The following is a 113,619-nucleotide window of genomic DNA, read 5'->3' as shown; positions in this document are numbered from 1 at the left end:
CAGCGAAACCCCGATGCAGGAGGTGAACACCACCAGCAGCATGGTCAGCAGCACGCCCATGACGTGTGCGACCTGGATGAACAGTGAAATCTCAATCCAGGCCAGAACAAAAAAGACTAATAACGGTATCCAGCGCACCGTACTCTCCTGTAAGTAGAGGCTGAACGGCAGCGTGCCGGTCAGCAGAAAGCGTTCATCCTGAGGAGGATAAGAAAAGAGATGGGCACCCGTGCCGCCCTTTTCAACCGATCCTGTCAAATTTATCCTGCGGGGTTAATTTTGTAACCAACTTCACATATCGTTAACCCGGCAGCAGCATTAGCGATCTGCATGCGTGCTTTTCCCGGGCATCAGAATATGATCGCACACGCCTCTATGAAGACGGATAATATGTCGGCACGGGCACACCACGACAAAATAAACACATCCTTTGTGATGGTTAGCGGCAACAACAAGAAGGTTATCATGGCGAACAACATTCGTATCGAAGAAGACCTGTTAGGTATGCGCGAAGTTCCGGCGGATGCCTATTATGGCGTTCATACTCTGCGTGCGATTGAAAATTTTTATATCAGCAACAGCAAAATCAGTGACATACCTGAATTTGTCCGCGGTATGGTGATGGTAAAAAAAGCAGCAGCGATGGCTAACAAAGAGCTGCAGACTATCCCGCGTAACATTGCCGATACCATCATTCAGGCCTGCGACGAAGTGCTGAACAAGGGCCGCTGTATGGATCAGTTCCCCGTGGATGTCTATCAGGGCGGCGCCGGGACCTCGGTCAACATGAACACCAATGAGGTGCTGGCAAACATCGGTCTTGAGCTGATGGGCCACCAGAAAGGGGAATACCAGTATCTCAACCCCAACGACCATGTAAACAAGTGCCAGTCCACCAACGACGCCTACCCGACCGGTTTCCGTATCGCGGTTTACAGTTCGCTGCTGAAACTGCTTGATGGCATCAGCCAGTTGTCTGAAGGCTTCCAGCGCAAAGCCGATGAATTCCAGACCATCCTGAAAATGGGCCGAACCCAGTTGCAGGATGCGGTGCCGATGACCCTGGGGCAGGAGTTTCACGCCTTCAGCGTACTGCTGAACGAAGAGACCAAAAGCATTCTGCGTACCGCCGAACTGCTGCTGGAAGTCAACCTTGGCGCGACCGCCATCGGTACCCGTCTTAACACGCCGGATGGCTATCAGCATCTGGCCGTGCAGCGTCTGGCGGAAGTCAGCAACCTGCCGGTCATTCCGGCGGAAGATCTGATTGAAGCGACCTCCGACTGCGGCGCCTATGTGATGGTTCACTCTTCGCTGAAACGCCTGGCGGTGAAGCTCTCTAAAATCTGTAACGACCTGCGCCTGCTCTCCTCGGGTCCGCGCGCCGGCCTGAATGAAATCAACCTGCCTGAGCTGCAGGCGGGCTCCTCCATCATGCCGGCCAAAGTGAACCCGGTGGTACCGGAAGTGGTTAACCAGGTCTGCTTCAAGGTGATTGGCAACGACACCACCGTGACCATGGCTTCTGAAGCGGGTCAGCTGCAGCTTAACGTCATGGAGCCGGTGATTGGCCAGGCGCTGTTTGAGTCGATCAGCATCCTGACCAACGCCTGCTACAACCTGCTGGAGAAGTGCGTCAACGGCATCACCGCCAACCGCGCGGTGTGCGAGGCCTACGTCTTCAACTCAATTGGCATCGTGACCTACCTCAACCCCTACATCGGCCACCACAACGGCGACATCGTCGGCAAAATCTGTGCCGAAACCGGGAAAAGTGTGCGTGAGGTGGTGCTGGAGCGCGGCCTGCTGACGGAGAGTGAGCTGGACGATATCTTCTCGGTGCAGAACCTGATGTATCCGGTTTATAAAGCAAAACGCTACACCGATGAAAACGAGCAGTAGGGTTTAACCCACGCGGGTTAACCAAAGGCACACCGCGATCAACATGGTGTGCCTTTTTTTTTGGTACACAGCATTCCCGGAGTTCACCGGTTAACTTTGCAGGAGTGATTCATGTTTGTGGTTGAGCTGCTTGTCGTCCTGATGGCGATCTGGCTGGGCGCACGTCTTGGCGGCATTGGTATCGGATTCGCCGGCGGGATGGGGGTACTGATCCTGACGCTGGGCTTTGGCATGGCACCCGGCGCTATCCCGTTCGACGTGATAGAGATCATCATGGCGGTGATTGCCGCCATCGCGGCGATGCAGGTGGCGGGCGGCATGGACTATCTGGTGAGCCTGGCGGAACGCCTGCTGCGCCGACATCCGCGCCACGTCACGCTGCTGGCCCCGCTGGTAACCTACCTGATGACGCTGCTGGCAGGCACCGGCCACACCGCTTTCTCGACGCTGCCGGTGATCGCGGAAGTGGCCAAAGAGCAGGGCGTGCGCCCTTCCCGTCCGCTGTCGATTGCGGTGGTGGCGTCGCAGATCGCGATTACCGCCTCTCCCATCTCCGCCGCCGTGGTCTTTTTTGCCACGCTGCTGGAACCGCGCGGCGTCAGCTACATCACGCTGCTGGCGATTGCGATCCCCGCCACGATGGTGGGCCTCTTCCTGGCCGCGCTGGTCACTAACTTCCTCGGCAAAGAGCTTAAAGATGATGAGGTTTATCAGGCGCGTCTCGCCAAAGAGGAAGTTACCCTGCGGGGTGCCAGCGTCTACCAGCCGAAGCCGGGGGCGAAACGCTCGGTGCTGCTGTTTCTGACGGGTATTATTGCCGTGGTGCTCTATGCCACCGCCACCAGCGCCAGCGTCGGGCTGATCGCCGATCCGCCGCTGCCACGTAACGAAGCGATTGTGGTGTTTATGCTGACCATCGCGACGCTGATTAGCCTGACCTGCAAACTCGACACCAGCGAAATCCTCAGCGCCAGCACCTTTAAGTCCGGCATGAGTGCCTGTATCTGTGTGATGGGTGTCGCCTGGCTGGGCGACACCTTTGTCAAAGCGCATCTGGCAGAGATTCAGACGCTGGCGGGCGACACGCTGAAAACCTATCCGTGGATGCTGGCGCTGGTGCTCTTCTTTGCCTCCATGCTGCTCTACTCACAGGCGGCGACCACCAAGGCACTGATGCCGGCCGCCCTGCTGCTGGGCGTCACCCCGCTCACCGCGATTGCTTCCTTTGCGGCGGTATCGGCACTGTTTGTGCTGCCCACTTACCCCACACTGCTGGCCGCCGTTGAGATGGACGATACCGGCTCCACCCGGATTGGTAAGTTTGTGTTCAACCACGCCTTTATCATTCCCGGCGTTATCGCTATCGCGCTGTCGGTGCTTTCCGGCTTCATCTTTGGCGGACTGCTCTTGTAGCGGTGCCATCGTGTTATGAAGGGAGCGTGCTATCATCGGCGCTCTTTTCATCACACAGGAGTCACAGGATGAATGCCGTCGTTATCCTCTGTACTGCCCCCGATCAGGCCACGGCGCAACAGCTTGCGACCCTGGCGCTGGAAGCCAGGCTGGCGGCCTGCGTTACCCTGCTGCCCGGCGCGACCTCCTGCTATCTCTGGCGGGGCCGGATTGAGCAGAGCAGTGAAGTGCAGATGCTGCTGAAGTGCGACAGCGATCATCAGCAGGCGCTGTGCGATCTGCTCAAAGCCGCGCACCCTTACGACGTGCCCGAACTGCTGGCACTGCCGGTTCAACATGGAGACAGTGAATACTTGTCATGGCTGCACGCATCTCTCGCTTAATAACGCTTCTGCTGGCGCTGTTTATCTGTCTGCAGGCGCACGCTTCCCTCTTTTCCAGTCCGGCGACCGGCCGCTTTGTTCCCGTCGACCAGGCCTTTACGTTTGATTTCGACCAGCAGGGCGCGCAACTCAACCTGCACTGGAAAGTGAAGTCAGGCTATTACCTCTATCGCCAGCAGATTCACATCACACCACAGAATGCGATCCTCGCGCCGCTGACGCTGCCTGCCGGCGAGCCGCATGAAGATGAATTTTTCGGCAAGAGTGAGATCTATCCGCAGGATCTGACGCTGCCGGTAACGCTGCAACAGGCAGGCCCGGGTGCTACGCTCAGCGTGACTTATCAGGGCTGTGCGGCTGCCGGCTTCTGCTACCCGCCGGAGACGCGATCCGTGCCGCTGAATGCGGTAGCCGCAGACAGCCCGCCAGCGTCCGCCAGCCCTAAGGCTGAGGTTCAGCCCGCCTCCGCCAGCCCGCTGCCCTTTTCGCCACTATGGGCGTTGCTGATCGGCATCGGCGTCGCCTTTACGCCCTGCGTGCTGCCGATGTACCCGCTGATCGCCGGCATTATCCTGGGCGGCCAGCGCCATTATTCGCTGGGACGCCTGTTTGCCCTGGCGATGGTCTACGTGCAGGGGATGGCGCTGACCTACACGCTGCTGGGCGTGGTGGTCGCCGCAGCCGGTCTGCGTTTCCAGGCCGCCCTGCAGCATCCCTGGGTGCTCATCACGCTCTCGCTGCTGTTTATCGTGCTGGCTCTCTCCATGTTTGGCCTGTTTACCCTGCAACTGCCCGCCAGCCTGCAAACCCGCCTGACCCTGTGGAGCAATCGCCAGCGGGGCGGATCGCTGCCCGGCGTCTTTCTGATGGGAGCGCTGGCGGGATTGATCTGCTCGCCCTGCACTACGGCTCCGCTCAGCGCCATTCTGCTCTACATCGCGCAGAGCGGAAATCTGTGGGCCGGTGCCGGCACGCTGTGGCTCTATGCTGTCGGGATGGGATTACCGCTGATCGCCGTGACCCTGTTTGGTAACCGCCTGCTGCCGAAGAGCGGCCCGTGGATGCAGACCGTCAAGGAGGGCTTCGGGTTTGTCATCCTGGCGCTGCCGGTGTTCCTGCTGGAGCGCATCGTGGGCGAGGCCTGGGGATGGCGGCTCTGGAGTCTGCTTGGCGTGGCGTTCTTTGGCTGGGCGTTCAGCCTCAGCCTGCGCGCCAGCAGCGGAAAGTGGCGCGTCGTGCAGATTGTCATGCTGGCCGCTGCGCTGATCAGTGCGCGACCCTTGCAGGACTGGGCCTTTGGCGATTCGGCCACGCAGCAGGCGGTAACCCCTCTGCCGTTCCAGACCCTTCAGACGCCGCAGCAGCTCGACAGTGCGCTGCAGCAGGCCCGCGGTCGCATCACGATGGTCGATCTCTATGCTGACTGGTGCGTCGCCTGTAAAGAGTTTGAAAAATATACCTTCAGTGACCGCGCCGTGCGCGATAGCCTGCGTCGGGTGCAGCTAATGCAGGCCAACGTTACCGACAACAACGCCCGCGACAACGCACTGTTACAGCATCTTCAGGTGCTGGGCTTACCCACAATTCTGTTCTTTGATGCGCAGGGCCGCGAAATCCCCGGTTCGCGTATCACCGGGTTTCTGGATGCCGCTGACTTCCGCGCGCATTTGCAGAAACTTACCCCGTAAACAACACTGGAGTCAGGTCATTGCCCGGTAAAACAGCCGGGCCTGCATACCAGAGGAGAGTCACTTGCAGCGTGAACAGATACTCGAGCATGCATTGAATGTGCTTGAACAGAACGGCCTCGCCGCCACCCTCTCATTGGAAAACCTGGCGGGTTCCGGATTACCTTCAGAGCAGCTCCGGCTGTTCTGGCCCGACCGCGACGCCCTGCTCTACGATGCGCTGCGCTATCACGGGCAGCAGATTGAAACCTGGCGTCGCCAGATCCTGCTGGATGCGTCGCTGTCGGCAGATCAGAAGCTGATGGCACGCTATGAAGTCCTGAGTGAACAGGTCAGCAAAGGGCGTTTTCCGGGCTGCCTGTTTATCGCCGCCTGCAGCTTCTACCCGCAGCCCGATCAGCCCATTCACCAGCTGGCCGAGCAGCAGAAACGCGGCTCCTGGCAGTTTACCCATGAGATTCTGGTGGAACAGGGCCTGGATAACCCCAGCATGGTCGCCGACCAGATGGAGCTGATTCTTGAGGGCTGCCTGAGCAAGCTGCTGGTGAAGCGCAACGTGCAGGATGTCGCCACCGCTCAGCGCCTGGCGGAAGATGTTTACAACATCGCGCTGTGCCGCAAAAACGGGGCGCTGGCCTGAGGTTTTACCCCTTTTGACTGAAAAGCAGGCAATCAGTCACGTTTTCCGGGGTTTTTTAGTGAAAGCCGTTGACGGCCTGCGGCCTTTACGGTTTAATGCGCCCCGTTGCCCGAATAGCTCAGTCGGTAGAGCAGGGGATTGAAAATCCCCGTGTCCCTGGTTCGATTCCGGGTTCGGGCACCAAAATTAAAGAACCCAGCCTATGGCTGGGTTTTTGCTTTTCAGAGCGAACCCGTTATCGAACGTTCGATACACGCGCCACATCCTGTGGCACGCCCTTCGGGTCGTGCTGGCGCACGATTCAAAAATGCTCCCGGCATTTTTGTCCGGGTTCGGGCACCATATTTAAAGAACCCGCCTCTGGCGGGTTTTTGCTTTTATGCAGCAGCGCAACGGCACGGCCATTAAGCGGCACGCATCCAGTCGCAGAGATGACCCAGCATCGCCATACAGCGTTCAAGCTGCGCCACCGCGACAAATTCATCCGCTTTATGTCCCTGCGCCATACTGCCCGGCCCGCAAATCAGCGTGGCGATCCCCACCTCATTAAATAACCCCCCTTCCGTGCCAAAGGCCACGGTAGAGAAGGCCTCGCTGCCGCTCCAGTCAGCCAGCCAGCGGGCGAAGTCGCTCTGTGGATCGGTTAACAGACCGGGATAGGCTCCCAGCGGCTCAAAAGCAATATCGCTCTCTGGTGCCTTCTCCCGCATAGCGGGCAGCAGCTGATGACGCGCAAAGGCCGCAATATCCTCCAGCACCGCCCCGGCATCGGCCGTGGGCAGCGTGCGCAACTCAAAATCGAACTGACAATCCTGCGGCACAATATTCAGCGCCGCACCCCCCTGAATCGTGCCGACCTGCAGCGTGCTGAACGGTGGATCGAACCGCGCATCCTGCGTCTGCTGCAGCGCCGTACCGACGCGGGTGATGTGGTTAATCAGCTTTGCCGCCTGCTCAATAGCGTTGACGCCGGAAGGCGCATAAGCGGAGTGGCAGGCGTGGCCTCGCACCTGACAGCGCATCGCCACCTTCCCCTTATGACCATAAACCGGCTGCATATTCGTCGGTTCGCCGATAATGCAGAGCGCCGGTCTCTCCGGCGACGCCCGCAGGTGCGCCACCAGCGAACGCACGCCCAGGCAGCCCACCTCTTCGTCATAGGAAAACGCCAGATGGAGCGGCATACGCAGCGGCTGCGCTAAGAAGCGATCCAGCGACACGAGCACGCAGGCGATAAACCCTTTCATATCGGCGCTGCCGCGGCCATAGCAGCGTCCGTCGCGCTCCGTCAGCGCAAAGGGGGGAACCGTCCAGCGCTGACCCTCGACCGGCACCACGTCGGTGTGACCCGACAGCAGCACGCCGCCGTCGCCCGCCGGTCCCAGTCGTGCATACAGGTTAGCTTTCGTTCCACTCTCGTTATAAAAAAGCTCAGCAGCAATGCCGCGCTGTGCCAGGGCATCACGGATAAAGGCGATCAGCGCCAGGTTCGATTCGCGGCTGGTGGTATCGAAGGCGAGCAGGGCCGAGAGCGTCTCGCGCAGTGCACTATTCATCGCCTGGCACGCCGTAGGCCGGAGCCTCGCGCGGGTCGAGCGCGCGCGTCACGTAGGCCTCCATCTGCGGTTCGTAGGCGAGCCACAGGCGTGACAGCTCGCCGACCGGATCCTCATCGGCCCAGTCCACCCGCAGATCCACCAGTGGCCAGGTGTAGTCATCCACCACCTTCACGGCGGCAGAGTGTACCGGCCCCGCCTCGCCGCCTCGCGCAATCCCCGCCTGCAGCGCGGCGATCAGCCGGCTGGTCAGCTCGCCGGAGGAGGCGTGAAAGGCCGCAATCATCGCGTCGATCACCGCGCCGTCGGCCAGCATATTGCCCGCCGCCACGCAGTTTTCTCCCTGCGCGACCTTCCAGATGCCCAGGGTTTCGCTGCCGCTGAAGTGGGCCACCTCACCGCCGGAATCGATCACCGTGACCTGACGATACTCACTGAAGCGATCCTCCGCCAGGGTCAGCCTCAGCGCCTCCTGCGCTGAGGCACCCGCTTCCAGCTGCGCCAGAATCTGCTGTCCCAGTGCGGGCAGCGTAATATTCTGGCTGGAGACCGCTCCCGTCCCCGCCTGCAGCCAGGGGCAGCGTGCCCCGACCGCAATGCTGGAGGAGCTGATGGCGACGCCCAGCTGCCCGCTCTCTTCGCAGCGCGCACTTATTGAAAGGGTCATTGCGCCTCCTGGCCGTGCCAGTTATCCGGGATCACCGCAATCACGTCGATCTCCATCAGCCACTGCGGCTGCGCCAGCGCCGAAACCACCAGCCCGGTCGAGATCGGGAAAACGCCCTTCAGCCATTTGCCGACTTCCAGATAGACCGGCTCGCGGAAGCGCGGATCGGTGATATAGGTGGTGGTTTTCACAATATGCGACAGGTCGCTGCCCGCCTCTTCCAGCAGCTGCTTCACGTTCTTCATCGCCTGTGCCGCCTGCACGCCAGGCTCCCCCAGCCCGACCAGATTACCGTCGAAGTCGGTGCCGACCTGGCCGCGCACATAAACGGTGTTGCCTGCACGCACGGCCTGACAGAGATCGTTGTCGAGCGCCTGGTTGGGATAGGTCTCTTTGGTGTTGAACATGCGGATACGGGTATGGGTTGGCATCATTGCTCTCCTGCTCGGTTTATAAGGACGACGCGGTCGGGTAGTGCTGGTACTGGCGCTGAATCGCAATCTGGTCAGCGATATATTTTGCGTCGTGCCACACGCCCCAGATAAAGGTAGAGCCGCGGCGGGAGAGCCAGGGCAGGCCGAGAAAGTAGACGCCTGGCTCGGTGGATACGCCACGATGGTGCTGCGGTTTTCCTTTCTCATCGAAAGCGTCGACCGCCAGCCAGCTGTAATCCGCCACATAGCCGGTCGCCCAGATGAGGCTGGTCACGCCCGCGCGGGCAAGGTCGAGTTCGCTGAGCGGATGAGTCACACAGTGGGGATCGGGCATAAAGTGACGCGCCTCCGGCTCTTCCGGCAGATCGAGTCCGTTGCGGGCAATCCAGGCATCCGCCGCATCCAGCAGCGCCAGATAGCTGGCGTCGCCGCGCGCGATGTTCTGCGCAAGGTCGGGCTGAAAGCGCACCGTGTCGCCGTCGAACGCCTGCGTCATGCCCACCAGATTCACCCCCTGGTGCGCCAGGGCGCGGAAATCCACCGTATGGCCGCCGCGCGCCCCGCTTACCGCGATAGTGACGTGCTCTTTGCCCGGCTGGCTGGCCGCCGCATCCCACATGCCCAGTACACCGAGCCACCAGCAGAAGTCGCGCTGACGATAGGCGCGCGGCGGACGATCGTGCGGACCCACGGAGAGATAGACGGTTTTTCCGGCGCGCTGCAGCTCATCGGCGATCTGCACGCCGGAAGAGCCCGCCCCGATGACCAGCACGCCCCCCTCCGGCAGCTGCTGCGGATTGCGATAGTCCGCCGAGTGAAGCTGTGTCAGACGGTCGCTCTCCGGCGCGACTGGCGGAATGACCGGCTTCTGAAAGGGACCGGTGGCCGCGACGATGCGCTGCGCTTCAATGACGCCCTCCGAGGTGCGCACGGTAAAGCCTGCGCGCCCGCTGTTGCGTGCCACGTGCAGCACCTCGACGCCGGTGCGGATCGGCGCGCGAAACTTCTCTGCATAGGCGACGAAGTAGTCCGCCACCTTCTCTTTGGCGACGAAGCTGTCGGGTTCGCATCCCGGAAAGGCCATACCGGGAAAACGGTCATGCCAGGCGGGACCGTTGGCCACCAGCGAATCCCAGCGTCCGCTGCGCCAGGCCTCGGCGATGCGGTTTTTCTCCAGCACCAGATGCGGAACGTCGAGGCGGCTCAGGTGTTCGCTCATGGCGACACCCGCCTGCCCGGCGCCAATCACCAGGGTATCAATTTCTGTTTTCATCTCTGTCATTTCCGCGTCCTTCAACCAGCCGCCGGCTGATATATTCACCATAGGAGAGGTTTCCAAGACTATTTGAGCCGACAGAGCGGGTAAAATATTATAAAGCTAACACCTGCATAGGAATTTATTAGGCTGCGCGCCAGGCGCATTATTAGCGCGCCGCAACCGGAAAAAGTTCGGCGCGACGACAATACTCCATAAATAATTGCGCCGGTCGGGTTGGCTCATTATTTTGCAGGTAAGCCATAATGAGCGTCGAGTCCGCCATCTCATCTTCTATTTCAAGATGAATTAATTGCTGCCCGTCATAGGTCATATCAGAACAGGGACGCGTCACCAGCACGGAAAAACCCAATCCCTGACCCACCATGCAGCGCACCATCTCAATCGACGGCGAGCTGTAGGCGACGTCGGGATGGTAGCCCTTCTCTTTAAAGATGCGGATAAAGTAATTTTTGCTCGGAATTGCATCCAGCAGGATCATCGGCTCGCGACTCAGTTGCTGCAGCGTCACCGTCGCCTGACTCGCCAGCGGATGCGCGGCGGGCAGCAGCGCATAGGGGCGATGCGGCGCGTTCAGCGGCTCTTTTTTGATGGAGTGGTCAAGATCGAGATCGTAGAGAAACGCCAGATCGAAACGGCCGCGATGCAGCCCGTGCATCAGCTCATGCTGCTCGCCGTCATAGAGTTCAATGGTGATATCGGGATAGATTTTTTTAAACCCGGCAATGAGTCTGGGCAGATAGAGCGGCGCGGCCGACTCAAAGCAGCCGACGGCGATGGTGCCGGAAACCAGCTGATGCTCGGCGCGTGAGTTCTGTTCAAACTCATAGGAGAGGCGCAGCAGATCGCGCGCCTTCTCGTAGAAACGGCGACCGCCCGGCGTCAGAGAGACGCCCTGAGCGTGGTGGCGGATAAACAGCTGCTGGTCAAAGGTATCTTCGAGGTTTTTGATGGCAATGGAGATAGAGGGCTGCGCGATATGCAGCTGGCGTGACGCTTCGGCGATGCTCTCGGTTTCGACCACCGTGACGAAGTACTTAAGCTGTTTCAGCGTGAATCGCATCATAAATTATCTCTGTTAGCGCGCTCGGCTGGCGCACTTTCTGGCAGGTTCTCTTCTGCTGCAAGGGTCATGCCACTCCTGCGCCCCGTAAACGGGCAGCGCCCCCGAACGCGACGCGGATTGCTTCATTCGCTTTGTGACTGATATTTCATGGCCGGAAGCGATTTTATTTTGTCACCCATACGTCTTAATTTTTTTATTGCCTCATTTTGGCTCAGGGCTGCTCTTTTTCAGAGCAGGCCGAGGAGACAATTGAATTTCCCGTATGGAAAAGATTCCCTGTTTAAATTAATCAGCGCCATGTATGTTTCGCGCCCTCTTTTTTTACTGGATAGTTTTTTTAAAGTCTGAAGGCAGCAATTTACTAATTGCCTGAAATTAGCCGCAGCCGCCATAGTGTCAATCAATCGACAGCGGCGAATTTTTATTTCTGAAATTCGCGTTATTTAAGCGAGTGACATGCCTCATGACTTTTAACTGGAACTATATGTTCAGCCTGTTCAGCGACGCCGAATTCTGGCTGGCGAGCTGGACCGTCATAAAACTGAGTTTACTCACCTGGGGCATCAGTATCGTCGTGGGATTTGTGCTCGCGCTGGCAAAGCAGTCGAACCGCCTGGTGTTCAGCCTGCCGGCTCGCGGCTATATCTGGCTGTTCCGCAGCCTGCCGCTGCTGGTGCTGCTGATTTTTGTCTACAACCTGCCGCAGGCCGCACCGGGCACCTCCGCCCTGCTCAGCGATCCCTTCTGGGCGGGCCTGATTGCCATGGTGCTCAGCGAAAGTGCCTACATCGCTGAAATTCATCGCGGCGGGCTGCTCTCTATTCCAAAAGGCCAGAGTGAGGCCGCCCGCGCTCTGGGGCTGCGCTTCGCCGGTATCCAGTGGCGCATCATCATTCCGCAGGCGGTGCGCGTCGCCCTGCCCGCGCTGGCAAACGAATATATCGCCATCGTGAAGCTCAGCTCGCTGGTGTCGGTGATCTCCCTGACCGAGATCCTGATGGTCGGCCAGCGCCTCTATTCGCAGAACTTCCTGGTCATGGAAACCATGGCGGCGGTCGCCTGCTACTACGTGCTGATTGTCACGGTGTTCGATTTCCTGCTGAAACAGCTGGAGCGCTATCTCGACGTTACCCAGCGCCGCCCGGCTGGCAAGGTGGATGACGCGCTCTATGCCCTGGCGCAGCGTCGCGCAGCCACCCCGCTCGCCCGTCCGGTGGCGCAGAGCAGCGGCCCGGCGCTGCAGGCATCACGGCTGCATAAAGCCTATAACAACGTTGAGGTGCTGGGGGCGGTCAGCCTGCAAATTCAGCCGGGTGAAGTAGTGTCGGTCATCGGACCCTCCGGCTCCGGCAAAACCACGCTGATCCGCCTGCTGAACGGGCTGGAGCAGATCGATAATGGCGAAATCCGCATTAACGGCCAGCCCTTTATCCATCTCAGCCAGCAGGGCGAGCAGAAGCCGCGCTTCATCGAGCATGCCGAGCACCGCCTCAGCATCGGCATGGTGTTCCAGAGCTTTAACCTGTTCCCGCATCTCAGCGTCCTCGACAACCTGATGCTGGCCCCGCGCTATCACCGGCTGGCCTCGCGCGATGAACTCAAACAGCACGCCTGCGAGCTGCTGCACAAAGTAGGCATGCTGGATCACGCATGGAAATATCCGCACCAGCTCTCCGGCGGCCAGCAGCAGCGCGTGGCTATCGCCCGCGCCCTGATGATGCGCCCGCAGATCATGCTGTTTGATGAGCCGACCTCCGCGCTCGATCCGGAAAAGGTCAATGAGGTGTTGCAGGTGATCGAAACCCTGGCGCACGAAGGCATCACGATGGTGATCGTGACCCACGAGATGAACTTCGCCTTTAAGGTCTCTGACCGCATCGTATTTATGGAAAAAGGGCGTGTGGTCTGTGATGACGCGCCTCAGGCAATGCGCAGCGGAGAGCATCCGCGCGTGGAAGCCTTTCTGAAGGATGTTTCTCTGGCTTAACCCATTTATCCGCACGAGGGGAAAATCATGATCGAGCAGTGGCAGGTAGAGCAGTATCACCAGCAGGGTTTTCTGGTGGTGGAGAATGTCCTCAGCGCCGACGACATCGCCGCGCTGCAGCAGGACTTTGATGGCTGGGTGGAAGAGAGCCGCACTCACCAGGCGGCCTGGGGCGAGACGCTGGATGGCCGCGCGCGTTTCGATCTGGAAGAGGATCACCGCGCCGACCATCCGTCGCTGCGCCGCGTCAGCTCGCCAACGGAGATTTCCGCCGCCTATCGCCACGCCGCGCTTCAGTCGCGTATGGCGCAGATCGCCGGTCAGCTCACCGGCAGTCAGGGCGCGCGCTTTCACCACAGCAAGATCAACTCCAAGCTGCCGCACACCGCGACCAAAGTGGAGTGGCATCAGGATTTTCTCTTTACGCCGCACAGCAACGACGACATCGTCACCGCGCTGCTGATGGTGAGTGAAGTGACGCCGGAAAATGGCCCGCTGAACGTGGTGCCGGGCAGCCACAAAGGCCCGCTCTACTCTCACTGGCAAAACGGCCGTTTCACCGGCGCGGTCGATAAAAGCGTGGTCGGGGCGGCGTGTTCGCAGCCTGCGGCCTGTTTTGGCCCGCCCGGTTCGGTCTGCTTTATGCATACCCGCCTGCTGCACGCCTCCAGCCCGAACGAGACCGAGCTGCCGCGCACGCTGTTTATCGCCGTCTACGCGGCGGAAGATGCGCTGCCCTTTGGCGAAAACCCGCTGCCAAGCCGGGATGCCGGCACCCTGGTCGCAGGCGAAGAGAGCGGCATGGTGCGCAGTACCGTTAATGAGTTCCGTCTGCCGCAGAAACCGAGCGGCGCATCCTTTTTTGTCCAGCAGGCCGGAACCGATCCTGCCCGCGCGTAACCGCCACCACGGAGGCTTTATGAAATCTGTTGCCCTGACTTTTTTAGCCGCCAGCATCGCGCTGGGGTCGTTTAGCGCGTCGGCGTTCCAGCAGCCGGGAAAAATTATCGCCGGCTCTGACATGACCTTCTTCCCTTATGAGTACATTGAGAACAATAAACCGGCGGGCTTCGACATCGAGTTTCTCGACGGGCTGGCAAAAGTGATGGGCCGACAGGCGGTTAACCTCGACACCCGCTTCCCCAACCTGATTACCGGTCTGCAGGGTAACCGTTTCGATATCACCAACTCCTCAATGTATATCACCGCCGAGCGTCTGAAGGTGATCGATATGATCCCCTATCTCAAGAGCGGTGAGGCGATCCTGTCGCTGAAAGGGGCCGCCTACCAGCCGAAAACGCCGGAAGAATTTTGTGGTCACAAAATTGGCTCAATGGGTGCCACCTCCTGGCTGCAGCAGCTGCACAAGCTCTCAGCCGACTACTGCGTAAAAAATGGCAAGCCGCCGATCGCCATCAGCGAATACACCACCGATCCGCAGACCACCCAGGCGATGCTTTCGCATGCGGTTGAAGCGCAGATCACCGATGCCGCCGTCGCACGCGGCGTGGTGCAGAAGCTGGGCAACCGCGTGCAGATCTCGTCGGAAACGCTGATCTACCCGGTGCTTAACGGATTCGGCGTGAAGAAAGGCAATGATGAGGTGAAGCAGGCGCTGATCGACGGGCTGGAGAAGTACAGCAAAACCCCGGAGTACGCCGCTCTGCTGAAGAAATATAACTTTGAGGCACCCAGCGCAGAGGATATTAAAACCCTGATGCCGACGCCGTAATCCCGATGCGGGCGTCAGCGAACCGACGCCTGCCTTCCTTTCTCACCCCCATCAGGAGAGATTTATGGCGCTCTCATTTGAAGAACAGACCCGCATCGATCTTGCTGCGACCTTTCGCATTATTGCGCATCTCGGCATGCACGAGGCGGTCGCAAACCACTTCAGCGCGGCGGTCTCTGCGGATGGCCGGCAGTTTCTGCTTAACCCGAAGTGGAAGCACTTTTCCCGCATCCGCGCCAGCGATCTGCTGCTGCTCAACGCCGATGACCCCGCCTGCGCGCAGCGCGACGACGTGGACGCCACCGCCTGGTCGATTCACGGTCAGATCCATCAGCGGCTGCCGGAGGCGCGCGTGGTGCTGCATCTCCACCCTATTTACACCACCAGCGTCGCCTGCCTGGCTGAGCCGCATATCCCGCCGGTCGACCAGAACACCGCCCGCTACTTTAACCGTGTGGCGATCGACATCCTGTACGGCGGCATGGCGGACACGGCCGAGGAAGGCGCACGGCTGGCGGGTCTGCTGGCGGGCAAGCGCCGTCTGCTGATGGGTAACCACGGCGTGATGGTCACGTCGGCACACATCGGCGAAGCCTTTGACGATATCTGGACGCTGGAGCGCGCCTGTCAGATCCTCGTGACCGCCTGGTCTACCGGCCAGCCGCTGAAGATCCTCAGCGACGCAGTGGCGGAGAAGACGGCGCGTGCCTGGGAAGGGATACCCGACTTTTCACGCCAGCATTTCGAGGAGATGAAAGCGCTGATGGTCGCCGCCGACCCCTCGCTGCTCGACTAGCCTGTCAGCGGCTCACGCGCACGCCACCCAGACCGCGCCCGCCTCTGCCGATTTCACGCACTGCGCGACCCAGCGCACGCCGGTTAACCCGGCATGCACATCGGGATACCAGAAATCCTGCAGGAAAGCGGTGTCGCGGCGATCGGTGGCGTCCATCGCCAGCGCGAAGCGGCGATAGAGATTTGACCAGGCCTCAAACAGCCCCTCCGGATGCCCGCCGCCGATGCGATCCTCTTCCAGCGCGCGCGGGGTGAGATAGCCCATGCCACGCTCCAGAATCCGCACCGGCTCGCCCTGCACTTCATAGCGCAGCTGGTTGGGCTGCTCATCCCACCACTCCAGGCTGGCTTTCGCGCCAACGACGCGAATCTTCTGCCCGTGCATGGAACCGGCATTGACCGCCGAGGCCCAGAGCGTGCCGACCGCGCCGTTGTCATACTCCATCATCACAAAAGCGTTATCCTCCAGCGGCGCGCGCGAGGCAACAAAGCTCTGGCGCGCACAGAGCAGCCGCGTCATCTTCAGCTGCGGCAGCATGGTTTCGGCGATAAACAGCGGATGCGTGGCCAGATCGCCTAATACATAGCTCGGCCCGACAAAACGCGGGTCTACCCGCCAGCGGGTACTTTCACTCTGCAGCTCCACCGCCTCATTATGGAAACCGTGAGCAAACTGCATGTTCACAATGCGAATCTCGCCCAGCGCCCCTGCCGCGATCATCTCTCTGGCCTGATGGATCAGCTGATGTCCGGCGTAGCCGTAGGTGACGCCAACAATCTTCTGCTTCTCCCGGCTGAGCTGCTCCAGCTCATCGGCCTCATCGACCGTAAAACAGAGCGGCTTCTCACACACCACATGCAGTCCGGCATTCAGCGCTGCCCGACAGATGGCAAAGTGGGTGTTGTTTGGCGTGGCGATGGACACCGCTTCAATCCCCTCTTCCCGCGCAGCCTCGCCGGCGAAGAGGCTGGCGTAATCGGGATAGCAGCGATCGGGCGCCACGCCCAGCGCCTGACCAAACTCGCGTCCGCGCCCGGCATCAATATCAAAGGCGCCCGCCAGCAGCGTGAAGTTACCGTCACGCTGCGCCGCCGAACGGTGGATGTAGCCGATCTGGCTGGTGCCGCCGCCGCCGATCATCCCCCAGCGCAGTGAGCGATTAGCCGCTTTTTTTCCGTTAATCATGCTGTTGCCCTCAGAATCCTGTTGATCGGAGATAGTCCAGGCTGGCTTTCACATCGCGCAGGCTGGTGTCGGCATGGCGTGGGTCACGCTCCTGTTCAATGGTGATCCAGCCGCGGTAATGGCGTTCCGTCAGCAGCGCATGCACGGCCGGATAGTCGATTGCGCCCTGGCCCAGCGGGCACATGACGCCCTCCGCGCAGGCGGTGAAGAAGTCGACTCCGCGCGTGATGGCGTCCTGCCAGACCCGCAGATTCACATCTTTAAAATGGAGATAGTCGATGCGCGTCCAGTACTTTTGCAGCGCCGCCACCGGGTCCATCCCGGCGTAACAGAGATGGCCGGTATCCAGGCACAGCCCCGCGACCTGATGCGGAATATCCCTGACCAGCTGCGCCAGCTCGTCGGCGAATTCGATGCAGCCACCCGCGTGCGGATGGATCACCGGCCACACGCCATACTCCCGCCAGGCAATGTCGCTCAGAATGGTGATGTGCTGCATCATGCGCTGCCACGCATCTGCGGAGAGCCGGGGGGCCTTCTCTGACTGACCGGCATATTTCGCCCGTTCCGGATTGCCGAAGTCGATAATCACCAGATAGGGCGCGCTGGCTCCCGGGGTTTTCGCTGCTGTCGGGACACGGGCGAGCGTGCGGCAGAGGTTGTGGGTCAGCGTCACCAGCGTGGGGAAATGGGCCTCACTGACCAGATCGTCAAAGATCGTGCCCGCTACCAGCGAAAGCTGATGCGCATCAAGCTGCCGGGTCAGCTCAGCCGGATCGGTGGGCAGGTAGCCCCACGGCCCCAGTTCGATGGCCGGATAGCCCGCCTGCGCGGCCTCGGTCAGGACTTTCTGCCAGGGTGGCAGCCAGGGATTGGCGGGATCGTCCACGCCCCAGCTACAGGGCGCATTAGCAATGTGAAAGGTCATCGTGTCTGCCTCTGCAGTAAGAACTGCCGGCAGTATCAAACAAACGTTTCATCTCAGACAACGATGAAAGTTTCATTTTTTGATAGATATCGCTTTTAAAAATTGCATTAAATGATAATTTTCTATCATTAAAAAGCTAACACCTTCTTTCTACAGGTTTTCCCGTGTCACGATCTCAAAGGGCACGGTAATCTGCGCAAAGTGATCCCGCGGCTCCATCCGCCCGTTCAGACAGGCCGAGACCACCGCTTCGGCCATCGCCTCAATACGGTGACGCAGCATCAGCGTGATGGTGCCGTCAATCAGCGCCAGCTCGTCGCCAGGCAGCGGGCCGTGGCACACCAGGTCGATCTGCGTGCGTCCGCTCTCCCGCAGCGCCTGCACCACGCCCTCAATGCCACCGCAGGGGGCATAAATCATGACCAGATCATCATGACTCTCCAGCAGCGCCCGGGTGGCCTGGTAGCCCCCCTCTGCCGTCTCGTGTGTTTTCAGCGGCTCCAGCACGCGCTGGCTGATGCCCGACTCCCGCAGGGAGGAGCGAAAACTGATTTCGCTGCTCTCCTGACAGGTAAAGCGATGGTCGCCGATCAGCACGCCGACGCACCCAGGCCGGCGCAGCAGGTGGCGGGCCATCCAGGCGGCAGTGCGCCCCGCCTTCTGGCTGTCGATGCCGATAAAGCCTGCATGTTCACAGGCGGAGAAGTCGGAGAACAGGGCGTAAACCCGCACGCCAAGCCGCGAAACATCCTGAATCGCGTGACGAATCAGCGGATGATCCAGCGCCACCAGCGCGATCACGTCGCAGCACTGCGCCAGCTGCCGCACTGAACGGGCAACCGCCTCCACGTCATGAATATCATGCCAGCAGAAGACCGGTTCACTGCCCGCAGGCTGCTGCTGCTCCGCCTGCTGTTTCAGCGCCTCGCCCAGCTGCTGATAGAGCGAATAGCGCGCGGGCAGCAGTATAAAGCCAAAGCGTAACGCCTGCGCGGCGGGCGACGCGATATGCTGGCTGTGGGCCTGTGTCAGCTGATAGCCCAGCGATCTGGCGGCCGCCATCACCTTCTGCTCTGTGGCGCTGCGCACCGGTGCGCGACGGTTCAGCACCCGATCCACCGTGGCTACCCCCACGCCCGCCGCCTGTGCAACGGCGGTCATCGTCACTTTTGGCATCCTGTTTCTCCCTCTTCACGCTCTGTTGTGGTGACTGACGATAATACTCTATCCCGGCACGCCCTTTTTCTCTCATTTATTTGATAGAAAATCTCACGCAAAGTTGATCGCTTTCGCAAAAATGAAACATCCGTTTCTTTCTGCGTTCTCTTTAAAACAGTCATTTGCTAAAACCGGTGAAAGGCTTGTGCGAAAGCGGCGCGCAGACAGGCGTCCTCTTCACTCAGGAACCGTTCCTTCAACCTTGCCGGAGCAGAGAGATGAAAATCGCTTTTGATGTGGATGTGATTAAAGAGCTGGGCATCACCCGTATGGTTCATCAGGTCGCCGACTGGGGATATCAATATATCGAACAGTCGCCGCATCCGCAGATCAACCCGTTTTATAAACATCCCAAAGCCAGCCGCGAAATCATCACCGAATATAAAAATGCGCTGCGTGCGACCGGCCTGGCGATCTCCTCGTTTATCGTCGTCTATCGCTGGTCCGGCCCGGATGAGCTGCGTCGTCAGGCGGCGGTGAAGAACTGGAAGCGGATGATTGAGATCGCGGTTGAGATGGGAGTACCGGTGATCAATACCGAACTCTCCGGCACGCCAAACGAGCCGGAAATCTGCGAAGAGATGTTCTATCGCTCGATGGAGGAGCTGCTGCCGATCCTCGAACGTGAAGGGATACGCGTCGAAATTCAGGCGCATCCGTGGGATTTCTGCGAAGAGAACAACGAAACCGTGGATATCGTGAAGTCGTTCCGCAGCGATAACGTGAAGTATATCTACAGTGCGCCGCACACCTTCTTCTATGACAAAGGCAAAGGCGATGTGAAACCGATGCTGGAGTACGCCGGAGACGATCTCTCCCATATGCTGATTGCCGACACCATGAACCACACCCGCCACTGCCGCTACATCGTCAATCCGCCAGGCGTCGACGCCACTATTCATCAGCACGTCGGCGTTGGTGAAGGTGAGGTCGATTTCGACACCCTCTTTCAGACCCTGCGCGACACCGGCTTTGCCACACGCCGTTACAAAGTTGGCGGAGAGCCGATCATCGCGGCCTCGCTGTTTGGCTACCCGGAAAAGATGTCAGTTCAGGCCATTGAAACCCGCGAACGGATTGAGCGCGAACTGCTCTGATCCCCGCAGCCATGCAGCCCGGCAGTGATCCTCCGGGGCGATAACCGCCCCGCTTTTCCTTTTTCCACCTTCCCGGCCTCCCTGACATCAACGGGTTGCCGCGCGTCCTCACGCAGCCAGCAGAGTTAAACCGCCTTTTCAGCACCTGCTACACTCCAGACAAACATCACACCACGAGGCGAACGTTTATTATGTCGGAAAATGCATATCAGCCTGCAACAGTCTGGAACTGGGATCCTGAAGCCAAAGGCAACGGCGCGAAAACTAATCGTCCGTTCGCGGGTCCTACCCATGAAAAAGCGCTGCCGGTCGGTAAACACCCTTTACAGCTCTACTCACTCGGCACGCCGAACGGTCAGAAAGTGACAATTCTGCTGGAAGAGCTGCTGGCGCTGAATGTTAACGACGCAGAATATGATGCCTGGCTGATCCGTATTGGCGACGGGGATCAGTTCTCCAGCGGGTTTGTGGACGTGAATCCGAACTCAAAAATCCCGGCGCTGAGCGATCACTCCGTCACCCCGCCGCTGCGGGTGTTCGAGTCGGGCAATATCCTGCTCTATCTGGCGGAAAAGTATGGCTACTTCCTGCCAAAAGATATCGCCGGCCGCACTGAAACCCTGAACTGGCTCTTCTGGCTGCAGGGCTCTGCGCCTTACCTCGGTGGCGGTTTTGGTCATTTCTATCACTATGCGCCGGAAAAAATTGAGTACGCCATCAACCGCTTCACGCTGGAAGCGAAGCGTCAGCTCGACGTGCTGGACCGCCAGCTGGCGGATCATCGCTATCTGGCCGGTGAGGATTACACCATCGCTGACATCGCCACCTGGCCGTGGTACGGCAACATGGTGCTGAATGATCAGTATGGCGCAGCGGACTTCCTGGATGTGCAGTCCTATAAAAATGTGGTGCGCTGGGCGAAAGAGATCGCGCAGCGTCCCGCCGTTATTCGTGGCCGCAAGGTCAATCGTGTCATGGGCGACCCGGCCGATCAGCTGCATGAGCGTCATGATGCCGCTGACTTCGATACCCAGACCCAGGATAAAAAAGCGTAAGGAGCTAACCTGTGAGTGCATACGTCGTATTTATTCGTGATAACACCCTGAACCAGGACGAAATGAACACCTATTCTGAGAAAGCGGGCCAGGCACGCGGCGATCATCCGATCAATCCGCTCGCCTTTTATGGCGCGCTGGAAACGCTGGAAGGTCCGGAAGCGGAAGGCGTGGTGATTCTGGAATTCCCGACCCGCGAAGCGGCGCACGCCTGGTATGACAGCCCGGAATATCAGGCTGCCAAAGCGCACCGTCTGAAAGGGGCGAACTATCGCGTGGTGCTGGTGCAGGGCATCGACAAATAACACGCAGGGCGGCAGCGATGCCGCCTTTTTTACGCCTCCACCTGCTGCAGCGTCTGCTGCAGAAACGCCACGAACGCCGTCACGCGTGCCGGAAGCTGACGCTGCGCCTGCCAGACCGCAAAAATGTCGCCATCGGGTGCCTGCCATTCAGGCAACACCGGCACCAGATCCCCCGCCGCGAGGCTGTGCTGCGCATCCCACCAGGAACGCAGCAGAATGCCATGCCCATCCATCGCCAGCCGCATCGCCACTTCGCCATCGTTGGTCATCAGGCTGCCGCGCACCTTCTGGCTGATGCTCTGCTCACCGCGGGTCAGTCGCCACAGGGTAAAATCGCTGTCGTGCTGACGCAGTAGAATGCAGTTATGTTCCGCCAGCTCGCTGACCGTCGCAGGCAGGCCGTGCCGGGCAGCATAAGCGGGCGAACAGCAGAGAATACGCGGATTGGTTCGCAGCTTACGCGCCACCAGCCGCGAGTCGGGCGGCTCACCGACGCGAATATCGATATCGATGTGCGCATCGAGAAAATTCAGCGGCTGGCTGCTGAGGTGCAGAGACAGCGCAAGCTGCGGATGCAGCGCGGCAAAGGCGGAGACGCACGGCGCAATATGGCGACGGCCAAACCCGAATGAAGCGTTGATATTCAGCGAGCCGCGCAGCTGAGCGGTTTCACCGCTGACCGCCTCTTCCAGCGCCACCAGCTGATCGAGCAGCGGGCGGGCACCAGCCAGATAACGGTGGCCTTCCGGCGTCAGCTCCAGCCGTCGCGTGGTGCGGCGCAGCAGCTGCACGCCCAGACGCTGCTCCAGCTGGCTCAGGCGTTTGCTGACGGCCGCCAGCGACAGGCCCAGCTCACGTGCCGCTGCGGTCAGGCTCTCCAGCCCGGCCAGGCGAACAAAGAAGGCCAGGTCATCGGTGGAGGTGCGGGATTCTCTACTTTTATTCAACACTGGTTTGCGTTTCAGACTCATTATTTCCCCGGAAGCGACAGTTATACTGCGGTCACAATTCGAACATCAACCGGAAAGGTGCCCTGTGACTGAGAAAATCCATCGTATTGCCGTGATCCCCGGCGACGGTATCGGTAAAGAAGTGATGCCGGAAGGCGTCCGCGTGATGAATGCCGCCGCCGAAAAATTTAACATTCCGCTGCGCTGGGAGTGGTTTGATTACGCCAGCGCTGAGTACTGGCAGCAGCACGGCAAAATGCTGCCTGACGACTGGTTCCCGCAGCTGAAAACCTTCGATGCCATCTACTTTGGCGCCGTCGGCTGGCCGGAGGTGGTACCTGACCACGTCTCCCTGTGGGGGTCGCTGTTACAGTTCCGCCGCGAGTTCGACCAGTACGTCAACCTGCGTCCGGTACGCCTGATGCCCGGTGTCAAAGCGCCGCTGGCCAATCGCCAGCCGGGCGATATCGACTTCTATGTGGTGCGCGAAAACACCGAGGGCGAGTACTCCAGCGTGGGGGGCACCATGTTCCCCGGCACCGATCGGGAAGTGGTGATTCAGGAGACGGTGATGACGCGCACCGGCGTCGATCGCATTCTGAAGTTTGCCTATCAGCTGGCGCAGAGCCGGCCGAAGAAACATCTGACCTCGGCCACCAAATCCAACGGCATCGCCATCACCATGCCTTACTGGGACAGCCGCGTCGACGCGATGTCCGGCCAGTTCCCGGAGGTTCGCGTCGATAAGTATCACATCGATATTCTCACCGCCAACTTCGTGCTGCACCCGGACTGGTTCGATGTGGTCGTCGCCAGCAACCTGTTTGGCGATATCCTCTCTGACCTTGGCCCGGCCTGTACCGGCACCATTGGCATTGCCCCCTCCGCCAACATCAACCCGGAGGGTCTCTTTCCCAGCCTGTTTGAGCCGGTTCACGGCTCCGCGCCCGACATCGCCGGTAAAGGCATTGCCAATCCCATCGGCCAGATCTGGTGTGGTGCGATGATGCTGGAGCATCTCGGCTACAAGGCGGCAGGCGAAGCGGTTCTGGACGCCATTGAACGCACGCTGGCGGCGGGTGAGCACCTGACGCGTGACCTCGGTGGCTGCGCCAGTACTGTAGAGCTGGGAGCGGCCATCGCCGCCGCACTGTAAGTGAATCACGCTGCCGCCCGCCCCCGGCGGCAGCCTCACACCACCGCGCCACTTATTCCGGTAGCCGGACGACCATCGCCGGATGCCACCCTGCGGGTAAGGGATCCGGCCGCACGATGTTCAGGTTATGCAGGTGCAGGTTCTCTACGCCGCGCGCAAACAGCCCTGGCAGCCCGCCGGGATAGGGCTCAACCCCAAATGCTTCACCGGATGCCGGGTCAACCCGGTAGGCGTTATCCAGGCCCATGCCGGTCGGGGCGTCCGGGTTGCAGGGCGGCCGTATGTCGTAGTGACCCTGGGGCAATGACGCCACCGCCTGCTGCATCTGAAGCTGGCTGATAACCACATCGCGTATCCAGCCCGGTTCTGCCGCATGCAGGTTAATCGCCCCCTCGGCCACGCCGGTTATGGTACTGAACTGCACCTGCTCCACGACGCCGGGTGTGATGGCGGGATCGCGGCGGCGTACCGAAATATGCAGCGGATCGGCTTTGCCCCAGTGACAGGGAGGCGCGTGGTGACAGGCAAACGTCAGATTGCTGAACAGCAGACGCCGCATGGCGCCGCCGTCGCGCGACAGAATGCCAATCCCCCGGTTCGAATCAAAAATAGTGCAGCCGGTTACCGTGACATCTTCCACATCGTCCCAGGTTTCGGTGCCAATCTTCAGGGCGCAGCTGTAGCTGCGCAGCAGGCAGTTGGCGATCATAATCTGCCGCGCCGGCCGCCGCAGCGCGGCGGGTTTATGGGTGGTTTTGATACAGATGGCATCGTCGGCGGCGCTGAAATAGCTGTTGCTGACAAACACCGCTTCGCAGCTGTCGATATCCAGCGCATCGGTGTTGGGCATCGTCATGGCGTTGTCGATGGTGAGATGATCGATATGCACATGGCGGCAGCTCACCAGATGGACCGTCCACATCGGTGCCTGCACCAGCGTAAAGCCGGTCAGCGTCACCTGCTCACAATCTTCAAACACAATCAGGCGTGGCCGGTCAGCGTGCGGCAGGCGATAGCCCTGTGCATCACGCTCAGCGGCAAACCAGGCGTCACCCTCACCATCAATGCGGCCGGTGCCGCTGAGGGTGATATTGCGCTGGCCCAGCGCGTAGAGCAGCACGTTGTGGGATTTCTCCGCGCAGCTCAGCGCCTGCACCGCCTGATAGTCAGCCAGCTGCTGGCTGGCGATCAGCACCGCACCCGCGTCGAGATGCAGCTCAATGTCTGAGGGCAGATTCAGGCAGCCGCTGCGATAGCGTCCGGCAGGCAGTGTCAGACGGCCGCCGCCCGCCGCCGCAATCTGGTCAAGGGCGCGCTGCAGCACCGCGGTGTCCGGGGTTTCGCCGTCGGCGGCAGGATGAAAATCAGCAAGGGAAAGGTGCATGGTGCGTCTCCCGCAGGTTTGAGGAGGAAAAATTGCAGCATGAAACGGCGCAGCAAACCTTTGTCTGGCCGCCAGTTCGCCGTTTCGTGCGGGCTGTCACAGATTACTTCACGGCCCCTTCCGTCACGCCGCTGATAAATTTGCGCTGGAAAATCAGGAACACCAGGATCAGCGGCATGATCACAATCATCGCCCCCGCCATCAGCACCGGAATGTCGATGGTATTTTTATTCTGGAAAAACATCATGCCAATCGGCAGCGTCCGCAGCTCATCTTTGTTCACCAGAATCAGCGGGATCAGGAACTCATTCCAGGTCCAGATAAACAGCAGCAGCCCCAGCGTGGAGAGGGTTGGCCAGATAGCGGGTACCAGAATGCCCCACAGGATTTTGACCCGCGACGCGCCGTCCATCACCGCTGCCTCCACCAGCTCTTTCGGCACCTGCTGAAAGGCGCTGGCGATCATCAGCGTGGTAAAGGGCAGCGACAGGGCAATCTGCGGCAGGATCAGCGCCAGATAGGTGTTGGTCAGCCCCATCCAGCGCAGCTCGTGATAGAGCGGAATGATAAAGGCCTCACTCGGCAGCACCATCCCCAGCGCCAGCATCGCGGCTATCACCTTTTTGCCGGGGATCTTCAGCCAGGCAAAGCCAAATCCGGCCAGAATGCCCAGCAGCACGCTGAACAGCACCACCGGGATCACCACCAGCACAGAGTTAAGGAAGTAGACGTTGAAGTGTCCCTGCTGCCACGCGGTCAGGTAATTTTTAAAATTCAGCGACGCGGGCAGCGTAAAGACGCCCTGAAACAGCTCCATCTGGGTTTTGAATGAGGTCATCAGCGCCATCAGAAACGGCAGAATCGTCATCAGCGCCACGATCCAGATCAGCGCGCGTGAAATGACCGGCGTGCTTCGCATCAGTAACGCTCCCTTAAGGCCAGATGGATCAGGTAGTTAATCCCCAGAACAATGATCATGCTGAACACCGCCACTGACGAGGCATAGCCAAAGTAGTGCAGATCAAAGCCCTGCTTATACATAAAGATGTTGGTGACCATGGTGGAGGTGCCCGGCCCGCCCTGGGTCATGACATAGACCAGATCGAAGGCTTTGAGGCTGGCGATCACCGTCAGCAGCAGGGCAATCCGCAGCTCGGGTCGCAGACCCGGCAGCGTGATGCGCATAAACTTCTGACGGCGCGACGACCCATCCAGGTCGGCCGCCTCCAGCAGGGAGGGGTCCATACGCTGCAGGCCCGCCATAAACAGCACCAGACAGAAGCCGAAGAAGTACCAGGTGGCGACCAGACCGACCGCGGGCAGCGCCCAGGTAAAATCACCCAGCCACGACAGGGCCAGCTGCGGCAGGCCGACGGCGCGCAGTATCTGATCGATCGGGCCAAACGCCGGGTTATAGAGCCAGCGCCACACGACCCCCAGCACGGCCATCGGCATGATGTAGGGCAGGAAAAAGAGAATGCGCAAGACGCTGCGTTCCTTGTTGTTGCGCGTCTCATAGAGAAAACTGCACAGCAGCAGGCCAACGCCGATAGGCAACAGGGTATAGAACAGCATCAGGATGGCGTTATTGCCCAGCGCAATCCAGAACACCGGATCGCTGAACATCCGCATATAGTTACTGATGCCGCTGAACACCGGCAGTGAGGTGCCGTCCCATTCGGTAAAACTGATGCCCAGCGAGGCCAGCAGCGGAAAGAGCAGAAATACCGCATAGACCAGCACCGCAGGCAGCACATAAAGAAAATTACGCCAGCCGCTTAAATTCAACATAACCCTACTCGTGACTCAGAACAGTGCTCAGGCCCGGCGCTTCGCCGGGCCTCCGGCTTAGTGTTTCAGGGTTTTCAGGTAACGCTGATAGTTGTTATCAAAGTTGACCACCATCTGATCGGCGGTCTGACGGCCCGCCAGCAGCAGCTGGGCATTCTGATTCAGCTCGGCATTCATGGTCGGGGTCGCCCAGTCTACGTAATGACCTAAACCGTCATACTCATTGAGCGTCAGCCAGACCTGATACGCCTCGGCCAGCAGCGGATTGTCTGCTGGCATGGTGGCCGCTTTGTTGGTGCTGGCGGGCAGGAAACCGACCTTCAGCCAGCGGTTCGCCATGGCATCAGAGACCATATAGTTGATGAACTTCGCCGCCCCCTCCTGCTGATCTTTGCCTTTGGCGGTGCTGGTGATGGAGAACGCCAGATCGGTGCCCCCCACCATCAGCGGCTGCTTCACACCTTCACCGGCAGGCATCGCCGCGAAGTGAATATCTTTGTTGTCTTTGAACTGGCCGAGATACCAGGTGCCACTGACCAGAAACGCCGCCTGACCGTTCTGGAACAGGGTGGCGGCATCGTCATGGCCAATGCCCTGGAAGCCGGGGAAGAAGTAGCCTTTATCGGTCCAGCTCTTCATCATGGTGGCGGCGTTGACCAGCTTGCTGTCCCTGAAGGTGCCGCCCACATCGTAAATCAGGTTATCCAGCGTCTTACGGTCACGGCTCTCGATCTGGGCCTGCCACAGGGTGCTGAGCAGCTGCTGGCCCATGTTGCCGTCCAGCAGCCCCAGCATCATCGGCGCGGTGCCCTGCGATTTGAGTTTCGCCATGGCGCTTTCCAGCTCTGCCAGCGTTTTCGGCACCGGAATGCCCGCTTTATCCAGCAGCGCTTTGTTGTAATAGAGCCCGACCATCTCCCCCAGGCTGGCGATGCCGTAGAGTTTGCCGCTGCCAAATTCACCGCTGTCTGACCAGCGGTTACGTTTCAGAATCGAGTCCGGAAAACGGGTCGTCCAGCCATAGCTGGCTGCGTAGCTGTCGAGCGGCAGCAGCAGCTTATCTTTAACCAGCGAGCCCATATCCCCGCCGCCCTGGTTGACCTGCGCAATCTGCGGGCCGTCACCGGCGGTCAGCGCCAGCTTAAGCGGGATGCGGGTATCTTCAAAGGAGTGCACCGAGCGGTTGATAACAATGCCGGGATTCTGCTGAGAGAACTCTTTGATCCCCTCATCCACCGCGGCGGTCTGCTGCGGATAGTTGTAGATATCCCACTCATTAAGGGTCACGGCGGCGTGGGCGGCCTGCGAGACGCTGCCTGCCAGCAGGCCCGCTGCCAGCAGCCGACCCACATTGCGAATTCGGAACGAACGAACGGAGGAAACAGACATTATGCTCACCTTCTTCAGACCAGAATCGGCATCCCTGCATCTCACCGCCTGACATCCTGCAGGCTGAAGCCGCACACAAACGCACTGATTCATACTTACTTTAATAAAAAAATAAAGTCAAACAACCTGCCGCGGGAATTGCAACGCTGTGAGCGCGCGCAAATAAACAGCAACCTGGCGTGAATATCAGCACATCACGCTGGTCTGACGCCTGTTAACCGCGGCGGCAGCGTGCCCCGCGCGCTTTTCACAGCAGGAGATCGCCAGGCTATAATGACAAAATAACACCCTGATAAACCATACGAAAATCCTATCACGCTCACACTTTTCTCTTTTTACCGGCGCTGAATCTGCCGCCAGCCGCCGTCCTGCGGGCGTGCTGGCGATCACAGTTGTGCATCATGACGCCACGAAAGATTGCTTAACCGTCAGCGTTAGTGCGATAAGGGAATTATTCTATCTTGAAAACTAAGTCCACATTCATTAACGTAACTTTATCCTGTGGATCTGTTTACTCCCTGACCGTTTCACTCACTCATGAGAATTCACCATGGCGAATCAAGGTGTCATTCGTCCGGCCACACCGGCGGACTTCCCGGCGCTCTACCGTATCTGCCTGGAAACAGCGGATGCCGGTGGCGATGCCCGCGCGCTCTACTCCGATCCCGACTATCCCGGCCAGCGTTTTGCCGTGCCCTACGCGCGGTTTGCGCCTGACTTCGCCTTTGTGCTGGAGCGTGACGGTGAGGTGCAGGGTTACGTTGTGGCCGTGCCTGACACCCGCGCGTTTGAGGCTCAGCTCGACGCCGAATGGTGGCCGCAGCTGCAGGAGAAATATCGCGACCGCAGCGCCAGCGCCCCGCTCGACAGTAAAGTGCTCGACGCCATCCGTCAGCCCGACCAGGCCGCGGAGACGCTGGTGACCCGCTGGCCCGCGCATCTGCATATCAACCTGCTGCCTGCCGCCCAGAAAGGGGGCTGGGGTCGCCGGATGATTGAGCATGAGCTGGCGGCGCTGCGGGCCGCCGGGGTCAGCGGTGTCCATCTTGGCGTCAGCCTGCAGAACGAGCAGGTGTGCGCCTTCTATACGCGTATGGGGTTCACCCCTATCCTGCGCAGTAATGCCATCTACATGGGCCAGTTACTCTGAGTGAGGTAGCCGATGACCAGCCTGCGCTTGCAGAATGTGAAGAAGTCGTATGAGCACGTCAATGTCATTCATGGCATCGATCTGACGATCAACAGCGGCGAATTTGTGGTGTTTGTCGGCCCTTCCGGCTGCGGCAAATCGACGCTGTTACGGATGATCGCCGGGCTGGAGGAGATCAGCAGCGGTCAGCTGCTGATTGAGGGGCAGGATATGACGCAGCAGCCCGCCACCGAGCGCGGCATCGCGATGGTGTTTCAGTCCTATGCGCTCTACCCCAACATGACGGTGCGCGGCAATCTGGCCTATCCGCTGGAGGTCATGAAAAAGTCTAAAGCGGAGATCAACCAGGCTATTGCGCAGACGGCAGCACGGCTGCACCTGACGGAACTGCTCGACCGCCTGCCGCGTGCGCTTTCTGGTGGACAGCGGCAGCGCGTGGCGATTGGCCGCGCCATCATTCGCCATCCGCGTATTTTCCTGTTCGATGAACCGCTCTCCAACCTGGATGCCGAACTGCGTCTGCAGATGCGGATCGAGATCGCCCGCCTGCACGCTTCACTCGGTAACACCATGATTTATGTCACCCACGATCAGCTGGAGGCGATGACTCTGGCTGACCGCATCGTGGTGCTGCGTCAGGGCCGGATTGAGCAGGTCGGCGCACCGCTGACGCTCTATCACGACCCGGATAATCTGTTTGTCGCCGGGTTTATCGGATCGCCGAAGATGAACTTTCTGCGCGCCGAGATCAGCGCGACGGGCGAAGGTGAAGTGCAGCTGCGGGTGCCGGAGCTGAAGATTGAGGGGCTGGTCATGCCCCTTGCGGCTGCCTGCCGCGAGGGCCAGACCGTCACACTGGGCATCCGTCCCGAGCATTTCCAGCCTGCCGCGCAGACGCCGGACGCCCTGCGTTTTCACGGCGAGCTGGCCTATGGCGAGATGCTGGGTCACACCAACTATCTCTACCTGGATATCGGACGTGAACAGATGCTGGTGGTGGAAGAGCGTGAGGCCACCCCGCGCGATCTCGGTGCGCAGGTGGAACTGGGCATCTCTGCCGCGCACTGCCTGCTGTTTGATGAGCAGGGTCTGCGCCTGCGCTAGGAGAAGCACGGAAACAAAAACGGGCGCTTAGCGCCCGTTTTTATTCGAGTGTTAACTCAGGTGACCGGCTCTTCGTCAGCCTGGGCTGCCAGCAGATCGAGCAAGCGGTTAACGGCAAATCCCGCCGCGCCCAGCGCCCACATCCGGTTCGATTCCGTCAGAAACTGCAGCGGCGTCATCTGTGGCGTCAGTTTCAGCCGGTAGGCCTGAAAACTCTGGGTGATGTGATCGAGCAGAATGCGTGACGCCATGTGCGGCTCCATCGCCAGATAGACCACATCCGGATCGTAGGCCACCGACAGGTTCGCCAGCGAAATGCCCAGTTCACGTCCCGCCTCTTCCAGCGCCGCCAGCACCTCTGGCGTGGGCCGCTGCTCCAGCGCCTGCAGCGTCACGCCCTCCGCATCCTGCTCCGCCACCCGCTGCAGAATGGCGCGCGAGGAGGCGACATCTTCCAGCAGGCGCAGCGAACCGTCGCCCACCAGCCCGTTACCAATCTCGCCCGCCTTGCCGTGACGACCGCGATAGAGCTGACGATTAAGGATGATCCCCGCGCCAATCCCTTTGCCGTAGGTGGCGATCACCGCCGACTGCGCATTGCCGAGCTGACCAAACACCAGCGCGGCCATGGCCATGGCGTTGGCGTCGTTTTCGATAAAGACCGGCAGCGAGAAGCGCTCTTCAAGCAGGCGCGCAATCGGAACGTTATCCCAGCCCAGCACCTTGGAGCGGATGCAATAGCCGTTTTCAGCATCGACCAGCCCCGACAGCGCCAGACCAATGGCCCCCACCCGCTTCTCCTCCACGCCGCGCAGAAATTTCGCCAGCGCATCGCCAAGCTGGCGCGGCGTCAGCGTGCCTTTTGGCATCTGCTGTTCACCCAGCAGATTGCCGCTGAGATCGGTCATGACGATCAGGTTGCGTTCCGCATTGAGCTGAATCCCAATCACGCTGGCGCGGTCGGGGTTGAGCCCCAGCAGGGTTTTTGGCCGTCCCATCGACACGCGACGCAGCCCCAGCTCCTGCACAATCTCCTGCGTCAGCAGGCGGTTGGTTGCCTGTGAGACGGTCGACATGCTCAGTCCGCTGCGAACTTTCAGATCTGACTGGCTGATTGGCGCATTTTCGACAATCAACCGCAGAATGCGCGCGGTTACGTTGGGAGCGGTCATAGATTCCTCGGGTTATCGGGCTGAGGCAGCTCAGCCCGCTTGAGATCGGTAATCGGCAGGCGTCAGCTGCTGCGCCAGGGTCAGCGCCCCGCTCAGGGCATCGCCCTGCGGCACCACCAGCCGGGCCTGAATATCTTCTTCCAGCCAGCGCTGAATCGGTGCGGCCACGCCGCCCATCAGCGCCACCGGCCCGCTGCTCACGGCGATCAGGCGTCGCACCATCAGGCCGATATCGGCGGCGGTCTGTTGCAGCAGCTCCCGAGCGTGGCTGTCACCCGCGTCGGCGGCTGCAAAAATCTGTGGCACCACGCGGGCCCAGTCAGCAGGCACCGCCGTGCGCGTCCAGAGCAGCATGGTTTCCGGGCTGTCGCCGAACTGCGCCATCAGCTGGCGGGTCAGGGAGCCGTGCGGAATGATCGACTCATGCGCCAGCAGTGCCAGACGCAGCGCACGACGGCCCAGCTCCGCCCCCGATCCCTGATCGGAGAGGGCAAAGCCCCAGCCGCCAAGCAGCGTAAAGCGTTCGCCATCCCAGGCGGCGCCCTGACTGCCGGTGCCGATGATAAAGACCGCCCCAGGCTCGCCACCGTGCGCGCCCGCGCAGGCGATCTCCACATCGCTGACCACCTGCAACGCCGCGCAGGCGGGCTGCCAGCTGGCGAGGCGCGCCTGCACTGAGGCAACGTTAGCGCCGGCCAGCCCCGCCACAAGCGCGGTCTGTGCCAGCGCCTCTGCGGTGAGTCCCGCCTGGATAAATACCTGTTCAGTCAGCTGCCCGACACAGGTCAGGGCAGCATCATAATCTGACCAGACATTGGCGGGTCCACCGGTGCTTTCTGCCAGCAGGCGGCCCTGCCGATCGGTTAAGCGCGCGCGACACTGCGTTCCGCCGCCATCGATGCCAAGAAGATAGTGTGGTTGCACGCGCTTCCTTCCCTGATTAAGGGTTATAGCCATAATGAGCGAACGATAGGATAAAAAAACTTAAATCGCAATAACAAATAAATATGGTAAAAACATCATGACTATTTTTCCTTAATTTACATAAATATAACAAAAACCCATCCCGCAAAACGTGCAGCGCGATGTTGACATTACTTTTTCTGCCGTAATAAGTTGGTGGTCAGATTATCAGCAGCCGCGCCCGACCGCTGGCGGGCTTTGCATCATCCGATCTCAGGAGCAGGGGTTTACCATGAAAGTAGGCATTATCGGTCTCGGCTTTCGTCTGTCCCACGTCATGAAAGAGTTCAGCAAGGCTGACGACAGCTTTTCCGTCGTGGGCTATTACGATCCGGCCCCCGCCGGATTGCCGAATCTGCACAGCTTTGGTATTGCGCCCGGCCAGGCTTTTTCGTCTGTGGACGCATTGCTGGCTCACGGCGGAATGGATGTGGTGCTGGTGGGTTCACCCAACTTTCTGCATCTGGAGCATGTGGGTCAGGCGCTGGCGGCAGGCTATACCGTCTTTACCGAAAAGCCGGTGGTAATTAATGAGGAGCAGACCATGGCGATGGCAAAGCTGGTGCGTCAGTATGGCGAGGCGCGCATTCTGGTCGGGCTGGTGCTGCGCTATTCACCGCTTTATCACGATCTGCTGGCTGCGCGCGATGCGGGCCAGCTGGGCGAAATCACCTCGATTGAGGCAACCGAACACATCAAGCCTTATCACGGTGCCTTCTTCCAGCGCGACTGGCGACGGCTGGAGAAGTATGCCGGTCCCTATATTCTGGAGAAGTGCTGCCACGACATCGATCTCTATCAGGGCCTGCTGCAGCGGCGTCCGACTCACGTCGCCAGCTTTGGTGGCCGGAAATCCTTTACCCCGGCTCACGCCCCGCAGGGGGCGATCACCCCTGAGTCGGAGCTCTATCACGTCAAACCCAGCGGCTGGTCCAGCACAGATGCGGTCTTCGACAGCGATGCTGACATTGTCGACTACCAGACCGCGCTGATTGAGTATGAGGGGGGAGCCACCCTCGCCTTCCACGCCAACCTGAACGTGCCGGATGAGTTCCGCCGTTTCTGCGTCATGGGCACTGACGGCATGGCGGAAGGCGACTTTGTGCGTAACTACTTCCGGGTGCACAACGCCCGCAGCGGTGAGAAAGAGGTCGATACCGCCTACAGCGGCAACGCTTATGATGGCCATTACGGCGCGGATGCGCTGATGGCTGAAGAAATCGTCAAACATATTAAACAGGGAACACCGCTGAAAGTCTCAGTGGTGGACGCGCTGGAAGCGGGCCTTACCGCCATCAAAATCGATGAGGCACGCAAAACCCGCAGCGTAGTGGACATGCGTGAAAGCTGGCTGACATTTGACGCCAACCTGGGAAAATCCGGGGCCTGACGGCCCCAGCCTCAGGGGCGGCCTCCCCCGCCGTCCCCGGCTTGTTACTGGCACTCTGACTGGTACTCTGCTGAACTGGCCTTCGGGCCAGTTACTTCTCAGGTGACGGGCATTATTTACCTTCAGGCCTGTCGCCTTATGTCAGCAACAGACGCAAGAAAACGCCTTTAAATGGCCTCTTCCGGTATGAGAATAATCGACAGGGTGTTGCTCACGCAGGCTGCAGAGCAACGATTGAACCCATGTTGACGCGCGGTAGTCGCTGCTGCCTGCTGGTCAGGCGTTTTGCGTGGCCTATTTCCGATCTTCTTTAGATGAAATCATCCAGGCTAACCCGTAAAGAACCAGTCCAGCGAGAAAAACGAGCAAGGGGGCGAGTACGCGCATAATCCCTTCATTCGCAAAGATGGCAATGAACATGCCCGGCACTACGGCGCTGATCACAACCGCCCCTGATAACTCAGAAATGACTTTTCTGATGACTCTAAAGATTCTCGATTGCACTCAGAAATTGCTCCGTTTTCAGAGGGGTTTTATCAAGCGTAAAAAGATTAACTACCCTCAGCAACCGATATGGCGGGCGACTTTGCGGAAGACGCAGGCTCCCTGAAGCCTGCGCGGGATGTGCCTGCAGCGACCTTCCTGAAACGGGAAGCGGCTGCCGGATGTGAAGCGAAGGGAGCATATGTCTGTAGCAAAGCATAGCGGGCCACGGATGGCCCGCGCTGAGCCTGCCAGGGAGGGCGTTTTTGCGTCTTTGCGGAGGACATATGCTCCCTGAAGCCTGCGCTCAATTTATCAGCGATAACCTTCCTGACATCACAAGCGCATACAGCTGCCCTGGGTCAGACCGCATCCCCCTCATTCTCCAGCTTCTGCCGCCGCCGCAGATGCGGAAACAACTTCATCCACAGGGCCACCACCACCAGCGTACCGATCCCGCCAATCGCCGCCGCCGGGGCTGCGCCCATCCATGCTGCCAGCATCCCCGACTCAAACTCACCCAGCTGATTCGACGTATTGATGAAAATGGCGTTCACCGCATTCACCCGCCCGCGCATCGCATCCGGCGTATCCAGCTGCACCAGCGCACCGCGAATCACCATACTGACCATATCGAAACCGCCCAGCGCACACAGCGCGAGCAGCGACAGCCACAGCTGCGTCGAGAGCGCGAACACCAGCGTGGCAACACCAAAGCCCGCCACCGAACCAAACATAATCATCCCGACGTGCTTATCCAGCTTATGCCGGCTCAGCCAGATGCCGACCAGCAGCGCCCCCACAGAGGGCGCGCCCCGCAGCATCCCCAATCCCCACGGCCCGGTATGCAGAATATCTTTGGCAAAAATGGGCAGCAGCGCGGTCGCGCCACCCAGCAGGACGGCAAAGAGATCGAGCGAAATCACGCCCAGCACATCTTTGCGTTCGCGGATAAAGTGAATCCCGGCAAACAGATTCTTCATGTTCATCGGCAGGCGCGGCTGCAACGGGCGCTCATAGCGCAGCAGACTCACCAGCGTCAGCGAAATCAGATAGAACAGCGCAGACACGCCATACACCACATGCGGTCCCGCGACATAAAGCAGCCCGCCCAGCGTCGGTCCGACGATAACCGCCGCCTCGCCGCCCACCGAGTTCATCGCCATCGCCCGCGCCAGAATCGCGGGTGGAACCAGCGACGGCAGCATTGAGGACATCGAAGGCCACTCCAGCGCTTTCGCCACCGCAATCATAAATACCAGACCCCAGAGCGTAACCCGATCGGCGGTAGAAAATAAGGTAAGCACCACTAATGCCAGCAGCGCAGCAAATTCCACCAGCTGACCGAACAGCACGATACGCCGCCGGTCATACTGATCCGCCAGATGCCCTGCAGGCAGCGCCAGCAACACCGACGGCAGAAACTGCATTAAGCCAATCATCCCTAACGCCATCGCGCTGTCGGTCAGCGCATAGATCTGCCAGCTGATTGCCACCGAAAACATCTGAAAACCAAACGATGAACAGGTTCGTGCCAGCCAGAAGGCGACGAATGCCCGATGTCGCCACAGCGGCTCTTCCGCTGCCGATGCCATAAATCCCATGTCTTATCCCAAATTTGATGAGCCGTCCCGCGTCGTTGCGCGGTGTTATTTGTGCGGTCGATGAGGAACGTCAGATAACAGAGCGGATGAAGTATAATCGCGATGGTTTCCCCTCTGCTGCTCCCGGCGATAAATCGCCTTCCTGTCCATGCCGGGCCTGAAAAATCTCTCCTGATTATTACCAGCCTATTGGTCCCGACTATTGAATATATTCCACGTCATCATCAGACGCCAAAGGAATTATTGCTTCTGTGCCGAAGCGTTTATTTACGCTCCGCGACAATAAAAGGATGATTTGGATTAAGCAGATGATCTATATTTATTCACGCGTTTGGAAAATGCGACCGTTTATATGATTGATTATCAATAAATCCTTTTTTATTGCACGCCAAAGAGATAATGAAAAACAGTTTATATAACCCTTATGTTACTGAACCTATCCATCACGTTACGCGTAATGTCACGGGCATTTGCTATAGCGTGCCATATCTTCAGCAAAATCAGGACAGCCGCAATATACTTAATACAAACAACATTATTTCATTACACAATCAAATCGCTACTGAAGCAGCATTAATGATTGTCCCGGTAGAAGACTTTCGGCTGCAGGGAATGATTGCGGTTCCGGATGCTTATTCTCATTTACAGGATGGGCGAATCAGAATTGGTATTAATTATACCAGTTTAGCCGCACACCACGCCTCACTGCTTGAATTAACAGAGAAATTTGATTTCTGGCTTTATGATTTTGCTCCGCCCGGTGCAGACTGGCGACTGCTGGAATCCTTTCCTTTTTCCGGGATTGTTTTAACCGAAGCGTTCTTTAATGACAATTATGAAAAGTTTACCTTTCCTTTTTTCATGGCGACATTCCGTGAGAAAGGGGCCGAGGTGATCGTGCGAAGTCATACGCCGCCTTTAAGCGCTGAACAGTTTGCTGAGATAAATATTAGCGGCTGGCAACAGCAACGCTCGGACGGCGACCTGATTAGCTGCTGAACCACAAATCCTGCCCTCCGGCGTTAAGGGCACACGGCGGTGCGCTTAACGTCCATTAATCCCCCATAAAATGTCGCATTACTTCATTTGTTAAGCGCTTTGAGCTAAAAAAATCAAACCTTGATCTAATTTTGCTATAACATTTAACACAAAGGGAGCGTCTGTCTTAGCGGAAGAGATTCTCAAGAACACCCTTAATCATTTGTACTTGATAACTGGAAACAGCCTATCTGGTTGTTTTCGTATGTTTTATGGCAACAAAACGAGGTCGATATCATGGGGAAAAACTCCTCATCGTTTAGCGTAATTCGTTTCCTGACGATACTGTTCGCAGTACTGACGGGCGCGTTTATGCTGATTGGCGGTGGCTGGTTAGCCGCTATTGGTGGTTCCTGGTATTACGTTTTCGGCGGTGTGGTTATGCTCATCACCGCTTATCTGCTTTCCCGCCGTAAAAGCACCGCGCTGGTTCTCTATGCGCTGCTGCTGATCGGCACCCTGATCTGGGGCGTGTGGGAAGTCGGGACGGACTTCTGGGCGCTGGCGCCACGCACCGATGTGCTGGTGATTTTTGGTGTCTGGCTGATCCTGCCGTTTGTCTATCGCAGCGTTAACGCCGGTAGCAAAGCAGCACTGGGTACCATGGCTGTGGCGCTGATTGCCAGTGCGGCCGTGCTGGCCTACGCGGTATTCAACGATCCGCAGGTCATTAACGGTTCTGTGCCGGAAACCGCTGACAATGCGCAGCAGGCTGCACCGCTGAGCAACATCCCGGATGCTGACTGGCCCGCTTATGCGCGCGATCAGCAGGGAACCCGTTTCTCGCCGCTGAAGCAGATTAACCACGAGAACGTGAAAGAGTTGCAGGTTGCCTGGCAGTTCCAGACCGGCGACATGAAAACCCCTAACGATCCGGGCGAAATCACCGACGAAGTGACCCCGATTAAAATCCGCGACACCCTTTACCTCTGTTCGCCACACCAGATCCTGTTTGCGCTGGATGCGGCTACAGGTAAACAGAAGTGGAAGTTTGATCCGGCCATGAAGGTGAATCCGACCTTCCAGCACGTGACCTGCCGTGGCGTCTCCTACCACGAAGTGCCGGCAGCCGCTGATGCAGTAAACAGCCAGCCTGCGCTCTGCTCACGTCGTATCTATTTACCGGTTAACGATGGTCGTCTGTTTGCACTGGACGCCGAAACCGGCGAACGCTGCCCGACATTTGGCGTTAATGGCGAGCTGGATCTGCAGCACAAGCAGCCTGTCACCACGCCGGGTCAGTATGAGCCGACCTCACCGCCGATCATTACCAACACCACCATCATCATGGCGGGTGCAGTCACCGATAACTACTCAACCCGCGAGCCTTCCGGCGTGATTCGTGGCTTTGATGTGAATACCGGTAAACTGCTGTGGGTATTTGATCCGGGTGCAAAAGATCCGAATGCCATTCCGGCTGATGAACACACCTTTACCCTGAATTCACCGAACTCATGGGCACCGGCGGTTTACGATCCGAAACTGGATACCGTTTATCTGCCAATGGGCGTGAGCACACCGGACATCTGGGGCGGTAACCGCACACCAGAGCAGGAGCGTTACGCGAGCAGCGTGCTGGCGCTGAACGCCACCACCGGTAAGCTGGTCTGGTCTTATCAGACGGTGCATCACGACCTGTGGGATATGGATCTGCCGTCGCAGCCGACCCTGGCTGACATCACCGATAAAGATGGCAATACCGTCCCGGTGATCTACGCGCCGGCTAAAACCGGTAATATCTTCGTCCTGGATCGCCGTACCGGCAAGCCAGTGGTTCCGGCGCCAGAAACGCCAGTGCCACAGGGTGCTGCGAAAGGTGACCACGTTGCCGCTACGCAGCCCTACTCTGAGCTGACCTTCCGTCCGAAACAGAACCTCACGGACAAGGATATGTGGGGCGCGACGATGTTTGACCAGCTGGTGTGCCGCGTTATCTTCAAGCGTCTGCGCTATGAAGGTCCGTTCACGCCGCCATCTGAGCAGGGTACGCTGGTGTTCCCGGGCAACCTGGGTATGTTCGAATGGGGCGGTATCGCGGTCGATCCACATCGTCAGATTGCGATTGCTAACCCGATGGCGCTGCCGTTTGTCTCGAAACTGGTTCCGCGCGGTCCGGGTAACCCGATTGAGCCGCCGAAAGGTGCAGAGGGTGGTTCAGGGACTGAAACCGGTATTCAGCCGCAGTATGGCGTGCCGTTTGGCGTCGAACTGAATCCGTTCCTCTCTCCGTTTGGTCTGCCATGCAAACAGCCAGCCTGGGGTTACATCTCCGCGGTGGATCTGAAGACCAACGACGTCGTGTGGAAACAGCGTATCGGTACCGTTCGTGACAGCTCACCGGTTCCGCTGCCGTTCAAAATGGGTATGCCGATGCTGGGTGGTCCAATCACCACCGCAGGTAAGGTATTCTTCATTGGTGCGACCGCCGATAACTACCTGCGCGCGTTCAGCACCGACACCGGCGAGCTGCTGTGGCAGGCACGTCTGCCAGCAGGCGGCCAGGCGACCCCGATGACCTATGAAGTGAATGGCAAGCAGTACGTTGTCATCGCAGCAGGCGGTCACGGTTCGTTTGGTACCAAGCTGGGCGACTATGTGATTGCCTACGCGCTGCCAGACCAGAAGTAATTCCTGCTTCGGTCAGTAACAAAAGGCGGACTCCGGTCCGCCTTTTTTGATCGCGTTACTTTTTCATTTCGCGCCAGTTGAGCCATGCGCAGAAGAGCATCACCGCGCAGGTCGCCAGAAATACCGGCCGCATCCCGAACGTCCCGCCGACCACTCCACCGAACAGCGGACCGCTGACCTGACCCACATATTGTGCCGAAGTGGAATAACCGAGCATCCGTCCGACCTGTGAGCCCGGTACGTTATGACGGATAATCGCCGTGATGCATGGCATCAGGCCGCCCAGCGCCATCCCCATCAGAAAGCGCAGCAGCACCAGCTGCCAGGCCGCCGTGATAAACGCCTGCGGGATCAGCAGCACGCCGCTCAGCAGTAATCCCCCTGTCAGAACCCGCCAGTGTCCGACGCGATCGGCCAGGCGACCGAGCCGCGGTGCTGCCAGCACCGTGCCCAGCGCGGCGGCGGACATCACGATTCCGGCCATCAGGGTGATCTGATGTTCACCCTGAACAAACTCGCCGACGTAGAGCGTAATAATCGGTTCAATCGACATGCTGGCAAAAATCAGCAACATGCCGGAAAGCCACATCAGCCGCACCAGGCGGTGATTGACCGGCGGCTCTGCCGGCATCGGTGAAGGACGATCGCGGGCGGTGACGCTGGCTCGCGGCTGCTCTCTGAGTAAAAAGGTGGTGGCGAGGAAGGCGAGAAAAATCACCGCGCCGGTCAGCCAGAAGGTGTGCCGGATGCCAATCAGCGGCGGCAGCAGGCCACCCAGCAGCGGCCCGACCACGTTGCCGGCCATAATGCCGGAGGAGAGGACGCCCAGCGCCCAGCCTGTCTGCGCTTTGGGCGTCTGCGCCGCCACCAGAATGGTCGACCCCGACGCGTAGCCACCCAGCAGCCCCGCCAGCAGACGCAGCGCCACCAGCTGCCACGGCGCCGTCGCCATGCCAATCAGCGACATCGCAATCGCCATGCCGAGGCTGGCCCGAATCAGCATCAGCTTGCGACCGTAACGATCAGCCAGCCGGCCCCACAGCGGTGCCGTCAGCGCGGCACTGAAAAAGGTCGCCCCATAGGCCAGGCCGGACCAGCGCGCAATGGCGGCGGGCTGCTCAACGCCAAGCTGCTGAACATAGAGCGGCAGAAAAGGCAGCAGCAGCGTCATCGCCACGATAGTGGTAAAAGATCCGACGACGCAGACCGCTAAATTACGTTTCCAGTGGTGAAACACTGCCGTTTCGGGTGAGTGTTGCATAGCCATATCCCTTGATTGATCAGGGATACAGGCTAACCAGGGCGGCGGGTTAACAACAGTCACGCCGCGATAGTTACTCTGTGGCGATGATTGTTGTCAGCAGGCAACAATCAGCCTGTGCTCAGCGCCGCAACCAGCGCATCGCTCAGCAGCGTGACGGGCGACGCCGTTTCCGGGGTGTCGTGCAGCAGCAGATAGCTTTGCAGACGGTCCATCTGCCACTCCGGCAACAGCTGCTGAATATCACCCCGCCCGACCGCCTCCTGCGCCATGTAGGCGGGCAGATAGGCGATACCGCTGCCGGCCAGGGCCGCATTCAGCAGCGCCATGCTGTTATTGGCGCGAAAGCGACTGCGTACATCCAGCGCCAGCCGCTGCTTATCGCGGCGGAACGGCAGCGCAGCGGTGTGGGCCGGGCCATGAAACAGCAGAAGGTCGTGACGCGGCAGCATCCCGGGGTGAGTGATGGCCGGTCGCTGTGCCAGATAAGCAGGCGCGGCATAGAGCCCCCAGTCGATATCACTCAGCAGCCGGAAGTTGCCCTGACGCGGTGCCCGGGATCGAATCACAATCGCCAGATCATCCTGATCGTCCAGCCGATCCTGGCTGCGATCGGTGAGATCGAGATCAACGTTGATATGCAGATGGCGGCGCAGAAAGCGATTAACGACAGGCACTACGCACTGACAGCCGAACGTGACGGGCGCCTGCAGCCTGACATGACCGGCGGCCTGCTGATGCAGCTGCTGAACGAACGCCTCGGCGCGCTGCGCTTCCGCCAGCATCCGGACACAATAGGGGTAGTACGCCTGCCCCAGCTCGGTCAGCGCCAGCCGCCGGGTGGTGCGCTGCAGCAGCCGGATACCGAGCCTGAGTTCCAGCCGGGCGATCTCCCGGCTGACATGCGATTTGGACCAGCCCAGTGCGCGGGCGGCCTCGCTGAAACTCTGTAACTCCACTACCCGTGCGAATACCAGCATGGCGGTTAAATTCGCGCCATTTTCCATGTTTCCCGACTCCGACAGTAAGGGGATGCAGGCAACAAACTAGCATGTTCAGGCGGGGGGACTGTGGCGAGGAGGCAAAAAAAACAGGGTGATAACAGGCGAAACGAGCGCAAAGCGCGGAGTGACCTTTCCGTCTGCCTGCCGTGACGGAAAGGCCTTGTCAGGCATCAGCTGGCCATCGCCAGCGGGAACAGCAGTCGATCCGGCTCGACGCGACGCTGGCGGCGCAACTGGCCCGGCGTCACCATAAAGTAATTTTTGAAGGTCCGGGTGTAGGCCTGCTGGGTATCAAAGCCGTAGTTCATCGCCACCTGCAGAATCGCTTCGTTGCTGCTCAGCAGCGTGAGCGCCGACTCCGTCAGGCGACGCTGACGGATATATTCTGCCAGGGAAAAGCCGGTGTGCTGGCGAAACAGGCGTTGCAGATGCCAGCGCGAATAGCCTGAGCGGCGCGCCACCTCATCCAGATGCAGATCGTGTCCTAAGTTGTTCTCTATCCAGTCCAGCAGACTCCGAATAAACTCGCGCTGATTCATGGTTCCTCCTGTTCAAGCTGATGTGCAGTGGAACCACTCTACCCGCTAAAATTTATCCCTTAATTAGCAGAAAATTAGCGCAGAATTAGCAAGGGTTGAAACGGAGGTGAGAGGGTGCGGCCAGCGGGGGCTTTGAGAAAAAATCTGTCGTGAGATTACTGTTAGAAAAGAGAGGCATTTAAAACTCATTTAGTCAGCAGCTTTTATTACATTCCTGTTTTATTAATTTTTTATATCAAAACAGGAGCCGAAGCCCCTGCACATCTAATCTCTACACTTAAGTTTTTTTACAGCTGCCAGATGCACTGAAAAACCTTGAGCACAAAAAAATAGTCAGTTTAACAAACGTAGTCAGTGTAGCGATTGTAACGACCATTTTTGATGCATTTTCTGGCATAGCATACCAGCCTTCATACGAAACGCCTGCGCCACTCAAAAACATTGCGCCCACTAATATGCTAACCAATATAGATAGATAGCGTACTATTTTTTGCATAAAACCCTCAGCCATCATTTATCATGAAGACTAATTTCACCAGGTGCATTGACCACCAATACTGTTACCAGCATTGTAGTTTCCAGAATTATTAAAACACGAACCAATACCACCACCAATCGCACTTGCCACAGCTGAGCCCGGACCACCTACTGAACCACTAATCATCCCACCGAGGATGCCATTGAGACAGCCCACCATTTCAGGATGTGCAGCCACAACCTGAATTACGCCATTACTTGGACCAAACAGATTACCGGATTGACTGGACTTATTACCATGCTGACTGGCATAAGCTGATGCCCCAGCATAGGCAGGGTCGTATGCACCGCTTGCACCAGTAACCAAAAGCAAATGACTATTTTCTAAGATCTTCATTTAACAAACTCCTTCTGTTTTTTATTAATGGCAAACCCTGTTGCCAGAAATTTATATCAATTAAATATTCCATGTGCAAAGAGTTATTACCCTTATTAAAATTTATAAAATAAATTTCCTTATCAAAGAGATGGGTGAAAAAAGATGTCATTTCTTGTTATTTCTCCCCAGATCATCCTGATAAAATATTAACATTTATCTTTTTATGTGACATAAGGCACAATTAATTTTCAGAGTTAATTTCTATTGCATAATTTTAACATCTATCTACTCAGAAATAACCTTACTAACATAGAGCCCGTATCTGATAAAAATCATTTCTATCCTAAATTAGTCATACAACAGTTAAATAGCATTATTCACGTCTGAAAAGGGTAGTATTGACCTAATGATAAAAGCGTCAAAATTTTCGTCCTCAGGCCAGTGGTTTTACTCTCGTTTACTATGAAAAATGCGGATAGAGTTCTGATGAAGCACTGCAGATGCAGCCAGCGCGGCGAAAGCGGGAAGTGTGAAGGCGGATAATTCTGGCCTAACAATTGATGAGTAAACTCTCTCCCATCTTTGCAGAGGAGATCAGCCATGCGCGTGTTACTGGTTGAAGATGATGAAATGATCGGCGCAAACCTGCAGCAGGCACTGGAGGGCGCGGGCTGGTCGGTGGACTGGGTGCGCGATGGCGTCTTTGCCCACAATGCCTGGAGCGAAGGCGGCTACAGCTGCGTGCTGCTCGATCTCGGCTTACCCCGCGATGACGGGTTACAGGTGCTGCGCCGGGCGCGCGGGCGCGGCGACTCCACGCCCGTGCTGATTCTGACTGCCCGCGACACGGTGGCGCAGCGCATTCAGGGGCTCGACAGCGGCGCTGACGACTACCTGCTTAAACCGTTCGACCTCCAGGAAGTGATGGCCCGGATGCGCGCCATTACCCGACGCCGCCACGGCGCGGCAGATTCGGTGCTGGGCAGCGGGGATGTTCAGCTGGATATGATGACCCGCGAAGTGCTCTATAAGGGGCAGCGCGAGCAGCTGACCGCGCGCGAGTATGCCCTGCTCTACGCCCTGCTGGAGCGGCCCGGTGCCATTCTGTCGCGCGAGCAGCTGGAAAACCGCATCTATGGCTGGGGCGATGAAGTCAGCAGCAATGCGGTGGATGTCCTGATTCACGGCATGCGCCGCAAGCTGGATAACGATGTGATCCGCAACGTGCGTGGCCTGGGCTGGCGGGTTCCGGCCATATGAAACCTTTCACCTTTATGCGCTCGCTGCGTAATAAACTGCTCTCTACGCTGCTGATTATTCATCTGCTGATGATTGGCGGTGTCACCTGGTATTTCTTCAGCTGCTACGGCGATATGGTCGGCACCATGAAGGACGATCAGCTGGCAAAAATCGCGGACGCCTGGTCCACCAATAAGCAGATGCCCGCCCTGATGCCGATGCTGATTGCGCCGGATAAAGCGAAAAGCGCGTTTGTGGTTCAGCTGTGGGACGATCGCGGACAGCTGCGTGCCAGCTCCTGGCCGGAGCTGGCGGCCCCGTTACAGAACCAGCGGGGTTACCGCGACGTGCATGTCGGCCAGTGCCGCGACTGTGAATGGCGGATCTACACCCGGCCCGGTTTGCCCGGCAGCGCGATCAAAACCATTCAGGTCATGCACAACCTCAGCTACATGAAGTCCACGATGGTCAAGCGGGCGCTGGCGGCGATTATCCCGATGATCCTGATGATGCCGCTGTCGCTGCTGGTGATCTGGCTGGTGGTACGCAAGATCACCCGCGATCTGCAGGTGGCTTCGCGTCAGATCGCGGCGCAGGAGACCCATCATCCGCACAACGTCTCACCGGAGGGGCTGCCGGATGAGATCCTGCCGCTGGTGGCTGCCTATAATTCGTTGCTGAGTAAACTGCGCGAGGCCTGGTCCTCTCAGCGTCAGTTCCTGGAGGACGCCGCCCATGAACTGCGCACCCCGGTAACGGCGGTGACCTTACAGCTGGAGAATCTGCGCCAGCATATCCAGCCGGGCGAAGCGAGCCGGCAGTTCAGCCAGCTGGAAGCGGGCGTCACGCGCACCCGTCATCTGGTCACACAGCTACTCAATGTGTCGCGCCAGGATGACCAGAGTGTGGTCGCCAGCGTCGAGCATATTGACCTGGAAGATCTGCTCAAGGAGAGCATTGAGCAGCTGATGGTGGTGGCAGACAAGCGCGGCATCGATATCGGCTTTAACGGCTCTGCCCAGTATCGTCTGCAGGCCAGTCGTTCTGAGCTGCGCAGCCTGTTTGACAACCTGATTGGTAACGCCATGTTGCACACGCCGGAAGGGAGTCTGGTCGATGTGCTGCTGCATCGGGTCGCGGGCAAAACGGTGGTCGATATTGTCGATAACGGGCCAGGCATGCCGGAATCCTTTATCGAGCGCGCATTTGATCGTTTTACCCGCTCGCCTGACGTGAAAGCCCAGGGCAGCGGGCTGGGATTATCCATCGTGCGTAACGTCGCTCAGAAACATCAGATTCACGTCGCCCTTTCCAACTGTCTGACCCCACAGGGTGCGATCTGTGGTTTACAGGTTCGCGTCACTTTTCCCTGATCCCGCCTTTTTGATCACGAACCAGACAACGTAAACGGTTGCCTGGTTCCGTTCGATCATGGTCTTAATTGTGAAGTGCATCACATTTTAGCTGAATTGTAATGCAACACTTTTTGACAAACGTGAGCAAAATCTATTTTCTATCGATCTGTTACAGGCACGCTACGCGGGCTGAACAACCGGCTGTTTTTTGCTGACATCCTCATTCCCTCCAGGGACCGATTTCTCTCTGACTGCGTCTGCTGTGCGGCGGTCAAAAGCATGTGGCTGATGATAATGAAATATAAAACGTTGATAGCAGGTGCCGTGCTGGCATGTTCACTGAGTGGTGCTGCGCAGGCCGCAGAAAGCGATCCGCAGTATCTCTCTGACTGGTGGCATCAGAGCGTTAACGTGGTAGGCAGCTACCACACCCGTTTCGGACCGCAGTTCAATAACGACGTCTATCTGGAATATGAAGCGTTTGCGAAAAAAGAGTGGTTCGACTTTTACGGCTATCTCGACGTACCTAATTTCTTCGGCGTCGGCAACAGCAACGCCAACGGCGTATTCGACCACGGTTCCCCGATGTTCATGGAAATTGAGCCGCGCTTCTCGATCGACAAGCTGACCGGCACCAGCCTGGCATTTGGTCCGTTCAAAGAGTGGTATTTTGCTAACAACTACATCTACGATATGGGCCGCAACAGCGATAACCGCCAGAACACCTGGTATATGGGTCTCGGCACCGATATCGATACGCACAGCGATGTCGGCCTGTCGCTGAACGTCTATGCCAAATATCAGTGGGAAAACTACGGTGCGGCGAACGAGAACAGCTGGGATGGCTATCGCTTCAAGGTGAAATACTTCGTCCCGATCACGACGCTGTGGGGCGGTAATCTGGGCTATGTCGGCTTCACTAACTTCGACTGGGGTTCCGATCTGCGCGATAAAGGCGGCGCATCACGCACCAGCAACTCCATCGCCTCCAGCCACATTCTGTCACTGGGCTACGATCACTGGCACATCTCTGCGGTGGCGCGTTACTTCCACAACGGCGGCCAGTGGGCAGATGGTCAGGAGCTGAACTTCGGCAACGGTCCGTTTGAAGTCAAATCGACCGGCTGGGGTTACTACCTGGTGGCGGGTTACAACTTCTGATGTAAAGCGGCGGCGCTTTATCGCGTCGCCGCCTTGTGTTTCTGCTGGTATGGCGTCGCATCCTGTGACGTCCGTCAGCCGCTTAATCCTGCGACTTCTCCACATTGATGCGCCACGGAATGTTGAACTTATCGATAAACATGGCGAAGCCGTTCGACCAGAAAGTCTCCTGCCACTCCGTTGTCACCTTGCCGCCTGCCGACAGTTTTTCAAACCACGCTTTACCCTCTTCGACATCGGTGGTGGAAAGGCTGACCGCATAACCGGCATGTTCCGACGCCGGTGGCTGATCGGTGTTACCGTCGCTGAGCATCAGCTCGCCGTCGCCAATACGCAGTTGCGCATGCATGATCTTCTCGGGTGGCTGCGGCGCTGCGGACTGATCGCCAACCTGCTCTCCCTGATCCGGCATATCGCCAAACTTCATTTTCGCGAGCAACTCGCCCCCGGTCGCCTGCAGGTAAAAGTCGATAGCCTCTTCACAACGGCCATAGAGAAACAGATAAGGACTGACTTGCATCTTCACCTCTATATTGTCGGTTGGATTTTTACAGTACCTTAAGAGTGTAGACGATCGACTTTACTCGCTGATTTTACTGGCAATAACGGCGAAACAGCTGCGCCATATAGCTGCTCATGGGCGTCAGCGCGGTCTCCTTACGCTGAATCAGATAAAAAATCGCTTTCGGCAGGGGTTCGTCAAGCGTCAGCGCCACCAGCGACCGTCCCAGAACCGGATCGTCAATCACATCGGCTGACAGAATGCTGATGAAATCGCTTTGCGCCACCAGGCTGGTACAGGCCATAAAGGTTTCACAGGTCACCACGATTTTGGGTGCCATGCCGCGCTCGCCAAAGAGGTCGTGCAACAGGCGGTAATAGCTGCCTTTCGGCGTCGGCATGGTCCAGTCCGCCTGCTGCAACGCCGCCAGTGAACGGGCTTTTTCCAGCGGATGGCCTTTGCGAACCACCACCTTATATTCCCGCTCCATCACCCGCTCATACATCAGCTCCTGATCGAGATGACTCTGGTCATAAGTATTGATGGTGAAATCGAGCGTTCCCTGACGCAGCTCATGCACCATCGACACCAGCTGGCCTTCGACGATGCGCACCTTGACCAGCGGATATTCCCGATGAAACTGGTTGATCACCTGCGGCATAACGGTACGCGCCACGCTGCTGCCGATGCCGATATTCACCTGCCCCCCGCCCCGCCCCAGCCGCTGCTGGATATCCTCTTCGGCGACCCGCAGCTCCGCCAGCACCAGGCTGGCATGACGGAAAAAGTTATCACCGATATCCGTTAACACCACGCCCTGCTGGCGGCGGATAAACAGCTTTGCCCCCAGCTCACGCTCCAGTTCCTGAATCGCTTTGGTCAGCGCCGGTTGCGACAGCCCCGAAACACGGCTTGCCGCACGGATACTGCCCTGCCGCGCCACGTCAACAAACGCACGCAGTTGATGAAGCTTGAGATTAGCGGACATAACTTTTGTGATAACCGGTGTTTATCAGTCACAAGATATTCGCATCTTATGCCCGGCAATTCCATTGTGTAGATTCGAAGCAGTGCATAAAAAACCAACAACGAGGACAGAGCCGATGAAAACCCTTTCCGACCACGTCAGTGCAAGGCTGCCGCAGCTTCAGCAGTGGCGTCGTGACTTCCATCACTACGCCGAATCGGGCTGGCTGGAGTTTCGCACCGCCACGCTGGTCGCTGAAGAGCTGCATCAGCTCGGTTATCAGCTAAAGCTGGGGCGTGAGGTGATCGACGCAGAGGCGCGGATGGGCCTGCCCGACGCCGCCGTGCTGAAACAGCAGGAGGCGCGGGCGTTACAACAGGGCGCGCTGCCGCAGTGGATCAGCCACTTTTCCGGCGGATTCTGCGGCATCGTGGCGACGCTGGAAACCGGCCGTCCCGGCCCGGTGATGGGCTTCCGCGTGGACATGGACGCACTGGATCTCAATGAGAGCCAGGCCAGCGATCATCTGCCGCATCGGGAAGGGTTCGCCTCCTGCAATGCGGGCATGATGCACGCCTGCGGTCATGATGGCCATACCACCATCGGGCTGGGGCTTGCCTCAGTGCTGATGGCGATGAAAGAGCGGCTCAGCGGCACCATCAAACTGATTTTTCAGCCTGCTGAAGAGGGTGTACGCGGCGCGAAAGCGATGGTAGCGGCGGGCGTGGTCGATGATGTGGATCGCTTCACGGCGATTCACATTGGCACCGGCGTGCCGGCGGGCGAAGTGGTGTGCGGCAGCGACAGCTTTCTCGCCACCACCAAGCTGGATGTTCACTTCACCGGCGTCGGTGCCCATGCGGGTGGCCGCCCGGAAGAGGGACGCAATGCCCTGCTGGCGGCGGCTCAGGCGACGCTGGCCCTGCATGGCCTGGCCCAGCACAGCGGCGGCGTGGCGCGGGTGAATGTCGGCGTGCTGCAGGCCGGAACCGGCCGCAACGTGGTCGCCGATTGCGCCCTGCTGAAGGTCGAAACCCGCGGCATCACCAATCAGGTTAACGACGATATTTATCAGCAGGCGCTGCGGGTAATTGCCGGTGCGGCGGCGATGTATGGTGTTGAGCAGCAGGTGACGCTGATGGGTGCGGCGCGCAGCTGCACCCCGACGCAGCCGTGGGTCGACTTCATCCACCAGCAGGCAGACGCGCTCGGTATATTTGATTCCGTGGTCGATCGCAAAGCGCAGGCGGCAGGATCAGAAGATGCGACCTATATGATGGAGCGGGTCAGGCAGCGTGGCGGCCAGGCCTCATACGTCATTTTCGGCTGTGACCTGGCGGCGGGCCACCATAATGCCCGATTCGACTTTGATGAGCAGGTCATGCCGGACGCCATCACGCTGCTGGCGACGCTGGCGCTCAATCAGGCGCAGTATGGTGAAACACGATGATGGAAGCCTTTATTGCCGACTATATCGACCGCCATCAGCACCGTTTCAGCACGCTCAGCGACGCCATCTGGGATACGCCGGAAACCCGCTTTGCCGAAACCCGCTCCTCGGCCCTGCTGGCCGACGCGCTGGCCGAAACCGGGTTCATCGTGGAGCGCGGCGTGGGCGGCATTGACACCGCCTTTATCGCCAGCGCCGGCAGCGGCAAACCGGTGATCGCCATCCTCGGGGAGTTTGATGCGCTGGCCGGTCTCAGCCAGCAGGCCGGATGCGCCCGGCCAGAACCGCTGGAGGTGAACGGCAACGGACACGGCTGCGGCCACAACCTGCTCGGCACCGCCGGCGTGGCGGCGGCCTGTGCGGTTAAAGCCTGGATGGAGCAGCATCACGCTGGCGGAACCGTGCGTTTTTATGGCTGCCCTGGCGAAGAAGGGGGATCGGGTAAGACCTTTATGGTGCGTGAGGGCCTGTTTGACGATGTGGATGCCGCCGTGACCTGGCATCCGGAAGGTTTCAGCGGCATGTTCAATTTGCGCACGCTCGCCAATATTCAGGCCGCGTTCAGCTTCAAAGGGATCGCGGCTCATGCCGCTAACTCTCCCCATCTGGGCCGCAGCGCACTGGATGCCGTCACGCTGATGAATACCGGGGCCAACTTTCTGCGCGAGCACATCGAACAGGAGGCACGTCTGCACTACGCCATCACCAACAGCGGCGGCGTCTCGCCAAATGTGGTGCAGGCCGATGCGGAGGTGCTCTACCTGATCCGCGCGCCGGCGTTGCCACAGGCGCAGGCGATCTATCAGCGGGTAATCAATATTGCCCGGGGTGCCGCCCTGATGACGGACACGACCCTGACCGTGCGTTTTGACAAAGCCTGCTCTGACTATGTGCCTAATCGCGCGCTGGAAGCGGTCATGGAGCGCTATTTGCATCACTTTGGTTTGCCCGACTACAGCGACGAAGAGCGCGCGTTCGCGGCTGAACTGCGTGCCACTCTGACCGATGACGATCTGCGTAATGCCCGCCTGAACGCCGCCCGTATCGGTGGCGAAACCGGTCACGCCTGGGCTGAGCAGCTGGGTGAGAGGCTGTTTATGGATCAGGTCGCGCCCTATGCCGTCACCCGCGACCTGCTCTATGGCTCCACCGATGTCGGCGATGTCAGCTGGGTCACGCCGACGGCACAGTGTTTTGCGCCCTGCTTTACCTTCGGCACGCCGCTGCACACCTGGCAACTGGTGGCGCAGGGCCGCACCACGATCGCGCATAAGGGCATGTTGCTTGCGGGCAAAGTGATGGCGGCGACGGTGACCACGCTGCTGCAGGATGAGCAGGCGCTGGCGGAGTGCCAGGCCGAATTTCAGAAGGCTCGCGCCGGGCAGCCCTATCACTGCCCGATCCCTGCGGGGATCACACCCACAAAACTGGCCGGATGAGCCAGCGGCCGCGTCGCTGACGCGGACCAGAATAAAAATAGTGCAAACACTTCCCTGATTCTGCGGGGCCGGAACTGAACTCACCGCCTGTCGCCTGTCGCGACCGGCGTCAGCCCGCGCCGCCATCGATAAGGGGGTCACAAGACGACAAGAAGAGAACCCATACCATGGAAGCAACCTCCGAGAACCGTAGTCCTGGCCGGCTCTTCAGCTGGATCGAACGCGCAGGCAATAAAGTGCCTAACCCGTTTTTACTGTTTGTCTATCTGATTGTGGTGCTGATGGTCGCAACCGCCATTATCAGTGCGCTGGATCTGGCGGTGAAGAACCCCGGTAATGGCGAAATCGTCCGGGTCAACAACCTGCTGAGCGTCGCGGGTCTGCAGTGGATCCTGCCCAACATCATCAAAAACTTCAGCAGCTTTACCCCGCTGGGGTCGATTCTGGCGCTGGTCATTGGTGCCGGGCTGGCGGAAAAGGTCGGCCTGCTGCAGTCGCTGATGGTTAAGATGGCGTCACGCGTCAGCCGCCGTTACGCCAGCTACATGGTGCTGTTTATCGCCTTTTTCAGCCATATCTCCTCGGACGCGGCGCTGGTGGTGATGCCGCCGCTGGGTGCGCTGATCTTTCTGGCGGTGGGCCGTCATCCGGTCGCGGGCCTGCTGGCCGCCATCGCCGGTGTCGCCTCGGGTTTTACCGCTAACCTGCTGATCGTCACCACCGATGTACTGCTTTCAGGTATCAGCACCGAAGCCGCTAAAGCGGTCAGCGATACGGTGCATGTCAGCGTCATCGATAACTGGTTCTTTATGGCCACCTCGGTGATTGTGCTGACGATTGTGGGTGCGTTACTGACCGACAAATTTGTTGAGCCGCGCCTGCCGCAGTGGCAGGGCAACGGCGAAAAGCTGGCGGGGCTGACGCCGCTGGAGAACCGCGGCCTGCGTGCCGCCGGGATCGCCGCGCTGCTGTTTATCGCCGTGATGGCGCTGCTGGTTGTGCCGGAACATGCGCCGCTGCGCAATCCCGCCAGCGGTGCCATTATCCCCTCGCCTTTTATTCAGGGTATTGTGCCGATCATCATTCTGTTCTTCTTTGTGGTGGCGATTGCCTACGGTGTCGCCACCCGGCAGATCCGTCGTCCGGATGATATCCCGCAGCTGCTGGTCGATCCGATGAAAGGCATGGCGGGTTTTATCGTGATGGTCTTTCCGCTGTCGCAGTTCGTGGCGTTCTTTAACTGGAGCAACATGGGCAAATTCATGGCGATAGGACTGACCGACGTGCTGGAGAGCGCAGGCGTCAGCGGCGCGCCCGCATTTCTCGGCCTGATGTTTCTGTCGGCGTTTCTCTGCATGTTTATCGCCAGCGGCTCAGCCATCTGGTCGATTCTGGCGCCGGTGTTCGTGCCGATGTTTATGCTACTCGGCTTCCATCCCGCCTTTGCCCAGATGATTTTCCGCATCGCTGACTCGGCGGTGCTGCCGCTGGCACCGATGTCGCCCTTTCTGCCGCTGTTCCTCGCCTTTTTGCAGCGATACCAGAAGGATGCACAGCTCGGCACCTACTATGTGCTGATCTTCCCCTATCCGCTGGTGTTCTTTATCAGCTGGATCGCCCTGCTGGTCGCCTGGTACTGGCTGGGGCTGCCGATTGGGCCTGGCGTCTGGCCGCAACTGCCTTAAGGCGATGTGCCACGGATGGCAAAACCTGCAACGTATGTTGCTAAATCGTCAGCAACGCCCCTCTCGGCAACGGCAGATGAATTGATTATTCTGCTATTTCTTCGCCTGCTAACGGTTGACGTTCTGAATAACCGCCTGCGGGTGTTTCCCACACTGCCTGAGGTTGACGCTGATATGACCACTCACTCCACCCGCATGCCGCCGATGCACGCGTCATCGGCGGCCCGCAACAGCGTAGCCGGGCGCATTGATGCGCTGCCCGCGTCCGCTGGCTTATGGCGCTTTATCACCCTGCTGGCGCTGGGCGGCTTTTTTGAACTTTATGACCTGTTTGAAACCGGCTATATCAGCACCGGCCTGCTGGCGGCAGGCGTCTTTCACACCGGTGAGGCGGGCGTGCTCGGCTTCTCCGATCAGGCTGCGTTTGCGTCAGCCACCTTTCTCGGCCTCTTTTTCGGTGCCAGCCTGCTGGCCCCCTACGCTGACCGATTTGGCCGCCGCCTGACCTTTATGTGTGCGCTGCTCTGGTATGGGCTCTTTTCCCTGCTGATGGCCTTTCAGCAGAGCGCGGAGATGATCATTCTGTTCCGCTTTCTGGTGGGAATCGGGCTGGGCGTCGAGCTGGTGACCATTGATACCTATCTGTCGGAATGGGTGCCGAGCCACCTGCGCAGCCGCGCCTTTGCTTATGCCTTTTTCGTGCAGTTTTTATCGGTGCCTGCCGTCGCGCTGATGTCGTGGTGGCTGGTGCCGCAGACCGTGTTCGGTCTGGAAGGCTGGCGCTGGGTCGTGATCGCAGGCGCACTCTGTTCACTGGTGATCTGGCTGGTGCGCAGAAATCTGCCGGAATCGGCACGCTGGCTGGCGCAGCAGGGGCGCTATCAGGCGGCGCATGAGGTGTTATCGGCGATGGAGCAGCGCTGCGGCATTCCGGCCGGGCCTGCTATCCTGCCCGATGACGCGGCTGCACAGCTGCCCAAACGCGGGCGCTTTCGTGAAATCTGGGCTCCCGCTTATCGCCAGCGCACCCTGATGCTGGTGGTGATGAACTTTTTCCAGGCGATCGGCTTTTTTGGCTTTGGTAACTGGCTGCCTGCGCTGCTGTCAGGCCGCGGTGCCACGGTGACACACAGTCTGCTCTATGCCTTCTTTATCACGCTGGCCTATCCGCTGGGATCGCTGATCTGCAGCCGCTATGCCGACAAGCTGGAGAATAAGTGGCAGATTGTACTGTCATCGCTGATGACGGTGGTATTCGGCACGCTGTTCGCCTTTCAGACGCAGCCGGTGCTGCTGATCCTCTGCGGCTTCCTGATTACCTGGTCCAACGCCTGGCTGACTTTCAGCTTCCACGCCTATCAGACCGAGATTTTCCCGACCCACATCCGGGCGCGGGCAGTCGGCTTCTGCTACTCCTTCAGCCGCCTCTCTACGGTATTCAGCAGTATTTTAATCGGGGTGATCCTGCAATACGCCGGCACGCCGGGCGTGATTACGTTCATCGTGCTGAGCATGCTGATGGTGATGCTGTCGGTAGGGATTTACGGGCCGAAAACCCGCGGGATCGATCTGGAGAATATTTAAAAGAAAAGGCCGTCATCCTGATGATGACGGCCTTTTTACGGGTTATTTGCCTTCCAGCACCCGGATGTCTGCACTGCCCAGACGATCCTTCTCATCTTTACGCAGCGACGCGACCTGTTTCGCGGTCACCGGCTCTGACGCCTTATTGCCCCAGCTGTTACGCACGAAGTTCACCACATCGGCAACCTGCTGGTCGTTCAGCCGCCAGCCAAATGCCGGCATGGTAATGGTCGATGGCGCACCGTTCACACCAGGCAGTTGCCCGCCCACCAGCACGATGTGAATCAGCGAGGTCGGATCGTCCGCCAGTACCACCGGGTTGCCGCGCAGCGCCGGATAAAAACGCTTATAGCCGCTGCCATCGGTTTTATGGCATGCCGCACAGCTGTCGACATAGGCCGCCGCGCCGGTCTGGCTGTCATCGCCGCGCCAGAGCGCTTTGGCGGTGGCATCATCCACGCTGAAGGCCGCCTGATGCGGGTCTTTCGCGCCCAGTGACTTCAGATAGCGCGCAATCGCGGTGATATCGGCTTCGCTCAGGTGCTGCAGGCTGTGTTCCACCACATCGGTCATCCCACCAAACGCGGCAGTCTGATCGTTACGGCCATAACGCAGGAACTGACGCAGGTCATCTTCGCTCCAGCGCCCCAGCCCATCGCGGTTATCGCCACGCAGGTTGCTGGCCGTCCAGCCGTCAATCGGCGCGCTGCTGCCCGCCAGATAGTCGTTGCCTTCGGCGTTGGTCAGCACCTTCTCCTGCATGGTGAAACTGCGCGGCGTGTGACAGGCACCGCAGTGGCCCAGCCCCTCAACCAGATAGCGACCGCGCGCCAGCACCGGATCTTCCTGAGCGGCAGGCTGGAACGCTTTCACATCGGGCGCAAAAATTCCGCGCCAGATCGCCAGCGGCCAGCGCATCGACAGCGGCCACGGAATGTCGCTGTCGCGATTTGGCTGCTTCACCGCCGTCACGCCATGCATGAAATAGGCGTAAAGCGCCTTCATATCCTCATCGCTGACGACCGCGTAAGAGGGATAAGGCATGGCGGGATAGAGGGTATCGCCATTTTTCGCCACACCATGACGCACCGCTTTCTGGAAGTCGTCGTAGCTGTACTCACCAATACCGGTCGTGCGATCGGGAGTGATGTTGGTGGAGTAGATGGTGCCAATCGGGGTGGCCATCGGCAGACCACCGGCAAAGGTCGCGCCGCCTTTGCTGGTGTGACAGGCCACACAGTCACCGGCGCGCGCCAGATACTCTCCCCGCTTAACCAGATTGTCCTGGCTCTCATCCGCCAGCGCGGCAAAGGTCAGGGTGCCCAGAATCAGGGCCAGAATGCCATTTTTCATCGCCATGTTCCTTATGCCTGCACCAGTGGACCGGGGTTCTTCAGGTAGTTTTCGCGAATCGCTTTAGCTGACCAGTAGGTCAGCGCCGCCACCATGCCGGTCGGGTTATAGCCCAGTCCCTGCGGGAAGGCAGAGGCACCTGGTACAAACACATTCGGCACGTCCCAGCTTTGCAGATAGCGGTTAACCGCACTGGTTTTCGGATCGTCGCCCATGATCGCACCGCCACTGATGTGGGTGGTCTGATAAACCCTGGAGTCAAAATGGGTGCCCGGCTTTTTCGCGCCGCCCAGAATCATCTTCGGATTCATCGCCTCCGCGATATTGCGCATTTTTCCGACCATAAACTGCGCCATTTTGATGTCGTTCTCCTGCCAGTCAAAGGTCATGCGCAGCAGTGGCTGCCCATAAACATCTTTGTAGTTGGGATCGAGATCGAGATAGTTAGCGCGGTAGGACTGATGCGCGCCGTGCGCATCCATCGACAGGTGATGGGTGTAAGTATCCGCCACCGCCGCTTTCCATTTACTGCCCCAGTCTGGCGTACCGGCAGGCACTGGCATGCCGGAGATCGGCTTGGTTCCCGCCTGGTTGACCCAGAATGGCGATCCGCCCACAAAGCCCAGCGGTCCGTGGTCGAAGTTATCGGCGTTGAAATCATCAACCGCAACGCCCGCGCCACCTGCGCCGATAAACGGGTTAGTGGTGGTGTTTTTATCAAACAGCGCCTTCAGGGTAGAGAGGTTCTGATAGGCGAAGTTACGGCCGACGGTGCCTTCGTTGGTAATCGGGTTGTAAGGCTTGCCGATGCCTGACAGCAGCATCAGATGCACATTGTGGAACTGGAAGGCGGAGAGGATCACCAGGTCAGCGGGCTGCACCTGTTCGCGCCCCTGCCCGTCCACATAGGTCACGCCGGTTGCGCGCGTTTTGTCATCGCTGAGATTGACCCGCAGGACATACGAGTTGTTACGCAGTTCAAACTTTGGCTCCTGGCGCAGTGCTGGCAGGATGTTCACGTTAGGTGACGCTTTGGAATACATGTAGCAGGCGTAGCCGCTGCAGTATCCGCAGAAGTTACACGGCCCCATCTGCGCGCCATAGGTGTTGGTATAGGGCCCGGAGGTGTTGGCGGAAGGCAGATCGTAAGGATGATAGCCGACCGACTCCGCCGCCTGCGCAAACAGCTGCGCCGAGTAGGTACGCTTCTGTGCGGGCAGCGGGAAGTTATCTGAACGATCGGGCGCAAACGGGTTACCGCCTTTATCTTTGCCGACCACCTTGCCCTTGATACTCCAGGCGCTGCCTGAGGTGCCAAAGACTTTTTCCGCCTTGTCGAAGAACGGCTCCAGCTCATCGTAGCTGACGCCAAAATCCTGAATCGTCATGCCTTCCGGGATGAAATTCTTGCCGTAACGCTCTTCATAATGGCTGCGCATCCGCAGTTCAATCGGATCCACGCGGAAGTGGACGCCTGACCAGTGCAGGCCCGCGCCGCCGGTGCCGGTGCCGGGCAGGAATGCCGCCAGCTGACGATAAGGCACCGCCGTCTGCGAAGCATCATGACGGATGGTCACGGTGCTTTTAGAGAGATCCTGGAACAGCTTTTTGCGGATGTTATAGGTCAGCTCATCAATGGACTGCGGATAAGAGCCGTCCGGATAGGTGTCGCGATGCGGCCCACGCTCCAGCGCCAGCACATTCAGGCCCGCTTCGGTCAGCTCTTTCGCCATGATGGCACCGGCCCAGCCGAAGCCAACAATCACCGCATCCACTTTTTTCATTTCGTTTGCCATGCTTAACTTCTCTCCCCGCGAATCGATACTGACGGGAACGGATAACGTTCACCGCGCTCTACCCAGTCCATAAAGTCGGCGCGTGCGCCAGGGAAGTTGATCAGCTTCCAGCCGACCATTCCCTGATTTCCGCCGTGGACAGGATCGCTGAAGAAGCCTTCGCGTGTGTTCTGCAGCAGAAAGGCAAAGAAGGTTTTAGCGGGCAACTGGCTGAATTCGGCGCTGCCACTCTCCATCGCCTGCAATAGCGCATCCTGCTGCTCCGCGCTGAGCTGAGCGAACACCTTACCGTGCTGCTGTTTGCTGTAGTGGTCGGCATCGGCCAGACCGAGACGGTAGATCTGCTGCGGCACCAGCGGCAGCTGATAGCCCAGCTCTTTCGGCAGATCGGGATTAAACGGCCCCTGCATATACCAGTTCGATCCGGTGGCATAGGGTGTATTCATCTGGCGGTCAATGAACTCCGGCACGCCCGCTTCCACTGCGCCAGGCCCGCGTTCATCGCTGGGGATCAGGCGCGCCACGGCGGCGGTGATAAAGGCATACTCTTCGGCGGTAAACCAGGAGGGCTGATAATCACGCGCCTTCTGCGGTGCAGCCGGCGTTTCCGCCGCCTGTGCGGTCAGCGGCAGGGAGAGAGCACCCATCGCTGTGGACCCTACCGCCATTGCAGGCGCCAGGGTGATTGTCTTCAGCAAAAAATCCCTGCGTGAATGACCCTTTTTTTGTTCTGACATGACATTGCCTCATTCCCGCGCTGGATGGCGGTATGAAAAAAATAGGTGGTTGCGTTGTAGTGGTTTTTATCAGCAGATACCGGCCCTGATGCCGGTTTGTTACCGGTAACAAGCCGCCATATTGTAACACTGCTATTCACAAAGATTTAGTTCCGCGAAACAAAACCGCACAATTTCATTAACATTCATCCCTGCCCTGTCATGAGCAGAAACAACAGACTACAGACAGCAAGCAACCAAAACGTTATAAAAGACCATACACAACAGCGGAGTGCCTATGTTTAAGTCTTTTTTTCCGCGGCCAGCGCTGTTTTTCAGCTCAGCGGCCGTCTGGAGTTTAGTCGCTATTTTTGCCTGGTTTGGTTTTGCTGAGCAGTTGCCCGGCATGTGGCCCATGTTCGAAACCGCTATCAAAGCGCCCCTGCCGACGACCGCAGCGCGTTTTATCGCGGCGAGTCAGATCTGGTTCTATCTCTATTACTGGATAATGGTCGCCATTTTTGCCGTGGCGTGGCGGGTGATCGACTCTCATCCGTGGCAACGCTGGTCAGTCTGGGGATCGGCACTGATCATCTTTGTCACCTGGTTTGGTGTCCAGGTCGGGGTCGCCATCAACGCCTGGTATGGCCCGTTTTACGATCTGATCCAGAAAGCGCTGACAAAAGCGGGATCGGTGCAGATTGCTGAGTTTTACCACCAGGTTGTGGCTTTTCTCGGCATCGCATTAATCGCGGTGGTGATTGGCGTACTCAATTCGTTCTTTATCAGCCACTGGGTTTTCCGCTGGCGTACCGCCATGAATAACTATTACATGCACAACTGGCAGCGGCTGCGCCATGTTGAAGGTGCCGCACAGCGTGTTCAGGAAGACACCATGCGCTTTGCGACCACGCTGGAAAACTGGGGCGTCAGTTTTATTCAGGCGATCATGACGCTGGTGGCATTTTTGCCGGTACTGGTGGCGCTCTCCCATCACGTTAAAGATATTCCGTTCCTCGGTAATATCCCTTACGCGCTGGTGATTGCCGCGGTGCTCTGGTCGGTGTTTGGTACAGGTTTACTGGCGCTGGTCGGGATTAAACTGCCTGGGCTGGAGTTCCGCAACCAGCGGGTCGAAGCCGCCTACCGTAAAGAGCTGGTCTACGGCGAAGACAATGCCGATCGCGCCGGGCCCCAGACGGTGCAGGAGCTGTTCAGTCGGGTGCGGGTTAACTACTTCCGTCTCTACTTTCACTATCTCTACTTCAACATCACCCGCATTCTCTATCTGCAGGTCGATAACGTGTTTGGTCTGTTCCTGCTGTTTCCCTCGATTGTGGCGGGCACCATCACGCTGGGCTTACTCAACCAGATCACCAACGTGTTTGATCAGGTGCGCGGCTCGTTCCAGTATCTGATCGCCTCCTGGTCGACGCTGATTGAACTGATGTCCATCTACAAACGTCTGCGCAGCTTCGAGCAGATTCTGGATGATGTGCCGCACGACGAGATGATGCGCGAAGCGTCAGAGGATGTGTAGCGCACAGGCGCTTTATTGAGGCGAAAAAGCCACCCGTGAGGGTGGCTTTTCCAGTGACACAGCGCGGCGGTAAAACTGTTTACCTCCCCCGCGCAGAGCGCGTTCCTTACAGAGTAATGCGCATCACGCTATCAGGATTCGCTGGCGGCGCCTTGCGCGAGCCTGGCTGCTTCACGCTGACATAAAGCACGTTGCCATCCGCTGAGAGCGCCAGACTGTTCGGCAGGGCCGGCGTTTTTACAGTACGTTTAACCTGATAGGTGCGGGCGTCGATGATGCTGACCTCGCCCGCTTTGCGATGGGTGACATAGAGCTCATCGCGATCCGGATTGAACAGCACCGCCAGCGATTCCGGAACGGCAATCCGCTGTATGACCTGCTGACTACGCAGATCAACCACCAGCACCTGAGCCTGCTTTGAATCACTCAGGAAGGCACGCTGACCGCGCGTATCCAGTGCAATGTTCAGGAAGAAGTGCGCTTTATCGCCATCAATCTTCTGTTTTTTCTCAACGGCATTGGTGCGGGCGTTAATGGTCACCAGCTCGCCATCCGCATTGGTGACGTACACCTTCTGCGCGGCTGAATCCACTGCCAGGCCTGTGCCCATTTTGCCGGTGTTCGGGATCGTGCTGATCAGTTTCAGCGAACTGCCATCCACGACCCAGACCACGCTCTGCGGCCCCAGCCCGGTGATATAGACGCGGTTAGTTTTTACATCCACGGCCACCTGACGCGGCTGCAACGGACGCACGGTTTCGCTGCGCTTGCGGCCATCCAGCACGCGCGTGTTGAGGACGTTGCCACTGCTGGCATCAATCGCGGTCACTGAACCGTCAAGCGTATTTCCGATATAGAGCACGTTCGTTTGCGGGTTGAGCGCCGCGCCAAACGATTTCAGCGGCGTGGCGATCGACTTCTGCACCGCCAGCGTCGCGGGATCGAGACGAAACACGGTGCCGCCCTCGCCGCTGCTGTTTTGTGCTGTCGCCACGAACAGCGCCTTCTCCTTCGGGCTGACGGCCAGTTCATAGACCCCTTTGCCCACCGCCTGATTCAGATCTTCTGCCTGCACGGCCAGCCATCCTGACGCAGAAAACAGGGCCGTAGCCAGTAACAGCGGACGCAGCGTCCGGCGCGTATTGGTATTCGCTTTCATAACTTCTCCAGAGTGAATTCACCGCAGACGCAGTGAAATGAAAGCCCGACATTGCAACCAGAAACAGCTGACCAGCAGCCAGAGACAATCTTGTTTTTGAGAATAATAATTATTTCGGAAGGAAAGGGACAGGATTATTCGCGCAGAAACGCCGCCAGGACGCCCGGAGGCGTCCTGTCAGCATGGGAGGGCAGAGAGATTATTTCAGCAGTTCAGCGGTCATGTGCACGCCGTTGTTGGTGTAAGCTTCAGTGATTTTATATGAAGCACCAGCTTCCTGAGCCTGCGCAGCAATTTTCGCTTCAGCACCGTCCAGTGTAGAGTCGATGGCGGTCACAGATTGCGCGAAGCTGGCGAATGGCAGAACAGAAAGCGCGATAACAGCTGCAAAAGTTTTGATAGATTTCATGGTCAATTCCTCGGTTGATTTTTATCAGGTAAGGCGTGCTGCCTTGTTGATAGAAATAATAGTCCGGAAGTTGATCAGGGAAAAGCAGAGGGTTTTGCTTATCTCTTTCAGAAAAACTGAACATAAAAAGCACGCATCGTGCAGTTATCGCTCAAAAGGTTAATCACCCACCCATAAAAGTAAAGGCAGCATAATCCGCTGCCTGCAAAAGATTAACCGTGGTGCCGGACCCGGCTGAAGATGGTCAGTGCAGCCAGCAGCATCAGTACCCCGCTGGCAACAAATACGCCGCCAGCGCCGCGCAGATCGAACATCCAACCGCCCGCCGCCGCGCCGACAGTTATCGCCAGCTGAATCGTGGCGACCAGCAGACCACCGCCCGATTCTGCATCATCCGGCACCGCGCGCGAAATCCAGGTTGACCAGCCGGTTGGCATCGAACCAAACGCCATGCCCCAGATCGCCACGCCCGCTCCCACTATCCAGCTGACCCCGCCAAAAGTCACCAGCAGCAGCGCGGTCAGGCTCATCAGCAGCGCCATCCCGCTCAGCGTCAGCGACACGCTGCGGGTCACCAGAAAACCGGCCAGCGAGGTGCCAAAGAAGTTCGCCACACCAAAGGCCAGCAGCGCCAGCGACAGCTGATTAAGGTTGAACTGCGCCACACCTTCCAGGAAAGGGCGCAGATAGGTAAAGAAGGCGAAGTGGCCGGTGAACATCATGATCACGGCCAGCATGCCCCAGCGCATCACGCCGATCCGCAGCAGGGTCAGTACGCCGCCGCTGCGGGCTTTGTTCTCTGCCGGCATGGCGGGCAGGGTAAAGAACTGCCACAGCAGCGCCACCGCGCCCAGCCCGGCGGTCAGCATAAAGATGTTGCGCCAGCCCACCAGGCCACCGAGGTAGCTGCCAAGCGGCGTGGCGATAATCGTCGCCAGCGAGATCCCGCTGAAGACGATGGAGAGCGCCCGCGGCACCTGATCGACGGGAACCAGACGCATGGTGATGGCGGTTGAGAGCGTCCAGAAGCCACCTATCGCCATCCCCAGCAACACGCGCGCCAGCAATATCACCGTCAGATCGCCGGCAAACGCCACCATCAGCGCCGAGGCGATCAGCAGCAGTGAGAACACCAGCATCACGATGCGGCGGTCGATACGCCGCGTGACGCTGCCGGTCACCAGGCTGGTAAACAGCGCCACCAGGGCGGTAATGGTGACGGTCTGTCCCGCCTGCCCTTCTGAAACGCCGAGGCTGTGCGCCATGGGCGTCAGCAGACTCACGGGTAAAAATTCGGCGGTAATCAGGCTGAACACCCCAAACGCCATAGCAAAAACTGCGCCCCACGCGGGGTGGGTCGGCGAGGAAACCTCATCAGCCACTTCGGTTGTCAGACTCATGCTGCTTCTCCGGAAGATAAAAAAGTGTGAGAGAGCATAGAGGGAGGCGTCAGGACGATCTATGATGCTTACACCTTCATTTTTGATAATTCGTCTGGAATCGCATGAGCCACTATGGAGACCTGACCAGCGAGCTGTTGATGGGGATGCGCCTTTATGGCGTCAACTATCAGCGTATCGCCGTAAGCGCACCGTTCGGGCTGCGCTTCGATCACGCACCGGGCCGGGCGCAGTTTCACTTTGTCGGCCGCGGCTCACTGCTGGTGCGCAGCGCCTCCGGTGAGGTGTTTCCGCTTCACAGCGGCGATGCGCTGCTGGTGCCGCACGGTAAACCGCACAGCCTGATCTCCGGCGAGGAGGTGGCGTGTCTGTGTGTGAAAAATATGACGAGCAAGCCGATCTGCGACAGCGTCTGCGCCATCGCCGCTCCGGAGGATGCCGGTGAGGATGAGCACAGCGTGCTGCTGTTCAGCGCCTGTATGGCATTTGAACTGGGCGGCATGCAGCCGCTGATCAATACCATGCCGGATGTGATGCTGGTGAGTACCCTGCTGTCGCAGTATCCGGAGATTCAGCCGATCCTGGCGGCGATGGAACGGGAGTCGCGCACCCGGCAGGCGGGATTTGCCGGTATTCTGTCGCGTCTGGCCGATGTGGTTGCCGCGCTGATTGTGCGCGGCTGGGTGGAGAACGGCTGCGGCCAGCAGAGCGGGCTGGTGCAGGCGATGCGCGATCCGCGGCTGAGTCAGGCGATTGCCGCCATGCATCGGGAGCCGGGCGAAAACTGGACGGTCGCGCGGCTGGCCAGCGTGGCGGGCTGTTCGCGTTCGGTGTTTGCCGGCCGTTTTCTCAACGCCACCGGCATGACGCCGTTACGTTATCTGACCGAACTGCGGATGCGGCTGGCGGTGCAGCGGATTGTGAACAATGGCGAAGCGGTGGAAGCCGTGGCTTACCATCTCGGCTACGGCTCGATTGCAGCGTTCAGCCGCGCCTTTAAACGCATCGTCGGTCAGTCGCCAGGCGCGCTGCGGGCCGGACGCGAAGGCACGCAGGCGCAGGTGCTGACCGCCTCATCTGCCGCTTAGCGGAATACGCTGATCGCCTCCACCAGACGGTTTGCCTGATGGGTCATGCGGCCCGACGCCTCGGCGCTTTCCGATACGCGCGCGGCGTTCTGATGGGTAATGTCATCAAGATCTTCCACCGCTGAACTCACCTCACTGAGTGCGGTGGCCTGCTCGGCGGTGGCGGCACTGATCTGGGCAATCAGTGCCGTGACATTCTGCACCTGCGACACGATATCCTGCATGGTCCGGCCTGCCGCGCTGGCGTGTTCATTGCCCGATTTGACCCGGCCAACGCTGGTTTCGACCAGCATTTTTATCTCACTGGCCGCTTTGGCGCTGCGCTGCGCCAGACTGCGCACCTCGCCCGCTACCACCGCAAAGCCTTTACCCTGTTCACCGGCCCGTGCCGCTTCCACGGCCGCGTTCAGCGCCAGGATGTTGGTCTGGAAGGCAATACCGTCGATCACGCTGGTAATATTGGCGATTCGCTTCGAGCTGTCGGCGATTTCACCCATCATCTCCATCATCTCGCTCATCACCTCACCGCCTTTGCTCGCCGCACTGCTGGTGTCGGCAGAGAGGGTATTCACCTCATGCGCGGTTTCCGTATTGCTCTTCACCGTCGCGGTCATTTCGTTCATGGTGGCCGCCGTCTGCTGCACGTTGGCGGCCGCCTGCTCGGTGCGACGACTCAGTTCGTTATTGCTGCGGGCGATAGCGTCGCTGGCGCTTAAGACGTTGATCGCCTGGCCGCTGACATCATCCACCAGCCAGCGGAACATCAGGCCGAGCTGACCGATGGCACGCAGCGTTACGCCCACCTCATCCACGCGATCCATCTGCTCAACCTGATGGCTGGCTCCGGTCGCCACGCGCAGGGCCTGCTGACACATCCGCTCGATCGGGCGGGAGATCTGCTGCTCCAGCCAGAGGCTGCTGAGTGTCAGCAGAGCGGCCATACCGGCAGCAAAACCGGCCAGGGCCGCCGGTGTCATACCCAGCGCCCAGGTACCCGCCACCGACAGAGGCAGCAGCGCCAGCAGGGTGCTGCGGATCCGCCAGCGCAGGGGCAGCGTCTGCAGCAATGAGGCGGGACGGCCCCAGCCGCTGCGCACCAGCAGGCCTTTGTGAAAACGTCGCCCTCTGGCGCGGCCTTCACGAAAATCCTGATAGAGCGCTTCGCTCTGACGCACCTCTTCCGGGGTGGGTTTAGTGCGCACTGACATATAACCCTGCACTTTGCCGTCGCGCACCACCGGAATGGCATTGGCCCGCACCCAGTAGTGATCGCCATTTTTGCGTCGGTTCTTGACCAGCGCGGTCCAGGGCTCGCCCTGCTTCAGCGTCGCCCACATATCAGCAAAGGCTTCCGGCGGCATGTCGGGATGGCGCACCATATTGTGTGGCTGGCCGTTGATCTCGTCGGCGGTGAATCCGCTCGCTTCGATGAAGGCGTCGTTGGCGTAGGTGATGTGGCTGTTGAGATCGGTGGTGGACATCAGTGTCGCATGATCGTCGAACAGATATTCACGCTGAGAGACAGGCTGGTTGTTACGCATCAAAAATCCTTGAAGACCCGACCTTCTGCCCGTGACAGCATAACTGTCAGCGGGAAAACGGCAGGCTGAGAGATAACGATTACCTTTTTTTATGTTTTCGGCATGCTTCTGTACTCTCTTTAACGATTCCATTAAATTTCTGCCGCGAAAAAAGCCACTTTGCAGCGGCTTTCACATTTTTGGGCGATTATTCATCCGTTAGCCGGATTTCAGAATTCCGGCAGTCCGTCAGCTGAGGTCAACATTTCGGGTGCCGAACCACCAGGTCAGCAGAAACCCGCCGGTCCAGGCGACCATCAATCCGGCCAGATAGACCGCCATCCCGGCGAAGATCCCCTGTCCGGACGTCATCAGCGGCAGCGTGACCAGACCGGAAGGTCCGAATACCGTATTCATCCCCACCGGTAATCCCAGCCACGCCACCAGTCCGATAAAGAAACCGCCCAGCGCTCCGCCCCCACAGGCGGTGATGAAGGGCTTAAGGCGCGGCAGGGTGACGCCGTAGATCAGAGGTTCACCGACACCCAGCAGGCCCGGCACAATGGCACCTTTGATCTGCGCCCGCAGCAGCGCCCCTTTTTCCGCTTTGCACCACAGCGCCAGTGCTGCACCGACCTGCCCGGCCCCCGCCATTGCCAGAATGGGAAACAGGGAGTTAAAGCCCTGGCTTTCCATCAGCGCAAAGTAGACCGGAATAAAGCCCTGATGGATGCCGAACATCACCGCAATCAGGAACAGCCCGGCCAGCAGAGCACAGCCAAAGGGATTATTGTTGAGATGGATGAACAGCCAGGACATCCCTCTGAACAGTTCACCGCCCAGCGGCATGATGAGCAGATAGGTGATGGCGCCAGTGATCACCAGCGTGAACAGCGAAGTGAGGATCATATCGAGGTTATCGGGAATGATGCGGCGCAGCTGTATCTCAATCCATGCCCCGATAATCGTCGCCATCAGCACCCCGATAATGTTGCCGCGCGGATCGATGCTGAGGCCAAAGAAGCTCTCCATGCCGCTGTAGTAACCCGTGGTGGCAGTGGGCACATAGCCAAGCACAAACAGCGAAGCGATGATGGCACCGTTGACGCCGCTGCCGCCAAAGGCTTTCTGCGCGTTGTAGCCAATCAGGATGCTGAGAAAGGTGAACAGCCCTTTGCCGAACACTTTCATGTACGCCACGGTGTGCAGCAGCCAGGGCGCATGGTCGCCGGGCGCATTAAGGTGGAGGCTTTGCTCAATCAGCGTGGCGAAGCCGAGCAGCAGGCCCGCGCCGATAAAGCCCGGAATCAGCGGGGTAAAAATGGTGGCAAAACGCGACAGAAACTGGTGAACGCCGTGGGTCTGTTTCGCCCTGAGCTGCTGCTTCTGCTCCGCCGCCCGCTGCGCCAGATCCGCCGTCTGCTGGCGGGGAGGTGGCGAGATATCCTCCTGTGACAGCAGGCGCTGCATCCCTTCCGCGGCGGTCTGCGCTTTCCCCGGACCGAGGACAATCTGAAGCTGCGCCTCGCTGTCGATGACGCCCAGCACGCCCGGCAGGCTTTTCAGGCATGCCAGATCGGCCTGCCCGGCCTGATTGAGCGTCAGCCGCAGCCGCGTCATGCAGTGGCCGCAGGCTGCGATATTGTGCGCCCCGCCGACCGCCTGCAGGATATCGCGCAGCAGTGCTACGGTGATGCTGGCCATCAGCGTGCTCCCGCTGCCTGCAGAGCCTGGCGGATAAAGCCCTGATGCTGGCTGAGCAGCGCTTTTGCCCCATCGGCGTCCAGTCCGGCCAGCACCATCAGGATGGCCGTTTTGCAGTGTCCGCCGCAGGCGGTGAGCGCGGCGCGGGCCGTGGCGTCATCACAATCCGTGGCCTGCATGACGATGTTGACCTGGCGCTGCACCAGCTTCTGATTCGTGGCTTCCACATCCACCATGAGATTGCCGTAGACCTTTCCGCTGCGGATCATCGCGCCGGTGGTAAGCATGTTGAGCACCAGTTTCTGCGCCGTGCCCGCTTTCATGCGGGAAGAGCCGGTGACAATCTCCGGGCCGACCACCGGGGTGAGCGCAATCGCGGCAACCTGTGCCATGGCGCTGTCCGGATTACAGGTGAGCGCCACGGTGGTCGCGCCAAGTTCGTTCGCGTAAGCCAGCGCACCCAGCACGTAGGGTGTGCGACCGCTGGCGGCGATACCGACCAGGATATCGTGGCGGCTGAAGCGGATATCTTTCAGATCCTGCGCGCCCTGCTCCCGGTTATCTTCGGCGTTTTCAACCGCCTGCAGGATGGCGGTATGGCCACCGGCGATCAGGCCGATAACCTGTTCGCGGGGGGTGCCAAAGGTGGGCGGGCATTCGCTGGCGTCCAGAATACCGAGCCGTCCGGAGGTGCCTGCGCCGCAGTAGATCAGTCGTCCACCGGCCCGGAAGGCGGCGCAGATGGCGTCAACGGCGGCAGCGATCTGCGGCAGGATAGCCTCAACCGCCAGCGCGACCTTTTTATCTTCATCATTAATGACGCGCAGCATCGCTTCGGTGGAGAGTTCGTCAATGTTCTGGCTGGCCGGGTTGCGGCCTTCGGTAATCATCTGGCTGAGGTCGAGTTTCATGGCGGGCTCCGCAAAAGGAATAAATTATTCAAATTGGAAAACATTATAAAGAATGATTAATTCGCTGGGGGAGATCTTTTTTCACTGGATGTGAGTGGCGTCGTTGTCAAACCGGAGCCGGTCAGAAAAGGTTCACCTGATCGTAAAGACGCATTCGTCATCCATGACGCTCGGCCCACGCCGTCCCTGGCGTGGGACGCTTTACTCGTCAGGTGAACATTTTCTTCCCTCAGACTGTTTTACTGCTGTTTGAAAAGAAGTTTTAGCCGGACATCTGCCCTATCGACCCGGTATGAACTAAGCCACACAAAAAAAAGGCTCAACTTTCGTTGAGCCCTTTCTGCGTGAACGAGAACGATCAGCCTGCGGTCTGCGTCCGCAGCTGCAGCTCGTACGCCTTCGCCTGTTCTGCATCGAACTGATTTTCCCAGCGGGAAATCACCAGCACCGCCAGCGCGTTACCGACCACGTTCAGTGCGGTACGCGCCATGTCCATGATGCGGTCAACACCAGCGATAAACGCCAGGCCTTCCAGCGGAATGCCGACGCTGCCCAGGGTGGCCAGCAGCACCACGAACGACACGCCCGGCACGCCGGCGATCCCTTTCGAGGTCACCATCAGCGTCAGCACCAGCACAATCTCGTCGGTCAGTGACAGGTCAATGCCATAGAGCTGCGCGATAAAGATTGCCGCAATGCTCTGATAGAGCGTTGAACCATCGAGATTAAATGAGTAGCCGGTCGGCACCACAAAGCTGGTGATCGCTTTCGGCGCGCCGTAGGCTTCCATCTTCTCCATGATGCGTGGCAGCACGGTTTCCGAACTGGAGGTGGAGTAAGAGAGGATCAGCTCATCTTTCAGGATACGCATCAGGGTGGTGATCCGCAGCTTGCAGAGACGCGCCACGCCGCCCAGTACCACGAAGGCGAAGAAGAGAATCGCCACGTAAACCAGCAGTACCAGCTTGGCCAGCGGCCAGAGCGAGGCAAAGCCGAAGTTGGCAATCGTCACCGCAATCAGCGCAAACACCCCTACCGGCGCATAGCGCATGATCATGTTCGTGACTTTAAACATCGTTTCAGAGATGCCACGGAACAGGTTCACCAGCGGATCACGCTGTTCTGACGGCAGAGACGAGAGGCCTAAGCCAAACAGCACCGAGAAAAAGATAATCGGCAGCATGTCGCCCTTCACCATTGAGGCGAAGATGTTCTGCGGGATCAGCGACAGAATGGTGGCAACCAGGCTGTGCGGACCGCCCTGCACCTCTGCCGTTGTCGCTTCATATTTAGAGATGTCCACCGTTGCCAGCGTTGACATATCGATGCCGGTGCCGGGTTGAAATACGTTGGCCAGCGTAATACCGACCACAATGGCAAGGGTGGTGATCACTTCAAAGTAGAGAATCGTTTTGACGCCGATGCGTCCCAGCTTCTTTGCATCACCGACGCCGGCAATGCCGACCACCAGGGATGAAATCACAATCGGTACCACAATCATCTTGATGAGATGAATGAAGATATCGCCTGCCGGACTGAGAATGTTGGTGACTAACCATTCACGATTGTCTGGCTGATTATGCAACACAGCGCCCACAATGATACCAAGCACAAGGGCTGTCAGAATCTGCCAGGCCAGGCTGATTTTAAAACCTTTCATAACGTGTCATTTCCTCAGTCAAAACCCGTTTTTTCTCTGCTGCGAAGGTGCAGAAGACGATACACACAGGGAGTGAGCAAAAAGCCCGGTAAATTAGAGGGTGTCTTGAAACAGCGCCTCGTATGAAAATCTGACGATTCCCATACCCATTTTCAGACGCGGTCTGAGTTGATACCTGCAGAACAGGGGCGAGATAAGTACCATTTTCACTGTGGTAAATGCAACCCCTGGCGGATCCGATTAAAAGTTCACCACCTGAGTAGCATAAAGTGCTGCTGACGCTGAAAAACCCTAACCTGCTGTTATGAAAAGTATTACTTCGATGAATTTACGCATAGCTATGCAGGAGCGGTTAAAAAGGCTCCCGGCGCGTTTGCTTGCTTTTTATTCAGGGTGAGTGTCAAAAGGTCATGCCTGTCGCCCTTATCCCCGTCGGCTTATCCAGCAGAAATATCGGGATAGCCTCCCGCTCAGGCGGCGAAGAAATATCCCGTGATCTGTGGCGCAAAAAAGAAACAAAGGCTCAGGGCAGGCTTCAATTAACTATTGATTGACATATCATTAACATCTTCAAGGAGATCCGCCATGAGCCAAAACCACAAACATCCTGTTCCAGAGAACATTGCAGCGAATGCCCTGATCACAGCAGAACAGTATCAGGCGATGTATCAGCACTCTGTCGACGACCCGGACAGTTTCTGGGGCGAACAGGGCAAAATCCTTGACTGGATTAAGCCCTACAGCACCGTGAAAAACTGCTCGTTTGCACCGGGTAACATCAGCATTCGCTGGTACGAAGATGGCACGCTGAACCTGGCGGCAAACTGCCTTGACCGTCATCTCGCCACGCGCGGCGACCACCCGGCCATTATCTGGGAAGGCGACGACGCCAGCGAGAGTAAAACCCTGACCTTCCGCCAGCTGCATGCAGAAGTCTGTCGCTTCGCCAACGTGCTGGAGCTGCTGGAGGTGAAAAAAGGCGATGTGGTGGCGATCTATATGCCGATGGTGCCGGAAGCGGCTGTGGCGATGCTGGCCTGTGCGCGTATCGGGGCCGTTCACTCGGTGATCTTTGGCGGCTTCTCACCGGAGGCGGTGGCGGGCCGTATCGTCGACTCCAGTGCCTCGCTGGTGATCACCGCGGATGAAGGGATCCGTGCCGGCCGCAGCATCCCGCTGAAAAAAAATGTCGATGACGCATTAAAAAATCCTGCCGTCACCAGCGTGAAGAACGTGGTGGTCTTCCGGCGCACCGGTAAAGAGGTGGGCTGGGTGGAAGGCCGCGATCGGTGGTGGCATGACCTGATGCAGAACGCCAGCACCAACCACTCCCCAGCCGAAGTGGGTGCAGAAGATCCGCTGTTTATCCTCTATACCTCCGGCTCCACCGGCAAACCCAAAGGGGTACTGCACACCACGGGCGGCTATCTGGTCTATGCGGCGACCACCTTTAAGTTTGTCTTTGATTACCATCAGGATGATATCTACTGGTGCACCGCCGATGTCGGCTGGGTCACCGGTCACAGCTATCTGGTCTATGGCCCGCTGGCCTGTGGCGCAACCACGCTGATGTTTGAAGGGGTGCCGAACTGGCCCACACCGAGCCGCATGGCGGAAGTGGTCGATAAACATAAAGTGACCCTGCTCTACACCGCGCCCACGGCTATCCGTGCACTGATGGCGGAAGGCGATAAGGCGATAGCGAACACTGACCGCAGCACGCTGCGCATCATGGGTTCGGTCGGCGAGCCGATCAACCCGGAAGCCTGGGAGTGGTACTATCAGAAAATCGGCAACAGCCGCTGCCCGATTGTGGACACCTGGTGGCAGACCGAAACCGGCGGCTTCATGATCACCCCGCTGCCGGGTGCAACCGAGCTGAAAGCCGGTTCCGCCACCCGGCCTTTCTTCGGGGTGCAGCCCGCACTGGTAGACAACGAAGGTCAGCCTCAGGAAGGTGCCTGTGAAGGCAACCTGGTGATCACGGAATCCTGGCCCGGACAGGCGCGAACGCTCTTTGGCGATCATGACCGTTTCGAGCAGACCTATTTCTCCACCTTTAAAAATGCCTACTTTAGTGGTGACGGGGCCCGTCGCGATGAGGATGGCTACTACTGGATCACCGGCCGCGTTGATGACGTACTCAATGTCTCCGGTCACCGGCTCGGCACCGCCGAAATTGAGTCCGCGCTGGTGTCGCACCCGAAAATTGCCGAAGCCGCGGTGGTGGGCATTCCGCACAGCATCAAAGGCCAGGCGATTTATGCCTATATCACGCTGAATCACGGCGAGGAGCCGTCACCGGAGCTTTACACCGAAGTCCGCCAGTGGGTACGCAAAGAGATCGGCCCGATAGCCACGCCGGATGTGCTGCACTGGACGGACTCTCTGCCGAAAACCCGCTCCGGCAAAATCATGCGCCGTATTCTGCGCAAAATTGCCACCGGCGACACCAGCAATCTGGGTGACACCTCCACGCTCGCCGATCCTGGCGTCGTAGAAAAACTGCTTGAGGAGAAACAGTCCATCAACATGCCTTAAGCGCACGCTGTCCGGCGGGAAGATCGCTTCCCGCCACCCCCGCCCCACGCAGTCTGTTTCGGTAGTCACAAATATTATAACCAGCTGAATCCGCGTCCTGACGCGAGGTTCTCCCCTGCAAGACCTCTGGAGAAAATGTGATGAATGACGCCCTTTCGAGTCAGGATGCAATCAATCAACAGATTGAACGTAATCCCCGTTTTCATGAGCTAGTCCGTAAACGCCAGGCGTTCGCGACGCTGCTGTCGCTGATTATGCTGGTGCTCTATGTCGGTTTTATTCTGCTGATTGCGTTCGCGCCCGGCTGGCTCGGTACGCCGCTGCACGCCGGGACCAACGTGACCCGCGGTATCCCGATTGGTGTCGGACTGATTGTGGTCTCCTTTCTGCTGACCGGCGTCTATGTCTGGCGCGCCAACGGGGAGTTTGACCGTTTAACCAAAGCAATCCTCAGCGAGGTGAAATCATGACCCGACTCACCTTATGGCTGCTGGCCCTGATGCTGCCCTTCTCCGCGCTGGCCGCCGATGCGATAACCGGTGCCGTGCAGCGTCAGGCAACCAACTATCAGGCGATCATCATGTTTATGATTTTCGTCGGGGCCACGCTGGGGATTACTTACTGGGCCTCCAGACGAACCCGTTCACGCAATGACTACTACACCGCGGGCGGCAATATCACCGGCTTCCAGAATGGTCTGGCGATGGCGGGAGACTTTATGTCCGCGGCGTCGTTCCTTGGGATATCGGCGCTGGTTTACACCTCCGGTTATGACGGGCTGATCTACTCGCTCGGCTTCCTGGTCGGCTGGCCGATGATTCTGTTTTTAATCGCCGAACGGCTGCGCAACCTGGGTCGCTATACCTTTGCGGATGTCGCCTCCTATCGTCTTAAGCAGATGCCGATCCGCATCCTCTCCGCCTGCGGTTCGCTGGTGGTGGTGGCGCTCTACCTGATTGCACAGATGGTGGGGGCCGGGAAGCTGATCCAGCTGCTGTTTGGTCTTAACTACCATGTGGCGGTGATTCTGGTCGGCATTCTGATGGTGATGTATGTGCTGTTTGGCGGCATGCTCGCCACCACCTGGGTGCAGATCATCAAAGCGGTGCTGCTGCTGTTTGGCGCGACCTTTATGGCGGTAATGGTCATGAAGGCGACCGGTTTCAGCTTTAATACGCTCTTCACCGAAGCGATGGCGGTCCATCCTAAGGGCGCCGCGATTATGCAGCCTGGCGGACTGGTCAAAGATCCCATTTCGGCGCTGTCACTGGGCTTAGGGCTGATGTTTGGTACGGCTGGCCTGCCACACATTCTGATGCGCTTCTTCACCGTGGCCGATGCCAAAGAGGCGCGGAAAAGCGTCTTCTGGGCCACCGGCTTCATGGGTTACTTCTACTTCCTGACCTTCATTATCGGCTTTGGGGCCATTCTGCTGGTCGGCGCGAATCCGGCGTTTAAAGATGCGGCGGGTGCGCTGATAGGCGGTAATAACATGGCGGCGGTGCACCTGGCGAATGCGGTGGGCGGCAGCACCTTCCTCGGCTTTATCTCTGCGGTCGCTTTTGCCACGATTCTGGCGGTGGTGGCGGGCTTAACCCTGGCAGGCGCGTCGGCGGTGTCGCACGATCTCTATGCCAGCGTTTACCGTAAAGGTCAGGCCAGCGAAAAGGATGAACTGCGGGTCTCTAAAATCACCGTGCTGGCGCTGGGCGTGGTGGCGATTGCGCTGGGAATTCTGTTTGAGAAGCAGAACATCGCCTTTATGGTCGGGCTGGCCTTCTCCATTGCAGCCAGCTGTAATTTCCCGATCATCCTGCTGTCGATGTACTGGTCAAAACTCACCACGCGCGGCGCAATGGTGGGCGGCTGGCTCGGTCTGCTGACCGCGGTGATCCTGATGATCCTCGGCCCGACGGTGTGGGTGCAGGTGCTGGGCAACGCCACACCGATCTTCCCGTATGAGTATCCGGCGCTGTTCTCGATGATCGTGGCCTTTGTGGGCATCTGGCTCTTCTCGATTACCGACCATTCGCCGCAGGGTGCAGAAGAGCGTTCGCGCTTCCGGGCGCAGTTCATTCGCTCGCAGACCGGCACCGGTATTGAACAGGGTAAAGCGCACTGATCGTCCTCTGAAACGGGCAGAAACAGACCATAAAAAAAGGGCGGCTCAATCAGCCGCCCTTTTCTTTCATGTCGCGTATCAGAAACGCAGTGAAGCGCCGACATAAGGACCATCGACCAGCACGTTATCTTTGCGTCCATCTTTGTTGTTCAGCTCGATGTACTGATAACCCACGCGCAGGTTAAGCAGTGAGACCGGCGTGAAGCTCAGGCCGCCCGCCGCTTCCTGGTAGCTGTCCAGCTGATCGGTGAAAGACTCCGGCGCATAGTAATATTCGCCATACAGGCCCCACATGCTGTTCAGGCTGTAGTGTGCGGCACCACCCAGCGCCACCGCAAATCCATCTTTTCCATCTTCAGGATGGGTGAAGATCGCTTTTGCGGTCGGCGCCAGACGCAGCGGCCCGAAATCGACGTTGTAACCCAGACCGGCACCGTAGGTGCTGCCGTCATGGTCGCTACGCAGCCAGTTACCCTTCAGAAACAGCCCCGGCGTGGTGGTGCCCAGACCCAGATTCAGGTTGGTGTTGTGTTCACTGACATCAACACTGCCTTCGATTGCCTGAGCGGCACCGCTCAGTAAAACCAGCCCGAGGGCGCTCCCGGTAACAAGTTGCTTAAACATGATTCCACTCCATGAAAGGACAATTAATTCGGCCGCAAGGTTAACAGCCTGAAAAACGGAGACAACATTATCCGGAAAACTTTACGTAAAAATACGTGTCGCGGTCAGGAGAGTCGCCTGCGCAGAGCAGTGTAGACTATATCGTCCACATCAGGTGTCCAATCAGCGGAGCCAGAACCACGGTCACCACGCCAGAAAGCATCATCACCAGGCTGGCGACAACGCCCTCCTGCTGCCCAAGCTGATAAGCACGTGCCGTTCCGGCGCCGTGCGATGCTGCGCCCAGTCCCGCGCCTTTCGCTACGCCCTGCTTAATGGCAATGCGCAGAAACAGGACGTCACCCACCGCCATGCCAAACACGCCGGTGATCACCACAAACAGCGCCACCAGATCGGGCTGTCCGCCAATCGGCCCCGCGGCGGCCAGCGCAAAGGGGGTGGTGATGGAGCGAACGGCAAGGCTGCGCTGAATCGACTCCGGTAACGTCAGCAACCGCGCCAGCCAGACGGAACTGCAGACGGCCACCAGCGTGGCGGTCACGACGCCCGCGCTCAGCGACAGCCAGTGACGCTTAATAATCGCCACGTTCTCATACACCGGCACGGCGAAGGCCAGCGTGGCGGGCCCCAGCAGCCACAGCAGCCAGTGGTTTTCAGCGATGTAATCCTGCCAGCTGATGTGCGTCAGCAGCAGCAGCGCCACCAGCACCAGCGGCGTCATGACCAGTGGCATCAGCAGCAGCGTCCGCCAGCGCCGGTAGAGCCGTTTATTCAGCGCATAGACCAGCAGGGTCACCGCCACACAGAGCAGGCTGAGCAGAATATCACGCATGGGGGCCCTGCTTACGCGCGGCGCGGGCGACTTCATACTGATAAAGCCGATCCACGACCCAGGCGGTAGAAGCCAGCACCAGCAGGGTACTGACGCCGATCACCACGCAGATGCGCCAGCCGTCGACCCGCAGCAGATCGCCATAGTTGACCACCGCAACCACGGCCGGAATGAAGAACAGCAGCATCTCGGCCAGCAGCCAGCGTGACCCCGCTTTCACCCAGTTGAGCGGCACGACGCGCGTCACGATCAATGCCAGCAGCAGCAGCATGCCGACGATGTTGGCAGGCAACGGCAGATGCAGCCACGTCACCAGCCGGTCGCAGGCGATAAACAGACCGATATAGAACCCCAGCTGCAGCGGCAGACTCAGCCATTGCGCTGCGCGGTGACTGCGTGGTGTGAGTGCTAACGCCATACCCTTCTCTCCCGATTAAATTCACCGCACCAGTATAAATCGGCGACAGAAGGTGAAAAAAATGAATTAAAATTATCGTAATCATGCCTGAAAGGAATAGTTATGGATGTCCGCGCCCTGCGTTACTTTACTGAAGTGGTTCGTCAGCAGAGCTTTACCCGAGCGGCACAGAAGCTGTTTGTGACGCAGCCGACCATCAGCAAAATGCTGCGCCAGCTGGAGGAGGAGCTCGGCTGTACGCTGCTACTGCGTGATGGCCGTCGCCTGCATCTTACCGACAGCGGACAGGCGGTCTATCAGCGCGGGCTGGCGATCCTGCAGGAGTTTCATCAGCTGGAAGCGGAGATCGGTGACATCAACGAGCTGAAAACCGGTGAGCTGCGGCTCGGCATTCCACCGATGGTCGGGATGCAGATAGCCGGATCGATCTCCGCGTTTCGCCGCCGTTATCCGGGTGTGGCGCTGAAAATTTCGGAGTTTGGCGGGCTGACCGTCCAGCAGGCGGTACTGGCGGGCACTCTGGACATCGCCCTGACCGCCCTGCCGGTTGACGCCGGGCTGCCGCTGAACACCCTGCCCCTGATGCACCATCCGCTCTGCGTGCTGCTGCCCCGGCATCCGGCGTGGCTTGGCCGCCAGCAGATTGGACTGGCTGAACTGGCGCAGCATCCGCTGCTGATTTTCAACGAGGAGTTTTCGCTGAACCGTCAGCTGATGCAGGCATTTCAGCGGCTCAGTCTGACGCCGACCATAGCGGTGCGCAGCGGCCAGTGGGACTTTCTGGCGGCGATGGTGCAGGCGGAAATGGGGCTGGCGATTCTGCCGGAGCCGATCTGTCAGCGGCTGGATAAGCACTCTTTATTGTGGCTGCCGCTGGAGTCGGAGCTGAAATGGAGTCTGGGTCTGATCTGGCGGGAAGGCAGTTATCTGTCGCGCAGTGCGCAGGCGTGGATAGCGTGCTGTCGCGAGCACTGGCCGGATCAGCCGCCGCGTCTGTCGGTGTAGCAGGCGGGCGCGCCGCGTTATCGCAGACGCGCCCGTTACGGATTACTCCTCTTTTTCGATCAGCAGCGCTTCCAGCAGGTCCAGGTCGTGCAGTAATTTCTGCATCGTCTCATTGGAGATCTGCTGAGTGGCGCGCAGATGATAGACCTCGGCGCGTTCGGCGCGCAGCCCGGTCAGGCGGAAGCGACGCTCCAGGTTTTCAGCGAACAGCGCATGTTCGAGGTCGTTCTTCCCTTCGGCGCGACGACGTAAGTTGCCGATCACCCGCAGGCTCACCTCTTTCAGCAGCTCCGGATCGATATTCTCTTCCGACTCCTTCTCCAGCCGCTCTTCCATTTTGTGCAGGCTCTCAATCGCGGCTCCGGCCATGACGGCACGGGCGTTCTGCAGTTCGCGGCGATGCGCACCCTTGTCGATGGTATCGATGCCGCGCAGCAGAATCGGCAGGATCACTACGCCCACCAGCAGCGAGAACAGAATCACCCCGGTCGCAATAAACACCAGCTCATAGCGCGCCGGGAAGGGTTCGCCATTGCTCAGGAACAGGGGAATAGAGAGCACACCCGCCAGGGTAATCGCACCGCGGACACCGGCAAAAGAGGCGATCAGCAGTTCGCGCAGCGAATAGTTGGAGAACTCCAGCGGCTTCTTCTTCAGCAGGCGTTTGCTGAAGCGCTGCATAATCCACAGCCAGCCGAAACGCACCAGCATCAGCGCCAGATAGACCAGCGCGATATCAGCGAACAGCATCCAGAGTTCGACGTTAGGATCGACCTGCGCCTGGTCAACCGAGGTCTGCAGAATGTCCGGTAACTGCAGGCCAAGCATCAGGAAGACCATGCCGTTAAAGACAAACTCCAGCATCTGCCAGACGCTGTTAGCGCGCAGACGCATCGCCAGCGGAGCCTGACGAATAATGCCGGAGCGGGTGATGGTCATACCGGCCGCCACGGCGGCCAGGATGCCTGACACACCCAGATGTTCGGCAATCAGGTAAGAGGCGAACGGCAGCAGCAGCAGCAGAACGGTCTGGGTCGCCGGGTCGTCACCGCTCCAGCGGCTGAGCAGGCGCAGCGATTTCCCGTAGAGCCAGCAGACCGCTACACCCGCCACCAGACCACCGACGGCGACTTTCAGGAATTCGATGCTCGCGCCGCCCCAGGTAAAGACCATGGTGCCCATGGCGACAGCCACGGCAAACTTCAGCGACACCAGGCCCGACGCGTCGTTCATTAGTGCTTCACCCTGCACGATCGACATAATCTTTTTAGGGATGCGGCCTTCGCCGACGATGCCGGAGAGCGCCACGGCGTCGGTGGGCGACAGCACCGCCGCCAGTGCAAAAGCGGGGATCAGCGGAATACCTGGCACCATCCAGTAGATGAGATAGCCGATACCAATTACGGTAATCAGCACCAGCGCCAGCGCTAAGCCGATAATTTCACGACCGTGATGCAGGAACTCACTGATCGGCGTCTTCCAGCCATCCGCGAACAGCAGCGGCGGGATGAACAGCACCAGAAACAGTTCCGGGTCAAAGTCGACATGCAGACCAAACGTCGGCCAGGCCAGCAGCGCACCTGCGGCGATCTGGACAAGGGGTAACGGGATCTGAAAAGGGAGAATGCGGGCCGCGACGCCGGAGAGCGACACGACCAGCGTCATGATGAGAATAGTAAAAAAGATTTCCATGCTTTCCTTAGGCGTCGTTTCTTTCAGTCATTGGTTAAGCGATAAAGTGTAAAACAAACGGCGATGAAGGGTGTCAGCTACGCGTGCGACGAGGAGGAAAAAAGTGAAAAATTCCGGACGCGTTGTTACACGTCCGGTTCAGCAGTCAGATCGCCCAGCCTCCGGCATAAAACGCCACCAGCGCAACGGCAATCACGACGGTGCCGACGTTGAGCCTGCGCCACTCGCCCGCGAAGAGACGGCCCACTACCAGGCTGGCAAACCCAATCATGATGCCGGTCACGATGTTGCAGGTGAGCACGATGATCACCGCCGTTAACAGACCCGACATCGCATCGACAAAATCAGCGAAGTCGATTTTTGCCACGTTGCTCAGCATCAGCAGACCCACATACATCAGGGCAGGTGCCGTGGCGTATGCCGGTACCAGGTAAGCCAGCGGCGACATAAACAGAATGGCCAGGAACAGCAGGCCGACCACAATGGCGGTCAGACCCGTTTTACCGCCCGCCGCCGTTCCCGCCGCCGACTCGATATAGACTGCCGCCGGCGACGCGCCGACCAGACCGGCGAACAGGCTGCTGACAGAGTCCGAGGTCAGGGCACGGCCGCCATTGATGATCTGCCCCTGCTTATCCAGCAGATTGGCTTGCCCGGCCACGGCGCGAATGGTGCCGGTGGCATCAAAGACCGCCGTCATGACCAGTGCCAGCACGCTCGGCAGCACCACCGGCTGCAGGGCACCCATGATATCGAGGCTGAACAGCAGCGACTGTCCCTGCGCATCACGCAGGTCAGGCAGCGCAAACAGCCCGTGATACGTCACCGCCGGGTCAAAGATCAGGCCCAGCAGTGAAATAGCGATAATCGTCAGCAGGATGCCGCCCGGCACCCGGCGCTTCTCCAGCCCGATAATCGCCGCCAGACCCAGCAGCGTCATCATCACCGGAAAGGTGGTGAAGTGGCCCAGGGCGACCGGCAGGCCGGGAGCCGGATTTTTAACGACCAGGCCCACGCCATCCGCCGCAATCAGCAGCAGAAACAGACCAATTCCGACGCCAGTGCCATGCGCCACCCCCATCGGCAGATTGCGCAGGATCCACGCACGGATACCGGTGACGGAGATCAGCGTAAAGAGCAGGCCCATCAGGAACACCGCGCCCAGCGCGACCGGCACGCTGATGTGCTGACCCAGCACCAGGCTGAATGCGGTAAAGGCAGTTAACGAGATCGCGCAGCCAATCGCCATCGGCAGGTTGGCCCATAAGCCCATCAGGATAGAACCAAAGCTGGCGACCAGACAGGTGGCGACAAAGACGGCCGTCGGGGAGAAACCGGCTTTGCCCAGCATCCCCGGCACGACGATTACGGAGTAAACCATCGCCAGAAAGGTGGTGAGTCCGGCCAGAATTTCCTGACGCACGCTGCTGCCTCGCGCCGAGATCGAGAACCAGGCGTCCAGTTTTCCACTGGCCGGGCGTGATTCAGTTGACATAATTGAGCCTCAAAAATTTTTGTTGTGTGGATCGCTCTGCGGCCATCGCTGTCCCTGGAATAAGCGGGTAGACGGTAACCCTGACCGGGCGGACCCGGCAGGCAAACGTTTACCTTGCCGCAGAGTGTGGGTCGCTAAAGGCGGCCGGATAAAAAGGCAGGCGATTATCCGGCGTTTGGCGGCACAGTTTCAACTGTCAGAGGGAGATTGTTCAGCATAAAGATCCGCGGTTCGGGGCGGAAAAGCGTGCAGCCGGGGCCAGTGCAACGCGCTGACGCATTGAAGTTAAAGCGGTTTCTGACGGACGGGGCACCGGCATAGCCGTGAAGAGACACGGCTCGCCGGGCGAAAAAGAGGATCAGCCTGGCAGCGAAAGCTCGCCGCCCTGAGCGATCGCGCGCTGCCAGGCGGCGCGCTGCTGTACGGTCTCTAACCATTTCCGGGTGGCGGGCATCTGATCCAGCCCGGCGCGCTGCGCCAGTGCCAGCAGCGGAAAGCTCATCTGGACATCGGCTATGGAGAAGCGCTCACCGGCAAACCAGGGGTTAGCTGCCAGATGCTGTTCAATCATCTTCATGTGCGGCTTTAGCTGTTTATCCAGATACGCCTTCTGCACCCCTTTTCCGAATGCCGCCCCGACCGGACGCAGCAGCCACGGCACCGGGGCTTTGCCCATCTGCCCGAAGATCAGCTTCATCACCAGCAGCGGCATCAGCGATCCCTCGGCGTAGTGCAGCCAGTAGCGGCACTGCAGACGTGACGACTCATCACTGATTTTCAGCCGGAAGGTGTGATCGTAGTTCTCTTCCAGGTATTCCAGGATGGCTCCCGACTCGGCCACAACCCGGTTGCCGTCGGTAATCACCGGCGATTTCCCCAGCGGATGCACCTTTTTCAGCGCCTCCGGGGCCAGCATCGTCGGTTCGCGTTGATAGCGTTTAATCTGGTACGGCACTTCCAGCTCTTCCAGCAGCCACAATACGCGTTGCGAGCGCGATTGCTCAAGATGGTGAACGGTGATCATCATGATTCCCTGTGTTTTGACCTCTCCTCAGTATAGACGTCACTCCACATCCGGATGTTTATCATCCTGTTCCGGGTCCAGCAGCACCGCACCCGACCCCTGCTCGCCCAGCCGGTCGCCGGGATTACGCAGCGGGCAGTCGCGCATCGACAGGCAGCCGCAGCCGATACATCCATCCAGATCGTTGCGCAGGCGGGTCAGGGTTTCGATGCGCTTATCCAGCTCTTCGCGCCAGTGCCGGGTCAGCGCATCCCATTCCGGTGTCGACATCCGTTTGTCAGCCGGGATGTGATCGAGACTGTCGCTGACCGTCGCCAGCGGAATACCGATGCGCTGAGCAATCTTGATAATCGCCACGCGTCGCAGCACGTCACGACTGTATCGCCGCTGATTGCCGCTGTTACGCGTACTGAAAATCAGCCCTTTGCTTTCATAAAAGTGCAGTGCCGACACCGCCACACCACTACGGCGCGCCACCTCACCCGGTGTTAACACCGGTTTTGGATAGTTGCGTTCTTTTTTCATCAGGCCCTTTACCTCAAGTTAACTTGAGGAATTATACTCCTTCTCTATCAAAACGACGAAACTCCCTATATCACTTATTAAGCACCAGAAGGATGAGGCCATGATGCAAGAAGAGATCATTCATTCCCTGACGCACTGGATTGACCAGAACCTCGACAAGTGTCTGTCGATCGATGAAGTTGCCGCTAAATCGGGTTATTCAAAATGGCACCTGCAGCGTATGTTCCGTACCGTGACGAAACAGACGCTGGGTGGCTATATTCGTGAGCGTCGCCTGACACTGGCAGCAGAAGCGCTGTCGCAGACACAGCGCCCGGTTTTTGATATCGCAATGCAATATGGCTACGACTCGCAGCAGACCTTCTCCCGCGTGTTTCGCCGTCAGTTTTCGCAGACGCCAACTGCCTACCGGCATACCATGCGACGTCAGGCGATTCAGCGCCCTCGCCTGCTGAGCTTTGGCTGCAACGACGGCATTGGCAGCTATACCCAGCGCACCACCGGTGAGTGCTGTCCGGTTCGCTGACCGGCAGATGCGCCTGCAACAGGCGCATCTGACTGAATTTCCCGCATTTCCTTCCCTGCCGTTCATTTTTCCCCCGATCCAGCTGCCATACCAGAGTCAAATTTTGTTCAAAATTTAAAATCGGGTGATATAATGTGACCCAAGTCACACTTTGAACCTGGTTTGACGGCGAAAAAGCCCCTCCTGACACGCTTTTCTGCCGCCGGTGATGTCCGCGAATTGTCAGGAATCCTTACTGATATTGAGGTCCACCGATGGCCACGTTAACCGCCAGTTTTCTCGTTATGCGCTGGGAGTTGCTGAGCGCAGTTCTGATGTTTTTTGCCAGTACCCTGAAAACCCGACTGCGTCAGGATAGCCGTCATGTGATGGCATTTATGTGTGGCGGGATTGGTTTAGGTGTGACCTGCTGGTTTGTGACGGGGCTGATGGGCATTACCCTGAGCATGGAAAACGTGCATAACTTCCTGGAAATCTCAAAGCATGCGTTTATTGATGTGATGAGCCAGGCACCTGCTGACTGGCCGATGCCCTGATCGATCGCGATAATCCCCAATCGACAGGCATAAAAAACCCCGCTGCGCGGGGTTTTTTATATTGCTGTGTGTTTAAATTTTCTTCAACATGGCAGGGATGTTCACATCCTGCACTGTAACGCCCGGGCTCTGCGTTCCGCGGCGGTCCTGAATCCACATATCTCCCATCATCTGATTTAAACCGCGATCCAGTCCGGTGACCAGTCCTGCACCCGGGGTGAAGGTCAGTTCGCCAAAGTAGATCCGCTCGTCATGGATATACCAGTCCACGCGCACATAATCGAAATCACTGGCCAGCTTCTTGCTCAGTTCGAGCGCATGTTCCAGTGACGGCATGATCGGTGAGACATCCAGCCCGGTGTCACGAATCTTGTGATACGCCTCCTGGAGGTTGTTCACGTAGAAATTCATCGACAGCAGCGGCTGGCAGCGGTTGTAGATCACCTGCAGCACATATTCAAACCGGCCATCACGCTTGTTGAACATATGGAACTTGTAATCGATCGGCGCGCTTTTGCCATCACCAATGTACTTCTCCACCAGAATACGTGGCTTGATGTAGCGATAGTGAATCTCACGCGCTTCGTTGGCGAAGTCGGTCTTCAGCCAGCGATAGCAGTCATGAATGATCTGCTGCTTGCGCAGGGCATCCGGCTCTTCCAGCAGAATCTCTACCATGTTGGAGGCGTGGTTCGGTTTGATCACCGTCCCCTTCCAGCAGGGTAAGCTGTTCAGCGTGGTCGGGTCAGTGGTTTCGTGTACCAGCGGGATCAGGTACTCATCACCGATTTTCTCAGCAATGAATTCGCGCACCGAGTACTTATCTGACAGGCGACCGTAGTTCTGGTAATCGCCGAAGATAAACTTACGGTACAGCACCTTCTCGTTGAACACTTTTGGCTGACGCAGATTGGGCAGTTTTCTGAACTTGTGGAAGTAGTAGATGCGATCCTGATAAGCCCAGGGCATCTTCTTAATAAAATACTGCACACTTCTTCTGAGTTCTTCTTTCAACTTGAGCATATCTGACCTCATTTGTAGGTTTTGTAGTTGAGTGAGGAAACCTGAATCTTTTGAATGACGCCGTTTTTAAAGAAGTAATTCATTACGGTCAGGGACAAAAGTTCTGAAAGGAAAACGCTCCACGCGGCCCCCATGATGCCGTGACCCTGGATCAACCACCAGGAGAGCGGCAAACTGATGACCATCAGACAGACGATTTTCCTCAGCAGGTAATTGAATCCTCCCTCTTTAACCATGTAGCGATAGGCTACGGTCCCCATTGCCGAAAAGCTGGTGGCTATCGACAGCAACGTAATGAGACTTCCTGACTGTGTGTATTCCGGCCCGTACAACGCGATGATGATCCGCTCGCCGAAGAGCGAGATGATCAGCAGCATCAGCAGTGAAACCGCCATAACATAACCATTGAGCCGGGCGGCAAGCTTAATGGCGACCTCGCCGCGCTCCCTGAAAATTTCAGTGAAGCAGGAGGTGATGAGCGCCACCGGGATAAAAATCCAGGAGGCGGAAATGGTATTCGCCGCCGCAAACAGGCCGAGGTCGCGCGCCGGCGCGGTGCCTGCCAGAAACATCTGCGCCGCTTTCACCTGCACAGAGATGAAGATGCTGGAGATGGCCAGTGGTAGACCGGCATACATCAGATAACGCACATAGGTGGTACGCTTTTCGCGCGGCGGCATCTGGTCCTGATGATCCTGATAGAAGTTGTGACGCTTAATCAGGTAAGGCACCAGGGTCACCGACACAATGGAGAGCGTCAGCCAGAGCGGATTGAGGCGCAGCCAGGCGATGGTAAAGCTGATGCCGAAACTCAGCAGCATGCCTGTCGCATTGGCAACGGTATTCAGGCGCGAGGCCAGCCGCGCATTGTTGTAGACGCTGAACGTGTCCTGGGTGACAAAAACGGACGCCACAAATGAGGCCAGTGCAAATGCCAGAAAATTTTCCTGCATGTTGTACCAGACCCAGATTAAGACTGGCACCGAAGTGACCAGTAACAACACCATCCGCAGCGTCCGGGCGATGCTCATCAGACGCAGGCCTTTTGAGGCATTTTTGCTGACACGCTTAAACAGAATGGTTTCGGTGCCAAAGATGGCAACGGTTTGCACCATTGCAAATAGTGAGGTTGAAAACGCCATCTGGCCAAACACCGTTGGGCCAAAGGATTTTGCCACGTAAGACGTCACAAAAATGACGCCAAATACGGAGATGATCTTTTCAGACATCATCCAGGCGGCATTAGACATTACGCTCAATTTCATCGACTCTTCCTTAGTATTACTCAACTACAACCGCTTCGGTACAACATCCCTGTAACGAATTAATAAGCGCGCAGTAGGCCTGGCGAAAATGTAAGACTTCAGACTAAGCTGGTCCGAAAATTGAGAAGTTGATCATAATCCGGAGAGTGAATTCAGGATAATTCTTATTATATCTGGCGCGAATCACTTCAAATGGAAACGATTTCAGGCTGAAAATAACCCAACCTTAAACGGCCACAACCCCCCTATTATTCGGGTCGGTCAGGCTAAATATCCGGTTTACGTTTAATTTTTCCGTATTCGGGATGCGATGAATTTATAACAAAAATCCGCCTCCAGGAAGGCGCGGCCTGCGGATAAGAATAAAATAAGATTTATCCCATGATGATATTTATTCTAAATATCTTAATTTAGGCTTCGCTATTCCATTGGCGCACTTTAATACTGCATTAATAGAATCTTACAGTGCCAGAAATTATTAAAGTCATTCTCATCCATTAATCGATAAGAAAGGTAAGAGCATTTATGAGAAAGTCACGATACAGCGAAGATCAAATCACAAATGCCATTAAAGCTTCTGAATCGGGCGTGAAAGTCAGAGAGATTTGTGAAGAGTTAGGCATCTCTGAAGCCACGTTCTACAGCTGGAAGAAGAAGTTTTCTGGGTTGTCTTCGGAAGAAGGCAGAAAAATCAAGGAGCTGGAAGAAAAACTGCAGAATGCGACGCGTGAGCTGCAGACCCTCAACTCGGATAAAGAGATGCTGCAGAGCGTGCTTAAGCACTTCTTTACCACGAATGAAAAGCGTCAGGCTGTAGACTTTCTGCAGACCACGTTTGACATCGGCACCCGCCGCAGCTGCCGCCTGCTGGATATCAGCCGCAGCGTTTACCATTATCCGTCAGGCACGGAGAACCGATAACCCCCATGCTACCGCGCTTACCAGACTTAACGCTGAGATTTGTTCTTACCAGAAGAGATGAAGATCATTTAACAGGACAATTGCGGCACCCCTTTCCGCTCCATTTATAACTAATGAATGGCTTCACGGCTAAGCTTCTTTTTTTGCGGTAAAATTGATTCACAACAGCAAAAGTCTCGCATTCTACGCCGATTCTTCCCCTCCCAATCTCGTTTTAGCGGGATTGGGCCTCCTCTTTTTTTGTTAAGTGCTGCTAAACCCCACTACCAAAGCGTCTGGATAACATTAAGACGCTTTAAACTTAGAACGAAAAATAATCACACTTCTTTTAAGTTAATCCTGGCCCTAACCCAAACTTTTTGCGGTTACGCTTTAATTCCTTTGCGTGCCTTTTCCGCAATAGTTTCTCCAGGATTAATCCGGCATAAATAGTTTATTGCTCCTTATCACTAACGTTATGTGGCTATCTTTTCACTCTCTTCATTGCGCATCATTGATGCCACAGATTAATCTTTAATTAAAAACGCAGCGGCGGAATTTTCTTACTCATTGAATGTGGAATGAAGTTAATAGTGGTTTTTAGCGGGCATAACTCAGGGTCACAATCCAATAAAATGCGGCAGAGAAAAGCGTAACGTCCATAATGCTGCGCTTTTTTTCCTGATTTATGGGCGCTATCTGTGCAGGAAATTGCATCCCGGCGGTAAACGATCCGCCTTCAGCGGGTGAAAAGTGCCGTTTTTTTGCTGACCGGGGGTGGATGGCAGGGGTTAACCCGACGAGATTTTCCCCCTTCGCATCGCATGAAATCGATTTCGCGGCAAAAATCTGTCGGACAGAGTGCAAATCGGGATAGGGTTTTGTCTTAAAAAGCCGGGCAAAGCGGGCTTCGCACGGCCAGTTTATTCCAGAGATCGGTGTGGGTTATCCGCTGAGGGCAACCACCCGCGGCTGTGGTTTGATACGCATTGCCCACAGCACGCCAGCCATCAGACAGGCAATGCCGATAACGGTGAGCAGAGGTGGCCAGCGTTGATGCCAGAGAAAAGTCCATAACAGACCGAACAGGATCTCAAAAACAATCAGCGGCCCCATCAGTACCGTGGGCAGACGCTGGCTGGCGGCGTTCCAGCACAGGCTGCCGAGCCAGGAGCAGAGCAGGCCAATCGCCAGCATCAGAGAGATAAACACTGACGGATGTGGCCCGAACGGCAGCGGGAAGTCAGGCTGTTGCCAGGCGATCTGAACGCTGACCAGCGCATACAGGGTCAGCGCCATCGGCAGCGTCACCAGCCCCTGCGCCGTCGCCCAGGTCGAGGGTCGCAGTGCGGGATGAGTGCGCAGCCAGCGGGCATTGCGCAGCGGATACCAGGTCCAGCAGACCACCGCCAGCAGTGCCAGCACGATGCCGGTCAGGTAACGACTAAGATCCAGCGTTGCGCCCTGGCTCCGCAACTCCGCCGCATTGACGCAGAGCAACCCGGCCGCCATCATCACCAGCGCCGGAAAGAGCCGCCGCCAGGGCAGACGTCCTTCAAGATGGCCGTAACAGAGATTGGCGGTAACGGCGATCACCACCGGCAGTGTGCCGATAATCATGGTGGAGACCGGCGCGCCGGTGCGCTGAATAGCATTGGCCAGAAACGCATAATAGAAGAGGTTACCCACCAGCGAGAGTTTCACTGCCTCGCGCCAGTCGGCCCGCCCCAGCTGGCGCAGTCGGCGGCGATCGTGCCAGGCCAGCGGCAGCGCAATCAGCCCGAACGCCACATAACGTCCCGCCGACTGCAGTGCACCAGGGTAGTCAGGCACCAGCAGCGGCCCGACAAAGATCAGCCCCCACATCAGCCCCGCGGTAACGGCAAACATAACACCAGCAAACATGACTTTTTCCCGTATAGCTTTTTTTCACAGTGTGGCGGGAGTGAAGGAGGAAGGCTTGTAGCAGATTGCGGTTGTGTCAGGGCTGGCGCACCTGTTTCTGATAGCGGCCAGGCGTAATGCCATAGCGGTTAGCAAAGGCGCGGGTCAGATGAGCCTGATCGGTTAACCCGACGGCCGCTGCGACACTGGCAGCGGCTTCGCCCTGTGCCAGTCGCTGTTTGGCATCATAGAGGCGGAAAGCCATCAGCATCTGATGCGGCGTGACGTGATAGTGCTGGCGGAAAGCGCGTAAGAAGTGCCACGGCGACAGCGAGGCCAGCGCCGCCAGCTCCTCCAGCCGCACCGGTTCCGCCAGATTTGCCCGCAGAAAATCACGCACCTGATCAAAGCGATGCCCTCCCTCGGGCCTGCCCGGTGACGACATCCGCGCCAGCGGGCGAATCTGCAACAGCAGTTCGGAAAGCAGACTCTGGCGCGCCAGTCCGGACTCCGCCTGCCAGAGTGCGGCCAGCGTGCGGGAGAGCGGCTGCGCGATGCGCGGATCGGTCAGCAGCGCCTCGTTAAACCACCAGCCGCGATCGCCGGTCAGTTCATCCATCAGCTGCGGCTGAATGTAGATCATCTGATAGCGCCAGCCCTCGTCACAGGCTGACTCACCGGTATGCAGCTCATCCGGATTCATGGTCACCAGCGAGTTCACCGGCGCGGTATATTCGGTGCCGCGATAGCGAAAACGCTGCGCACCCGCCTCAATCGTGCCAATGCCAAAGGCTTCATGGGTATGGGGTTCAAAAGCGTAGCGGGAGATGTGAGCCTGATAGAGTTCCACACCGGGCAACGCGGCCGGTTGCTGAAACTGTGCGCGGTCTTTTTCACAGGGAAAAACAGCCGGAACACCTTCCACTTCTCTCTCCTTATTTATCCGATGTCGGATTAGCATGCCTGCGACCGGGGGGAAAATGCAAAAGATTGCTATCCGCCGCGCCGCAGGTAACACTGTTTTTTTCTCATTCTGAGGGAGTCAGCATGGCACAGCGAGTCGTCATCGTCATTGATATGCAGAACGGCGTGTTCAGCACACCACGTTTCGATAAAGCAGGCCGGGTTGACCGGATCAACCGGCTGACCGATCGCGCCGATATCATCCTCTTTATTCAGCATCGTGAAGGCACGATGTGCGAGGGCGACCCCAGCTTTGATCTGCTGCCGGAACTGGTTCAGCCTGCGGGCGCGCATTACGTGACGAAAACGGCCTGCGACAGCTTCTGGCAGACAGAGCTGGCCGCGCTGTTAAAGCGTCTGGAGGTGGAGGCGTTTGTGGTGTGCGGCTGTGCGACCGACTACTGTCTGGATACCACAATTAAAGCAGGGGCCAGTGCGGGCTATGCGATTACCGTGGCGGCGGATGCGCACACCACCGCCGATCGCCGCTGGGTCGGGGCCGAAGCGCTGATTAATCAGCACAACGAGGTGTGGGCCTCGCTGCTGATCCCTGGCAACGTGCCGCGCGTGCTGAGCACGGATGCCGTGCTGGCGGAATGGTCATAGCCCCGGCCGGCCGGGGCCGCGCATAAAAAAAGCCCGCATAGCGGGCTTTTTAAACGCGTCAGGCCAGATGAATCAGAACGGAATATCGTCGTCAAAATCCATTGGCGGTTCGTTGTTGTTGCTGGTAGGCGCACTCTGCGGCTGCTGCGGACGGGACTGCGCGCCGCCGCTGAACTGATTGTTGTTGCCCTGCGGCTGCTGCGGCTGGCCCCAGCCATTGTTGTTGCCACCACCCTGCGCGCCTGCAGCGGCATTACCGCCCTGCTGACGGCCGCCCAGCATCTGCATGGTGCCGCCGACGTTAACCACGACTTCGGTGGTGTAACGTTCCTGGCCACCCTGATCCTGCCATTTACGGGTGCGCAGCTGACCTTCGATGTAAACCTGAGAGCCTTTGCGCAGATATTCACCCGCGACTTCAGCCAGTTTTCCAAAAAGCACCACACGGTGCCACTCGGTGATCTCTTTGTTTTCACCGGTCTGCTTATCACGCCAGCTCTCCGACGTAGCCAGCGTAATGTTGGCAACAGCGCCACCATTTGGCATATAACGTACTTCCGGATCCTGACCCAGATTCCCGACAAGAATCACTTTGTTAACGCCACGACTGGCCATGTTGCTGTCTCCCGATGAGTTAATGCATTCAGTCTAATCCATCAATTCTAACACGTCCTGCTCACTGTTTCCCACTTTCGAGCCGCGTTCCGGTTTTAATCCTTCGCACGTCCGGACCACAGAGTACTGGATATTTATTCAGTCTATTTTTTGTGCCATAATGACACGTTTATTCTGGCCGTGTCGGCAAGGCGCGGTGAGTGCTGCTAATCCGGGAAAGGTGAATGGATAAGATCGAAGTTCGTGGTGCCCGCACCCATAATTTGAAAAACATTAACCTGACCATCCCACGCGACAAACTCATTGTGGTGACCGGCCTGTCAGGCTCCGGTAAATCCTCACTGGCGTTTGATACGCTGTATGCGGAAGGTCAGCGCCGCTATGTGGAGTCGCTCTCTGCGTATGCGCGCCAGTTTCTTTCGTTAATGGAGAAGCCGGACGTCGATCATATCGAAGGTCTGTCGCCCGCCATCTCTATTGAACAGAAATCCACCTCGCATAACCCGCGCTCGACGGTGGGAACCATCACCGAGATCCACGACTACCTGCGTCTGCTGTTTGCCCGCGTGGGCGAACCGCGCTGCCCGGACCACAACGTACCGCTGGCGGCGCAGACCGTGAGCCAGATGGTCGATCAGGTTCTGGCTCAGCCGGAAGGCCGCCGTCTGATGCTGCTGGCACCGGTGGTGAAAGACCGCAAGGGTGAGCACACCAAAACGCTGGAAAATCTGGCGACGCAGGGCTACATCCGCGCGCGTATCGACGGCGAAGTGTGCGACCTGTCAGATCCGCCGAAACTGGAGCTGCAGAAGAAACACACCATCGAAGTGGTGATTGACCGCTTTAAAGTGCGTGACGATCTGGCGACGCGCCTGGCCGAGTCCTTTGAGACAACCCTGGAGCTCTCAGGCGGCACGGCGATCGTGGCGGACATGGATGACAGCGAGGCCGAAGAGCTGCTCTTCTCCGCGAACTTCGCCTGCCCGATTTGTGGTTACAGCATGAGTGAGCTGGAGCCGCGCCTGTTCTCCTTTAACAACCCGGCAGGCGCCTGTCCGACCTGCGATGGCCTGGGCGTACAGCAATATTTCGATCCGGATCGCGTGGTGCAGAACCCTGAGCTCTCTCTGGCCGGTGGCGCAATCCGTGGTTGGGACCGCCGCAACTTTTACTATTTCCAGATGCTGCGTTCGCTGGCGGACCACCTCAGTTTTGATATTGAAGCGCCGTTCGGCAGCCTGCCCGACAACGTGCAGAAAGTGATCCTGTACGGCTCTGGCAAAGAGAGCATCGAATTTAAGTACATCAACGACCGTGGCGACACCTCGGTTCGCCGTCATCCGTTTGAAGGCGTGCTCAATAACATGGAGCGCCGCTACAAAGAGACCGAATCCTCAGCGGTGCGCGAAGAGCTGGCGAAGTTCATCAGCAACCGCGCCTGTGCGAGCTGTGAAGGCACCCGTCTGCGTCGCGAAGCGCGCCATGTCTTTGTCGAAGATACGACGCTGCCGACCATCTCTGAGATGAGCATCGGTCACGCGATGTCCTTCTTTGAAAATCTGAAGCTAAGCGGCCAGCGTGCGCAGATCGCCGAAAAGGTGCTGAAAGAGATTAGCGATCGCCTGAGCTTCCTGGTGAACGTCGGCCTGAACTACCTGTCGATGTCACGTTCCGCTGAAACCCTTTCCGGTGGTGAGGCGCAGCGTATCCGTCTGGCGAGCCAGATCGGTGCCGGTCTGGTGGGCGTCATGTATGTGCTGGACGAGCCGTCAATCGGCCTGCATCAGCGCGATAACGAGCGTCTGCTCGGCACCCTGATCCACCTGCGCGATCTCGGTAACACCGTGATTGTGGTTGAGCACGATGAAGATGCGATTCGTGCCGCCGACCACGTGATCGACATTGGTCCGGGTGCAGGCGTGCATGGCGGCCAGGTGGTAGCAGAAGGCACCGTGGATGAGATCATGGCGCAGGAAGCGTCCCTGACTGGCCAGTTCCTGAGCGGCAAGCGTGAAATCGCCGTGCCGGAGGCGCGGGTGAAGGGCGATCCGTCGAAGGTGCTGAAGATTACCGGCGCGCGCGGCAATAACCTCAAGGATGTCACGCTGACGCTGCCGGTGGGTCTGTTCACCTGCATTACCGGTGTCTCCGGCTCCGGTAAGTCGACCCTGATTAACGATACGCTGTTCCCGATTGCGCAGCGGGCGCTGAACGGTGCCACCATCGCAGAGCCAGCCCCTTACCGCGACGTGGCGGGACTGGAGCACTTCGACAAAGTCATCGACATTGACCAGAGTCCGATTGGCCGCACGCCGCGCTCCAACCCGGCGACCTACACCGGCATCTTCACCCCGGTGCGTGAACTCTTTGCTGGCGTGCCGGAAGCGCGGTCACGCGGTTACACGCCGGGTCGTTTCAGCTTTAACGTGCGCGGCGGACGCTGTGAAGCCTGTCAGGGCGATGGCGTGCTGAAAGTCGAAATGCACTTCCTGCCGGACATCTATGTGCCGTGCGATCAGTGCAAAGGCAAACGCTATAACCGTGAAACGCTGGAAGTGAAGTACAAAGGCAAGAGCATTCACGAAGTGCTGGAGATGACCATCGAAGAGGCGCGTGAGTTCTTTGATGCGGTTCCGGCGCTGGCGCGTAAGTTGCAGACGCTGATGGATGTGGGTCTCTCCTACATTCGTCTCGGCCAGTCCGCCACCACCCTCTCCGGTGGTGAAGCTCAGCGCGTGAAGCTGGCGCGTGAACTGTCGAAGCGTGGCACCGGTCAGACGCTCTACATTCTTGATGAGCCGACCACCGGCCTGCACTTTGCCGATATTCAGCAGCTGCTGGAAGTCCTGCATCAGCTGCGCGACCAGGGCAACACCATCGTGGTGATTGAGCACAACCTCGACGTGGTGAAAACCGCTGACTGGATTGTCGACCTTGGCCCGGAAGGCGGCAGCGGCGGCGGCGAAATCCTGATTGCCGGCACGCCGGAGACCGTAGCGGAGTGTGAGAAATCGCATACCGCGCGCTTCCTGAAGCCCCTGTTACAGAAGTAATGATGCCAGGCCCGCCCCGTGCGGGCCTGCTTATTTCTGCTGCCGGTTCAGCCAGAAAAATGCAGAATCAGGCAAGATTCAGACATGTATAGGCATATACGCCTTTCCCCACGCTGACTATCCTTAAGCGGTTCCTCTTTGGCACGCCCCTGGCGTCGCCCTGTTTTTTGCAGCACCACTGCGCTGCTGCACTTCATCAGAAAACACTCACGACACATCGAAACTGGAGACACCATGAATATTACGCATGCGTATGCTGCTCAGGATGCAAAATCCAAACTGGCACCGTTCGATTATAAGCCGCGTGAGCTGCGCGCCCATGACGTTCAGCTTGAGGTGCTGTTCTGTGGCGTCTGCCACTCAGACCTGCATCAGGCCCGCAATGAGTGGAAAAACACGATTTTCCCTGTGGTTCCGGGGCATGAAATTGTGGGTCGCGTCACCGCGGTGGGCCCACAGACCCAGAAATATAAAGTCGGCGATCTGGTTGGCGTAGGCTGCATGGTGGATTCGTGCCGCAGCTGCCCGAGCTGTCAGCAGGGGCTGGAGCAATATTGTGAAAACGGTTTTGTCGGCACCTACAACGGTGAAGACCGCGAGACCGGTGCGATCACCTACGGCGGCTACTCAACGGCGATGGTTGTGGATGAGAGCTTTGTGCTGCGCATTCCGGAAAACCTGGATCTGGCGGGCGTCGCGCCGCTGCTGTGTGCCGGTATCACGACCTACTCGCCGCTGCGCCACTGGAATGTCGGCCCCGGCAAAAAAGTCGGTATCGTAGGCCTGGGTGGCCTGGGGCACATGGGCGTAAAAATTGCTCACGCAATGGGGGCGCATGTGGTGCTGTTCACCACCTCGCCGTCCAAAATCGAGGATGGCAAACGCCTGGGCGCCGATGAGGTGGTGATCTCCAAAGATCCAGAGCAGATGGCGCAGCACGCCAACAGCTTCGACTTTATCCTGAACACCGTTGCCGCTCAGCACGACCTTAACCCCTTCATCACCCTGCTGAAGCTGGATGGCAATATGACGCTGGTCGGCGCACCTGAGCACGATCACCCGGCTCCGCAGGTGTTTAACCTGATCTTCAAACGTCGCAGCATCGCCGGTTCACTGATTGGCGGTATCGCTGAAACGCAGGAGATGCTCGATTTCTGTGGCGAGCACGGCATCACCTCGGACATCGAACTGATCGCGATGGATCAGATCAACGAAGCCTATGAGCGCATGCTGAAAAGCGATGTGAAATATCGCTTTGTTATCGACATCAACACCCTGCGCGAGCAGTCGGCTGCCTGATCGGGTCGCCTGCACCCTCCTGCTCAGGCAGGGGGGTGTTAAAGCGCGGCCTGGCGCGCGGCGTCAACCTGCTGGAAGGAGGCATCGACCAGATAGTAGATCTGCGAATCCTTCAGCGACCCATCCAGGAACAGCGTGCTCCAGTGTGATTTATTCAGATGCTCGCTTGGAATGATGTCGCTATGCTCTTCGCGCAGCAGCTCTGCCAGCGCAGGCGTCGATTTCAGCGAAACCGCAGGCCGCCCTTTTACCTCATGTACCATCGCAAACAGCACGCCGTTGCTTTTAATCTGCGTGGCCTTCCAGTCACTGTGGACGCTCTGCTCTGCGCCCGGCTTGCTCATGCAATAGGTCAGTAAGTCTGAGTGATTCATCACGATTCCCCTTGTAAAGTGGCGACAATCCGCCTGGCACCGCCCTCAATGCGATGCTCGCCCAGCCAGATACCCTGCCAGGTCCCCAGAACCAGACGTCCCCGCTGAACCGGCAGCAAGAGCGACACGCCCAGGGTCGAGGATTTAATGTGCGCCGGCATGTCATCACGTCCTTCGTAGTCGTGCTGATAAGGCGCATTCTCCGGCACGTGCCGCAGGAAATGCTGCTCCATATCGCTGCGCACCGTCGGATCGCAATTTTCATTTAAGGTTAATGACGCCGACGTATGCTGCAACAGCAGATGCAGCAGACCGGTTTTGATATCACGCAATCCGGAGAGCGAGTCGGTGATCTCATCGGTGATGAGATGAAAGCCGCGCGGCTTCGCGCTCAGCGTAATAGTCTGTTGATGCCACATAGCTTATTCCTGAAACGGTTGCCCCGTTTAAGTGTGCAGCATGTCGCCGAAAGGTAAACCCTGAGCCATAAAAAAACCGCCAGCGCGAGGCGGGCGGTTTGTTCACAGCAAACGTGCCGTTACATCACCGCAGCAAAGGCTTCCGCCACCTGATGCACATTTTTGCTGTTCAGACCGGCCACACACATGCGGCCACTGCCCACCAGGTAGATGCCGAACTCATTGCGCAGGCGGTCAACCTGCTGCACGCTCAGGCCGGTGTAGCTGAACATGCCGCGCTGCTTCAGCAGGTAGTCAAAATTTTTGCCCGGCAGTGCCGTGCTCAGCACCCCGACCAGTGACTCACGCATCGCGAGAATGCGCAGACGCATCGTCTCCACTTCATCCAGCCAGCTCGCTTTCAGCGCGTCGTCGTTGAGGACGCGGGCCACGACCTGCGCACCGAAATTCGGCGGACTGGAGTAGTTGCGGCGAACGGTCGCTTTCAGCTGGCCCAGCACGCGCGCTGACTCTTCGGCGCTGTCACAGACGACAGAGAGCCCGCCTACGCGCTCGCCATAGAGCGAGAAGATTTTGGAGAAAGAGTTGCTGACCAGTGCCGGCAGGCCGGCTGCCGCGACGGCGCGCAGCGCATAAGCATCCTGCTGCATGCCTTCACCAAAGCCCTGATAGGCGATATCCAGGAAAGGAATCAGCTGCTGTGCTTTCAGCACCTCAATGGTCTCATCCCATTGCGCATTGGTCAGGTCAGCGCCGGTCGGGTTATGGCAGCAGGGATGCAGTAACACGATGCTCTGCGCTGGCAGCGTTTTCAGGGTATGGATAAAGGCATCAAAACGCACTCCGTGAGTTTCGGCGTCATACCAGGGGTAGCTCTTCACCTCAAAACCTGCGCCATTAAAAATCGCGATATGGTTTTCCCAGGTGGGATCGCTGACCCAGACGGCCGACTGCGGGAAGTAACGCTTAAGGAAGTCTGCCCCGACTTTCAGCGCACCCGATCCCCCCAGGGTCTGAATCGAGGCGATACGACCCGCCTGCAGCACCGGATGGTCGGCACCAAACAGCAGCGGCGCGATCGCGTTGCGGTAGCTGTTCAGGCCTTCCATGGGCAGATAGAGCGATGCCTGCTTTGGCTCGGCATTGAGCTGCTCTTCAGCAGCCGCTACGGCCTTCAGCTGCGGGATAATGTTCTGCTCGTCGTAGTAAAGCCCGATGCTCAGGTTAACTTTGTGTTCGCGCGGATCTTGTTTAAAGGCTTCCATCAACGACAGAATCGGATCGCCCGCATAGGCATCAACGTTTTGAAACACGGTGTAGGTCTCCATGATTGGTCCAGAGGTAAAGAGGGCTAAACCCGATAGCGTCCCGGACGGTGGTTCATTGCAATAATCAGATTGAGGATCACGGCTCCTGCAATGGAGGCCAGCAGGATGGGACCACTGACCACAAACAGGGACGCCAGCACGACGCAGGTGTCGACCGCCATCTGCAGCTTACCCGCGCGGATCCCAACGCGATCCTGCAGCCACAGCGCCAGAATATTGATGCCGCCCAGGCTCGCCTTATGACGAAACAACACTATAAACCCGATCCCCATGATGACGTTACCGAACAGTGTCGCATAGAACGGATTGAGATCGGAAAAGTGAACGAACAGCGGGTGCAGCTGCGTAAAAAGCGACACCAGCCCGACGGCACAGAAGGTTTTCAGGGTAAATTCCCAGCCCATGCGTTTTACCGCCAGCCAGTAAAAAGGCAGGTTGATCAGGAAAAATGCGCTGCCAAAGGAGAGCGGAGAGAGGTAGCTCAGCAGAAAGGCGATACCGGCAGTGCCGCCCGTCAGGGCACCCGCCTGTTTCAGCATAATGACGCCGAACGAAACCATCAGGGTGCCCAGCACCATCGCCAGCGCATCTTCAATACGCGAATGCGGGACGCGGGAGGGTTCTGCGATGTTATCCATGGGGGTTGTCTCAGTGCAAATGATGCGGTTGCAATGCAAAAAACGCACCATTGCCGCAGCGTCATTCGGCTGCTGGCCGGAGGCTGGTGATATCCCGTTGATATCTAAGGCGCTTTATAACAGGATTTCGTGCATACCTTCCGGTTAAAACCGTCACTCCATGCGCAAAATCCCGTTACGATGCGTATTCTTTGCGTTTATGGTCGCCAGTCTGCACCAAAAACGCACAACACGCACCTTTTTAGCGCGTTTTGTTCGCAGGCAGCATCATCAGGCCATTCTCTTTCATGCGCCCCAGTACCACGGAGGTTTTGACGTGGGACACGCTCTGATGGCCCGCCACTAACTGGCTGATAAGCGCACTGAGGGAGTTAAGATCGGCCACCGCCACTTTAAGCAGATAGTCAGCATCACCGGTGGTTTTGTAGGCGTCGACAATCGCCTCTTCCTGCTCCACCATGCGGTGAAAGCTCTCCACATATTCGGTGGTGTGGTTGATTAAGCGTACCTCTATCAGCCCCACCATCCCCAGCCCGATGGCATCGGGCGAGAGCCGGGCGTGATAGCCCAGAATCAGATTGGCCTGTTCCAGATTGATGCGGCGGCGGGAACATTGCGAGGCGGAGAGGCCAACCAGGTCGCTGAGTTCCTGGTTAGTAAGACGGCCGTTAGCTTGTAATAAAGTCAGGATTTTCAGGTCGTAATCGTCTACGTGAGTCATTCCGTTTCCACAGCGTGAGAGGCGTCGCTTTGTTACAGATAACTCGATAACCGGAGAGGTTGTCCAACACTATTTTCTGATGATGGGAGCTGTCATGCACAGATCGTGCATGACAGCACAAAGCGCAGATTATTCGTCGTCGTATTGCGGGCCGGCGTAGTTGTCGAAGCGTGACCACTGACCGTTGAACGTCAGCCGCACCGTACCGATTGGACCGTTACGCTGTTTACCCAGGATGATCTCGGCGATCCCTTTGAGATCGCTGTTCTCGTGATAGACCTCGTCACGATAGATGAACATGATCAAATCCGCATCCTGCTCGATCGATCCCGATTCACGCAGATCCGAGTTAACCGGACGCTTATCGGCACGCTGCTCCAGTGAGCGGTTAAGCTGCGACAGCGCAACCACCGGCACATTAAGCTCTTTGGCCAGCGCCTTGAGCGAGCGGGAGATCTCCGCAATCTCCAGCGTTCGGTTGTCCGACAGCGACGGCACGCGCATCAGCTGCAGGTAGTCGATCATGATCAGGCTCAATCCGCCGTTTTCACGGTAGATACGCCGGGCGCGCGAACGCACTTCAGTGGGGGTCAGGCCGGAAGAGTCATCGATGTACATATTCTTCTTCTCCAGCAGGATACCCATGGTGCCGGAGATACGGGCCCAGTCCTCATCATCGAGCTGGCCGGTTCGGATGCGGGTCTGGTCGACGCGGGAAAGCGAGGCCAGCATACGCATCATGATTTGCTCGCTGGGCATCTCCAGACTGAAAATCAGCACTGGCTTATCCTGCAGCATCGCGGCGTTTTCGCACAGGTTCATCGCAAAAGTGGTTTTACCCATCGAAGGACGGGCGGCGACGATGATCAGGTCTGAACCCTGCAGGCCAGCGGTCTTTTTATTCAGATCCTGATAGCCGGTGTCGACGCCGGTGACGCCATCGTGCGGGGTCTGATAGAGCGACTCAATACGGGAGACGGTCGATTCCAGAATCTGCTCGATGTTTTTCGGCCCGGCATCTTTATCTGCGCGCGCTTCGGCAATCTTGAAGACGTTCGATTCCGCAAAGTCGAGCAGCTCTTCGCTGTTCCGCCCCTGCGGATCATAACCGGCATCGGCGATCTCGTTGGCAACGGAGATCATCTCGCGTACGACCGCACGTTCGCGCACGATATCGGCATAGGCGCCGATGTTCGCTGCACTCGGGGTGTTTTTCGCCAGCTCAGCCAGGTAGGCGAACCCCCCCGCCATCTCCAGTTCGCCACGGGTTTCCAGTGACTCGGAGAGCGTAATCAGGTCAATGGGCTTGCTGTTTTCCAGCAACCGCTGCATCTCTGAAAAAATCAGCCGGTGCGAGCGGTTGAAAAAATCATTCGCGACGACACGCTCAGAGACGTTATCCCAGCGCTCGTTATCCAGCATTAACCCACCGAGCACCGACTGCTCCGCTTCCAGCGAATGCGGGGGCATTTTCACGCCAGCCAGCTGGCGATCCTGCGTTTCGTTCGATTTGTTGGTGGGTTTATTTCCTGCCATAGTGAATGCATTACCGATCTTCTGTGGGGACGCGCAAGTATACCTTAGTTGGGGTGCGTGCCTCACCCTCATGATGAAACAATCACAGGAGTCAGAATGGCAAAGCGTATTCAGTTCAGCGCGCACGGCGGACCGGAAGTGTTAACGTGGACGGATTTTGACCCGGCTGACCCGGCTGAACATGAAGTGCAGGTGGAACACCGCGCGATCGGGATTAATTACATCGACACCTATGTGCGCAGCGGCCTCTATCCTGTGGCGGCGTTTCCTTCGGGGCTGGGTACGGAAGCCACAGGCGTGGTGTCGCGGGTGGGCCGCGGCGTCACCCTGTTTAAACCCGGCGATCGCGTGGTCTACTGCCTGGCGTCAATGGGGGCCTACAGCGAAGTCCATAACGTGGCCGAAGATCGCCTGATGCATCTCCCGGAGGCGATCAGCTTTGAACAGGGTGCCGCCAGCTATCTGAAAGGGCTGACCACGCAGTATCTGCTGCGGCAGACCTATAAAATCAGCGCCGGCGAGACCTTCCTGTTTCATGCCGCCGCAGGCGGCGTCGGTTTAATCGCCTGTCAGTGGGCAAAAGCACTGGGCGCACACCTGATTGGCACGGTCGGCTCTGCGGAAAAGGCAACCATCGCCAGAAACGCCGGGGCCTGGGCGACCATCAACTATCGCGAAGAGAATATTGCCGCGCGCGTCAGTGAGCTGACCGACGGGAAAAAAGTGGGTGTGGTGTATGACTCTGTCGGCAAAGATACCTGGGAAGCGTCGCTGGATTCCCTGCGCCGTCACGGGCTGATGGTCAGTTTCGGTAACGCGTCCGGGCCGGTAACCGGCATCGACCTCGGCATTCTGAACAAGAAAGGCTCGCTGTTTGTTACCCGCCCTTCGCTGTTTGGCTACATCACCAACCGCCAGGAGCTGGAAACGGCCAGCGCCGAACTCTTCTCGCTGCTGGCAAGCGGCGCAATCAGGGTGGAGGTACCGGAGCAGCAGAAGTTTGCGCTGAAAGAGGCCAGCAAAGCACATCAGATTCTGGAGAGCCGCGCCACGCAGGGTTCCTGCCTGCTGATCCCCTGACCGGACAAACAAAAAGGGCTTCCCGCAGGAAGCCCTTCTCTTTTTTATTTTTTGTTCGCGCTGGTGTAGGGACAGCGGCGATGAATTCCTGTCGCGTCGATGGCACATCGCGTTGACAAAAGCCATCCTGCCAGAAAACATAAGTAAAAAATATGTTTAATTGCAGATTGCGGCTTTGCAATCTCTGACTCTGTGATCGCTCCCGCAATTATCGCCAGCTTTTCCGGTCTAACCTGTTGATCTTACGTCTTAGCTTACGTCGTGCCCGCGCTTCGCTGTCGCCAAAGAAGGCGCGATGCAGCCAGACCGCGATCACGGCCAGCACCAGCCACGGTAACACTTTGATAACAAGTGCAAACAGCCCGCCGACAAACATCACCAGGGTGGCGACCACCAGTGCTGCCAGCACGCCCAGCAGCGACACGCCGGTCAGCAACAGCATCAGGAAAAACCCCAATACAAATAAAATTTCCACGTCAGGACTCCTTTATCCACTTTCATACCAGGACAGTTACAAAAAGCGTGCCAACAGGTAACCCATTGAATAGTCGTGGTTTACGGGAAGGGAGTGTGAGATAACCTGGTGAAAAAGACCAGATGATGGCGTAAAAAAAACCAGCCCGAAGGCTGGTTTTCTGCGACGTGAGCGGATCAGGCTTCCTGTGGAATCTTATCCGCCACCAGCGCCAGCGCCGCTTCCAGAACGCGGACATCCGCCCCCGGCTTATGCGCATTTTCACTCAGATGGCGTCGCCACTGGCGTGCGCCCGGAATACCCTGGAAGAGTCCCAGCATATGGCGCGTGACGTGGCCCAGATAGGTGCCCTTCGCCAGTTCCGCTTCAATATAGGGATACATGGCGCGTACCACCTCAACCGGGTTAGCCGCCGGATGCTGACGCCCGAACAGCTGCTGGTCGACCTGCGCCAGAATGCCGGGGTTCTGATAGGCTTCACGGCCCATCATCACGCCGTCAAGGTGCTCCAGATGTGCCTGTGCCTCTTCCAGCGTTTTCACGCCGCCATTGAGCGCAATCGTCAGATGCGGGAAATCGCGCTTCAGCTGGTAGACGCGGGGATAATCCAGCGGGGGGATTTCGCGGTTCTCTTTGGGGCTGAGGCCGGAGAGCCAGGCTTTGCGCGCATGGATGATAAATGTCTCGCACTCGCCACGGCCCGCCACCGTGCCGATAAAGTCGGTCAGGAAGGCATAGCTGTCCAGCTCATCAATCCCGATACGGGTTTTCACCGTGACCGGAATCGACACCACGTCGCGCATCGCTTTCACGGCATCTGCGACCAGAGTGGCTTCGGCCATCAGGCAGGCACCGAAACGGCCATTCTGCACCCGATCAGAGGGACAGCCGACGTTCAGGTTGATCTCATCGTAGCCGCGCTGCTCCGCCAGCTTCGCGCACTGTGCCAGCGCCGCCGGATCGCTTCCGCCCAGCTGCAACGCAACCGGGTGTTCAGCGTCACTGTAAGCCAGATAATCCCCTTTGCCATGGATGATCGCGCCGGTCGTCACCATTTCGGTGTAGAGCAGGGTGTCGCCGGTCAGCTGACGATGAAAATAGCGACAGTGCCGATCGGTCCAGTCGAGCATAGGGGCGATGGAGAAGCGTTGCGAAGAAAAAGTAGCCATGTAGCGCAGACAATCCGGTAATTAAGGGTGATGGAATTCTGTGCAAGGATAACACAAGGGCGGGCGATAGTGCATCGCCCGCCCCCGGAGAGCCGGGATAATCCGCTTAGAAGTTAAAGCCCAGCTGCATCATCGCGCCCCAGGTATTGTTAGCACCGACGGAGCCAGCCAGATCCAGATGGACAGCTTTGTTAAACGGCGACAAGCCAAAACCTGCTGTGGCCACATTTTCGTCGTTAGACCGCATATCCGCCCGATAACCCGCGCGCAGCTGCAGCCAGTCAAGTACACGGTACTCCGCACCCACTGCCGCATACTGGCTGTTATCCTGAGTTTTGAAGCGTTTCGTTTCCGTGAGATCCACATCGCCGGTCACGGTAAACGGACCTTTATCCCAGGACAGACCGGTGGTGACCAGCGGGCGAATCTGGTAGGTGTCGCGGAACCCGTTAACCTCCCGGGTCTGCAGATCGCGTGAAACCAGGTTCTGTCCGGTCACACCCAGCGTCCAGTTTTCAGCAAAGGTGGTCGCCAGACCGGCATCAACGTTAAAGCCGGTGTCGGTGCTGCGATACTGACTGTTGTTGATGTCATTTTTGTCGTAGTTATAGATGCTGGCAGTGTAGTTATAGAGCCAGGTTTTCTGCACTTTTGGCGTCACGCCCACCGACACCGGCTGACCGGCGACAGTGAACTCATGCGCCACCGCCACACCATAATCGGTAACCAGCGCCGCTAAGCCGTTCGCACTGGAGCGAAGGTTATTCTGATCGCCCGGAACGGGCAGAATCGTACCGTTAGCAACCCCGCGCAGGTAGTTGATATCACCCTGTACCACGTTAGCCCGGACGTGTGCCGTACCGTAGGCTTTGGCGATAAAGGCGAAAGGCAGCGTTTCATTGGGGATTGTCACGGCGACGGCCGCACCCGCCCTGCCGTCCGCTTTGTTACCGCGCAAATCGCTGAGCTTGTCAGCGACATCGCCGGAGGCAGCACGCAGTTCAGGATAACCACGCAGATAATCGGCAAACGTCAGGTTACCAATCACACCGCGGTAACGATCCACGGTGTCGGTAATATCATCGACTTTATCGATCAGCTTATCTTTGTCCGTTACCTGAATGCCTGCTGAAGGAATAATAATGCTGACATTATCGTCAGATTTAGCACGCGTCATTAATGCCGGGTTCGCCAGCACTGCAGAGCCATAAACAGAAGATGCCACGCCGGTGCCGCCCATGGCGTCATTACGTGCATCATACCAGGTCCCTGCCGCCATGGCGGAAGAAGAAAGGAAAAGCGCGGTCGCTGCAGCGGAACAGATCAGCGCTGAGCGTTGAGCGGATTTTTTCACCATTTGCCTGCCATCACCTGAGAAAGTGTCGTTGATACATTCAACAACTGAATAGTTTGTCAGCCCTATTGTGAACCCTGGCTAACGCGTTATTGCTGTGAATTCAAAGGAAACAGTGTCTTAATTCAAAGGATTGGACGTTTTACGACCAGAATTAGCGTGTAATTATTAAAAACGGACCGGCTAATTTCAAATAATGTCAGACTTTTATTAAGTCTTTCTGAACATTACTTCTTAACTCAGTGAGATGCAAAGCAAAAGGACAAAAAATTCTGCTCCGGTTGATTTACAGGTGGATCGGTTTTTTCGTCAGATTTGAGATAGAGAGGAGCGAAAATTCCACAGGCGCTGTTTTTTCAGGCTAATTGTGCTGTTTTAACAGACAGAAACGCGCTTCAGCACCCCGACAGGTTATGTGATAAAATAACATCACTTATTCAGCGGAGAATTTTCATGACTACCATGACGTCGCAGCAAATTTTGATTCAGGCCGAAAAAATGTGCCTGCAACGTGGTGTGCGTCTGACTTCGCAGCGCGCTGAAGTGTTGCGTCTGATGGCGGAACAGCCGGGCTCAATCAGTGCCTACGACCTGCTGGATCAGCTCCGGATCAGCGAACCTCAGGCCAAACCTCCCACGGTTTATCGTGCGCTCGACTTCCTGCTGGAGCAGGGTTTTGTGCATCGGGTGGAGTCCAACAACAGCTATGTGATGTGTCACCATTTCGAGGCGCCGGCTCATACGTCGGTCATGCTGGTCTGTGACCGCTGCGCCGCCGTCACCGAGAAGCAGGCGCAGGGCGTGGAAAAGATTATCGCCACACTGGCGGGTGAAGCGCAGTTTGCCCTGCGTCACAGCGTGATCGAAGCCCATGGCTTATGCGAAAACTGCGCGGAAGCAGACGCCTGCACGCAGCACGAAAACTGCGGACATGACCATCAGGATGAGGGTAAAAAGCGCGGACGACGGGGATAAGCGGCGGAACAATCACTATCGGACGAAAGACGTTCTGCCTGCTCAGGCCGTAAACCAGCTATGCTGACGCCAGTGCCTGCGCCAGATGAGCCACAGTGAGAGGCCGCGCAGTGCGAGGAAAACCGTTACCGCCAGCCACAAACCGTGATTGCCCAGCACCGGCACGCTCAGCAGCGTCAGAAAATAGCCTGCGGCTGCCACCACCATGCTGTTACGCATCTCACGCCCGCGCGTTGCGCCGATAAACATCCCATCCAGCAGATAACACCAGACGCCGATCAGCGGCATGATCACCTGCCAGACCAGATAGCGGTCGGCCGCCTGCTGTACTGTCTGCAGAGAGGTCAGCAGCATCACGATTTGCGGGCCGGTAAAGGCATAAACCAGCGAGAAGAAGAGCGCCACCGCCGCCGCCTGTCGGCAGGCAGAGTGCCAGACGCGCAGCAGTTTGCTGCCATCTTTTGCGCCATGCGCTTCGCCTGCAAACGCTTCGACGGCATAGGCAAAACCATCGAGCGCGTAGGCGGTAAAGGTAATGAACATCAGTAATACGGCATTCACCGCGACCACCTCCGGCCCCAGCCTGGCGCCCAGCACGGTCAGCGAGGCGAAACAGAGCTGCAGCATAAGAGAGCGCAGCATAATATCCCGGTTGAGGCGCAGCAGCCGGGCGCTGTCACCGCGCCAGCTCTGTTTCAGCAGGCTGAACGGAATGCCGCGCAGCTTCAGAACCCGCCAGACCATCATGCCGCCGACGCCCAGCGTGATATATTCCGCCAGTGCCGTGGCGGTGGCTGCCCCCGCAACGCCCCAGTGCAGCCCCATGACCAGCCAGAGGTCGAGCACGATATTCACCAGGTTCCCCACCACCAGCAGGATCACCGGCGCACGCGCATACTGCACGCCCAGCAGCCAGCCCAGAATCACCAGGTTCGCCAGCGTGGCAGGCGCACTGAGCCAGCGGATCTGAATAAACAGTCCGGCCTGTGCCAGTACCAGAGGATCGCCGCCAACCAGATGGGTGGCCAGCTGAATAATGGGGTAACGCAGCGCGACAAACAGGAGACCCGCCAGCAACGCCATGATCAGCGGCTGGATCAGGGCGCGTGCCAGCGCCGCTTTGTCGCCTGCCCCGAAGGCCTGTGCCGCCAGGCCCGTGGTGCTCATGCGAAGGAAAAGCAGCAGCATAAAGAGGAAGCTGGTGACGGTCGTCCCGACCGCGACCCCGCCAAGATAGACGGGGCTGTCGAGATGACCAATCACTGCCGTATCGACCACGCCCAGCAAGGGAACGGTGATATTTGACAGGATCATGGGCAGCGCGAGCCGCCAGAGATTTTTATCGGTTGCCGTGATAAAGCGCATTCGCCATTCCGTGCTCAGTGTCGCTGCGCAGAGGCGGCAGCGACAAAATCAGGGCAGACAGAATAGCACCAGAAAAGGCGAATGCACGCAGGCGTCAGAATCAGAGCCATTCGCCGTTGCGTACGACACCCACCGCCAGACCTTCCACGGTCAGCGACTGGGCACGCGTATCGACAACAATCGGGTCGAAGTCGCTGTTTTCAGGCAGCAGATGCACGATAGCACCCTGCTTTTTCCAGCGTTTCACCGTCACTTCATCGTCAATGCGGGCCACCACGACCTGGCCATTGCGCACATCCTGCGTTTTATGCACCGCGAGCAGGTCGCCGTCCATAATCCCGATATCTTTCATCGACATTCCGCTGACGCGCAGCAGGAAATCCGCCGAAGGTTTGAACAGGCCCGGATCGACTTTGTAATGCGTCTCGATATGTTCCTGCGCCATGATGGGCTCACCGGCAGCAACCCGGCCAATCAGCGGTATGCCTTCTGAGGCTTCTTCTTCCATTAACAGACGGATGCCGCGCGATGCGCCGGAGACAATCTCAATGACGCCTTTGCGCGCCAGCGCTTTCAGATGCTCTTCTGCCGCGTTTGGCGAACGGAAACCCAGCTGCGCGGCAATCTCGGCACGCGTAGGCGGCATGCCTGTTGAAGTAATATGGTCGCGAATCAGGTCATAGACCTGCTGCTGCCTGCTGGTTAATGCTTTCATCCCGCCCCCTGGTTGTTTATACAGTCGCTGTGAGTATATACAGGTATTGGCGAAATGAAAACCGATTGTCAGGGAAAACGCGGCCTGAGCCGCGTTATGGAAGGTTTATCGCAAATGTGTCCAGAGCAGCGCGATCCAGACAAACAGGGCCAGTAAGATAGCCAGCAGTACCGCTGCCGAACCCATATCTTTTGCCCGGCCCGCGAGCGGATGATGCTCCTGACCGATGCGATCGACCACCGCTTCAATGGCGCTATTGAGGATTTCGACGATGACCACCAGCACCACCGACCCAATCATAAGGATGCGCGAGATCACATCAACGTCCAGCCAGCACGCGATAATGATCGCCGCCAGCGCAGCCAGGGCTTCCTGACGAAACGCCGCTTCATGTTGCCACGCGGCACGCAGCCCCTGCCAGGAGTAACCGGCGGCTTTTACTATTCTGATAAGTCCGGTGGCATTATTTGCCATGTGTGGGAACCCTTTTATCGGATTGACGTCAATGTCTGGGCTGCGTGCATTTGGCACCACCACAGATCTTCGCTGCACTTTCTGGTATGCTTGCGGCGCTTTGCTAACAAGAGGCTTCATGTTGTCTATGTCAGGTTGGCGTAAACTTTATTATAAATTGCTTAATTTACCACTCTCGTTTCTGGTAAAGAGTAAGGCCATTCCGGCCGATCCCGTGTCTGAACATGGTCTGGATCCGACCCGACCTATTATGTATGTTTTGCCTTACGATTCGAAGGCTGACTTACTGACTTTGCGCGCGCAGTGTCTGCGGCATCATCTGCCCGATCCGCTCTCTCCACTGGAGATTGATGGTTCCCTGCTGCCTCGCCACGTCTTTATCCACGATGGCCCGCGCGTCTTCCCCTATTTTGTACCCAGCGTGGAATCGGTGAAAATTTTCCACGATTACCTGGACCTGCATCGCAATAATCCCACGCTGGATATTCAGATGCTGCCCGTCACCGTGATGTTTGGTCGCGCACCGGGACGTGAAGTTCAGGGCGAAGCCACACCACACCTGCGGGTACTGAACGGCGTGCAGAAGTTCTTTGCGGTCATCTGGCATGGGCGCGACAGCTTTGTTCGCTTCTCGCCGACCGTATCGCTGCGGCGTATGGCCACGGAACATGGGACAGATAAGTCGATCGCGCAGAAGCTGGCCCGCGTCGCGCGTATCCATTTTGCCCGTCAGCGGCTGGCTGCGATTGGCCCGCGTTTACCGGCCCGTCAGGATCTGTTTAATCGCCTGCTGCAATCCAAAGCGATTGAAAAAGCCGTAGAAGATGAGGCGCGCAGCAAAAAAATCTCCCATGAGAAAGCGCAGCAGAATGCCGTCGAGATGATGGAAGAGATTGCGGCGAACTTCTCCTATGAAGCAATTCGCGTTACTGACCGGGTGATGGGCTGGCTCTGGAGCCGTCTCTATCAGGGCATCAACGTCAATGGCGGCGAAAAAGTGCGCCAGCTGGCGCAGGATGGTCACGAGATTGTCTATGTGCCCTGCCACCGCAGCCACATGGATTATCTGCTGCTCTCCTACGTGCTCTATCACCAAGGCCTGGTGCCGCCGCACATCGCAGCAGGCATCAACCTCAACTTCTGGCCAGCCGGTCCGATCTTCCGTCGTCTGGGTGCCTTCTTTATCCGTCGCACCTTTAAAGGCAACAAGCTGTACGCCACGGTATTCCGCGAATACCTCGGTGAGCTGTTCACCCGGGGTTACTCGGTTGAGTACTTTGTCGAAGGTGGCCGTTCACGCACGGGCCGTCTGCTGGACCCGAAAACCGGCACGTTAGCCATGACGCTGCAGGCGATGCTGCGCGGCGGCAATCGTCCTATCACGCTGGTGCCGATATACATCGGATATGAGCATGTGATGGAAGTGGGTACTTACGCCAAAGAGCTGCGCGGCGCGGCAAAAGAGAAAGAGGGCTTCATGCAGATGGTGCGTGGCCTGCGTAAGCTGCGCAATCTCGGTCAGGGCTACGTTAACTTTGGCGAACCGCTGCCGCTGGTTAACTATCTCAACAAGCGCGTGCCGGAATGGCGTGACTCGATCGATCCGATTGAGCCACAGCGTCCCGGCTGGCTGACCCCGACCGTGAACGATATTGCGGCTCGCGTGATGGTGCGGATCAATGAAGCCGGCGCGGCTAACGCCATGAACCTCTGTGTTACGGCCCTGCTTGCCTCACGTCAGCGCTCACTTACCCGCGAACAGTTGATTGAACAGCTGGAGTGCTATACCCAGTTGCTGCGCAATGTGCCTTACTCGCCGAATGCGACCCTGCCCGATCTCTCTGCGGAAGCCCTGCTGGATCACGCCCTAGGCATGAACAAGTTTGAGAGTGAAAAGGACAGCATTGGCGACATCATCATTCTGCCGCGTGAGCAGGCGGTGCTGATGACCTATTACCGCAACAACATTCATCACATGCTGGTGATGCCGTCGCTGATTGCCGCCATTGTTCAGCAACACCAGACGCTGAGCGAAGCGGAACTGCTGCGTCAGGTCAGCCTGATCTATCCGATGCTGAAGAGCGAACTCTTCCTGCGCTGGGAGACGGATGAGCTGCCGCAACTGCTGACTGAACTGAGTCAGGAGCTGGCGCGTCAGGGTCTGATTACGCTTGAGGCCGGAGAACTGCGCTTTACCGCGGCGCGCTATCGCACGCTGCAACTGCTGGCCGCCGGTGTGCGTGAAACGCTGCAGCGTTATGCCATTACCTTCTCGATTCTCAGCGCCAAGCCGACGATTAACCGCGGCACGCTGGAGAAAGAGAGCCGGACGCTGGCACAACGTCTCTCCGTGCTGCACGGTATCAACGCTCCGGAGTTCTTCGACAAAGCGGTCTTTACCTCACTGGTACTGACGCTGCGTGATGAAGGCTATATCAGTGACAGCGGAGATGCGGATGTGGCACAGACCCAGGCCACCTGGCACATCCTGGCTGACCTGGTGACCAGCGATGTCCGGATGACCATTGAAACGGCTGTCGCGCACGACTGATACCCGCGTAAAGCAAAAAAGGCGACCTTAGGGTCGCCTTTTTTACAGGTCTGTTCCGATTCGCTGTGAGAGGGTGCCAGCTCAGGGAACACGGTCAGATCGGAAAGACGCAAAAGCCGTCATCCATGACCCGCTCGGCCCGCGCCGTCCTGGCGCGGGACGCTTTCCTCTTCTGACCGTGTTCCCTGCGTGCTGAAATTATTCATTGCTGCCGGATTCACCCGGCATCAGGCTTGGTGACCTCCCGAATCGCCTTACTGCGTCTGAAACTCTCAGTCAGAACAGCTGAGTGAACGGCGGCGTATTCATTAAAATGCCGAGGAACAGCACCATCCCGACATAGTTGTTATTGAGGAAAGCCTGGAAACAGGGCTGACGTTCGCGCCCGGCTATCAGCTTCTGCTGATAAACAAACAGGGCGGCAGCCAGCAGGAGTGTCCAGTAGAAGGCGCTGTTCAGGTGCAGCATCGTCCCCACCCACGCCATCAGCAGCAGGGTCGCCAGTTGCAGCAGACCAATAATCAGCTTGTCGAAGCGACCAAATAAAATGGCGGTCGACTTCACCCCAATCTTCAGGTCATCGTCCCTGTCCACCATCGCATACTGCGTATCGTAAGCAACCGTCCAGCAGATGTTGGCAATGAATACCAGCCAGCAGACCAGAGGTAAGGACTCACTAACTGCACACCAGGCCATAGGGATTGCCCAGCCAAATGCGGCCCCCAGTACGACCTGCGGCAGATGGGTATATCGCTTCATAAAGGGATAGACCCAGGCCAGCGCCAGCCCCACCACGGAAAGCATGATGGTCATCAGGTTCATGGTCAGCACCAGCGCAAAAGCCACCAGCCCCAGAATCACAAACAGCAGCTTCGCTTCTCTGGCACTCACCGCGCCGCTGGCCAGCGGCCGATGTCGGGTGCGCTCAACGTGACCATCCACTTTGCGATCGGCATAGTCATTGATGACACAACCCGCCGCCCGCATCACAAAGACCCCGGCCACAAACACCACCAGCACCGGTAACGGCGGCATCGCCATGTCAGCCAGCCAGAGTGCCCAGAGCGTGGGCCACAGCAGCAGCAGCGTGCCGATCGGTTTATCGATGCGCATCAGGCGGCTGTAGTCCCGCCATTTATTCAAACTTAAGCTCTTTTCCACCACAAAATCCTCAGACCAGATCGCGATAGAGCGGCGATGCCGGTAAAAACAGTTCAGTCAGCAGCAGCGGCTTGCCGGAGAGGCGCAGACGCGACCGCCGCCCCCACAATGCATCAATCTGTCCGGGTTCAATAAAATCGCGGGTCAGCGTCGAAGAGGAGAAAAGATAGCGGCCCAGAGGACGGGTACCCAGCTGCTGCAGCATCGCCTCAGGCCCGTTGAGGGTGCTTTCCGGCACCAGGGTGCGGCCCGCCAGCCAGGGCTGATCGTCGCCGAACAGCAGCACTTCACGCAGCCAGAAGCGTTCATCATCCGGCAACAGGGCGCGTTCCTCGCCCAATTCGCTGGCGTCGATAAAGCCTTCGCGCAATGGCTGAACCGTCACCCGCTGACAATGCTGTTCAAAACGGCGCGTCATTGAATCCTCTTCCATCAGCCAGTCGAGCAACGGCGGCGCAAGGGCTGCCTGCGATGGAGAAAGCCAGTTGAGCGCACCTAATAAGCTGAGCGCGTCTTGAGACATAGCACCACTCCCGGTAATTTTGAGGTCGGTAGTTTAGCGCAGAGACGCGATGCGAACACCTGCCGTCGCACCAGACGGCAGGTGAATTATTCGCGTTTCAGCCGGTTGCTGTTTGCCAGCCACAGCGTAATGACCAGCATCAGTATCGCCGCCGAGTAGCAGAGCGTATCGAAGGGATTTTTGTGATCGACAATAATCAGGCGGATGATCGCCGTAATGCCGATGTAGACAAAATAGCGCAGCGGAAAGTGATAGCCGGACTGAAAGTACTTCACAATCAGGGCAATAAATTCGAAGTAGAGGAAATAGATCACGATTCCCTCAATCAGCAGATAGGAAGAGGCCTGCTCGCCGGTATTAAACAGCACGTTTGCCAGATGGATCGTCTCTTTGCCTAAAAAGACGATCAGGATGATCGCCAGACTCAGCAGGCCCACATTCAGCACCCATTGCAGTGCTGTTGCAAGGTGGCGGGCCAAAGGATTTTTGTCACTCATGTTGCGCCTTAAAATGGAGTTATCAGCGCGCATCATCATGCGCGAGTGTGATGTAAATCACAATAACTCCTCAGGCTTCGACATCCACACAGAGCGCATCATAGCGCCAGTATTCACAGTCGCAGTCGATCACCGCTTTTTGCTGATTGCGGTTGATGCGGGTGATCAGCAGGCCGGGGCTGCCGGTCGCCACATTCAGCGCAGGTGCGGCAACGTCCGGCAGCGGGCCGGGCAGAATGGTAAAGCGCGCGCCACCGTAACGAATACCGTAGCGCTGGTCATAGAGGTCGGTCAGGGAGCGCGTCAGGTCTTCCTCCAGCAGGCCAGGGAAAAAGTGCGGATTCAGGTAGTGTTCCACATAGAGTACCGCGCGCCCATCAATGCGCCGCAGACGGCGGATGCAGTAGACCACCGAGCCGGGGGCCAGACCCAGTGCTGTCGCCACAGCGTCCTGCGCGGCTACCTCGCCAGCCGCAATAACCTCCGTCGTCGCCCGCCGCCCCTGCTCCGTCGCCATCGCATGAAAGTGGCTGTGGTGCAGCGGGTTGTAGACCAGCCGCGGCGGCGCGATAAACCAGCCCCGACGCAGCTCGCGGTAGATCATCCCCTGCGCTTCCAGCTTGCCCAGCGCTTCACGCAGCGTGATCCGCGTGGTGCTGAAAGCCTCGCTTAAGGCGCGTTCCGCCGGCAACCGCCCGCTCTGAAACTCGCCATCCCGGATACGGCTCAGCAGTGCACTGGCGATCGCCTCCGCCGTTTTGAGTGCGATTGACTCCACAACAGTAGCCTCATTCTGGTGCGACTCCGCACTATAACTGTTCAGGTTAACGCGCCTGTGACGGGCGGATGACCCGGGTCTGCTGCCTTTCTTCCCCCGTATCGCGCGGTTCTGTCATAAATCGTTCATATACAGGGGCTACATTGGCTCGATTCTTGCTGGACTAGACCAGTCAGGCCCCTCAACTTACACCCGGAGCAACTGAGATGAAAGCGTTTATCGCCTCTGTAGTAGCCAGTGCTGTAGTGCTCACCCTGCCCGTCGCGCAGGCCGCCGATAACGACCTCGCCGCGCTGGAAAAAGCGGCGCGCAGTGAAGGCCAGGTCAACAGCGTCGGGATGCCGGACAGCTGGGCCAACTGGAAGGAGACCTGGAGCGATCTCAACAGCAAATATGGCCTTAAGCACAGCGACACCGATATGTCATCGGCGCAGGAGCTGGCGAAATTTGATGCGGAGAAAGATAACGCCAGCGCTGACATCGGCGATGTCGGCGCGGCCTTTGGCCCCATCGCCGTGGCGAAAGGGCTGACGCAGCCATATAAACCGACCCACTGGGATCAGATCCCGGCCTGGGCCAAAGATAAAGAGGGTCACTGGGCGCTGGCCTATACCGGCACCATTGCTTTCCTGATCGACAAGCAGCAGGTTAAGGATATCCCCCACAGCTGGGCCGATCTGAAAAAAGGTAAGTATGTGGTTACTATCGGT

Annotated in this window: 102 protein-coding genes and 1 tRNA gene (2 of these 103 cut by a window edge); 42 read left to right on the top strand and 61 right to left on the bottom strand. The window is 58.1% G+C overall.

Translation table 11 applies throughout. The features are described from left to right. Positions 1-138: the 5' portion of an FxsA family protein gene (locus tag AC6I7A_RS01780; protein ID WP_181161912.1), read on the bottom strand. It extends 324 nt beyond the left edge of the window; the window shows 138 of its 462 coding nt (coding positions 1-138); it begins with the start codon at positions 136-138; the stop codon falls past the left edge of the window. 327 nt (positions 139-465) lie between these two features. On the opposite strand from AC6I7A_RS01780, the gene aspA reads away from it, so the two are divergent. The 6 genes from aspA (at position 466) to AC6I7A_RS01750 (ending at position 6,209) form a co-directional block, all read left to right on the top strand. Beyond that, the gene (gene aspA, locus AC6I7A_RS01775) at positions 466-1,902 is read left to right on the top strand and encodes an aspartate ammonia-lyase (RefSeq protein WP_009092504.1); all 1,437 of its coding nucleotides are present in this window, start codon (positions 466-468) and stop codon (positions 1,900-1,902) included. Positions 1,903-2,013: 111 nt separating this feature from the next. Continuing rightward, a complete protein-coding gene (locus tag AC6I7A_RS01770) occupies positions 2,014-3,315 on the top strand; it encodes an anaerobic C4-dicarboxylate transporter (protein WP_058957036.1) in 1,302 nt (433 codons plus the stop codon). 68 nt (positions 3,316-3,383) lie between these two features. After that, on the top strand, positions 3,384-3,698 hold the full coding sequence (cutA, locus tag AC6I7A_RS01765) for a divalent cation tolerance protein CutA (protein WP_058957035.1): 315 nt from the start codon (positions 3,384-3,386) through the stop codon (positions 3,696-3,698). After that, positions 3,674-5,386: a protein-disulfide reductase DsbD gene (locus AC6I7A_RS01760; RefSeq protein WP_058957034.1), complete on the top strand. Its 1,713-nt coding sequence runs from the start codon at positions 3,674-3,676 to the stop codon at positions 5,384-5,386. The genes cutA and AC6I7A_RS01760 overlap by 25 nt, the downstream gene beginning before the upstream one ends. 64 nt (positions 5,387-5,450) lie before the next feature. Further along, positions 5,451-6,026: a division control transcriptional repressor DicD gene (gene dicD, locus AC6I7A_RS01755; RefSeq protein WP_046101062.1), complete on the top strand. Its 576-nt coding sequence runs from the start codon at positions 5,451-5,453 to the stop codon at positions 6,024-6,026. Positions 6,027-6,133: 107 nt separating this feature from the next. Next, a tRNA-Phe gene (locus AC6I7A_RS01750) sits at positions 6,134-6,209 on the top strand. A 221-nt stretch (positions 6,210-6,430) separates the two neighbouring features. Here AC6I7A_RS01750 and argE read toward each other — a convergent pair. The 5 genes from argE to AC6I7A_RS01725 form a co-directional block, all read right to left on the bottom strand. Next, positions 6,431-7,582, bottom strand: a complete 1,152-nt coding sequence (argE, locus tag AC6I7A_RS01745; RefSeq protein ID WP_058957033.1) for an acetylornithine deacetylase — start codon at positions 7,580-7,582, stop codon at positions 6,431-6,433. Beyond that, positions 7,575-8,249 carry a DUF1028 domain-containing protein gene (locus AC6I7A_RS01740; RefSeq protein WP_058957032.1) on the bottom strand — a complete coding sequence of 225 codons (675 nt, stop codon included), beginning with the start codon at positions 8,247-8,249 and terminating at the stop codon, positions 7,575-7,577. Before AC6I7A_RS01740 ends, argE begins: the two co-directional genes overlap by 8 nt. Beyond that, positions 8,246-8,680, bottom strand: a complete 435-nt coding sequence (locus AC6I7A_RS01735) for a RidA family protein (protein ID WP_009092511.1) — start codon at positions 8,678-8,680, stop codon at positions 8,246-8,248. The genes AC6I7A_RS01740 and AC6I7A_RS01735 overlap by 4 nt, the downstream gene beginning before the upstream one ends. A 19-nt stretch (positions 8,681-8,699) precedes the next feature. Next, positions 8,700-9,965, bottom strand: coding sequence for a flavin-containing monooxygenase (locus AC6I7A_RS01730; protein WP_058957031.1), 1,266 nt, complete (start codon positions 9,963-9,965; stop codon positions 8,700-8,702). 142 nt (positions 9,966-10,107) lie between these two features. Continuing rightward, entirely contained in the window at positions 10,108-11,025 is a 918-nt protein-coding gene (locus AC6I7A_RS01725; protein WP_046101059.1) for a LysR substrate-binding domain-containing protein, read from the bottom strand. A gap of 463 nt (positions 11,026-11,488) precedes the next feature. On the opposite strand from AC6I7A_RS01725, the gene AC6I7A_RS01720 reads away from it, so the two are divergent. From AC6I7A_RS01720 to AC6I7A_RS01705, 4 genes are all read left to right on the top strand, one after another. Further along, the gene (locus AC6I7A_RS01720) at positions 11,489-13,012 is read left to right on the top strand and encodes an amino acid ABC transporter permease/ATP-binding protein (protein ID WP_046101058.1); all 1,524 of its coding nucleotides are present in this window, start codon (positions 11,489-11,491) and stop codon (positions 13,010-13,012) included. 27 nt (positions 13,013-13,039) lie between these two features. After that, a complete protein-coding gene (locus tag AC6I7A_RS01715; RefSeq protein WP_046101057.1) occupies positions 13,040-13,912 on the top strand; it encodes a phytanoyl-CoA dioxygenase family protein in 873 nt (290 codons plus the stop codon). Positions 13,913-13,931: 19 nt separating this feature from the next. After that, positions 13,932-14,744, top strand: coding sequence for a transporter substrate-binding domain-containing protein (locus AC6I7A_RS01710; RefSeq protein ID WP_009092518.1), 813 nt, complete (start codon positions 13,932-13,934; stop codon positions 14,742-14,744). 64 nt (positions 14,745-14,808) lie between these two features. Further along, positions 14,809-15,540 (top strand): class II aldolase and adducin N-terminal domain-containing protein, encoded by a 732-nt coding sequence (locus tag AC6I7A_RS01705; RefSeq protein WP_058957030.1) that lies wholly within the window; start codon positions 14,809-14,811, stop codon positions 15,538-15,540. A 12-nt stretch (positions 15,541-15,552) separates the two neighbouring features. On the opposite strand, the gene AC6I7A_RS01700 is transcribed toward AC6I7A_RS01705, so the two are convergent. The 3 genes from AC6I7A_RS01700 to AC6I7A_RS01690 form a co-directional block, all read right to left on the bottom strand. Then, a complete protein-coding gene (locus tag AC6I7A_RS01700; RefSeq protein ID WP_058957029.1) occupies positions 15,553-16,725 on the bottom strand; it encodes a Gfo/Idh/MocA family protein in 1,173 nt (390 codons plus the stop codon). A gap of 10 nt (positions 16,726-16,735) precedes the next feature. Further along, the gene (locus tag AC6I7A_RS01695; protein ID WP_058957028.1) at positions 16,736-17,653 is read right to left on the bottom strand and encodes a TIM barrel protein; all 918 of its coding nucleotides are present in this window, start codon (positions 17,651-17,653) and stop codon (positions 16,736-16,738) included. Between the two features lie 150 nt (positions 17,654-17,803). Then, positions 17,804-18,829 (bottom strand): LacI family DNA-binding transcriptional regulator, encoded by a 1,026-nt coding sequence (locus AC6I7A_RS01690; protein WP_058957027.1) that lies wholly within the window; start codon positions 18,827-18,829, stop codon positions 17,804-17,806. A gap of 260 nt (positions 18,830-19,089) precedes the next feature. On the opposite strand from AC6I7A_RS01690, the gene AC6I7A_RS01685 reads away from it, so the two are divergent. The 3 genes from AC6I7A_RS01685 to AC6I7A_RS01675 all read left to right on the top strand — a co-directional run bounded on the left by AC6I7A_RS01685 (position 19,090) and on the right by AC6I7A_RS01675 (position 21,328). Continuing rightward, a complete protein-coding gene (locus tag AC6I7A_RS01685) occupies positions 19,090-19,968 on the top strand; it encodes a sugar phosphate isomerase/epimerase family protein (RefSeq protein WP_009092524.1) in 879 nt (292 codons plus the stop codon). A gap of 191 nt (positions 19,969-20,159) precedes the next feature. Beyond that, positions 20,160-21,023, top strand: a complete 864-nt coding sequence (gene yghU, locus AC6I7A_RS01680; RefSeq protein ID WP_058957026.1) for a glutathione-dependent disulfide-bond oxidoreductase — start codon at positions 20,160-20,162, stop codon at positions 21,021-21,023. An 11-nt stretch (positions 21,024-21,034) separates the two neighbouring features. After that, positions 21,035-21,328 (top strand): DUF1330 domain-containing protein, encoded by a 294-nt coding sequence (locus AC6I7A_RS01675; RefSeq protein WP_009092527.1) that lies wholly within the window; start codon positions 21,035-21,037, stop codon positions 21,326-21,328. A 29-nt stretch (positions 21,329-21,357) separates the two neighbouring features. Here the strand turns inward: AC6I7A_RS01675 and AC6I7A_RS01670 are convergent, their stop codons facing one another. Continuing rightward, positions 21,358-22,299 carry a LysR family transcriptional regulator gene (locus tag AC6I7A_RS01670; RefSeq protein WP_058957025.1) on the bottom strand — a complete coding sequence of 314 codons (942 nt, stop codon included), beginning with the start codon at positions 22,297-22,299 and terminating at the stop codon, positions 21,358-21,360. A gap of 64 nt (positions 22,300-22,363) precedes the next feature. On the opposite strand from AC6I7A_RS01670, the gene AC6I7A_RS01665 reads away from it, so the two are divergent. Then, the gene (locus AC6I7A_RS01665) at positions 22,364-23,434 is read left to right on the top strand and encodes a tartrate dehydrogenase (RefSeq protein ID WP_058957024.1); all 1,071 of its coding nucleotides are present in this window, start codon (positions 22,364-22,366) and stop codon (positions 23,432-23,434) included. A 52-nt stretch (positions 23,435-23,486) separates the two neighbouring features. Here the strand turns inward: AC6I7A_RS01665 and AC6I7A_RS01660 are convergent, their stop codons facing one another. From AC6I7A_RS01660 to AC6I7A_RS01645, 4 genes are all read right to left on the bottom strand, one after another. Then, positions 23,487-24,818: a glycoside hydrolase family 28 protein gene (locus tag AC6I7A_RS01660; protein ID WP_058957023.1), complete on the bottom strand. Its 1,332-nt coding sequence runs from the start codon at positions 24,816-24,818 to the stop codon at positions 23,487-23,489. 103 nt (positions 24,819-24,921) lie between these two features. Beyond that, positions 24,922-25,737 (bottom strand): carbohydrate ABC transporter permease, encoded by an 816-nt coding sequence (locus AC6I7A_RS01655; RefSeq protein WP_058957022.1) that lies wholly within the window; start codon positions 25,735-25,737, stop codon positions 24,922-24,924. Next, entirely contained in the window at positions 25,737-26,609 is an 873-nt protein-coding gene (locus AC6I7A_RS01650) for a carbohydrate ABC transporter permease (protein WP_009092534.1), read from the bottom strand. Before AC6I7A_RS01650 ends, AC6I7A_RS01655 begins: the two co-directional genes overlap by 1 nt. A gap of 57 nt (positions 26,610-26,666) precedes the next feature. Then, positions 26,667-27,998 carry an ABC transporter substrate-binding protein gene (locus tag AC6I7A_RS01645; protein ID WP_058957021.1) on the bottom strand — a complete coding sequence of 444 codons (1,332 nt, stop codon included), beginning with the start codon at positions 27,996-27,998 and terminating at the stop codon, positions 26,667-26,669. Between the two features lie 550 nt (positions 27,999-28,548). On the opposite strand from AC6I7A_RS01645, the gene AC6I7A_RS01640 reads away from it, so the two are divergent. Further along, positions 28,549-29,148: a GNAT family N-acetyltransferase gene (locus tag AC6I7A_RS01640; RefSeq protein WP_046101048.1), complete on the top strand. Its 600-nt coding sequence runs from the start codon at positions 28,549-28,551 to the stop codon at positions 29,146-29,148. A 12-nt stretch (positions 29,149-29,160) separates the two neighbouring features. Further along, complete coding sequence (locus AC6I7A_RS01635) at positions 29,161-30,252, top strand: ABC transporter ATP-binding protein (protein ID WP_046101047.1); 1,092 nt, start codon at positions 29,161-29,163, stop codon at positions 30,250-30,252. Positions 30,253-30,308: 56 nt separating this feature from the next. Here AC6I7A_RS01635 and AC6I7A_RS01630 read toward each other — a convergent pair whose 3' ends face one another. Next, positions 30,309-31,424, bottom strand: a complete 1,116-nt coding sequence (locus AC6I7A_RS01630; RefSeq protein ID WP_058957020.1) for an ROK family transcriptional regulator — start codon at positions 31,422-31,424, stop codon at positions 30,309-30,311. Positions 31,425-31,454: 30 nt separating this feature from the next. Then, a complete protein-coding gene (locus tag AC6I7A_RS01625) occupies positions 31,455-32,348 on the bottom strand; it encodes a glucosamine kinase nucleotide-binding domain-containing protein (RefSeq protein WP_058957019.1) in 894 nt (297 codons plus the stop codon). Positions 32,349-32,619: 271 nt separating this feature from the next. Between AC6I7A_RS01625 and AC6I7A_RS01620 the strand changes: the two genes are divergently transcribed. Further along, positions 32,620-33,777, top strand: coding sequence for a Gfo/Idh/MocA family protein (locus AC6I7A_RS01620; protein ID WP_058957018.1), 1,158 nt, complete (start codon positions 32,620-32,622; stop codon positions 33,775-33,777). Positions 33,778-34,622: 845 nt separating this feature from the next. Here AC6I7A_RS01620 and AC6I7A_RS01615 read toward each other — a convergent pair. Next, on the bottom strand, positions 34,623-35,864 hold the full coding sequence (locus AC6I7A_RS01615) for an MFS transporter (protein WP_033736437.1): 1,242 nt from the start codon (positions 35,862-35,864) through the stop codon (positions 34,623-34,625). A gap of 399 nt (positions 35,865-36,263) precedes the next feature. Between AC6I7A_RS01615 and AC6I7A_RS01610 the strand changes: the two genes are divergently transcribed. After that, on the top strand, positions 36,264-36,863 hold the full coding sequence (locus tag AC6I7A_RS01610) for a hypothetical protein (protein ID WP_033736438.1): 600 nt from the start codon (positions 36,264-36,266) through the stop codon (positions 36,861-36,863). Between the two features lie 276 nt (positions 36,864-37,139). Beyond that, entirely contained in the window at positions 37,140-39,530 is a 2,391-nt protein-coding gene (locus tag AC6I7A_RS01605; RefSeq protein ID WP_058957016.1) for a glucose/quinate/shikimate family membrane-bound PQQ-dependent dehydrogenase, read from the top strand. A 55-nt stretch (positions 39,531-39,585) separates the two neighbouring features. Here the strand turns inward: AC6I7A_RS01605 and AC6I7A_RS01600 are convergent, their stop codons facing one another. From AC6I7A_RS01600 to AC6I7A_RS01585, 4 genes are all read right to left on the bottom strand, one after another. Continuing rightward, positions 39,586-40,791 (bottom strand): MFS transporter, encoded by a 1,206-nt coding sequence (locus AC6I7A_RS01600; RefSeq protein ID WP_058957015.1) that lies wholly within the window; start codon positions 40,789-40,791, stop codon positions 39,586-39,588. A 110-nt stretch (positions 40,792-40,901) separates the two neighbouring features. Continuing rightward, entirely contained in the window at positions 40,902-41,798 is an 897-nt protein-coding gene (locus tag AC6I7A_RS01595; RefSeq protein WP_046101042.1) for a LysR family transcriptional regulator, read from the bottom strand. A 167-nt stretch (positions 41,799-41,965) separates the two neighbouring features. After that, positions 41,966-42,334 carry a helix-turn-helix domain-containing protein gene (locus AC6I7A_RS01590; protein ID WP_009092546.1) on the bottom strand — a complete coding sequence of 123 codons (369 nt, stop codon included), beginning with the start codon at positions 42,332-42,334 and terminating at the stop codon, positions 41,966-41,968. Between the two features lie 532 nt (positions 42,335-42,866). Then, a complete protein-coding gene (locus AC6I7A_RS01585; RefSeq protein WP_140922760.1) occupies positions 42,867-43,208 on the bottom strand; it encodes a hypothetical protein in 342 nt (113 codons plus the stop codon). 582 nt (positions 43,209-43,790) lie between these two features. Here AC6I7A_RS01585 and AC6I7A_RS01580 point away from each other — a divergent pair. From AC6I7A_RS01580 to AC6I7A_RS01570, 3 genes are all read left to right on the top strand, one after another. Beyond that, complete coding sequence (locus tag AC6I7A_RS01580) at positions 43,791-44,450, top strand: response regulator (RefSeq protein ID WP_009092548.1); 660 nt, start codon at positions 43,791-43,793, stop codon at positions 44,448-44,450. Further along, positions 44,447-45,802, top strand: a complete 1,356-nt coding sequence (locus AC6I7A_RS01575) for a sensor histidine kinase (protein WP_009092550.1) — start codon at positions 44,447-44,449, stop codon at positions 45,800-45,802. Before AC6I7A_RS01580 ends, AC6I7A_RS01575 begins: the two co-directional genes overlap by 4 nt. A 276-nt stretch (positions 45,803-46,078) precedes the next feature. Then, positions 46,079-46,945 (top strand): nucleoside-specific channel-forming protein Tsx, encoded by an 867-nt coding sequence (locus tag AC6I7A_RS01570; protein ID WP_009092552.1) that lies wholly within the window; start codon positions 46,079-46,081, stop codon positions 46,943-46,945. An 82-nt stretch (positions 46,946-47,027) separates the two neighbouring features. Here the strand turns inward: AC6I7A_RS01570 and yjdN are convergent, their stop codons facing one another. After that, positions 47,028-47,465, bottom strand: a complete 438-nt coding sequence (yjdN, locus tag AC6I7A_RS01565) for a VOC family metalloprotein YjdN (protein WP_009092553.1) — start codon at positions 47,463-47,465, stop codon at positions 47,028-47,030. A 73-nt stretch (positions 47,466-47,538) separates the two neighbouring features. Next, the gene (locus AC6I7A_RS01560) at positions 47,539-48,435 is read right to left on the bottom strand and encodes a LysR family transcriptional regulator (RefSeq protein ID WP_009092555.1); all 897 of its coding nucleotides are present in this window, start codon (positions 48,433-48,435) and stop codon (positions 47,539-47,541) included. A 115-nt stretch (positions 48,436-48,550) separates the two neighbouring features. On the opposite strand from AC6I7A_RS01560, the gene AC6I7A_RS01555 reads away from it, so the two are divergent. The 4 genes from AC6I7A_RS01555 (at position 48,551) to AC6I7A_RS01540 (ending at position 54,572) form a co-directional block, all read left to right on the top strand. Next, positions 48,551-49,864: an amidohydrolase gene (locus AC6I7A_RS01555; RefSeq protein WP_058957014.1), complete on the top strand. Its 1,314-nt coding sequence runs from the start codon at positions 48,551-48,553 to the stop codon at positions 49,862-49,864. Continuing rightward, positions 49,861-51,303, top strand: a complete 1,443-nt coding sequence (locus AC6I7A_RS01550; protein ID WP_058957013.1) for a M20 family metallopeptidase — start codon at positions 49,861-49,863, stop codon at positions 51,301-51,303. Before AC6I7A_RS01555 ends, AC6I7A_RS01550 begins: the two co-directional genes overlap by 4 nt. Before the next feature lie 167 nt (positions 51,304-51,470). Next, a complete protein-coding gene (abgT, locus tag AC6I7A_RS01545) occupies positions 51,471-52,988 on the top strand; it encodes a p-aminobenzoyl-glutamate transporter (protein WP_058957012.1) in 1,518 nt (505 codons plus the stop codon). A 174-nt stretch (positions 52,989-53,162) separates the two neighbouring features. Continuing rightward, positions 53,163-54,572 carry an MFS transporter gene (locus AC6I7A_RS01540; protein WP_058957047.1) on the top strand — a complete coding sequence of 470 codons (1,410 nt, stop codon included), beginning with the start codon at positions 53,163-53,165 and terminating at the stop codon, positions 54,570-54,572. 42 nt (positions 54,573-54,614) lie between these two features. On the opposite strand, the gene AC6I7A_RS01535 is transcribed toward AC6I7A_RS01540, so the two are convergent. Genes AC6I7A_RS01535 through AC6I7A_RS01525 form a run of 3 tightly spaced genes read right to left on the bottom strand, consistent with a single transcriptional unit; the run spans position 54,615 to position 58,458 of the window. Continuing rightward, a complete protein-coding gene (locus AC6I7A_RS01535) occupies positions 54,615-55,925 on the bottom strand; it encodes a c-type cytochrome (RefSeq protein ID WP_058957011.1) in 1,311 nt (436 codons plus the stop codon). 11 nt (positions 55,926-55,936) lie between these two features. Next, entirely contained in the window at positions 55,937-57,721 is a 1,785-nt protein-coding gene (locus tag AC6I7A_RS01530; protein ID WP_009092566.1) for a GMC family oxidoreductase, read from the bottom strand. Positions 57,722-57,723: 2 nt separating this feature from the next. Further along, the gene (locus AC6I7A_RS01525) at positions 57,724-58,458 is read right to left on the bottom strand and encodes a gluconate 2-dehydrogenase subunit 3 family protein (RefSeq protein WP_009092567.1); all 735 of its coding nucleotides are present in this window, start codon (positions 58,456-58,458) and stop codon (positions 57,724-57,726) included. A gap of 277 nt (positions 58,459-58,735) precedes the next feature. Here AC6I7A_RS01525 and sbmA point away from each other — a divergent pair, with 277 nt between their 5' ends. Next, positions 58,736-59,977: a peptide antibiotic transporter SbmA gene (sbmA, locus tag AC6I7A_RS01520; protein WP_009092568.1), complete on the top strand. Its 1,242-nt coding sequence runs from the start codon at positions 58,736-58,738 to the stop codon at positions 59,975-59,977. A gap of 106 nt (positions 59,978-60,083) precedes the next feature. Here sbmA and yncE read toward each other — a convergent pair whose 3' ends face one another. The 3 genes from yncE to AC6I7A_RS01505 all read right to left on the bottom strand — a co-directional run bounded on the left by yncE (position 60,084) and on the right by AC6I7A_RS01505 (position 62,945). Further along, positions 60,084-61,136 (bottom strand): 7-bladed beta-propeller protein YncE, encoded by a 1,053-nt coding sequence (gene yncE / locus AC6I7A_RS01515; protein WP_058957009.1) that lies wholly within the window; start codon positions 61,134-61,136, stop codon positions 60,084-60,086. Between the two features lie 199 nt (positions 61,137-61,335). Then, complete coding sequence (locus AC6I7A_RS01510) at positions 61,336-61,545, bottom strand: YdgH/BhsA/McbA family protein (protein ID WP_009092571.1); 210 nt, start codon at positions 61,543-61,545, stop codon at positions 61,336-61,338. Between the two features lie 212 nt (positions 61,546-61,757). After that, complete coding sequence (locus tag AC6I7A_RS01505) at positions 61,758-62,945, bottom strand: MFS transporter (protein ID WP_058957008.1); 1,188 nt, start codon at positions 62,943-62,945, stop codon at positions 61,758-61,760. 104 nt (positions 62,946-63,049) lie between these two features. Between AC6I7A_RS01505 and AC6I7A_RS01500 the strand changes: the two genes are divergently transcribed. Then, positions 63,050-64,033 (top strand): cupin domain-containing protein, encoded by a 984-nt coding sequence (locus AC6I7A_RS01500; RefSeq protein ID WP_058957007.1) that lies wholly within the window; start codon positions 63,050-63,052, stop codon positions 64,031-64,033. Here the strand turns inward: AC6I7A_RS01500 and AC6I7A_RS01495 are convergent. The 4 genes from AC6I7A_RS01495 to gltP form a co-directional block, all read right to left on the bottom strand. Further along, positions 64,030-65,574, bottom strand: a complete 1,545-nt coding sequence (locus AC6I7A_RS01495) for a methyl-accepting chemotaxis protein (RefSeq protein WP_058957006.1) — start codon at positions 65,572-65,574, stop codon at positions 64,030-64,032. The genes AC6I7A_RS01500 and AC6I7A_RS01495 overlap by 4 nt on opposite strands. Positions 65,575-65,802: 228 nt before the next feature. After that, positions 65,803-67,257, bottom strand: a complete 1,455-nt coding sequence (gene murP, locus AC6I7A_RS01490) for a PTS N-acetylmuramic acid transporter subunit IIBC (RefSeq protein WP_498004265.1) — start codon at positions 67,255-67,257, stop codon at positions 65,803-65,805. Beyond that, positions 67,257-68,168: an N-acetylmuramic acid 6-phosphate etherase gene (murQ, locus tag AC6I7A_RS01485; protein ID WP_058957005.1), complete on the bottom strand. Its 912-nt coding sequence runs from the start codon at positions 68,166-68,168 to the stop codon at positions 67,257-67,259. The genes murP and murQ overlap by 1 nt, the downstream gene beginning before the upstream one ends. A gap of 358 nt (positions 68,169-68,526) precedes the next feature. Then, positions 68,527-69,828 (bottom strand): glutamate/aspartate:proton symporter GltP, encoded by a 1,302-nt coding sequence (gene gltP / locus AC6I7A_RS01480; protein ID WP_009092578.1) that lies wholly within the window; start codon positions 69,826-69,828, stop codon positions 68,527-68,529. A 585-nt stretch (positions 69,829-70,413) separates the two neighbouring features. On the opposite strand from gltP, the gene acs reads away from it, so the two are divergent. From acs to AC6I7A_RS01465, 3 genes are all read left to right on the top strand, one after another. Further along, positions 70,414-72,369 carry an acetate--CoA ligase gene (acs, locus tag AC6I7A_RS01475; protein ID WP_009092579.1) on the top strand — a complete coding sequence of 652 codons (1,956 nt, stop codon included), beginning with the start codon at positions 70,414-70,416 and terminating at the stop codon, positions 72,367-72,369. Positions 72,370-72,509: 140 nt separating this feature from the next. Beyond that, the gene (locus tag AC6I7A_RS01470; RefSeq protein WP_009092580.1) at positions 72,510-72,839 is read left to right on the top strand and encodes a DUF485 domain-containing protein; all 330 of its coding nucleotides are present in this window, start codon (positions 72,510-72,512) and stop codon (positions 72,837-72,839) included. Next, positions 72,836-74,491, top strand: coding sequence for a cation acetate symporter (locus AC6I7A_RS01465; RefSeq protein WP_046101025.1), 1,656 nt, complete (start codon positions 72,836-72,838; stop codon positions 74,489-74,491). Before AC6I7A_RS01470 ends, AC6I7A_RS01465 begins: the two co-directional genes overlap by 4 nt. A 78-nt stretch (positions 74,492-74,569) precedes the next feature. Here AC6I7A_RS01465 and AC6I7A_RS01460 read toward each other — a convergent pair whose 3' ends face one another. From AC6I7A_RS01460 to AC6I7A_RS01450, 3 genes are all read right to left on the bottom strand, one after another. Continuing rightward, positions 74,570-75,115: a YfaZ family outer membrane protein gene (locus tag AC6I7A_RS01460; RefSeq protein WP_009092582.1), complete on the bottom strand. Its 546-nt coding sequence runs from the start codon at positions 75,113-75,115 to the stop codon at positions 74,570-74,572. 136 nt (positions 75,116-75,251) lie between these two features. Further along, the gene (locus tag AC6I7A_RS01455) at positions 75,252-75,947 is read right to left on the bottom strand and encodes an LrgB family protein (protein WP_046101024.1); all 696 of its coding nucleotides are present in this window, start codon (positions 75,945-75,947) and stop codon (positions 75,252-75,254) included. Then, the gene (locus AC6I7A_RS01450) at positions 75,940-76,365 is read right to left on the bottom strand and encodes a CidA/LrgA family protein (protein ID WP_046101023.1); all 426 of its coding nucleotides are present in this window, start codon (positions 76,363-76,365) and stop codon (positions 75,940-75,942) included. The genes AC6I7A_RS01455 and AC6I7A_RS01450 overlap by 8 nt, the downstream gene beginning before the upstream one ends. Before the next feature lie 102 nt (positions 76,366-76,467). Between AC6I7A_RS01450 and AC6I7A_RS01445 the strand changes: the two genes are divergently transcribed. After that, positions 76,468-77,370: a LysR family transcriptional regulator gene (locus AC6I7A_RS01445; RefSeq protein ID WP_009092585.1), complete on the top strand. Its 903-nt coding sequence runs from the start codon at positions 76,468-76,470 to the stop codon at positions 77,368-77,370. A 42-nt stretch (positions 77,371-77,412) separates the two neighbouring features. On the opposite strand, the gene AC6I7A_RS01440 is transcribed toward AC6I7A_RS01445, so the two are convergent. From AC6I7A_RS01440 to soxR, 4 genes are all read right to left on the bottom strand, one after another. Then, positions 77,413-79,062 carry a Na+/H+ antiporter gene (locus tag AC6I7A_RS01440; RefSeq protein WP_058957004.1) on the bottom strand — a complete coding sequence of 550 codons (1,650 nt, stop codon included), beginning with the start codon at positions 79,060-79,062 and terminating at the stop codon, positions 77,413-77,415. A 145-nt stretch (positions 79,063-79,207) separates the two neighbouring features. Beyond that, entirely contained in the window at positions 79,208-80,557 is a 1,350-nt protein-coding gene (locus AC6I7A_RS01435; protein WP_058957003.1) for an NCS2 family permease, read from the bottom strand. Between the two features lie 358 nt (positions 80,558-80,915). Next, the gene (locus AC6I7A_RS01430; protein WP_058957002.1) at positions 80,916-81,581 is read right to left on the bottom strand and encodes a glutathione S-transferase; all 666 of its coding nucleotides are present in this window, start codon (positions 81,579-81,581) and stop codon (positions 80,916-80,918) included. Positions 81,582-81,620: 39 nt separating this feature from the next. After that, positions 81,621-82,106 carry a redox-sensitive transcriptional activator SoxR gene (gene soxR / locus AC6I7A_RS01425; RefSeq protein ID WP_009092590.1) on the bottom strand — a complete coding sequence of 162 codons (486 nt, stop codon included), beginning with the start codon at positions 82,104-82,106 and terminating at the stop codon, positions 81,621-81,623. 100 nt (positions 82,107-82,206) lie between these two features. Between soxR and soxS the strand changes: the two genes are divergently transcribed. Then, the gene (gene soxS, locus AC6I7A_RS01420; protein WP_058957001.1) at positions 82,207-82,632 is read left to right on the top strand and encodes a superoxide response transcriptional regulator SoxS; all 426 of its coding nucleotides are present in this window, start codon (positions 82,207-82,209) and stop codon (positions 82,630-82,632) included. Positions 82,633-82,886: 254 nt separating this feature from the next. After that, on the top strand, positions 82,887-83,168 hold the full coding sequence (locus tag AC6I7A_RS01415) for a YjcB family protein (protein ID WP_009092592.1): 282 nt from the start codon (positions 82,887-82,889) through the stop codon (positions 83,166-83,168). Positions 83,169-83,240: 72 nt separating this feature from the next. On the opposite strand, the gene AC6I7A_RS01410 is transcribed toward AC6I7A_RS01415, so the two are convergent. After that, positions 83,241-84,191, bottom strand: coding sequence for an ATP-grasp fold amidoligase family protein (locus AC6I7A_RS01410; RefSeq protein ID WP_033736441.1), 951 nt, complete (start codon positions 84,189-84,191; stop codon positions 83,241-83,243). A gap of 8 nt (positions 84,192-84,199) precedes the next feature. Continuing rightward, complete coding sequence (locus tag AC6I7A_RS01405) at positions 84,200-85,456, bottom strand: oligosaccharide flippase family protein (protein ID WP_033736443.1); 1,257 nt, start codon at positions 85,454-85,456, stop codon at positions 84,200-84,202. Between the two features lie 525 nt (positions 85,457-85,981). On the opposite strand from AC6I7A_RS01405, the gene AC6I7A_RS01400 reads away from it, so the two are divergent. Next, positions 85,982-86,377 (top strand): transposase, encoded by a 396-nt coding sequence (locus tag AC6I7A_RS01400; RefSeq protein WP_009092595.1) that lies wholly within the window; start codon positions 85,982-85,984, stop codon positions 86,375-86,377. Between the two features lie 924 nt (positions 86,378-87,301). On the opposite strand, the gene AC6I7A_RS01395 is transcribed toward AC6I7A_RS01400, so the two are convergent. Together AC6I7A_RS01395 and AC6I7A_RS01390 are read right to left on the bottom strand one after the other, a co-directional pair. After that, a complete protein-coding gene (locus tag AC6I7A_RS01395) occupies positions 87,302-88,261 on the bottom strand; it encodes a DMT family transporter (RefSeq protein ID WP_058957000.1) in 960 nt (319 codons plus the stop codon). A 76-nt stretch (positions 88,262-88,337) separates the two neighbouring features. Next, positions 88,338-89,165: an AraC family transcriptional regulator gene (locus AC6I7A_RS01390; protein WP_009092597.1), complete on the bottom strand. Its 828-nt coding sequence runs from the start codon at positions 89,163-89,165 to the stop codon at positions 88,338-88,340. A gap of 122 nt (positions 89,166-89,287) precedes the next feature. Between AC6I7A_RS01390 and AC6I7A_RS01385 the strand changes: the two genes are divergently transcribed. Further along, on the top strand, positions 89,288-89,809 hold the full coding sequence (locus AC6I7A_RS01385) for an isochorismatase family protein (RefSeq protein ID WP_058956999.1): 522 nt from the start codon (positions 89,288-89,290) through the stop codon (positions 89,807-89,809). A 72-nt stretch (positions 89,810-89,881) separates the two neighbouring features. On the opposite strand, the gene ssb1 is transcribed toward AC6I7A_RS01385, so the two are convergent. Next, complete coding sequence (gene ssb1, locus AC6I7A_RS01380; RefSeq protein ID WP_058956998.1) at positions 89,882-90,424, bottom strand: single-stranded DNA-binding protein SSB1; 543 nt, start codon at positions 90,422-90,424, stop codon at positions 89,882-89,884. Positions 90,425-90,648: 224 nt separating this feature from the next. Between ssb1 and uvrA the strand changes: the two genes are divergently transcribed. Next, the gene (gene uvrA / locus AC6I7A_RS01375; RefSeq protein WP_046101018.1) at positions 90,649-93,477 is read left to right on the top strand and encodes an excinuclease ABC subunit UvrA; all 2,829 of its coding nucleotides are present in this window, start codon (positions 90,649-90,651) and stop codon (positions 93,475-93,477) included. 234 nt (positions 93,478-93,711) lie between these two features. Beyond that, a complete protein-coding gene (locus tag AC6I7A_RS01370) occupies positions 93,712-94,776 on the top strand; it encodes an NAD(P)-dependent alcohol dehydrogenase (protein WP_009092601.1) in 1,065 nt (354 codons plus the stop codon). Between the two features lie 38 nt (positions 94,777-94,814). Here AC6I7A_RS01370 and AC6I7A_RS01365 read toward each other — a convergent pair whose 3' ends face one another. The 6 genes from AC6I7A_RS01365 to dnaB form a co-directional block, all read right to left on the bottom strand. After that, entirely contained in the window at positions 94,815-95,150 is a 336-nt protein-coding gene (locus AC6I7A_RS01365) for an MmcQ/YjbR family DNA-binding protein (RefSeq protein WP_009092602.1), read from the bottom strand. Then, positions 95,150-95,569, bottom strand: a complete 420-nt coding sequence (locus AC6I7A_RS01360; RefSeq protein WP_009092603.1) for a secondary thiamine-phosphate synthase enzyme YjbQ — start codon at positions 95,567-95,569, stop codon at positions 95,150-95,152. The genes AC6I7A_RS01365 and AC6I7A_RS01360 overlap by 1 nt, the downstream gene beginning before the upstream one ends. Positions 95,570-95,688: 119 nt before the next feature. Then, positions 95,689-96,882, bottom strand: coding sequence for an amino acid aminotransferase (locus AC6I7A_RS01355; RefSeq protein WP_009092604.1), 1,194 nt, complete (start codon positions 96,880-96,882; stop codon positions 95,689-95,691). A gap of 38 nt (positions 96,883-96,920) precedes the next feature. Beyond that, on the bottom strand, positions 96,921-97,535 hold the full coding sequence (locus AC6I7A_RS01350; protein ID WP_009092605.1) for a YitT family protein: 615 nt from the start codon (positions 97,533-97,535) through the stop codon (positions 96,921-96,923). A 241-nt stretch (positions 97,536-97,776) separates the two neighbouring features. Further along, on the bottom strand, positions 97,777-98,256 hold the full coding sequence (locus AC6I7A_RS01345; protein ID WP_009092606.1) for an Lrp/AsnC family transcriptional regulator: 480 nt from the start codon (positions 98,254-98,256) through the stop codon (positions 97,777-97,779). A gap of 129 nt (positions 98,257-98,385) precedes the next feature. After that, complete coding sequence (gene dnaB / locus AC6I7A_RS01340) at positions 98,386-99,792, bottom strand: replicative DNA helicase (RefSeq protein WP_009092607.1); 1,407 nt, start codon at positions 99,790-99,792, stop codon at positions 98,386-98,388. 96 nt (positions 99,793-99,888) lie between these two features. Between dnaB and AC6I7A_RS01335 the strand changes: the two genes are divergently transcribed. After that, a complete protein-coding gene (locus AC6I7A_RS01335) occupies positions 99,889-100,872 on the top strand; it encodes a quinone oxidoreductase (RefSeq protein ID WP_058956997.1) in 984 nt (327 codons plus the stop codon). A 208-nt stretch (positions 100,873-101,080) separates the two neighbouring features. Here the strand turns inward: AC6I7A_RS01335 and pspG are convergent, their stop codons facing one another. The 3 genes from pspG to AC6I7A_RS01320 all read right to left on the bottom strand — a co-directional run bounded on the left by pspG (position 101,081) and on the right by AC6I7A_RS01320 (position 103,873). Then, complete coding sequence (pspG, locus tag AC6I7A_RS01330; protein WP_009092609.1) at positions 101,081-101,347, bottom strand: envelope stress response protein PspG; 267 nt, start codon at positions 101,345-101,347, stop codon at positions 101,081-101,083. Positions 101,348-101,523: 176 nt separating this feature from the next. Further along, positions 101,524-102,516, bottom strand: coding sequence for a tRNA dihydrouridine(20/20a) synthase DusA (gene dusA, locus AC6I7A_RS01325; RefSeq protein WP_009092610.1), 993 nt, complete (start codon positions 102,514-102,516; stop codon positions 101,524-101,526). A 106-nt stretch (positions 102,517-102,622) separates the two neighbouring features. Beyond that, positions 102,623-103,873 (bottom strand): conjugal transfer protein TraF, encoded by a 1,251-nt coding sequence (locus AC6I7A_RS01320; protein WP_058956996.1) that lies wholly within the window; start codon positions 103,871-103,873, stop codon positions 102,623-102,625. A 450-nt stretch (positions 103,874-104,323) separates the two neighbouring features. Between AC6I7A_RS01320 and zur the strand changes: the two genes are divergently transcribed. Then, complete coding sequence (zur, locus tag AC6I7A_RS01315; protein ID WP_009092612.1) at positions 104,324-104,845, top strand: zinc uptake transcriptional repressor Zur; 522 nt, start codon at positions 104,324-104,326, stop codon at positions 104,843-104,845. Positions 104,846-104,887: 42 nt separating this feature from the next. Here the strand turns inward: zur and dinF are convergent, their stop codons facing one another. The 3 genes from dinF to AC6I7A_RS01300 form a co-directional block, all read right to left on the bottom strand. Then, on the bottom strand, positions 104,888-106,210 hold the full coding sequence (gene dinF / locus AC6I7A_RS01310) for an MATE family efflux transporter DinF (protein ID WP_058956995.1): 1,323 nt from the start codon (positions 106,208-106,210) through the stop codon (positions 104,888-104,890). 100 nt (positions 106,211-106,310) lie between these two features. After that, positions 106,311-106,925: a transcriptional repressor LexA gene (gene lexA / locus AC6I7A_RS01305; protein ID WP_009092614.1), complete on the bottom strand. Its 615-nt coding sequence runs from the start codon at positions 106,923-106,925 to the stop codon at positions 106,311-106,313. Positions 106,926-107,030: 105 nt separating this feature from the next. After that, positions 107,031-107,399 (bottom strand): diacylglycerol kinase, encoded by a 369-nt coding sequence (locus tag AC6I7A_RS01300; protein WP_009092615.1) that lies wholly within the window; start codon positions 107,397-107,399, stop codon positions 107,031-107,033. A 127-nt stretch (positions 107,400-107,526) separates the two neighbouring features. Here AC6I7A_RS01300 and plsB point away from each other — a divergent pair, with 127 nt between their 5' ends. Continuing rightward, positions 107,527-109,950 carry a glycerol-3-phosphate 1-O-acyltransferase PlsB gene (gene plsB, locus AC6I7A_RS01295; RefSeq protein WP_009092616.1) on the top strand — a complete coding sequence of 808 codons (2,424 nt, stop codon included), beginning with the start codon at positions 107,527-107,529 and terminating at the stop codon, positions 109,948-109,950. A 276-nt stretch (positions 109,951-110,226) separates the two neighbouring features. Here the strand turns inward: plsB and ubiA are convergent, their stop codons facing one another. The 4 genes from ubiA to AC6I7A_RS01275 all read right to left on the bottom strand — a co-directional run bounded on the left by ubiA (position 110,227) and on the right by AC6I7A_RS01275 (position 112,909). Beyond that, positions 110,227-111,111, bottom strand: coding sequence for a 4-hydroxybenzoate octaprenyltransferase (gene ubiA, locus AC6I7A_RS01290; protein ID WP_058956994.1), 885 nt, complete (start codon positions 111,109-111,111; stop codon positions 110,227-110,229). 10 nt (positions 111,112-111,121) lie between these two features. Beyond that, positions 111,122-111,634, bottom strand: a complete 513-nt coding sequence (ubiC, locus tag AC6I7A_RS01285; RefSeq protein WP_058956993.1) for a chorismate lyase — start codon at positions 111,632-111,634, stop codon at positions 111,122-111,124. An 86-nt stretch (positions 111,635-111,720) separates the two neighbouring features. Then, on the bottom strand, positions 111,721-112,131 hold the full coding sequence (gene psiE / locus AC6I7A_RS01280) for a phosphate-starvation-inducible protein PsiE (protein ID WP_009092619.1): 411 nt from the start codon (positions 112,129-112,131) through the stop codon (positions 111,721-111,723). A 70-nt stretch (positions 112,132-112,201) separates the two neighbouring features. After that, the gene (locus tag AC6I7A_RS01275; protein WP_009092620.1) at positions 112,202-112,909 is read right to left on the bottom strand and encodes a UTRA domain-containing protein; all 708 of its coding nucleotides are present in this window, start codon (positions 112,907-112,909) and stop codon (positions 112,202-112,204) included. 206 nt (positions 112,910-113,115) lie between these two features. Here AC6I7A_RS01275 and AC6I7A_RS01270 point away from each other — a divergent pair, with 206 nt between their 5' ends. Beyond that, positions 113,116-113,619: the 5' portion of an ABC transporter substrate-binding protein gene (locus AC6I7A_RS01270; protein ID WP_009092621.1), read on the top strand. Its footprint extends 558 nt past the window's final position; only the first 504 of its 1,062 coding nucleotides appear in the window; the start codon lies at positions 113,116-113,118; the stop codon falls past the right edge of the window.

The sequence above is a fragment of the Type-F symbiont of Plautia stali genome (assembly GCF_059731105.1).
Note: the sequence above shows the minus strand (reverse complement) of the source record. Positions and strands in the feature narration are given on the sequence as shown.

What these genes read in the sequence shown, in the direction of transcription:
- aspA (WP_009092504.1), top strand. Translation starts at nt 466, where the DNA reads ATGGCGAACAACATTCGTATCGAAGAAGACCTGTTAGGTATGCGCGAA.
- AC6I7A_RS01770 (WP_058957036.1), top strand. Translation starts at nt 2,014, where the DNA reads ATGTTTGTGGTTGAGCTGCTTGTCGTCCTGATGGCGATCTGGCTGGGC.
- cutA (WP_058957035.1), top strand. Translation starts at nt 3,384, where the DNA reads ATGAATGCCGTCGTTATCCTCTGTACTGCCCCCGATCAGGCCACGGCG.
- AC6I7A_RS01760 (WP_058957034.1), top strand. Translation starts at nt 3,674, where the DNA reads ATGGCTGCACGCATCTCTCGCTTAATAACGCTTCTGCTGGCGCTGTTT.
- argE (WP_058957033.1), bottom strand. Translation starts at nt 7,582, where the DNA reads ATGAATAGTGCACTGCGCGAGACGCTCTCGGCCCTGCTCGCCTTCGAT.
- AC6I7A_RS01740 (WP_058957032.1), bottom strand. Translation starts at nt 8,249, where the DNA reads ATGACCCTTTCAATAAGTGCGCGCTGCGAAGAGAGCGGGCAGCTGGGC.
- AC6I7A_RS01735 (WP_009092511.1), bottom strand. Translation starts at nt 8,680, where the DNA reads ATGCCAACCCATACCCGTATCCGCATGTTCAACACCAAAGAGACCTAT.
- AC6I7A_RS01730 (WP_058957031.1), bottom strand. Translation starts at nt 9,965, where the DNA reads ATGACAGAGATGAAAACAGAAATTGATACCCTGGTGATTGGCGCCGGG.
- AC6I7A_RS01725 (WP_046101059.1), bottom strand. Translation starts at nt 11,025, where the DNA reads ATGATGCGATTCACGCTGAAACAGCTTAAGTACTTCGTCACGGTGGTC.
- AC6I7A_RS01720 (WP_046101058.1), top strand. Translation starts at nt 11,489, where the DNA reads ATGACTTTTAACTGGAACTATATGTTCAGCCTGTTCAGCGACGCCGAA.
- AC6I7A_RS01715 (WP_046101057.1), top strand. Translation starts at nt 13,040, where the DNA reads ATGATCGAGCAGTGGCAGGTAGAGCAGTATCACCAGCAGGGTTTTCTG.
- AC6I7A_RS01710 (WP_009092518.1), top strand. Translation starts at nt 13,932, where the DNA reads ATGAAATCTGTTGCCCTGACTTTTTTAGCCGCCAGCATCGCGCTGGGG.
- AC6I7A_RS01705 (WP_058957030.1), top strand. Translation starts at nt 14,809, where the DNA reads ATGGCGCTCTCATTTGAAGAACAGACCCGCATCGATCTTGCTGCGACC.
- AC6I7A_RS01700 (WP_058957029.1), bottom strand. Translation starts at nt 16,725, where the DNA reads ATGATTAACGGAAAAAAAGCGGCTAATCGCTCACTGCGCTGGGGGATG.
- AC6I7A_RS01695 (WP_058957028.1), bottom strand. Translation starts at nt 17,653, where the DNA reads ATGACCTTTCACATTGCTAATGCGCCCTGTAGCTGGGGCGTGGACGAT.
- AC6I7A_RS01690 (WP_058957027.1), bottom strand. Translation starts at nt 18,829, where the DNA reads ATGCCAAAAGTGACGATGACCGCCGTTGCACAGGCGGCGGGCGTGGGG.
- AC6I7A_RS01685 (WP_009092524.1), top strand. Translation starts at nt 19,090, where the DNA reads ATGAAAATCGCTTTTGATGTGGATGTGATTAAAGAGCTGGGCATCACC.
- yghU (WP_058957026.1), top strand. Translation starts at nt 20,160, where the DNA reads ATGTCGGAAAATGCATATCAGCCTGCAACAGTCTGGAACTGGGATCCT.
- AC6I7A_RS01670 (WP_058957025.1), bottom strand. Translation starts at nt 22,299, where the DNA reads ATGAGTCTGAAACGCAAACCAGTGTTGAATAAAAGTAGAGAATCCCGC.
- AC6I7A_RS01660 (WP_058957023.1), bottom strand. Translation starts at nt 24,818, where the DNA reads ATGCACCTTTCCCTTGCTGATTTTCATCCTGCCGCCGACGGCGAAACC.
- AC6I7A_RS01655 (WP_058957022.1), bottom strand. Translation starts at nt 25,737, where the DNA reads ATGCGAAGCACGCCGGTCATTTCACGCGCGCTGATCTGGATCGTGGCG.
- AC6I7A_RS01650 (WP_009092534.1), bottom strand. Translation starts at nt 26,609, where the DNA reads ATGTTGAATTTAAGCGGCTGGCGTAATTTTCTTTATGTGCTGCCTGCG.
- AC6I7A_RS01645 (WP_058957021.1), bottom strand. Translation starts at nt 27,998, where the DNA reads ATGTCTGTTTCCTCCGTTCGTTCGTTCCGAATTCGCAATGTGGGTCGG.
- AC6I7A_RS01640 (WP_046101048.1), top strand. Translation starts at nt 28,549, where the DNA reads ATGGCGAATCAAGGTGTCATTCGTCCGGCCACACCGGCGGACTTCCCG.
- AC6I7A_RS01635 (WP_046101047.1), top strand. Translation starts at nt 29,161, where the DNA reads ATGACCAGCCTGCGCTTGCAGAATGTGAAGAAGTCGTATGAGCACGTC.
- AC6I7A_RS01630 (WP_058957020.1), bottom strand. Translation starts at nt 31,424, where the DNA reads ATGACCGCTCCCAACGTAACCGCGCGCATTCTGCGGTTGATTGTCGAA.
- AC6I7A_RS01620 (WP_058957018.1), top strand. Translation starts at nt 32,620, where the DNA reads ATGAAAGTAGGCATTATCGGTCTCGGCTTTCGTCTGTCCCACGTCATG.
- AC6I7A_RS01615 (WP_033736437.1), bottom strand. Translation starts at nt 35,864, where the DNA reads ATGGGATTTATGGCATCGGCAGCGGAAGAGCCGCTGTGGCGACATCGG.
- AC6I7A_RS01610 (WP_033736438.1), top strand. Translation starts at nt 36,264, where the DNA reads ATGAAAAACAGTTTATATAACCCTTATGTTACTGAACCTATCCATCAC.
- AC6I7A_RS01605 (WP_058957016.1), top strand. Translation starts at nt 37,140, where the DNA reads ATGGGGAAAAACTCCTCATCGTTTAGCGTAATTCGTTTCCTGACGATA.
- AC6I7A_RS01600 (WP_058957015.1), bottom strand. Translation starts at nt 40,791, where the DNA reads ATGCAACACTCACCCGAAACGGCAGTGTTTCACCACTGGAAACGTAAT.
- AC6I7A_RS01595 (WP_046101042.1), bottom strand. Translation starts at nt 41,798, where the DNA reads ATGGAAAATGGCGCGAATTTAACCGCCATGCTGGTATTCGCACGGGTA.
- AC6I7A_RS01590 (WP_009092546.1), bottom strand. Translation starts at nt 42,334, where the DNA reads ATGAATCAGCGCGAGTTTATTCGGAGTCTGCTGGACTGGATAGAGAAC.
- AC6I7A_RS01585 (WP_140922760.1), bottom strand. Translation starts at nt 43,208, where the DNA reads ATGAAGATCTTAGAAAATAGTCATTTGCTTTTGGTTACTGGTGCAAGC.
- AC6I7A_RS01580 (WP_009092548.1), top strand. Translation starts at nt 43,791, where the DNA reads ATGCGCGTGTTACTGGTTGAAGATGATGAAATGATCGGCGCAAACCTG.
- AC6I7A_RS01575 (WP_009092550.1), top strand. Translation starts at nt 44,447, where the DNA reads ATGAAACCTTTCACCTTTATGCGCTCGCTGCGTAATAAACTGCTCTCT.
- AC6I7A_RS01570 (WP_009092552.1), top strand. Translation starts at nt 46,079, where the DNA reads ATGAAATATAAAACGTTGATAGCAGGTGCCGTGCTGGCATGTTCACTG.
- yjdN (WP_009092553.1), bottom strand. Translation starts at nt 47,465, where the DNA reads ATGCAAGTCAGTCCTTATCTGTTTCTCTATGGCCGTTGTGAAGAGGCT.
- AC6I7A_RS01560 (WP_009092555.1), bottom strand. Translation starts at nt 48,435, where the DNA reads ATGTCCGCTAATCTCAAGCTTCATCAACTGCGTGCGTTTGTTGACGTG.
- AC6I7A_RS01555 (WP_058957014.1), top strand. Translation starts at nt 48,551, where the DNA reads ATGAAAACCCTTTCCGACCACGTCAGTGCAAGGCTGCCGCAGCTTCAG.
- AC6I7A_RS01550 (WP_058957013.1), top strand. Translation starts at nt 49,861, where the DNA reads ATGATGGAAGCCTTTATTGCCGACTATATCGACCGCCATCAGCACCGT.
- abgT (WP_058957012.1), top strand. Translation starts at nt 51,471, where the DNA reads ATGGAAGCAACCTCCGAGAACCGTAGTCCTGGCCGGCTCTTCAGCTGG.
- AC6I7A_RS01540 (WP_058957047.1), top strand. Translation starts at nt 53,163, where the DNA reads ATGACCACTCACTCCACCCGCATGCCGCCGATGCACGCGTCATCGGCG.
- AC6I7A_RS01535 (WP_058957011.1), bottom strand. Translation starts at nt 55,925, where the DNA reads ATGAAAAATGGCATTCTGGCCCTGATTCTGGGCACCCTGACCTTTGCC.
- AC6I7A_RS01530 (WP_009092566.1), bottom strand. Translation starts at nt 57,721, where the DNA reads ATGGCAAACGAAATGAAAAAAGTGGATGCGGTGATTGTTGGCTTCGGC.
- AC6I7A_RS01525 (WP_009092567.1), bottom strand. Translation starts at nt 58,458, where the DNA reads ATGTCAGAACAAAAAAAGGGTCATTCACGCAGGGATTTTTTGCTGAAG.
- sbmA (WP_009092568.1), top strand. Translation starts at nt 58,736, where the DNA reads ATGTTTAAGTCTTTTTTTCCGCGGCCAGCGCTGTTTTTCAGCTCAGCG.
- yncE (WP_058957009.1), bottom strand. Translation starts at nt 61,136, where the DNA reads ATGAAAGCGAATACCAATACGCGCCGGACGCTGCGTCCGCTGTTACTG.
- AC6I7A_RS01510 (WP_009092571.1), bottom strand. Translation starts at nt 61,545, where the DNA reads ATGAAATCTATCAAAACTTTTGCAGCTGTTATCGCGCTTTCTGTTCTG.
- AC6I7A_RS01505 (WP_058957008.1), bottom strand. Translation starts at nt 62,945, where the DNA reads ATGAGTCTGACAACCGAAGTGGCTGATGAGGTTTCCTCGCCGACCCAC.
- AC6I7A_RS01500 (WP_058957007.1), top strand. Translation starts at nt 63,050, where the DNA reads ATGAGCCACTATGGAGACCTGACCAGCGAGCTGTTGATGGGGATGCGC.
- AC6I7A_RS01495 (WP_058957006.1), bottom strand. Translation starts at nt 65,574, where the DNA reads ATGCGTAACAACCAGCCTGTCTCTCAGCGTGAATATCTGTTCGACGAT.
- murP (WP_498004265.1), bottom strand. Translation starts at nt 67,257, where the DNA reads ATGGCCAGCATCACCGTAGCACTGCTGCGCGATATCCTGCAGGCGGTC.
- murQ (WP_058957005.1), bottom strand. Translation starts at nt 68,168, where the DNA reads ATGAAACTCGACCTCAGCCAGATGATTACCGAAGGCCGCAACCCGGCC.
- gltP (WP_009092578.1), bottom strand. Translation starts at nt 69,828, where the DNA reads ATGAAAGGTTTTAAAATCAGCCTGGCCTGGCAGATTCTGACAGCCCTT.
- acs (WP_009092579.1), top strand. Translation starts at nt 70,414, where the DNA reads ATGAGCCAAAACCACAAACATCCTGTTCCAGAGAACATTGCAGCGAAT.
- AC6I7A_RS01470 (WP_009092580.1), top strand. Translation starts at nt 72,510, where the DNA reads ATGAATGACGCCCTTTCGAGTCAGGATGCAATCAATCAACAGATTGAA.
- AC6I7A_RS01465 (WP_046101025.1), top strand. Translation starts at nt 72,836, where the DNA reads ATGACCCGACTCACCTTATGGCTGCTGGCCCTGATGCTGCCCTTCTCC.
- AC6I7A_RS01460 (WP_009092582.1), bottom strand. Translation starts at nt 75,115, where the DNA reads ATGTTTAAGCAACTTGTTACCGGGAGCGCCCTCGGGCTGGTTTTACTG.
- AC6I7A_RS01455 (WP_046101024.1), bottom strand. Translation starts at nt 75,947, where the DNA reads ATGCGTGATATTCTGCTCAGCCTGCTCTGTGTGGCGGTGACCCTGCTG.
- AC6I7A_RS01450 (WP_046101023.1), bottom strand. Translation starts at nt 76,365, where the DNA reads ATGGCGTTAGCACTCACACCACGCAGTCACCGCGCAGCGCAATGGCTG.
- AC6I7A_RS01445 (WP_009092585.1), top strand. Translation starts at nt 76,468, where the DNA reads ATGGATGTCCGCGCCCTGCGTTACTTTACTGAAGTGGTTCGTCAGCAG.
- AC6I7A_RS01440 (WP_058957004.1), bottom strand. Translation starts at nt 79,062, where the DNA reads ATGGAAATCTTTTTTACTATTCTCATCATGACGCTGGTCGTGTCGCTC.
- AC6I7A_RS01435 (WP_058957003.1), bottom strand. Translation starts at nt 80,557, where the DNA reads ATGTCAACTGAATCACGCCCGGCCAGTGGAAAACTGGACGCCTGGTTC.
- AC6I7A_RS01430 (WP_058957002.1), bottom strand. Translation starts at nt 81,581, where the DNA reads ATGATCACCGTTCACCATCTTGAGCAATCGCGCTCGCAACGCGTATTG.
- soxR (WP_009092590.1), bottom strand. Translation starts at nt 82,106, where the DNA reads ATGAAAAAAGAACGCAACTATCCAAAACCGGTGTTAACACCGGGTGAG.
- soxS (WP_058957001.1), top strand. Translation starts at nt 82,207, where the DNA reads ATGATGCAAGAAGAGATCATTCATTCCCTGACGCACTGGATTGACCAG.
- AC6I7A_RS01415 (WP_009092592.1), top strand. Translation starts at nt 82,887, where the DNA reads ATGGCCACGTTAACCGCCAGTTTTCTCGTTATGCGCTGGGAGTTGCTG.
- AC6I7A_RS01410 (WP_033736441.1), bottom strand. Translation starts at nt 84,191, where the DNA reads ATGCTCAAGTTGAAAGAAGAACTCAGAAGAAGTGTGCAGTATTTTATT.
- AC6I7A_RS01405 (WP_033736443.1), bottom strand. Translation starts at nt 85,456, where the DNA reads ATGAAATTGAGCGTAATGTCTAATGCCGCCTGGATGATGTCTGAAAAG.
- AC6I7A_RS01400 (WP_009092595.1), top strand. Translation starts at nt 85,982, where the DNA reads ATGAGAAAGTCACGATACAGCGAAGATCAAATCACAAATGCCATTAAA.
- AC6I7A_RS01395 (WP_058957000.1), bottom strand. Translation starts at nt 88,261, where the DNA reads ATGTTTGCTGGTGTTATGTTTGCCGTTACCGCGGGGCTGATGTGGGGG.
- AC6I7A_RS01385 (WP_058956999.1), top strand. Translation starts at nt 89,288, where the DNA reads ATGGCACAGCGAGTCGTCATCGTCATTGATATGCAGAACGGCGTGTTC.
- ssb1 (WP_058956998.1), bottom strand. Translation starts at nt 90,424, where the DNA reads ATGGCCAGTCGTGGCGTTAACAAAGTGATTCTTGTCGGGAATCTGGGT.
- uvrA (WP_046101018.1), top strand. Translation starts at nt 90,649, where the DNA reads ATGGATAAGATCGAAGTTCGTGGTGCCCGCACCCATAATTTGAAAAAC.
- AC6I7A_RS01370 (WP_009092601.1), top strand. Translation starts at nt 93,712, where the DNA reads ATGAATATTACGCATGCGTATGCTGCTCAGGATGCAAAATCCAAACTG.
- AC6I7A_RS01365 (WP_009092602.1), bottom strand. Translation starts at nt 95,150, where the DNA reads ATGAATCACTCAGACTTACTGACCTATTGCATGAGCAAGCCGGGCGCA.
- AC6I7A_RS01360 (WP_009092603.1), bottom strand. Translation starts at nt 95,569, where the DNA reads ATGTGGCATCAACAGACTATTACGCTGAGCGCGAAGCCGCGCGGCTTT.
- AC6I7A_RS01350 (WP_009092605.1), bottom strand. Translation starts at nt 97,535, where the DNA reads ATGGATAACATCGCAGAACCCTCCCGCGTCCCGCATTCGCGTATTGAA.
- AC6I7A_RS01345 (WP_009092606.1), bottom strand. Translation starts at nt 98,256, where the DNA reads ATGACTCACGTAGACGATTACGACCTGAAAATCCTGACTTTATTACAA.
- dnaB (WP_009092607.1), bottom strand. Translation starts at nt 99,792, where the DNA reads ATGGCAGGAAATAAACCCACCAACAAATCGAACGAAACGCAGGATCGC.
- AC6I7A_RS01335 (WP_058956997.1), top strand. Translation starts at nt 99,889, where the DNA reads ATGGCAAAGCGTATTCAGTTCAGCGCGCACGGCGGACCGGAAGTGTTA.
- dusA (WP_009092610.1), bottom strand. Translation starts at nt 102,516, where the DNA reads ATGGCTACTTTTTCTTCGCAACGCTTCTCCATCGCCCCTATGCTCGAC.
- AC6I7A_RS01320 (WP_058956996.1), bottom strand. Translation starts at nt 103,873, where the DNA reads ATGGTGAAAAAATCCGCTCAACGCTCAGCGCTGATCTGTTCCGCTGCA.
- zur (WP_009092612.1), top strand. Translation starts at nt 104,324, where the DNA reads ATGACTACCATGACGTCGCAGCAAATTTTGATTCAGGCCGAAAAAATG.
- dinF (WP_058956995.1), bottom strand. Translation starts at nt 106,210, where the DNA reads ATGCGCTTTATCACGGCAACCGATAAAAATCTCTGGCGGCTCGCGCTG.
- lexA (WP_009092614.1), bottom strand. Translation starts at nt 106,925, where the DNA reads ATGAAAGCATTAACCAGCAGGCAGCAGCAGGTCTATGACCTGATTCGC.
- AC6I7A_RS01300 (WP_009092615.1), bottom strand. Translation starts at nt 107,399, where the DNA reads ATGGCAAATAATGCCACCGGACTTATCAGAATAGTAAAAGCCGCCGGT.
- plsB (WP_009092616.1), top strand. Translation starts at nt 107,527, where the DNA reads ATGTCAGGTTGGCGTAAACTTTATTATAAATTGCTTAATTTACCACTC.
- ubiC (WP_058956993.1), bottom strand. Translation starts at nt 111,634, where the DNA reads ATGTCTCAAGACGCGCTCAGCTTATTAGGTGCGCTCAACTGGCTTTCT.
- psiE (WP_009092619.1), bottom strand. Translation starts at nt 112,131, where the DNA reads ATGAGTGACAAAAATCCTTTGGCCCGCCACCTTGCAACAGCACTGCAA.